The following is a 111,931-nucleotide window of genomic DNA, read 5'->3' as shown; positions in this document are numbered from 1 at the left end:
CTGCTCGGGCTGCTGGAGGCGAACCTGCTGCGCAACGCGGAGAACGACGCGCGGCGGCAGGCCGAGACCGTGGCGCAGCTCGCCGCCGCCGGGAAGCTCGGCCGGGCCCGAGCGCCGGGCCGGGCGGTGGAGTTCGTCCAGGTGGTGAGCGCGGACGGCCGGGTGCTGTTCGCCAGCCCGAACCTTGTCGGGGTGCCGGCCTTCCCACCGGCACCTCCCGAGGCGCCGGGGACGCGGCTGCACACCTGGCGGGTGCGTCCCCTCGACGGCGATCACCGCCAGCGGGTCGTGCAGGTCGTCACCCAGACACCGGACGGCCCGGCCACCGTCTACGCCGGTGCCTCGCTGCGGGACGCGGACGCGGCCGACGACGTGACCACCGCCGCGCTGGTGATCGGGATGCCGCTGCTCCTGGCCACCGTCGTCCTGGTGACCTGGCGGGTGACCGGACACGCGCTCCGGCCGGTGGAGGCGATCCGCGCCGAGGTCGCCGGGATCTCCGACCGGGACCTGCACCGGCGCGTGCCGGTGCCCGCCACCCGCGACGAGGTGGCGCGGCTGGCCGAGACCATGAACGCCACGCTGGACCGGCTGGAGGCGTCCGGCATCCGCCAGCGGCAGTTCATCGCCGACGCCTCGCACGAACTGCGCAGCCCCATCACCGTCCTGCGCACGCAGTTGGAGGTGGCGCTCGCCGTCCGGGACCCGCAGCTGTGGCCGGAACTGATCGGCGGGGCGCTGGAGGACATCGAGCGGCTCCAGCGGCTCGCGGCGGACCTGCTGCTGCTCGCCCGGATCGATGCCGCCCAGCCGGTGGCGGCCGTACCGCTGGACCTGGGCGCGCTGGTGCGCGAGGTGGTGGAGGCACGTCTCGGCGACCGGGTGCCCGTGCGGGTGGACCTGGAAACCGATGTCGTGGTCACCGCCTGGGCCCTGTGGCTGGGCCGGGTCGTCACCAATCTCGTCGACAACGCGCAGCGGTACGCCGTGCAGCGCGTGGACGTCACGCTGCGCACCGCGCGCGGCGGCGCGGGGGCGGGTACGGCCGTGCTGGAGGTCGTCGACGATGGGCCGGGGATCCCCGGGCCGGACCGGGAGCGGGTCTTCGAACGGTTCACGCGGCTCGACGACTCGCGCAGCCGTGACCACGGCGGGGCCGGACTGGGCCTGGCCATCGCGCGTGACCTGAGTACGCACCACGGCGGGACACTGGCGGCCGAGGGGGGCGCGCGCGGTGCCCGGCTGGTGCTCAGGCTGCCGCTGACGCCGCCGGCCCGGCAGGATCCGCACGACGCGCGCTGACCGGCGGGGAGGCATTCGCGGCGCGATGGTGGGCAGGCGGTGCGTATGACCAGTGAACGAGAAACCCCCGCGTCCGACAGCTCTGAACCGGAGCTGCCCGCCAAGGTCCCCGAGAACACGGACGCCGTCACCCCGGACCTTCCTCCGCTGGACACCCCGGCACCCGACCTGTGGGCGTCCGGGAGCGCCGAAGAGGCCGAAGCGGCCGGAGCGGCCGACGACACGGACGGTGCACCGCCGCCCGAAGCCGATCACGCGGCAGCCGACGATCCCACCGATCCCGCGGAGCGCAGGGACCCCGATCCGCAGGAGCCCACGGACTGAGGCCGGCGGGCTCAGCGGGTCTGGCGGTGCCGGCCGTGCTTGTGCGGCTGGTGGTCGGTCGTCAGCAGGACGAGGGCCAGTCCGAGGGGCAGCAGGAACAGCAGCAGAAGAGTCATACCGCGCTTGTGCCCAGCGTTGTGCGCCCGACACGGCCGACCATCCGCCGGGGTGTCGGACAGGCGTGGACCGGTGTTCCAGGGCGCCTATAGTTAGGGCACCCTAACTGAGGGGGGAGGGCGCGTGCGGCCGCATGCGCCCGACCCTGCCGAACAGAAACCGGAACCCGTATGAGACCCGAGTCCACCGCCCTCCCCTCCCCGCGCGCCGACGTGATGACCGAGACCGTGGAAGGTTTCGGCACGGTCCGCTTCACCCCGGTCGACCCCGCCGCGGACTCCGCCGTCCTGCACTCGTGGGTCGTCGAGGAGCGCGCACAGTTCTGGGGCATGAACGGCGCCGACCGGGAGTTGGTCCAGGAGATCTACGAGGACGTGGACCGCCGCGACACCCATCACGCGTACATGGTGCGGCTGGACGACGAGCCGGTGGCGCTCTTCCAGACGTACCAGCCGGCCGAGGACCGGATCAGCGAGTGCTACCAGGTGCGGGAGGGCGACATCGGCGTCCACCTGATGCTGGCGCCGGCGGCGCGGCCCCGGCCCGGGTTCAGCAGGACGCTGATCGGCTCGCTCATCCGGTTCACCTTCCGCGACCGCGCCGTCCTGCGCGCGGTGGCGGAGCCCGATGCCGCCAACGACAAGGCCGTCGCGTTGATGAACCGGCTGGGCTTCGTCCCGCAGGGCGAGATCACCCTCCCGGAGATCGACCTGCCCGAGGTGTACCTCCCCGAGAAGCGGGCCGTGCTCGCCTTCCTCGACCGCCCCGCCGTGCTCCCGCCCGCGGTGGCGCTCCACTGCGCGTAGGAGACCGCGCCGCTCGTGCCGGGCCGCGCCCGCGTGAAAATGCGGTGCCGCGGCCCGGTCCGCTCTCTACACTCGCCGTACGCGCTGCCCGCAGAGCAGGAGCGCGCCATGCCGAGTCCGAAGATCCGAAGAGAAGGGGAGCAGCGTCATGTGCACGGACCGCACCGTCGCCTTCGCTCCCCCGTCCCGGTACGACGTGATCCCGGTGTCCCGTGGCCTGCGGTGCCGGCTGCGCGGCCGTCACCGCATGCCCGTGACGCACCTTTAGGTCCCTCCCCCTCCCCGCCGTCCGTACCCAGGTACGGACGCCCCCGCACCTGCCCGGACCCGCTCCGGGCGTGCCCGGCGGCGGCCGTCCGCGGCTGCCGCTCGGCGGGAGACGGTCCGTCGTCGGGGAATTCGCGCCGCCCTCTTCCACTCTTCGCTCGAAAGGTCCCGGGCCATGCGCGCCAACGGACTCCCCCTTCCCACCCCTTCCCCCACCGCCGTCCGCAATCTGGGCATCCTCGCCCATGTCGACGCCGGCAAGACCACGGTCACCGAACGGATCCTCTTCGCGACCGGCGCCGTCCACAAACGGGGCGAGGTCCACCTCGGTACGACCGTCACCGACTACGACCCGCAGGAACGCGACCGCGGCATCACCATCTTCGCGGCGGCCGTGAGCTGCACCTGGGACGGGCACCACGTCAACCTGATCGACACCCCCGGGCACGTCGACTTCGCCGACGAGGTGGAACGCTCCCTGCGGGTCCTCGACGGCGCCGTCGCCGTCTTCGACGCGGTCGTCGGCGTGGAGCCGCAGAGCGAGACGGTGTGGCGGCAGGCCGACCGGCACGGTGTGCCGCGGATCGCGTTCGTCAACAAGCTGGACCGGGCGGGCGCGGACCTGGACACCGCCGTCGCGTCGATCCGCAGCCGCCTGGGCGTCGTGCCCCTGGTGGTGCACCAGCCGATCGGCCGGGAGGACGCCTTCACGGGGGTCGTCGACCTGGTGGCCATGCGCTCGCTGTGCTGGACGGACGAATCCGCCGTCTGCACCTCCGGACCGGTCCCCGAACCGCTGCGGGAGGAGGCTGCCCGGCGGCGCAGGCTGCTGGAGGAGACGGTGGCCGAACTGCACGCCGAGGCGCTGGAGGAGTTCTGCGCGGACTCCGCGCTGGCCGACGCCACGCTGGCCCGCGCCCTGCGCGAGCTGACCCTGCGCGGGGACGGTGTCGTCGTGCTGTGCGGGTCGGCGTACCGCAACCGCGGGATCGAGCCGCTGCTGGACGCGGTCGTCGCGTACCTGCCGGCTCCCGCGGACATGCCGCCCGTGCGCGGCACGGCGGACGGCGCGGAGCAGGAGCGCGCCCCCGACCCGGCGGAGCCGTTCACGGCCCTGGCCTTCAAGGTGACGGCGACGCCGACGGGACGGCTCACCCATCTGCGGGTCTACGCCGGCACCCTGCGCAAGGGCGCGACGGTACTGGACGCGGCCACGGGGCGTACGGAGCGGGTGGGCCGGATCCTGCGGGTCCAGGCCGACCGCCACGAGGACAGGGAGGAAGCGGTGGCCGGTGACATCGTCGCCGTGATCGGGCTCAAGTCCGCGCGGGCGGGCACGACCCTGTGCGCCCCCGGCGCGCCGGTGGTGCTCGAACCGCCCACCGTGGCGGAACCGGTGGTGTCGGTGGCGGTCGAGGCCAGGCAGAACGCCGACACCGGCCGGCTGGCGTCGGCGCTTGCGCGACTCGCGGAGGAGGACCCCTCGCTGGTGGTGCGGACCGACCCGGAGTCGGGACAGACCGTGCTGTCGGGGCTCGGCGAGCTGCATCTGGAGGTGGCGGTGGAGAAGATCCGCCGCGGCCACGGGGTGGAGGTCGTGGTCGGCCGCCCACAGGTCTCGTACCGGGAGACCGTCGTGCGCGGGGTGACCGGCCTGGTCCACCGGCACGTCAAACAGGACGGCGGCGCGGGCCAGTTCGCGCACGTGGTGCTGGACGTCGAGCCGCTGGAGGAGCCGGCCTTCGAGTTCCGCTCGACGGTCGTCGGCGGGCGCGTGCCGCAGGAGTACGCACGTGCCGTGGAGGCCGGCTGCCGCGACGCCCTCGCCGAGGGGCCGCTGGGCGGGTACCCGGTCACGGGACTGCGCGTCACGCTCACCGACGGGGCGACGCACTCCAAGGACTCCTCCGAGATGGCGTTCCGGGCCGCGTGGAGGTTCGGACTGCGCGAGGCGCTGCGCCTCAGCACGATGGAGCTGCTGGAGCCGGTCGTGGACGTCACGGTGAGCGTCCCGGAGGACGGCGTCGGGGGCGTGCTCGGTGACCTGGCGGCCCGCCGCGGCCGGGTCTGCGGCCAGTCCGCCGAGGCCGGCACGGCGGTGGTCACGGCAGTCGTGCCGCTGGCCGAGCTCTTCGGCTACGCGTCCCGGCTGCGGGGCCGGACCCAGGGCCGGGGCGTCTTCACGACCCGGCCGGCCGGTCTGGCTCCGGTACCGGCCCCGGTCGCCGAGGCCCTGCCGGGCCGGTGACCCGTACGCTGCTCCCCTCCCGGTTCTCGGGAGCGGGAGCAGCGGCGCCGCGCATCTCCGCGGCAGCAGCAGCCGCAGACAGGCCGGTGCAGCGACACCGTGCCGGCGGAGCTGCGGCGGCGCGGGCTGCCCGCCACCTTCTTCCCGACCGGTGCCTTCGCCGACGCGCACCCGGCGGCGGCGCGCACGATCGGTGCGGCGCACGGGCTGGGCAACCACTCGTACAGCCACCCCTCCTTCGACAGACTCAGCACGGACCGGCGGGCGGAGGAGGTGCGCCGCGCCGACGCGGCGATCCGGCGAGCCTCGGGCAGGGAGCCGCTGCCGTTCTTCCGCTTCCCCTACAGCGCCACCACCGAGGACGAGCGCGCCATCGACGCCCTCGCCGCCGGAGCGATCATCCAGATGCACGTCGGCAGCAACGGGGGCGGCACCGTCCTGGACGCCGAAGCCCTCCCCCTGATCATCGATGCGGCCGAGGCGGAGGGCTACACGATCGTCGACCTCCGCGCATTCGGGCTGGTCGGATGCCGCGCGGAAGGGGGCTTGACCTCAAGTCAGGTTGAGGTCGGAGGCTTTCTGCGTATGCCGCGGCCGAACCGCAGCCCGGCGCTTCTACGTTGGGGGAACTCCATGTCGAACAGCGCACTGCGCCCTTCCGACTCCTCGTCGGCCGGCTCTTCCTCGGCCGGCTCCGCACGGTCGGCCCGCAGGTCGGGCTTCGGCTGGTGGAAGGTGCTGGTCATCGGCGCGGTCGGCGCGGCCGTGGCCAATCTCGTCGTCTTCGCCGTCGCCAAGCTGGCCGGTGCGTCGCTCGTCGTCCTGGACGCCGGCGAGGAACACGCCGTCACGGTCGGAGGAGTTGTCGGCGCCTCCGTCGTCCCGCTGGTCGCCGGGACGGGCGCCGCTCTGCTGCTGGGCCTGTGGAGGCCGGTCTTCCTGCGGATCGCGCAGTACGCGGGCAGCGGCCTGGCGCTGCTGTCGGTCGCCGGCCCCCTGTCGTCCGACGCCGACGGCGGCACCGTGGCAGCCCTGACCCTCATGCACCTCACGCTCGGCGTGGCGGTCTTCACCACCCTGCACCTCCACCGCCACCGCTCGCGACGCTGACGACGCCCGCCGCTTTCGGGGCACTTGGGGACACACGGGCCGGCCGGCCGTGCCAACCGGCCGTCGCCACAAGGGAGCAGGTGCACCGTCAGAGGGTCCCCCGTCGCGTCCGCGACCGGGGACTCTCACCGCTCGTGACGGGGAGAATTCACCAGGTAGTAATTAGGTGAATTCCTGACTGAATTCCCGTCAATAAGCCTCCGCATCATATCTCGATTTGATAACAACCCGCACCGAAAGGACTGGACCTTTGACGTGCAACGCGCGTAACTACCTTTCCGTAAGCAGAAGTTGAGTGTTCGTCAAATCATGCCAACAGGTAACGGAATGATTTCCTGGACCACGCTCCCGTTTGTCCGAATTCTCCGCCGCATTCGTCTGGCAGGCTTCCGCGCACCCCACTAGTACGACCACGATTTGAGGTGCCCATGACAGGACGTCGCAGACGCACTGCAACCGATCACCGCCGCAAACCCCGGCGCTTGATACTCGCCACCGCCGCCGTGGCAGCGGGGGCGGTGATCGCCGCGGGCATCGCCTACTCCGGGCTCGGCGACGGCGCCCAGGCCGCCGGATCCGTCGAGGCCGCCGCCTCCGCTCCGGCCGCCGCCCCCGCCCGGGACCAGGAGCCGGAACCCCTCTCGGCGGCACCTGCCAACGAGAACGCGCGCGGCATGATCTACGACGGCCTCCAGCCCGCCCCCAAGGGCGACCGCTGCGTCGGCGTCTACCGCACCGCGGACGGCCACTGCACCCATGGCCCCGACGCCCCGCCGAAGGGCGTCGACATCACGAAGGACATCCCGCCGGCCGTCAAGGAGACGGCCCCGGCGGCAGATCCCGCCAAGCCCGCCACCGACGACCCGGCCACCAAGGAAGGCGGCGGGCGTCCTCAGGACGCGCCCGCGGCCGACGCCGCGGCCGCCAAGGACACCGCGCCCGCACCCGCCGCGGCGGAAGGCGGCCAGGCAGTCGCCGCGGGCCCCGCCGGCCAGACCGTCCAGTGCGACGGCGACGGCAACACTGGCAACCGCGTGCAGGTCGTGTACGTCCACGCGCCGGGCAAGGACCGCTACTCCCAGTACCTCGCCTCGTTCCGCAAGTGGGCGGCCGACGCCGACCTCATCTACTCGGCGAGCGCCAAGGAGACCGGCGGCGTCCGGCACATCCGCTACGTGACCGCCGCGGACTGCACCCCGACCGTGCTCAACATCGAGCTCCCGGCGAGCGCCCTGGCCGAGTTCAGCGCGACCAACAACGCGCTCGCCGCCAAGGGCCTCGACCGCCGCGACCGCAAGTACATGATCTTCGCCGACAGCCAGGTCTACTGCGGGATCGGCACCTTCGCGGGCGACGAGCGCCCCGGGCAGTCGAACCAGAGCAACTTCGGCCCGTCCTACGGGCGTACCGACTCGGGCTGCTGGGGCGGACACACCGCCGCGCACGAGCTCGGCCACAACCTGGGCGCCGTCAACAACAGCGCGCCGAACACCAGCCGCGGCGCGCACTGCACCGACGAGTACGACGTCATGTGCTACTCGGACACCCCGTACTACCCGCAGATGCGCAACATCTGCACCATCCAGGCGTCCGAGAACATCCTGGACTGCAACCACGACGACTACTTCCACACCAGTCCCAAGCCCGGCAGCTACCTGGCCACGCACTGGAACATCGCGGACAACCAGTTCCTCATGAAGGCCAAGGGCGGTGGCGGCGGCACGGATCCCGGTCCCAACCCGTCGCCGACGCCCACGAAGAAGCCCTCGCCGACGCCGACGAAGAAGCCCACCGGCGGACCGACGGCGACAGCGGCCCAGATCCAGGCCGACTCCGTCGTGGTGAGCTGGCCCAAGGTCGAGGGCACCGCGTGGTACCAGGTCATGCTGAACGGCAAGCACCTGGCCTGGGTCCAGTCCCAGGTGCTGCGCATCTACAACCTCCAGCCCAACACGTCGTACACGGTGACCGTGTCCGCCCGTGACGGCTCCGGCCGCGACACCGGACCCGGCAAGGCCGCGACCTTCCGCACCACCGGGGCCGGCGGCGGGGCGACCACCCCGGGCGGCCGCTACACGCTCGGCAACGGCAGCACCGGCATGGCCGCCGAGGTCTGGGGCGGCCGCACCGCCGACGGCGCCGTGCTCGTCGGCGGCCGTGCCAACGGCTACGCCCAGCAGCAGTGGTACTTCGACGACGCCGGCAACGGACTGGTCCGCATCCGGTCCGCGGCCTCCGGCAAGTGCCTCCAGCCGGGCAGCGCGCCCGCCGCGGGCATGTGGGTCGCGCAGCAGCCCTGCGACAAGGGCAACGGCGCGCAGTCCTGGAAGCTGACGTCCCGCGGTGGCGCGGTCACCGTGACGGACCCGAGCGGCGGCCTCGCCCTCACCGTCAGCAACCGCCCGTACTACGGGAACTGGTTGCTCGACCTCCAGCGCGCGGACGGCCGCGCGGCGCAGGCCTGGACCCTGCAGAAGTCCGGCTGAGCACCGCCGCCACGCCCGGCGCCCGGACGCACCAGCGCCCGGGCGCCGGGACCACCCCGTGACGCCGTGATCCCGCCCCGGCGGACGGCCGCCTCCGTGCGGCCGTCCGCCGGTTTCCCCTCATCCCGACCGGAGCACCCCGACGATGCGCATACGAATCGCCCTCTCGGCCACCCTGACCGCATTCGGTCTCATGTTCCTGCTGCCCGCCGCCGCCCACGCCCATGGGGACACCCTCAAGGTCGTGGTGACCGGCCAGCGCGCGGGCCACGTCACCACCGACATCACCTGGGAGAACGACGGGGACGCCGTCGACGAGACGGTCGCCGCCACCGTGAACGCGGTCAGCGTCGACGGCTCCCGCACGATGGGCCCCTGGCGCCTGGTCCGCGACCCGGCGGCGGCGCCCGCCGGCTGGACCACGGTCGAAACCCTGCCGCCCGGCTCGTGGAAGGTCAGCGTCGAGGTGGGCTTCCCCGCACTGGGCAAGGGCGAGCTCGAAGTCGGCGTACCCGTCGTCGACCCGGCTCCGGCCACAGGAGGGACCACCGGCGCGGGCACCACCGCCACGGGGACGAACGACTCCGCCACCGGTGGTACGCCCGCCGTCTCGGCCCCGACGCCCGCCCCCGCCTCCGCCTCCGGTTCGGGTTCCGCCGCCTCGTCCCCCACTCCCGCCCCCTCCGGGACCCAGGCCGGTGCCGGTGCCGAGGGCGACACCGTCTGGTGGACCACGGCAGGTGTGGCCGCGACCGCACTGGCCGGAGCGGGCGTCGGCCTGCTGCTGCGCCGCCGCCGGATGCGCGGCGCCTGCAGGCCGTCGTAGCCGGCCCTGCCCCGGGGGCGCCTGCCGGTTGCGTGCCGGGTTCTCGCCCGCCGACAGGCCGGACTCCGCGGCGGGCGGGAACCCGGGCGGCCGATCCGGCGTCGTAGCGGGCGACGCCGTCCTCAGGCAGGTGGGACGCACGGGGGAAGGGGCAGGGGCGGCATGGGCGGGGTTCGTGTCAGGCGGTCGGCCCGCGAAGGGGCCGCCACGGCGGGGCGCGGACGCGTTCTCGCCGTCCTCGCTCTGCTGACCGCCGCCGTGCTGGCGTTCCACTCCGCGGTCCCCGACGCCCCGGGCCGCCTCGGCAGCCTGCTGGAGGCGTTCCTGCCGTGGCTCGGCCTGGCGGTCCCGCCGCTCCTCGCGGGGGCGCTCGTACGCCGATCCCGCGTCGCACTGGTGGCCGTGCTGGTGCCGGCGCTCGTATGGCTGGGCCGGTTCGGAAGCCTGCTGCTCCCCGCTGCGGACGGTCCCCACCACCTCACGGTGGTCCAGCACAACGTGAGTGACGAGAACCGGGACCCGGCGGGTACCGCGGCCGCGCTGGCCGCGGCCGGGCCTCAGCTCATCGCCCTCCAGGAGCTGACCCCGTCCGCGCTGCCGGCCTACGCGCAGGTCCTGGCCGCGCGGTACCCGCACCACGCGGTCGAGGGGACGGTCGGCCTGTGGTCGGCGTACCCCCTGACCGGCGTGCGGCGCCTGGACATCAGGCCGGCGGGGATCGCGGAGGGCTGGAACCGGGGCCTGCGCGCCGGCGTGAGCACGCCGCAGGGCGAGGTCGCCGTGTACGTCGCCCACCTGCCCTCGGTCCGGGTCCGGCCGTCCGGCTTCGCCGCGCACCTGCGCGACGAGAGCGCGGGGATGCTGGGCGCGGCCGTCGCCGCCGAGCCGGTGGAGCGGGTGGTCCTGCTCGGCGACCTCAACGGCACCGTGGACGACCGCGGACTGGGTCCCCTCACCTCGCAACTTCAGGCGCCCCGGCGGGGATTCGCCCTCAGCTGGCCCGCCGCTCTCCCGGTGTCCCGGATCGACCAGGTCCTGGCACGCTCCGCGGCCGTCGCCGAGATCCGCGCGCTCCCCGCGACGGGGAGCGACCACCTCCCGGTCCTCGCCCGCCTCACCCTGAACGGGCCGACCGCCCCGTAGGGCGTCCTAGGGCGTCCCCTTCGGAGGGTCGGGGTCACGGTACTTCAGTGTCGGTCTTCGCCGCCCTGCGCGCCCCGGAGACCGTAAACCCGTCGACAGCGCCCCTTGGCACCCGGCACAGTTGCCACCCGTGACGAGCAGTGAACTGTGGACCCGCGCGACCGCCGACCGCTACGACGCCGAGGAAGCCGAAGCGTCCTCCGCCGCCGTTCTCGGCCCGACCCTCGCCTTCCTCGCCGAGCTGGCCGGAGACGGCCGGGCGCTGGAGTTCGCCATCGGAACCGGACGAGTGGGAGTGCCGCTCCGGGAGCGCGGCGTGCCGGTGGCGGGCATCGAACTGTCCGAGCACATGGCGGCCGTGCTGCGGCGCAAGGTCGACGAGCGCACCCTTCCGGTAGCCATCGGGGACATGGCCTCGACCGTCGTTCCCGGCGGTTTCACCCTGGTCTACCTCGTCTACAACACCATCACGAACCTGCTCACGCAGGACGAGCAGGTGGAATGCTTCCGCAACGCCGCACGGCATCTGGAGCCCGGCGGCCGCTTCGTCATCGAGCTGGGTGTGCCGCCACTGCGGCTCCTGCCGCCCGGTCAGGTCGCGGTGCCGTTCGACGTCTCCCGCCATCATCTCGGCTTCGACACCTTCGACCTGGTCGAGCAGGTGCTCGTCTCGCACCACTTCACCCGCGACGGCGACGACGACGGCCGCTACCGCCGCGAAAACTCCCGGCACCGGTACGCCTGGCCGGCGGAGCTCGACCTGATGGCGCGGATCGCCGGGCTCCAGCTGGAACGTCGCGTTGCGGACTGGGACGGCTCTGCGTTCACCCAGGACTCCACGAAGCATGTCTCCGTGTGGCGCAAGCCGGCTTGAGGCCGGCCACCGGGCCGCGTGAACAGCGGCTCAGGGGGCTGTCGGGGCGTCGAGCAGCTCGGGCCCGTTGTTGCGCACGTTGTTGACCGCGGTCGATACGGGGCGGACGTCCAGCCGGCCGCCGGCGGGGGCGGCCAGCAGGGCCCGGAGTTCGTCGGCGTCCTGGTGGGACGGGTCGAGCCAGGCCTCGTAGTCGGCCGGGGCCAGCGCGAGCGGCATGCGGGGGTGGACGCGGCCGGCCGCGTCGGTCGCCTCGGTGGTGATGATCGTGCAGGTCGCCCACCACGCCGCCGGGTCGTCGCCGTCGGTGATGCCCGGGTCGCGCCAGAACTCGTACAGCCCGGCCATGGCCATCACGGCGCCGTCCTCGGGGCGGATGAAGTACGGCTGCTTGTACGCCTTCGCGCCGGCGGAGGCGGGGACGGCCTGCCATTCGTAGAACCCGTCCGCCGGCAGCAGGCAGCGCCGCTTGGCGAAGGCGCGCCGGAAGGCGGGCTTCTCGTGCACCGTCTCCACCCGCGCATTGATCATCCTGGCACCGCCGGACGGGCTCTTCGACCACGACGGCACCAGCCCCCACCGCAGGGGCCGCAGCGTGCGCTCCAGTTCCCCCCTCTCCCGGTCGGCGCGCTCCAGTACCGCCCAGACCGCGTCGGTGGGGGCGACGTTCCAACTGGGCCCCGGCGCGTCCCCCGGGTCGGGGGGTGGCGTGGCCCGGAACAGGCCGGAGAGGTCTTCGGGTCCACGGGTGGAGACGTAACGGCCGCACATGCCTTCCACCCTGCCACCTGCCGCGGCCCCGCGGCGGCTGCGCCGCGGAGCGGGTCACGCGGGTGGAGCGGCAGGCGGGCCCGCACCGTCCGCCCGCTGCACGCGCAGGACGCGCAGGGCGAGGTGGAGTTCCAGGGCCCGGTCGGGGCGGGGCCAGTCGTGGCCGAGCAGCCGGCCGATGCGCTCCAGCCGCTGCACCACCGTGTTGACGTGGACGTGGAGGGCCTCGGCGGCCCTGGACCGGCTCGCGCCCTCGTCGAAGTAGGTCCGCAGGGTGTGGACCAGTTCGGTGCCGCGCTGCGCGTCGTAGTCGAGGAGGGGGCCCAGGGTGCGGCGTACGTAGCCGCCGAGGTCCGTGTGGTCGCCGAGCAGCACGCCGAGGAACCCGAGGTCGCCCAGGGCCGCGCCGGAGCCCTCCCGGCCCAGGGCGTGCAGGGCGGTGCGGCAGCGGAGGGCTTCGGCGTGGGCTTCGGGGTACCGCCCGGCGTCGGTGACCGGCCCGGCGGCGCCGACCGTGACGGGCCCGGCGAGGGCCTGGCCGAGCTCGCCGGCGAGGACCGCGGCGCCGGGGCCGGGCCCCGGGGCGGCCCCGGGGCCGGGGTGCTGCTCGGCGGGGAGGACGAGGACCACGTCGTCGTGGTGCGCGCCCGCCAGTCCCTGGCGGGCCTGGGCGATCCGGGCGGCCGCGGCCAGCAGGCGCTGTCGGGGTGCGGTGGCGGAGTGCAGGACGAAGACGGCGTGCGGGCGGTCGAGGTGCACCCCGACCCGACGGCCGCGCACCGGCAGGTGGGCGGGGTCCGCGGCACCGGCGAGGAGGTCGCCGAGGAGTTCACCGCGTACCCGGTCCTCGGTCTCGGCGACCGAGCGGCGCTGGAGCAGCAGGAGGGCGGTGACGACGGCGGCGCGCTCGAAGAGCCGGCGGTCGGCGTCACCGAGGTCGGGGCGGCCCGTCAGGGCGATGCTGCCGAGCAGTTCGGGGCCGGCGAGGACGGCGCACACCCAGGTGCCGTCGGCCGGCACGGCGCGTCCGCCGGCCCGGGACGCGGCGACGGCGCCGGCCGGGGGCCGGCCGGAATCGGTGCCCGCGCGGGCGAGTTCGGTGCCGTCCGCGTCGTGGATCACGGTGCCGCCCTGCAGGACGGCACCGATGGCGGTGGCGACGCCGGTGATGTCGGCGCCGCGCAGCACCAGGTCGGTCAGCCGGTCGTGGGCGTCCTCGGCGCGACGCATGGCGTCGCTGTGCGCCTCGATGGTCCGCGAGGCCTCGTTGAGGTCGACGAGTGCGCTGCGCGTCTCGTCGAGCAGGCGGGCGCTGTCGATGGCGATGGCGGCGTGGTCGGCGAGGGAGGACAGCAGCGCGACCTCGTCGGGGGTGAAGGCGCGGGCGGTGCGGTCCGCCGCGTAGAGGACGCCGATCACCCGGGTGCCCAGGCGCAGCGGTACACCGAGGATCGCCCGCAGCCCCTCTTCCGCGACGGCGCCGTCGATCATCGTCGTGTGCCGGAAGCGCCGGTCGTCGCGGTAGTCGCCGGTGGAGTACGGCCGGGCGGTCTCCGCGACGAGACCGCCGAGGCCCTCCCCCATGCCCAGACGGACCTGCTGGAACGCCGCGGAGACCGAGCCGTCGGTCACCCGCATGTAGGTGTCGCCCGCGTCGTCGTCGTTGAGCGACAGGTACGTCACGTCCGTGCCGAGCAGCAGCTTGGCGCGGCGGACGATGGCTTTGAGCACCGCGTCCAGGTCGCGGAGCCGGGCCAGGTCCCCGGCGGTGTCGAAGAGTGCGGCGAGTTCGGCCTCGCGGCGCCGGTGCTGGCCGAGCGTGCGTCGGATGCGGAGCGCGACCCGGGTGGCCTCGGCGACGACGGCCGCGTCGGTCTCGTGGAGGTGCTGGGGGTGCCGGCCGGGGGCGTGAGCGGCGGCGACGGACGGCGGGGCGAACTGCTCGGCCGGCGCGCCCCGGTCGAGCAGGTCCAGCAGGTGGCGCAGGTGCATCAGCGCGCTCCGGGTCACCGCGCCGGCGTCGTCGGGGCCGTCGGTGCCGGGGCTGTGGCCCGTGCCGGGGCCGGGGCCGGTGCCGACGGGGTGGGTGGGGCGGCTGCCGGCTGCGTTTGCTGGGGTGGGCATCGGACCGCTCTCCGTCGTGGTGGTGGACCTGACGCGCCGGGGGCCGGTGGGACGGGTCCGGCCGGCGCGTCCGGTCCGGTTCAGTTGTCGGCCGCCACCGGTTCCTGCCCGCTCGTCCGCGATGCGGGAACGGTGGCGGCTGCCGGGGCGTGGTCGCGGGCCAGGCTACGCCCGCGGGTCTCCCTCGCGACCAGGACCGTCAGCGTGGTGACCGCTGCCGCCGCCCCCAGGTAGACCGACACGGGCACGGAGGAGTCGTAGTGCTTGAGCAGGGCCACGGCGACGATCGGGGCGAGCGCCCCACCGATGATGGAGGCCAGCTGGGAGCCCATGGAGGCTCCGGAGTAGCGGACTTCGGTGGCGAACATCTCGGAGATGAAGGCGGCCTGCGGTCCGTACATCGCTCCGTGCAGGAGCAGTCCGACGGTCACGGCGGCGACGATGACCGGGAAGGACCGGGAGTCCAGCAGCGCGAAGAACGCGAAGGCCCAGCCGATCATGCCCACCGAGCCGATGAGGGTGACGGGTCGGCGCCCGATGCGGTCGGAGAGCGCTCCCCAGGCGGGGATGGCGGCGAAATGCACGGCGGAGCCGATCAGGACGGCGTTGAGGCCGTCGCTCTTGGGCAGGCCGAGGTGGCTGGTGACGTAGACGAGGAGGAAGGCGGTGATGACGTAGTAGGAGATGTTCTCGCCGAGGCGGGTGCCGATCGCGGTGAGGACGCCGCGCCAGTTCGTACGGAACACCTCTGTCACCGGCGGCTTCGCCTCGACCCCGGCGGCGGCCTGCTGTGCGGCCCTGGCCTGCGCCTGGAGGAAGACCGGGGACTCGGAGACGGACATGCGGATCCAGAGGCCGATCATGACCAGCACGCCGGAGAGCAGGAAGGGAATGCGCCAGCCCCAGGCCAGGAAGGCCTCGTCGGACTGCACGGCGGCGAGGAGGGCGAGCACGCCGGTGGCCAGCAGGTTGCCGCCGGGCGCCCCTGCCTGGGGCCAGGAGGCCCAGAAACCGCGGTGTTCGTCGTCGCCGTGCTCGGAGACGAGCAGGACGGCGCCGCCCCACTCGCCGCCGAGCGCGAAGCCCTGGACGAGGCGCAGGAGGGTGAGGAGGACGGGCGCGGCGACACCGATGCTCGCGTGGGTGGGCAGCAGGCCCATGGCGAAGGTGGCACCGCCCATGAGGAGCAGGCTGAGGACGAGGAGCCGCTTGCGGCCGATCTTGTCGCCGTAGTGGCCGAAGACGAGGCCGCCAAGGGGGCGGGCGGCGAAGCCGATCGCATAGGTGAGGAAGGCGAGGAGGGTGCCGACCAGCGGCTCGCTGTCGGGGAAGAACAGCTCGTTGAAGACGAGCGCGGCAGCCGATCCGTAGAGGAAGAAGTCGTACCACTCGATGGTGGTCCCGATCAGGCTGGCTGCGACGATTCTCCTGATGCTGCGGGGGCGGGCAGGCGGTGTGGCAGAGGCGGCCATGGACACCACTTCCGGACTGGGGGCGGGGACGTTTCCGTGTCGCCACACCATAGGAACGCCGGGATCAGCGGCACATGTGGCCCGTCGCCATACTTCGCGGCACCCGCGTGTGGGCGCAGGCCATCCCGCCGCCCGGCGACCGGCGGGATGCCGGGCCCGCGAGCCCGGCAAGTGCCAAAGACCGCCCTAGTCGCAGTACGACTCCAGGGTGCCGCGCCGCCGGATGTCGAGGGTGGCGCAGTGGAAGGAGCCGCCGAAGGGGGCGTAGTGCAGCAGGTCGCAGGGGACGGGCTCGAAGCCCCAGCCTTCGAGCGCGCGGAGCATGCCGGTGTGGTGCCGGTCGGCGATCACCCGGCCCCCGCCGACCGCGAGGACGTTCATGTTCAGCCACTTCCCGCACATCGAGGTGACGTTGAGCAGCGGCCCTCTGATGGGGTCGGGTTCGGGGGCGGTCAGCACGTCCCAGGAGCGGAGCGCCTCGGGGAGGTCGTCCACGTCCACGTACTCGGGGTTGACCAGCACCTTGCCGGGCGCGAGCGGCAGGAGGGTGGTGTCGATGTGCATCGGCGTGCGGCAGCGGCTGCGGACCTCGTGGATGCGGTAGCCGGGCCCCAGGTGGCGGCGCAACCACTCGATGCCGAGGGCGTTGGTGACGTTGCTGCGGATCACGAACAGGTCGCGGCCCGCGCGGACGAAGTCGGCGGCATCGAATACCGGTTCGAACTCCGTGAGGATGTAGCGCATCGGCTCCCCCGGCGCCGGGATGCGGTACTCGGGGTCGAACAGCTCGTCGGTGAGCTGGGGTCGGGGCGCCGCCGTCCAGCGGCCGCCGCGCCGGAAGTAGTCCTTGAGGATCGGCCGGTAGGAGTGCGTCTCGAAGTACCGGCAGGGCCAGGCCATGGGAGTCTCGATGATCTCGTCGCCGATCACCAGCATGCTGTCCCGGGGGCAGCTGCAGCAGAAGCCGCGGGAGGACCAGTCCGGGGTGCCGAACCGTTTGCGGTGCACCACGGGATCGGGCCGCCGGACCGTCACGCCCAGCGATTCCAGCAGGGCCACGAAGCCGTCCAGCTCCTCCTGCGCAGGCCCGATCAGCGCCTTCGGGAACCGTGCGCCCGCGGCGAGCCCCTGCAGGCGGGCCGCCCACGGCGGGATGTTGCAGGCCACGACGGGGTGGCTGGACGGGATGGTGGCGCCGTCCAGGCTGCCGACGATGATCTCCTCCAGCGGGTCCCATTCGTTGTGCGAACCGACGGGACATGCGAGAGCTTCCGCGGTGGCGCCGGTACCGACCGGCGCAATGGTGGTGTCCATGGACCTGCCCAGGCGCTCGGGCGGCCCCGGCCCGTCCGGGACCGACTGCTCGTCTCTACGGTGCCCCGGACCGCCCCGCCCCGCACCCCGCAGCCGCCCCCGAGGGCCCTCGACGGGGCCGTCCGAGTCGGCTTCCGACCATGCGCCCCCGACCCGCGCCGGCCGCTGCACGGGGAGAAGCGAGAGCCACTGGTGCTGTCAGCCGAACAGGGGGAAGGAGACGGCGTCCGGACCCAGGGCCCGTTTCTCGGCGTCCGTGAGGGGCAGGCGACCGGTGGCGGCGCGTGCGTAGTGCTCGTCGCTCCAGTCGAGGGGGAGCGGGCGGCCCAGCAGCCCGTCCAGGGTGGCACGTACGCAGGCCAGGCCGGGCGATGAGGCCCGCGGAGCCTGTGGGAGCGGGGCGACGAGGTCGAAGTGGTGGACGGTCGCCTCGACGGCGAGGGTGCGCATCAGGTCGCCGGCGGTCAGGGTGTGGCCCTGGGTCGAGACGAGGAGGCCGGGATCCGTCGCGGCGGCGGCGTTCAGGGTGGCTGCCGCGGTCTCCAGGTACAGCCCGCGCAGGTGGTGAAAGTGCGGGAACATGCCGGCGCCGACCCGTGCCAGGCGTCGGTCGTCGGCCGCACCTTCTGTACCGGGACGCCAGTCGCTCCAATAGGTGACGGCGTCCCGGTCCGCGGGCCCGGTAGCCGGGGTGTGCAGGGCCACGAGGCCGCGTTGGCAATCCGTGAGGCAGTGGAAGAGCAGGTCCCGAACGGTCCAGCCCGTGCAGGCGGTGGGCTGCCAGGAGTCCTCGTCCTCCAGCGGGGCCACGACGGCCGCCAGGGCCCGGTAGGACGCGTCCAAGGCGCGGAACGCTCCCGCCGGGACGGCTTGCGGGGACGGGTCCGGACTCGGAGTCGGCTCGGCTTCGATCACCCTGCGCGGATGCCCGCCGCCCCAGACCGCATGCACACCTCCGCCAGTACCGGCCGAAGCCGCTGGCGGACCGCCCCGACCGGCCCGTGCATCCGGCAGCGGGTGAACACCCTCACGACGGGGCGACGCGTCCGACGTCCCCGACGATCCGAGCGGGTGCGGGACGCTCGCGACGGGGCGCACGTGGTCCGCGGACCGTGCCGGCGTGGCGCGCCAGGACGTCCGGGGCGCCCCGGGCGAGAGGGGTGCCCCGGACGGCGGGCGGTGTGCGGCGGGGTCAGTGGTAGGCGTGGACCACCGCGTGGCCCTTGCCGCGGCCGATCATCCACTTGTTGACCGGTGTGGTGATCAGGAAGGCGACGCCGAAGCCGCCCAGCAGGGCGCCCCAGAAGAGTCCGTCGGTCAGGTGGGCGTCCATCGCCCCGGGGGTCAGGGCAATGATGCCGTTGTCGACCAGCTCCATCACCGCGATCGAGACGGTGTCGGCAGCCAGGGCCACCTTGACCGCGCTCTTGAAGTCCAGGCCGGCCCGGCGGACGGCGAAGAGCGTGAAGGAGTAGCCGAAGACGAACGCCAGCGCGATCGCCAGGATCATCGTCTCGACATTGCCCCACAGCAGCGCGGTGCCGATGACCATGCCGAGGATTTCGCCGATGGCGCATCCGGTCAAGCAGTGCAGCGTCGCCTTGGCCGCCGTACCCCACGAGGCGCCCCGGTGAGGGACGTGCCCGTGATCGGCGTGGACGCCGTGGTCGTGGTCGGCGTGAGCGGTGTGCCCGTGGGCGGAGCCGGTGTGGTGTGCGCTGTGGTCCATGACCCTCATCCCCAATCCCGAATTCCAGTGTGCGGGCCTCCCTCCTCGACCGCACACCACGACCATATACCCCCTGGGGGTATATGGTCCAGAGCGGGTGGGGGTCGGCTCCCGCCGAGAGCGTTCATCCGTCCACGATCAGGCGGCGGCGCGTGCGGGGTGCGGGTCATCAGCAGGTGGCGGGTCGCGCCGACGAGCGCGAGCGCGATGGTGGCGGCATCGCCGTCGGCGGAGATACGGCCGGCAAGCTGTTCCGCCTGGAGGTAGCCGGTGCCGGTGCCGGTACCGGCGTGCTGGATCGCATCGAGCGCCGGCGAGCCGGACCGGAAGCCCTCGCGGGCGTGCGACGCGGCCGCCGGTCGGGGCAGCGCCTCCGCGGCGTCGCCGGACAGCGCGATTGCATGACGCGACGTCAGAACGTTTACACGGAGTCGGGGGTTGCTTTCAATTTTCGAGTCTGGAACTGTCGCTCGCGTAACTCACCCCCCTCACAGCGGACTTCGGAGCGCAATGCCCCCGGGCTGCACTGCCCGGCGCCTTGCTCCGGCGTGGCGATACGGCCCCATGCCTCCTTTTTGCGTGCTCTCTGCTCGCGGCTACGGCCCGCGGAGGGCACCAGCCGCTTCGCAAGGACAAACTGGGAGACCAGGCAACAGTGAAACGCACGAGCACCCTCGCCCTCACCTCAGCACTGCTCACTTCATCCGTCCCACTCGGCCTCGCCACGGTGGGAGCCGGTGAGGCGCACGCCGCGGCCCGCACGTACTTCGTCAGACCCACCGGCAGCGACAGCAATGCGGGCACGTCCGCCCGAACTCCCTTCCGGACCCTGCAAAAGGCTGCGGACAGCGTCGGGCCGGGTGACACCGTCTCGATCATGAACGGCACGTACTCCGAGCGTTCGGAGGGGTCCAACGTGCTGACCGTCAAGCGCTCCGGCCTCCCCGGAGCCCCCATCACCTTCACCGCCCATCCCGGCCACCGTCCGGTGATCCACCCGGTGAAGGCGTGGAACGGCATCAGCGTGCACGGCGCCTCCTACATCTCCATCAAGAACCTGGAGGTCAAGGGCAACAACGGAGCCCTCACTCTGGCCGGAGCCGAACGGGAATCGAAGAAGGGCGACCCCACCTACAACACCAACTGCATCTCCGTGGAGCAGGACCGGTCCACGGGTGCGCTGTCGCACCACATCGAGGTGACCGGCAACAAGGTGCACGGGTGCGCCGGCGGCGGCATATCGGCCATCGACTCCGACCACGTGACCATCTCCGACAACCACGTGTTCGGGACCTCCTGGTACGCGGTGTACGCAACCAGCGGCATCTCCGTCCTGACCCCGCGCGACGTGGGTGGCGGCGACGCCGGGACGTACAAGATCCGCATCACCGGCAACCGCGTCCACGACAACGAGACCAAGATCAAATGGGAGAGGTGCGGCTGCTACTCCGACGGCAACGGCATCATCATCGACACCCTGAAGGGCGATGCCGAGCACCCTGCCTACAAGGGACGCGTACTGGTCGCCAACAACCTCTCCTACGACAACGGCGGCTCCGGCATCCACTCCTACAAGAGCCAGCACGTCGACATCGTCCACAACACGGCCTACGCGAACGGGCGCAGCACCCGCATGGAGAGCTACGCCAACATCTTCGCGCATGACAGCACCGACGTGCGGTTGCTCAACAACATCGCGTACGGCCGGCCGGGCCAAGCGACGAACAGCACGTCGCGGAACGTGGATGTGGTCTACGACCACAATCTCTACTTCGGCGGCAAGGCCCCCGAGGTCCAGGGCCCGAACGATGTCATCGCCGATCCGAAGTTCGCCAAGGCGGGCACCGGGGTGGACGCGGATTTCCGGCTGAGCGCGGGCTCCCCCGCCGCCGGGTCGGGAACGCCGTTCGCCGCCGTCACCACCGACTTCACAGGAGCCCGCCGGGCCGGTGGCGCGCCCGACCGGGGCGCCTACGCCTTCGGCGCGAAGAGCAGCGGCGTCCCGGGGAGTGCCTCCGACGCCTCCTCCCCCGGCCGACAGGGGGACGCCCCCGTCGGGAGCGGCCAGTCCGGCGGCAGTGACGCTGCCGCCTCACCGGGCGGGCAGGCCGGCGCCGGCACCGATGGCGTCTCCGGGCCGAAGCCGCACAGTGGCAGCGGTCCGCTCGCAGAGACAGGCGGCTCCCACCCGGCTCTCCCGCTCGGTATCGCTGCGGTGGTCCTCGCCCTCGGCGGCGGCCTCCTCTTCGCGGCACGGCGCAAGCGCTCCTGATCCCTCGGACCACTTGGGGCGCCAAGACGTGGTGCCGACCCCGCCCCCTCTCAAGGGTCGGCATCACCGCGCGCCCGCCGGACCCGCACTGACGAGCCCGGTTCACCGACGGGCTTCGGCCCCTGCCGGATGAGGCCAACCATGGAGGCTGCAAGGCCCCGGATCGAGGCGGCGACACCCCCAGGCGGGTCGCAACCCGACCCGCCGCGCGTTGCCTGGCGCAAGCACATGAGGCAGTGCGTCCTGGACGCCGCTCGCGACCTCACGTGCGAAGCCGGCTGGGACCGGGTCAGCCTGTTGGCCGTCGCTGCCCGCGCCGGGGTTTCGCGCCCGTCGGTGTACAAGGAGTTCGGCAACCGCGCCGGCCTGGGCCGTGCGCTGGTGGTGCGTGAAACCCGGCAGTTTCTGGCGGGTGTGGCCGACGCCCTCTATCCCGGCGTGCCCGATACCCATGCCTGCCTCCGGGTGGCCATCCTGTACGTACTCCAGGAGGCCGACCATCAGCCCCTCATCAGGGCCGTCATCACGGCCGCCCGACAGGGGTCCGACAGCCTTCTGCCCTACCTCACCGCCCGCGCGGACCCGATCTTCGATGCCGGTCACACCCTCGTCCGGGGCTGGCTGGCCACGCGGTACCCGGAACAGGACGCAGATGCTCTGCAGATGGCCGCGGACGTCATCGTCCGCATGACCATCAGCCACCTCATCCTGCCGGCCGACGAACAGCACCTCACCGCAGAAAGACTGGCGACCGCAGCCCTGAAACTACTGCAGTAGGTCGACATGGGCCGATGGGGGCGCCCATCGGCAGGACCCGACCGTCCAGGGCGGGCCACGGCCGTCGCGGACGCGCCTTCCCGGCAGACGAGCAGGCGGCCCGGCCCGGGCGGTCTGCGGTGTCCCAGCCCGAAGCCGGTCTGCGGCGTTCCGACGCGGCGGAGCTGGAGCGGTTTGTTGCTGATCCGGGTTGATCGCGGGCATGGCCGCGCGGCGTGGAGGCCTTCACGTGTTGAGCTGCCAGATGGACGCGTTCAGGGCGCTCGCGAAGGCCACCCACAACAGATACGGAACGAGCAGCAGCGCCGCGGGCAGGCTGAGCCGCCGAAAGCGGACGATGGTCATGCTGAGCGCGGCCAGGAGGAGGACGATGTCCAGCAGCGCGAGTCCGTACTGGCGGGCCGCGAAGAACAACGGGGTCCAGACCAGGTTGAGCGCGAGCTGGAGGGACCACCAGATCAGGGCCGTCCGGACGCGATCGCGGTCGGGGTGGCGCCAGACCAGCCACGCCGCGATGCCGATCGTGGCGTAGAGGGCGGTCCAGACAGGCCCGAAGAGCCATGCGGGAGGAGCCCACCCGGGCCGGTCCAGTGCCTCGTAGACCTTGCCCGCTTGGAGGCGAGAGCGCCGAGAGCCGCCACGCCGTAACTGACGGCGATGAAGAACGCGAGGGCCCCGAGGCTCCTCGCCCCGCGCCGGCGCACCGGCGGCATCGCAGAGGCTGCCACAACCTACTCCTGGTGGACTCGATGAGTGGGACGTGTGGATGGCCGCGAGAGCACCACTTCCGCTTCGCGACTGCCCTCCCTTTCCCGTCCCAGGCGGCCATCGGATGCACCCGGCCGCACAATAGGCCAGGTGCCTTCGCAGCGCCCGCCACGCTGCCGTAGCCACTCTCGGTCACCAGACGTGCGGGGGGAACCATGTCGCAGACGCCGCCGCCACGGGGCTCCCGCGTGGGGCACGTCCCCGGCAGCACGCCTTTCAGGGCTCCGCCAGAGGTGGTCGTCCGCCTCTTCGGCCGGCCCGCGTCAGCGGGATCGCGCCCGCGAAGGACGGCTTCCTGCCGCTGCGGCGGGGTGGCGGAAGGGTTGTCGCCGCTCGGGAACAGCGCCTCCCCCCGTGCAGCGACATACACCCGCGGACCGAAGCCGGGTCATCCCGGTCACGGTGCCCGCGCGGACGGGTCGCGCTCCGCCGGGACAGGGCGGTGGGCGTATCCCAGACTCGTACATAGGAGCTGTCTCCACGCCGACCTGGGGATGCCACGTGCACGATGTGCCCTACTGGCTTTGGATCGTCTTCGCCGCCACCGTCCTGGTGTCGTTGGCGGTCGATCTTCTCGCGCACCGGGAGGCACACGTCATCGGCTTTCGCGAGGCGGCCGCCTGGAGCGGGGTGTGGGTCGGACTGGCCCTGATCTTCGGCGGCCTCGTCTTCGCGATCGTCGGCACGCAGGCGGGGGTCGAGTACACCACAGCCTGGCTGTTGGAGAAGAGCCTGTCGGTCGACAACCTCTTCGTCTTTGCCCTGATCTTCGGCTACTTCAAGGTTCCGCGCGCATACCAGCACCGCGTGCTGTTCCTGGGAGTACTGGGCGCGCTGGTCTTCCGCGGGATCTTCCTGGCCGCCGGTGTGGCCGTGGTCAGCCGGTTCACGGCGGTCCTGTACGTGTTCGCCGCGATCCTCTTCTACAGCACCTACAAGATCTTCCGGGAGGAGGACGACAGCTTCGATCCCGGCCGCAGCATCGCCGTACGGCTGCTGCGGAAGGTCGTCCCGGTCCGGGACGAGTACGCCGGGCCGAAGTTCTTCGTCAAGGAGGCCGGCCGACGCGTCGCCACGCCGCTGCTGGCCGTGGTCGCCGCCATCGAGGCCGCCGACCTGGTGTTCGCCGTCGACAGCGTGCCCGCCGTCCTCGCGGTCAGCAGCGACGCCTTCATCGTCTACAGCAGCAACGCCTTCGCCATCCTCGGCCTGCGGGCCCTGTACTTCATGCTGGCCGGCATGCTGGACCGCTTCCACTACCTCGGCAAGGGCCTGGCCTTCATCCTCGCCTTCATCGGCGTGAAACTCGTTCTGCAGGCATCCCACAAACTGATCAACCCGGCGATCCCGGAGATACCCTCGCCGGTCAGCCTCGCCGTGATCGTCGTCGTCCTCACGGCATCCGTTGTCCTGAGCCTGCTGCGCCCTCTCCCTCCTGAGGAACGCAGCACAACGGGAGACAAGGCGTGAACCGCACGCCAGAGACCCTTCAAAACGGAGCAAAGCGGACGTAAAGTCGATGCATGGATGGAGAAAAGCACCCAGCGGCGACCCGGCCGAACAGCCTCTGCCCGTCGTGCCGACAGCCCCTGCCGACGACGGTCCAGCGCCACAAGACCATGGGGGTCTACGTACCGCTGTACACCGCCGGCCGCTGCACGAACCCGGGCTGCGCCGCGGCCGAGCCCGCCGCCGCGACGCAGCAGGCCACCTCGCCGCGATGGGCTCCGGGGCAGGCCCCCTGAGGGCGGCGCGCCAGAGCCGCTGATGCGTCGTCGTGAACGATGCGGCGCTGCTCATGGTGCGCACGCCGACGTGCGACGGAGTCCGGGCAGTCGCCGGCCTCCGCCGCACGTGGCCGTGCTCCGGCGCTGCACCCCGGACGGGGCGCAGGCGCTCACATCGAGTGGCAGGTGCCTCCGCGCACCATGTCGAGGTGCATGGCCACGACGGGGCGGGACTTCTTCGCCGCGGCGGTCGTCTCAGCGTCCGTGCCCTGGCTGATCTGCTTGTCGATCAGCGCGAGGGTCTTGGTGTGGGCGGCTTCCTGAGCGGTCAGCCACGCCTTGTCGTACTGGAGGCTGCCGGCCTTGGCCTGCACGCCCTTCAAGACGGCCTGCTGCTCCTGGGTCGGTGCGGCCGGGAGGGTCACGTTGCCCTTCTTCGCCAAGGCGGAGAGTTCGGCGTCCAGCTTGGTGTGGTCACGTACCAACGCGGCGCCGACGTCCTTCACGCACGTGCTGCTCGCGTGCTTCTGGGCGTCCTGGCCTGCTGCGATCTCTGCCAGGTTGCCCTGGTGCGACACGCGGACGAACTCCGCGTCCGAACTGCCGGGCGCGGGTGCGGCGGCAGCCGGGGCCAGTCCCGCGCCCGCCAGCGCCGCGACGAGGGCCGCGGTTGTCAGCCATCTGCTCATGGGGACCTCCTTGGCCGCGGGCCGGACGGGGTGGTCCGGGGAGAGCCGCGGCGCCCCCGGCACCTGTCCACCCCACCTGCGGGCAAACCCGGGCCGCCGAGCCTCGCCCGGTCCCTCAGCGCCATCGCGGCCGCAGCCGGGCCGGTGCGGAGGCCGGCGCCGGTTGCGCGGCCCACGCCGTCGACGCGCATCGGGTCAGCTACGCGGCCGGAACGGCAGGACGTACGATCAGCCGGGCCCCCGCCCTTGCAAGGAGTACCGGCCAGTGAACGCGTTCCTTCCGCCACCCCGTGCCGCTACCGAGCTTCTGCCGGTACGGCAGCTCACCCGTCTCGAAGACGGCGAGCAGCTGCACAGCCTGCTGTGGCGGGCCGGCGACGACTGGCGGATGATCAGCAGCGCCGTGCTCGGTGGAGGCATCGGGGAACGCCGGTGGGTCCTCAACGCCCAGGTGTCCCACGGCTATCGGCGTACCGACCCGGACCGGCACCTGGCGGAACTGGCCCGTGACGCCGGTGTCGACGGGCCGGGGGTCGCTCTGATGACGGCCGCCGATGTCCGGGCGTACGGCCGGGCGGACGACGGCGGTGTGGAGGCCGTTGCCACCGCGGGACTGGGGGTGCGCGGGTGGGCTGCCTGCCCGGCGGAGCAGGCGGCCGCGTCCGTGGGGCCGGGCACGATCAACATCGTGGTGGCGCTGCCGGTGGCGGTGACCGACGCGGCGTTGGTCAACGCCGTGGTGACAGCAACCGAAGCGAAGGTGCAGGCGCTGCTCGACAGCGGCTACGACTGCTCGGGCACGCCCACGGACGCCGTGTGTGTCGCCGCCCGCATACCGCGCGCCGGTGCGGAGGTCCACGCCTTCACCGGTCCCCGGTCCCTGTGGGGCGCGCGCGTGGCCCGCGCCGTGCACCGAGCCGTACGCGTCGCCGCCTGCCCGTGAAGCCCGGGCGACGGCCCGTGTGATCGGCCGTCCCGGCGGGCGGTTCGCGCGGGAGTCGGTCACACCGTACTCGGGGTGTGGGCCGTAGGGGTCCGGGTCCGCGCCGATGTAGGTCAGCAGTTGTCCTCCTTGCGCTCTACGGTCGTCACATCGCGAAGGACCACACGAGGGGACGAGACCGATGAGGAACACTGCACCCGAAGGTTGCACCAGCGTTGCACCGTGGGTCGTCACCGACGACACCGGCGCGCTCCTCGACTTCATCACCGCCGTGTTCGACGGCGAGGAGCTCGCACGGGTGCCGGTCGAGGACGGCAGCATCGGCCACGGTGAGATCCGTGTCGGCGACACGGTGGTACTGGCCTTCGACCGTCGGCCCGACTGGCCGGTGATGCCCTCGCTGCTGCGGGTCTACGTCCCGGACGCGGACGCCGCCATGGCTGCTGCTGTTGCGCACGGGGCGCAGGTGGTCACCGAGATCGCCGACAGCGCTTGGGGGGATCGCGGTGGCCGGGTACGGGATCCGTTCGGCAACATCTGGTGGGTGGTCAGCCGGGTCGAGGACGTCGCACCCGACCGGGCCTGGGAGCGCATGTTCGAGCCGAAGTACGCCGAGGCCATGCGCACGGCCCAGGAGACGCTGGATGCCGCGCTGAGCGGCCGGGATGCGGGGGTGGCCAGTGCCCCGCGGCGCCCGGCCCCCTGAAGCTCGTGTCCGCCGGCGAGCCGGACATGCCTGCGCAACGGCCGGGCTGGTGCTCCGGCCGGTCGGGAGTTTCGCTGTCGCCGCCCTGCTCGATGTGCCGGGGTGCACAGTGTGGAACTGCTGCCGGACGGGGAGACCGAGCGTGCCGTCCGGGAGGTGTGGCAGCGTCTGGCGGAGCGGAGGCTCGCCAGCCGGGCGGGCCCACCGGCACGGGACGAACCGGCCTGATCTCACCCTGGGTACAGCCGGTCACCTGCCGCCGGAAACGCGCTCCCGGCTGCACCGGGTACTGGCAGGGATCCTGCCCCCTTCCACTGTGCCTCGACGGACTGGTGCGGTTCTCCGGCCGGGTGCAGGTCCTGGCCTGGGCCGTCCGGCCTGGTGTGCACCTACGGGGTGGCTGAAGTTGCTGGTATCCGCTCCGTCAGTCCGCGACGGCCGGCGCGCGACCGCCGCCCGGATACCGGCGGAGCGTGAACGCAGCAGTGCGGACCGCCCGGCGAGGGTGGGCTTCAGGGACAGAGTTGCGCTCCGCCCCTGAAGCCTGCGGTCATTCGCCGCACTCTGCTTTGTAGCTGGCGGCGTCGAGGAGATCGAGACCGTCGAGTGCGTTCCTGTCGGAGGGCTCCAGTCGAAAGAGCCAGGCGGCGTAGGGTTCCGAGTTGAGCAGGCGAGGGAGGGATTCGAGCTTGGTATTGACCTTGACGACCTTGCCTCCGACCGGGGCGTAGATGTCCGTTGCCCCCTCCGTCGACTCGATTTGGCTGACCGTCTCGCCTGCGGCGACCACCACCCCGGTCTCTGGGAGTTCGACGAGAACAACGTCGCCGAGAGCGTTCTGCGCGTGGTGGCTGATGCCGACGGTCATGGTGCCGTCAGCCTCCAGACGGACCCACTCGTGGGACCGGGTGAATCGCAGATCTGCCTGAACTTGAGACATGTCGTCCTCTGTGGGTTGTGATGGTCGCACGGAGAAGGGCCCTGCGGGCCGCGTTCGCGGCCGTCAACGCTCTGCGAACGGGGCCACTCCCATCCTGTACCTCCACTTCCCCTTAGCGTTGGATCACCGCGCACGGCTTGCCCCCGATCGGGTTGAACTCGACGACGGTGCGGAAGAGGAACGGCAACGGGACCGGCTCAGGGCGTTCAGCGAGGGCTGGACCGGTGGCCGCCGACCCAGTGGCTGACGGCTCCACGACTCGCCCTCCGCGGCAGCGGTTCGAGAACCGGCCTGGAGCAGTGGATCTTGTTCTCTTACTGAAGGATGGTGTTCATGAGGAACACCGGAGCCTTCAAGGAAGCGGTCGCGGAGACGCTGGCCCAGCTGGCCCACCGCGGGGTGACGGTCCGACCGGGTACGGTCGCCAACACCATCGAACGGAGCATCCGCGCCGTCGCCACCCAGCTCGGGATCCAGGAGCGCTCCACCTGGCGGTACTTCGACCCAGCCGGCCTCCCGGCCAGCATCGCCCGGCAACGGCAGTCGGCCGAGACCAGCGGCACGCCCGGCCAGCTGGGACGAAGTCGCGGACCTCGATGGTCTGGCGGTGAACGCGCCGAAGGCGCCCGCCAGACCACCCCGGAGGGCCGCCAGGCCCGCAGGGGCGTCCCCGACCGACCTGTGCCCCCCACCGAGCTACCTCCCCTGGCCAGCTGCGCGCCGCGCCCAACCGGCCACAGGGCGGTGCCCGACTCCGCCGCCCGCCGGCGATTTCGGCAGGTGGCTGGTCCGCTCGCCACCCCGGAGACGCCCGGACCGTGGTGGAGCGGGCTGCGGCTTCCCGCCTTGGACGGCACCCAGTTTGATCTCCCCGATGCGACGAGCAGCGGCGACACCTTCGACGGCCCTTCCACCACCGGCGGCGTCCCTGCGGGGGTAGTGCGGACCGTGGCAAGATGACGGCATGTTGATCCGAAAGGCCGATGCCGCGTAGGCGTCCGAAGGGGCTGCGCGCGCAGCGTTGGCGGCCCAGACGAGGTGTCCCGGTTCGCCGGATCCGCGGTGTTTCCGCAGCGACTCGCGTGGCGATCCGGAGGTTGGAAGAAGAGCGTCTGTGGCAGGGGGCTGTGGCCGCTGCCCTGGCGGAGTGCCGGTGGTATCTGGGGCAACCAGGACGCGTTCTGCCGGATCCGGTGATGGGCTGCGACTGCTGTGATCCGCTGGTGGCGCGAGACCGTCTGGAGGACGTGCTGCTGTGGCTTCCCCGTGGTGCTCGGGCTGACCTCGGCAGGTTCGTTGCCAGGTTGGACGCCGAGTTCGACCGCAGGGCCGCCTCCCTCAGCTCTCACCTCGTGCCGGCAACGCCGTTCAGTGCCTGCGGGTATTGGCGCCGGCGTTTCGTGGAAATCTGAGGGTCGGGTGGGTCCTCGTTGCTCAGTGCTCAGCCAACGGCCTGTTGCTCAGTGCGGGCGCGGGTGGTGGCGAGGCGGTAGGCACCTCAGCCGGTCAGCGGGTCAAGTCGGCTGCTGGAGGCGGTCGAACAGGCGGACCGCTTGGAGTGGCCGCCAGTAGGCTCCGCCGTATGACGAGAACCGGCACGCGTGATGCTCGACTGAACCGGCTGTGGGGCGCCGCGTGCGCCTTCGCCGGGATCTTCTTTCTCGTATGGGCTCTGTCCTGGATCAAGGCGAGCGTTCTCAATGAGGACCTGCAGAACCACTGCGAGGCTCTGCGTACGACCAGCTTCCCTTTCGAAAAGTCTTGTATGCGTGAAGATGGCACGGTTGAGGGCGCGAACGGCTTGGTCTTCGAGGGAATTTTCTTCGGCTCGGTGGCCGCGATGGCCGCCTGCCTGATAGCCGCCTTCACGGTCGAGGCGAGCCGGAGAAAATAGCACAATGAGTGCGCACCCTGCGTCCGGCTCGATGCTTCAGGCTGCACCTGCCTGTGCGGCGGCACCGCCCTCGGGGAAGGCCACGGCCTCGTCATAGGGCCTGTTGTGCTGTAGGCAACAGTAGGCGGGCCATGTCGTTGAGGACGGCGGGACGCAACGCGTTCACCGACCAGGGCTCCTCCTCCGGCCCCCCACGGTCGGTGTCCGCCTCGGCGGCGGCCTGCCGCAGCAGGTGCACCGCGGCCGCGGTCGCGTCGGGCCGCGCAGGGCTGGCTGCTGGTTCAGGCGCTTCGAGGGGGGCCTCTTCGAGGGAGTCTTCTTGGCCGTCTTCGCCGCGGTGGTGCTCCTCGCGCCGGCCACAGTGCTGCTGGTCTTCTTCGCCGACGCCTTTTCGGCGGTGGGCTTCTTCGTGGCGGGCATCGGATGCACGGTGGCCGGCTCGCCACGGGTGGCCTTGGCCTCCTGGACGGACTTCTCCAGCATCGCCATGAGGTCGACGACCTGCGCGGAGGCGGTGTCGGAGGAGGAGGTGCTGTCCCCCACCGCCGGCACACCACCCGGTGCCGTGAGGGGGGTGGGCCTCCGCCCGGTACTACGACGCGTTCACCCGCACCGTCGGCCCTCTGGGCCCTTGACGCGAGGGCGACAGCCGGTCGACCGTGCTACTGCGGCTGCGGCTTGCGCGCCGTCGCACGGAAGCGGGAGGGCGGGACGCCGTAGCGCCGTGTGAACGTCTGCCTCATCGCTTCGGCGCTGCCGAACCCGCAGCGGTCCGCCACCGCCTCCAGCGGCAGTTCGGTGGAGGCGAGCAGCTGAGCCGCGGCCTCCGCCCGCGCGTAGCGGACGTAGCGGGCCGGCGCCCGCCCCAGCTGTTCGTTGAACAACCGCGTCAGATGCCGTGGGGTCACCCCTGCCCGCGCGGCCAGCGCCGTCGCGCTCAAGTCGGCGGCCGGGTGCGCCGCGATGTGCTCGACGAGTCCGCGGACCAGGCCGTCGCGCGGCACGGGGGCTGACGTGAACAGGCTCATCTGCGCCTGGTTGCCGGGCCGTTGGAGGTAGACCACCAGGTCGCGGGCCACCTGCCGGGCCAGGTCCGGGCCGTGGTCCTCCTCGATGAACGCCAGCGTGAGGTCCATGGCGCTGGTGACTCCCGCCGCCGTGTAGACGTTGCCGTCGCGCACGTAGATCGGGGCGGGGTCGATGGTGACCTGCGGGTGTTCGTCGGCGAGCCGGCGCGCGTACCGCCAGTGCGTCGTCGCCCGTCTCCCGTCGAGCAGCCCGGCGGCGGCCAGGACTGCCGCCCCGGTGCACACCGACGCCACGCGGCGGCTCTCCCTCGCGAGCCGGCGGACGTGCGCCACGAGCCGTGCGTCGGCGGCCGCCCGCTCGAACCCCACGCCGCCCGAGACGATCAGGGTGTCCAGCGGTCCGGCGAGCCGTTCGAGGGCCTCGTCCGCTGCCAGCGTGAGCCCCGTGCCGCAGACCAGCGGCGCACCGGCCGGACCGGCCACGCGCACGCGGTACGGGACGGTCGGCGCGCCGATCCCGTTGGCCATGGCCAAGGGTGTGGTGACGCACGCGATGTCCAGCAACTCGGCCGCCTCGTATCCGACCACCACCATCAGCCGCTCCCCCATGCGGCGACCCTACGCCGGAAGGACGGGTACCCCAAGGAAGCGGACACCGTTCCCCCGGGCCGGTCCGCGGCGCCCGGTACGCCCCGATCGTGGAGACCCCGCCCCGTCCCGTGGAAAGGACCCCCGATGAACGAATCCGCGCGCGAGCAGACCGCCCACGGCACCTTGCTCGGCCGGCTGGTGCACCGCTGGCCCACCCTTGCCGCTGTCGCCCTGGTGATCGCGACGTTCGTGGACGGCATTCCGCCGGCCGGTCTGCTCGCCGGTCTGCTCGCGATCATGCCCGTCTGCTATCTGCTCTTCGGGGCCTTCCGCGGGGAGCTGCGCGATGTCCGCATCCTGGCCGTGCAGTGCGCGGGCCTGGTCGGCTTCGCCGCCGTGGCCGCGCTGTCCCTCGCCCTCGACCCGAGCGCCGGCCTTCGCGCGGTGGCCGTCGGCTGGCTGGCCCACGGAGTGTGGGACATCGTCCACCACCGCGCGGGCCGCGTCGTCCCGAAGGCCTGGTCCGAATGGTGTGCGGTCGTCGACGTGGGGGGTGCCCTGGCGATCCTGACCCTCCTGTGAGGGTGTCCCGCCCAGCCGGTGGGAGGAGCCGGCGTCGTCAGGCGTCGGCGAAGGTGGCACACCGGGTCCCGTACGAGCGCCGGCCGACGCAGCCGGCCGGTCGACCGGCGGGCGGTCGACCGGCGGCGGGTCGGTCAGCCCAGCAGCCGGCGGGCCTGCCGTACCGCCTCGGACAGCTGCCGCACCTCCGCGTCCTCGGTCCGGTCCGCCAGCCCGGCGGTGATCTCCGACAGCCTGCCCAGGCCGGGCGCACCCGGCACCGCCTCCCAGCCGCCCTCCCGCTCGCGCAGCGCCGAGGCCAGGAACGCCGCCGCTGCCGTGACCTGGAAACGGGGCGCTGCCTGCTCCCAGGCCCCGCCCGTCAGCGCCGCGGCCTCCACCCTGCCGGACTCCTCGTGCGGGGCCCGGCCGTCGGGGTCGAGCCACCGGACGGTCGCGGTGGCCACGTGCCCGGACGCGTCCGGCCTCAGCCGCACCGCGTACAGGGCGGTCACCGTGTGGCCCGGGCCGACTTCGCCGCCGTCCACGGTGTCGTCGCGGAAGGCGTCGTCGGCCACCCGCCGGTTGTCGTATCCGATCAGGCGGAACCGTTCGACGTTGCGCGGGTCGAAGGACACCTGGGCCTTGGCGTCGCGGGCGCGCAGTTCGACCTGCGCGGGGAGCTCGTCGCAGAAGACCCTGCGGGCCTCTTCCCGGTCGGAGACGTAGACGGTGTGCCCGTCGCCCTTGTCGACCAGCCGCTCCATGAACGCGTCGTTGTAGTCGCTGCCCACGCCCACTCCGAAGAGGGTGATGCCGTGGTCGCGGCGGGCGCCGTCGATCCGCTGCAGCAGGGCGTCGGCGGAGGTGGTGCCGGTGTTGGCGAGGGCGTCGGACAGCAGGACGACGCGGTTGGTGGCGCCGGCCCGGCGGCCTTCGACGGCGGTTTCGTAGCCGCGGGTGATACCGGCCTCCACGTTGGTGGAGTCCGTGGGGCGCAGTCGGTCGACGACCTGGTGCACCCGCTTGCGGTTGCCGTCGAGACGGGTCATCGGGAGCCGGGTCTCGGCCTTGTCGCTGAAGGCGACGACAGCGACCGAGTCGTCGTCGCGAAGCCGGTCGGTCATCAGGTCCAGGGACGTCCGTACCAGGTCGAGACGGCCGGGCTCGGCCATCGAACCGGAGATGTCGACGACGAAGGTGAGGGCGGCGGGCGGGCGCTGTCCGTGGCCGAGGCCGTCCCGGGTGGCGAGTCCGACGCGCATCAGGGACCAGCCGTCGGCGCCGGTGCGGGCGCCGTCGACGGTCACGGAGAAGCCGTCGCCTTCCGGCCGGCGGTAGTCCTGGCGGAAGCTGTTGACGAACTCTTCCGGGCGGACGGTCGCGGGGTCGGGCAGGTTGCCTTCGGCGAGGGTCCGGCGGGCGTATCCCCAGCTCGCGGTGTCGACGTCGAGGGCGAAGGTGGAGAGGTGGTCCACGGGCGGCGCCTCGGTGCGGCGACCGTCGTCCTCGCCCCGCGGCGTTGCGTCGCCCCGGTCGCCGGTGCCGGGCGCGCCCTGGGCGGAGGACGGGGCGGGCTTGCCGCCGGGGCTCCGCCGGCCGGACTCGTGGGAGGTGCCGCTGCTGCGGTCGTGGGCGCTGCCGGAGGCGCTGCACCCGGAGAGCAGCACCGCCCCTGCGGCGAGTACGGCGAGCACGGCCGGTCCCGCTCTGCGGCGATCGCGCCCACGGCTGGACGTACGCAGGCTCATGGTGTCCCCCTTCGATCGATGGCTGTCTGCGCATGTGACGTGCGCGAGGGGGGAGTTGGAGCCGACGAGGGGGTTGCGAACACGTCTCGAAAGGACAACGGCGACCGTGACGTGACAACTCCGGCGAGGATCCGGGCGCGGCGCCGGTCGCGACGGGCGGCCCTCGACGACGAGCGCCGCGGCCGCTCCCCACGGGAACGGGTACGGCACCGCGGACCGCCCGCCGGGCGCCCGGCCCGGGGCGGCGCGTCACCGTGACGGCTGTCGGCCTTCGCCGGTCGCCGTGCGGGCTCGGATCTCCTCCGGGGTGAGGTACTGGTCGGTGTACTCGAAGTCGCGCAGCGTACCGGGTTTGTACGTCTGGAAGCCGGTCCGGACGAAGTCGTCCCCGGCCACGGCGTTCAGGAGCCAGTTCGTCATGACCCTGGTCTTCGCGGCGCCGGTGCGCAGGGCCGCCCAGTGGTAGCCGCGGGCCACGGCCTGGGCGGGCATGCCGCGCAGGTCGATGCCGAGCGGGCGGGAGACGCCGTCGCGGCCGCCGAGGTCCACGACCAGGCCGAGGTCCTCGTGGACGTAGCGGCGCAGCGGTGTGCCCCGCAGGGTGGCGACGACGTTGTCGGCGGCGACCCGGCCCTGGCGGGCGGCGTGCTGGGCGGTCGGTGGGCACACCGCGCCGTCCCCTCCGCCGGCGAGGTCGGGCACGGCGGCCGCGTCACCGAGGGCGAACGCGCCGTCGGCGCCGGGCACCCGCAGGTCCGGGGTGACGACGAGCCGGCCGCTCTTGGCGGTCTCGGCGCCCAGCGTGGCGATGAGCGGGCTCGCGGCGACGCCGGCCGTCCAGATGAGGGTGCGGCACGGCAGTACGCGGCCGTCGGTGAGGGTGAGGTCCTCGGGGCCCGCCTTGGCGACGGAGACGCCGAGCGACACCTCGATGCCGCGGCGGCGCAGCACGTCGAGTGCGGCGCGGCCCAGCCGGTCGCCGAGCTCGGGCATCAGTTTCGGGGCGACGTCCACGAGGTGCCAGGTGATCTCTCGGCGGTCCAGCCGGGGGTAGCGGGCGACGGCGTTCGTCGTGAGCCGTTCCAGGGCGGCGGCCGTCTCGGTGCCCGCGTAGCCGCCGCCGACGACGACGAAGCCGAGTCGCGAGGCCCGTTCCGCCGAGCCCGGTGCCGCGGCGTCGGCCAGGTCGAGCTGGGCGATCACGTGGTCGCGCAGGTGGGCGGCCTCGGCGAGGGTCTTCATGCCGCGGCCGTGCTCCGCCAGCCCCGGGATGTCGAAGGTGCGGGTCACGCTCCCCGGTGCGAGCACCAGGTGGTCGTACGGCTGGTCCACGAGCTCCCCGGTGATCTTGCGGATGACGCAGACCTTGGCGCGGGTGTCGATGCCCACGGCCCCGCCGGGGATGATCCGGGTGCGGTGGCGGCGGCTGCGGCGCAGTGACACCGCAACCGACTGCGGGGTGAGCACCCCGGACGCCACCTGCGGCAGCAGGGGGAGGTAGAGCTGGTAGGAGAACGGAGTGACGAGCAGGATCTCCGCCTCCCCGGGTGACAGCGTCCGCTCCAGGCGGCGTACGCACGTGACGCCGGCGAAGCCCGCGCCGACGACCACGATCCTCGGTCGCACCATGGTGTCCGTCCCTTCTGGGATGTACGGGTCCCTGGCGCACCTTCCCCGGCAGGCCGTTCCATGCACGTGCGGAACGGGATCTTCCCGCTCCGGGCCGGCAGAAGGCTCACCGCCTCACCTGTTCGGGGCAGGCGCTCGGGCGGACGCCCACTGGCGGCGCGCCGGGGCGTCGCGCAGGACGTTCGCGGTTGACCGCCTCTCCCGGCATCACCCTGCAGGAGTGCACGGACGCGGGTGGGCAGATCAAGCCGATCCCGTACGGCGGTGACACCTGCACCGTGCGGGAGTGGCCGGCCCGCGGAACGGCCGTCCCCACGCGGGACTTCGAGAGGGGCTGGAAGCCGTCGGCGTGGAGCTACCTCCAAGTAGGCTGACCCGTATGACCGATACCCGTACGAACGACGAGCAGGCGTACGCCGACCTGCGGGCTCTGACGGACCAGTACATGGAGGCGGTCCGTGCGCGCCTCGCCGAGATCGAGTCCCCGCTCACCCGTGAGCGCGGTGCCCGACTGGTTACCGATGAACTGCTCACCGGCGCCAAGCAGGCCAAGCTCATACGCAGCGCCGCCGTGGGCGAGTTGAAGCAGGGGCGCACTCTCAAGCAGGTGGCGGAACTGACCGGTCTCTCCGTACCGCGCGTCGACCAGCTGCTCAAGGCGAAGTAGCCGGCGGGCGCGCCACCGCGTGCGCCGGGAAGGGTCCCGGGGATCGCCCCCGGGCCCTTGCGCCCGCGCATCGGGCTCGTCGGCGCAGGCGGTGCGGGTGCGGTCAGGCGCCCCGTTCGGCCAGGTCGGAGTCGGAGGGCAGCAGGTCCTGGGCCCTGCGTTCCATCAGGACCGGCAGGTAGGCACGCACGCGTGCGTATTTCAGCTCTTCGTAGGCCGTCCGTACGGCGCTCTGCACCAGTCCGGGGTCGAGCTGCGGGTTCGCCTGCATCAGCCGCTCGGCGACAGCGCGGATGGTCAGTGCGTCCTCCGGATCCACCATCGCGCGCCCCAGTCTCCCGGCCGGCCTCCTCCCCCATTTTCGCCGCCCCGCCTCCCGCCGGGAAGTCGATCATCTGTCGGCCGGGGCCGCCGCCCCTGGTGCGTGCCCGCCAGACCCCCAGTCGCATCCTGCGGACGGGTGAACCAGGCAGCAGAGGATCGTATGGGGGTGATCCCGCCTCCGGCCGGACCGCAGTGAGGTCCCCTGGCCGGCCCGCCGGGTCCGACCGTATCGGCTTCCCCGCCGGCCCCGGCTGACTCATCCGGGTGGAGATATTCCCCCTACCGGGGAAACCGGCTGGTCAGATGGGGTGAATGGGGCGCGCCAGTCGTTTCCGGAAAGCGTGCGCAAGGCGTTGATGGGGGCGTGATGACCTCAAGCACCGCCTCGATACTGCCCGCCCCTCTCACGACCGAGGCCCCGCCCACCGCGCACGACTCGGGCGCGGACACCGCGCCCGGCGTCATACTGATCCACTCCTGCACGACGCTCGGCACGACGCTGGTGGTTCGCCTCGCGGGCGAGATCGACCACTTCAGCGCCGCTCCCCTGCGGGCGTTCATGGCTTCCGCGGCGGACAACGGCCACACCGGTCTGGTGCTGGACTGCTCGCGGGTCACCTTCTGCGACTCCGCCTTCCTGGCCGCGCTGGAGTGGTGGCCGCGGCAGGGCCGCCGCCTCAGGATCAGCCGTCGCTCCCAGGCCGTGGAACGCCTCCTGCGCGCGGCTGCCGCCGCGTCGAGGCCTCCTCGCAGGAGCCTGATCCCCAGCTCCCTGGCACCGCTCCTGGGCCCCAGGACCTGACCGGTACCTCGCGCCCGCCTTGCGGCTGACCTCAACCGGCGTGGGCACCGCGGCGGTCGGCGCCGAGCCGAACTGCCGTCGGGCCTGCCCGGCCCGCTGCGGGCCGGGCAGGCCCGACGGGCCGCGCATCAGCCGAAGCTGCGCCGGTGTTCCCGGTTCTGCTGCGGTGGGATGGTACTCAGCCGGCGGGCCGGAGGCCGTTTCGTCGGGGCGGTCCCACGGGGTTCTTCGTCGCCGGACCGGGCTGCGGTCCGGTCGGGTGGTGTTGCGGACGCCACCGCCGGGCCGAGCGCGACCGCTGCGATGACTGCTGCCACGACGACGAGGACGAGGACGACTGCAATGCTCACGGACATGAATCCCGCCTTTCGCGTTGACCTTCACACCTTGTGGCTACTCAGCGTTTCCAATATCGACCCCTTTAAACACGTTAAGTGATGTCGGAGCGGGCCTCGTTGGTGACTCCACACCCCCGGCCAGGTCCTGCCGCGACCGCGGCGCGGGCACGGTGACCCGGCCGGACCCGAGCAGGTCCCGGGCCGGACTGCGGAGTTCCTCGTCCGGGTGGACATCGGCGAAGCGGCGCCGCCGCGGCGATGAGCGAGGGATCCGTGCTGTGCACGGCCGCTGTCGCAGCCACCCACGACCGAAGCGCGCCGCACCGTGCCGCACGGCGCCTGTCGGCCAAACTCGTGCATGGCGCCCGGACGTCCGCCCGTGGTCGCGCCCAACGGTGTGCTGTCGGCGCACCGATGGCGCCGAACCGCGTCGGTACCTGCGGCGACCTGGGCGGATCGGTACGCGTACGGCCCATGCTCCCGGTCGGCGACACGTCTGCACGCGTCTTCTCCCCCGTCCCCGACTCGCCTGTCTTTTCGGGCAGTCGGGCGATCACGGACTCGCACCTTAGCGGACGGAGCTTCATATGCTCGCGGAATAACCGATGTTGACCACGTCCCCGGCTTCGGGCGCGTAGCGTCCCCCCTGCAACCCGGTCGGAGACGAGAAGCCGGCCGGGGCCGTGAAGAAACGAGGAGGCTGCAAGATGGTGAACGTGGAGACGTCCCTGAAAGAGGCGATGACCTCGATCGAGGGGAGTGTGGGCGCGGCGCTGGTCGACTACACGAGCGGGATGGCCCTCGGCACGCTGGGCGGCGGCAAGGACCTCGACCTGACGGTCGCCGCCGCGGGCAACACCGACGTGATCCGGGCGAAGGCCCGCACCATGGAGATGCTGGGCATCAAGGAGGACATCGAAGACGTACTGATCACCCTCGGCAGCCAGTACCACCTCATTCGGCTGCTCAAGGGACGCGGGGGCAACGGCCTGTTCCTGTACATCGTCCTGGACAAGGACAAGTCGAACCTCGCGATGGCCCGGCACCAGCTCAAGCGGATCGAAGCCGACTTGGAGCTCTAGCCGCCTTCCTGTACCCCGTTTCTTTTTTTGCCCATGAGTTGAAGAAATCTTCAACTCGGCACATCCGAATGTGGTCACCGGAGGGTGGGGCGGGGTCGGGGTACAGGAGAATGGCTGGTCATGGTCACCAGGGCGGGCGCGGCGAAACGGGCGCCGTCCCCGTCCATTGGTCAGAACCCGGGTAGGAGCGTTGCCACATGCAGGTCCCGCTGTACCAGGCCAAGGCGGAGTTCTTCCGGATGCTCGGACACCCCGTCCGCATCCGGGTGCTGGAACTCCTCCAGAACGGCCCCGTACCCGTGCGCGAGCTGCTGAACGAGATCGAGATCGAACCGTCCAACCTCTCGCAGCAACTGGCGGTGCTGCGCCGGTCGGGCATCGTGGTCTCCATACGCGACGGCTCGACGGTGAGTTACGCCCTCGCCGGCGGCGACGTGGCGGAACTCCTGCGGGCCGCACGGCGCATTCTCACCGAACTGCTGGTCGGGCAGAGCGAGTTGCTTGCCGAGCTCCGCGATGCCGACACCTCGGTCTCCACGGGTCCTCCCCCGCTGTAGACCGCACGCACCGCGCCGCCCGGAGCCCTCGACGGGTCCGGGCGGCGCGGCGTGCCGGGCCCCGGCCGGCGGGGCCCGTGGCAGGCGTCAGCCCTGGCAGAGGCCGCGGGCGTAGTCGTGCGTCGCGGTGGCCTGGGAGTAGCGCCACTGCGGGTCCAGCAGGTCGCTCTTCAGCTGCGCGGCCGCGGCCGGGCTCTCCACGACGTAGCCGAAGTCCTGCAGCCAGGACGGGTACAGGTTCTTCGAGCCGATGTAGAAGGCCGAGCCGTCCACCGACACCAGCTTGTGGTGCTGGGCGTACGGCTTGCCGTCGGCCCAGGTCGGCCGGTCGGACGCGCGGAACGTGGCCAGCTGGAGGTTCTCGCAGACAGCCGTACGCGCGCGGCCGGCGTCACCGGTCAGCACGGCCACCCGGCCGCGGAGGGCGTCGCTCACCTCGGAGAGCGACTTGATCTGCGAGTAGCCGCCGCTGCCGATCGTGCCGCGGTTCGCCGGGTCGCTCACCACGATGCGGACCTTCACGCCGGAGACCAGCTTCGCGGCGAGGGCGTCGTAGAGGCGCACGTCGTAGCGGGGCAGCGGCGGGCAGGTGGCGTGGACGTCCTGCTGGGAGATCTCGATGTGCGAGGTCGCGCTGGACACGAGGGCGCGCAGGGCGCTCTCCTCCGGGTTGACGGTGTCGTAGTCCCGGTCGGCGTTGGTCCTGTCGGGCACCCCGATCCCGCACTTCGTGTCGCCGGCCGCGGGCAGGACGGGCCGGAACGACGAGGTGGGGTCGTTCTGGCGGATGCCGACGCCGAGGCCGCCGACCGCGAGAGCGGGGACGTCGCCGCCGTCCTGCGGGGTGGCGGGGCGGGGCAGGGAGGGCATGCAGTCCGCGCCGGGCGAGGCGGCGAACCAGACCGAGCTCCAGTTGGCCTTGTTGCGGCAGGTCCAGTCCCAGAGGGTGTCCAGGTAGCGGCCCGCGGAGCCGGCGGCGGGGCCGGACAGGGCGAGGTCGACGTCGTTGACCGGGTGGGCGGTGTCCAGGTAGTCGTCCTTCCAGCTGTTGATGCCGCCGGTGATCACGGACTGCCCGTCCACCACGACGAGCTTGGAGTGGTTCCAGGAGAAGGCGGTCTTCGAGGTCGTCATCGAGGCGACGTTGAGGGTGATGCCGGCCGCGGCGTCCGGGCCGAGCCGGGCGAGCAGCTCGTCCCGGTAGGACGAGGGGATCACGGTGGAGTGGTAGAGGGGCGCGGCTCCCACCATGATGCGGACCTTGAGGCGGTTGCCCTTCCGGGTGGCCTCCTGCAGGCCCGCGACGATCGCGTCCTGGTAGCCGCCGTTGGGGAAGGGCGCCAGCGTGGATATGTCCACCGTCTGCCGGGCCGCGGCGATGTCCTGGCGCGTCTTGTCCAGGAGGCGGCGGGAGCCGGGCCGGTCGGTACAGCCGGCGTCGCCCCAGCACCCGGGGGTCTGGAGCAGCCAGTCGGCGCCGCCGGGGGTGGAGGAGCCGAACCGGTTGCCGGCGGTGCGTTCCCAGACCGAGCCCTCCAGGCCCGGCGAGACCTGGCGCAGCGTCTGCTCGACCGCGTCCAGGTGCGGGGTGGGTGCTGCGGCGGCGTGGGCGGGGGCGGCGGCGAGGAGGGCGAAGCCGAGGGCGAGGGCCGGGGCGGAGCGGAGGGCCGTCGGAGGGACGGTGCGTGCCAATGTGGTTCCTTGACTGGGGGGTGGTTCGGGCCGGGAGGCGTGGGTCGGCCACGCCTCCGACCTTGATCAACTCGCGTAAGTTACCAGTACGTAGCCGTCGGTTCACCCGCGTCGGGCGAGTTCCGGCCACCCTTGCCGCCGGCGCACTGGGAGACGGCGTCCGGTCGGCGGCGGGCTTCGCTCGGGCCGGTTGCAGGGCCGTTCCGTACGCTGGTGGCATGCGCATGCGACCCACTCTGAGCTGGACGTCCGCCGAGGAGCCGCGACCCGGCAGCACCGATCCCGAGCCGGTGGCAAAGGCGCTACGGGCCGGCGGTGTGCTGGTGCTCAGCGGGGCGGGCATCTCCACGGAGTCGGGCATCCCCGACTACCGGGGTGAGGACGGCAGCCTGCGCCGGCACACCCCGATGACCTACCAGGAGTTCACCGCCAGCGCGCAGGCCCGCCGCCGCTACTGGGCGCGCAGCCACCTCGGGTGGCGCACCTTCGGGCGGGCGAAGCCCAATGCGGGGCACCGGGCCGTCACGGCGTTCGGGCGGCACGGGCTGCTCGCCGGGGTGATCACCCAGAACGTCGACGGGCTGCACCAGGCCGCCGGCAGCCGGGACGTGGTGGAACTGCACGGAAGCCTCGATCGGGTCGTGTGCCTCACCTGCGGTCGGACCGGTTCGCGCCGTGACCTCGCGAGACGGCTGGAGGAGGCCAACGCGGGCTTCGCGCCGGCGTCGTCCCGGCTCAATCCGGACGGGGACGCCGACCTCACCGACGAGCAGGTCGGGGACTTCTCGGTGGTGCCCTGCGCGGTGTGCGGGGGCGTCCTGAAGCCTGACGTGGTGTTCTTCGGCGAAACGGTTCCCGCGGAGCGGGTCGAGCACTGCCGGGCACTGGTCGACGGCGCGACCTCGCTGCTGGTCCTGGGGTCGTCGCTGACGGTGATGTCGGGTCTGCGGTTCGTCCGCCGGGCGGCAGAGGCCGGCAAGCCCGTGCTGATCGTCAACCGGGACCCCACCCGCGGGGACCGCCACGCCGTCACCCGCGTCGCGCTGCCGCTGGGCCCTGCCCTCACCGCCCTGGCCACCCGCCTGGACGTCCCCGTGGACCGCGGGCCGGCCGTCTGACCCCGGCCCACCGCTCACCGGCGGGCGCGGTGCCGGCGCCGTGGAGGGGTCGGCCATCATGGGGAGTTCTGGGAGTGGTCGCACCGTGGCCGGGGAAGGAGGGCGGAGGATGTCCGACGGGTCGTCGTCGTCCGGTTCCTCGCCGCGGCCGGTGACCGGGATGCTGCACCACGTCGAGGTCTGGGTGCCCGACCTGGAGCGGGCCGTCGCCTCCTTCGGCTGGCTGCTGGAGGCCCTCGGCTACGAGCCGTTCCAGAGCTGGGCCGACGGGCGGAGCTGGCGGCTCGGACCGACGTACCTGGTGTTCGAGCAGTCACCGGCCCTCACGGCCGACCGCCACGACCGGTGCCGGCCCGGGCTGAACCACCTGGCGTTCCATGTGGAGGGCGCCGAGACCGTGGAGCGCCTGGTCGCCGGAGCGGGCCTGCACGGCTGGAGCCTGATGTTCCCCGCGCTGCACCCGCACGCCGGCGGCGACCGGACCTACGCCGCATATCTGGTGAACGCCGACGGCTTCGAGGTCGAACTCGTCGCCGCCGACCACCCCGCCTCCGCCGCAGCCGAGTCCTAGGTCCGCCGTCGCAGGTGCCGCAGGGCCAGCAGTCCGCCGACTCCGGGGATCCAGGCACGCCGTCTCGCGGCCGGCTCGGTGGACGCGCGCCAGACCGTGAGGACGACGACCAGGTACGCCGTCCCGTGCACGGGACCGCCCAGGGAGGCGACGGCGTCCGTGTGCACGGTGAGGAGGTTGGCCAGGAGGAGGGCCAGGGAAGCAGCTTCCACCTGGGCCGCGATCCGCAGGACGCGCATGCCCTCACGCCCCCGTGGTGGAGCCGGGACGGACGATCATCAGGACGACGACGACCGCCCAGAGCAGGTTGAACACGCCGGTGACCATCGCCAGCCGGGCCGCGCCCGCCCTTCCCGGAGTACCGAGCAGCCGCTGCTGCCCCGGCAGGATCGCCAGCACCAGCAGGGCCGCCGCGGCGGCGGTCAGCACGATCGAGGCCAGCAGCCAGGCGTCGGTGAGGACGCCCAGACGGGCGCCCGTGGCGACACCGAAGACGGGTACGGCGATGGCGACGACCGTGTAGCCGCGGCAGATCCGGTGGAGCACTCCGGCCGTCCGCAGCCCCTCACCGCCGTCGTCCTCGGCAGGGGTGCGTGTACAGCGCGGGAACATCGAGGCCGCGACCGCGATCGGCCCGATCGCCAGGATCGCCGCCAGGACATGGACGGACAGCAGCAGCTTGGTCACAGCGGTACTCGCCTCTCTCATGGATCGACAGACAATGGATTGCCAGGCAACCTATACGAGGAAGCGACGCTTTGGGTAGGCTGCCTTTCCATGAAGGCCAGTGAGGTACGCGGGCACCTGGACGGGCTGCTGCTGTCTGTGCTCGAATCAGGCCCCCTGCACGGCTACGCGGTGATCGCCGCGGTGCAGGAGCGCAGCAAGGGCGTGCTGGAGCTCCGCAAGGGCACCATCTACCCTGCGCTGAACCGCCTGGAGCGGCTCGGCCTGCTGGACAGCACCTGGGAGTCCGTCGGCGAACGCCGGCGGCGCTGCTACGAGTTGACGGACGCCGGCCGGCGCAGCCTGGACACCGAGCGGAAGGTGTGGCGGGAGTTCACCGCAGCGATCGGCTCGGTGCTCGAACCGGTGCAGCCGCAGCCGCGGCCGGCGACGTGAGCGCGCGGCCCCCCGGCACCGCGGGCGTCGACCCCGTCGAGGCCCGCGTGGCCGAGCTGGCCGCCGTGCTGCACGGCATCGGCCGGGCGAAGAGCCGCATGCTCGCCGAGTTGCGCGAGGGACTGCTCGACGCCACCGCGGAGCTGGTTCCGGCGGGCGAGCACGACGACGCGGCGGTACGGGAGGCGGCCGAGGAGGCGGTGCGCCAGTTCGGCAGCGTGGCCGAGCTCGCGCCCGCCTTCCAGCGCGAACTCACCGTCGTCCAGGCCCGGCAGACCGCCCGCAGGATCCTGCCGCTCGCGCCGCTCCTGCTCGTCGGCTGGTACGTCCTCACCGCCGGCGGGCCCGCCGCGCACCGACTGCCGCACGCGGCCCAGGTGCTCCTTGCCCACCTGGGCGGCACCGCCGCGGCCACCGCGCTGGCGGCCGCCGCGTTCCTGGCCGCCACCGGCCCGCTCGCGCGCCGGCTGAGCACCCCCGACCGGCTGCCGGTCGTCGTCGCCTGGACGGGTACCACCGCAGCGGTCGCCCTGGCGCTGAGCGCCTTCACCCTGACCCTCTCCGGGCTCCTGACACCGAGTTGGCCGCTCTGCGCGGTCACGGGCGGCGTCGCCCTCGTCTTCCACGCGAGGATCGCCGCCTCCGCCCGCGCCTGCCGCCGCTGCGCCCGCCTGCTGCCCGCGACCGCCTGACGGGACGTGCCGGCCGGCGGTGGCTGCGGGCCGGGCGGAGCCGACGGTCCGCATCCGGTCCGCGGGCCGTGCACCCGGTCGGCGCTGCGCGCGTCGCCCGTCGGTTCGGGCCGGCGGGTCAGGCGGGCGGGGTGTGCCAGGGGATTTCGGCCCAGACCTGTTTGCCGCCGCTGAGCGGGACCGAGCCCCAGGCCGTCGCCGTCGCCTCGACGATGAGAAGGCCGCGGCCGCCGGTGGACTCCCAGCTCACCGACACCGGCTTGACCGGGCTGCGGGGCGACGCGTCGTTCACGGCGATCCGCAGCCGGTCCGTCGAGAGCGTGAGGTCCATGCCCACCTCGCCCTGCGTGTGCGCGATGGCGTTGGTGACCAGTTCGGACACGATCAGCAGTGCCGTGTCGACCTCGTCCTCGACCACTCCCCAGGTCCGCAGGGTGCGCGCGGTGAAGCGGCGCGCGTGCAGGACGGCCTTGGGCAGGCGCCACACCGTCCAGTGGCTGCGTTTGGGCCGGCCCCTCGTGCCGTCGTAGCGCAGCAGCAGCAACGCCACGTCGTCGTCGCGGCGTCCCACTCCGGCGACGAGGTCGTCGGCCAGCCCTCCGGCGTCGACGGGGTCGGCTTCGGACAGCGTCTCGCACACCCGGCGCATGCCCTCCTCCAGCGGAAGGCGGGCCGATTCGACCAGGCCGTCCGTCAGCAGGACGAGCAGGGTGCCGGGGAGCAGCCCCGTCTCGGTCATCGGGAACTCGGCCTCGGCGAGCACTCCCAGCGGCGGCCCGCCCTCGACCGCCATCTCCTCGGTGAGGCCGTCGGAATGGCGCACGACCGGCGGCAGGTGCCCGGCCCGGACGACCCGGGCGATGCCCTCCTCCATGTCGAGGTCGACGTATGTGCAGGTGGCGAAGAGGTCGGTCTCCATGCCGACGAGGAGCCGGTTGGCCCGCGCGACCACCACGTCGGGCGGGTGGCCCTCGACCGCGTAGGCCCGGACCGCCGTCCGCATCTGGCCCATGATGGTCGCGGCTCCGGCGCTGTGCCCCTGCACGTCCCCGATGACGAACGCCACGTGCCCGTCGCGCAGCGGGATGACGTCGTACCAGTCGCCGCCGACCTCGAGTCCCGCCGTCGCGGGGAGGTAGCGGGCGACAGCGACCCCGCCGGGCAGTTCGGGGAGCTTGCGGGGCAGCAGGCTGCGCTGGAGCATCGTGGCCAGTTCGTGGCCTGCGTCCAAGGCGTGGGCGCGCACCAGGGCCTGCCCCACCAGTCCCGCGGTCGCGGTCAGCAGCGAGCGCTCCTCCGGGCCGAAACGGTGCTCCTCGTCCCACCCCACCAGGCACACCCCGACCATCCTGCCCTCGGCCGGCAGCGGCACCACCGCCAGGCCACCGGGCCCGACGCCCAGCAGTCCGGGCTCCAGTGCCGCGCCGGGCGGCCACAGGCTCATGTGGCCGGCGCGCAGCGCGCTCTGGAGGGTGGGGAGGTCGCCGAGGGACACGTCGGGCCATTCGGAGCGCCATTCCGCGCGCCAGCTCTCCGGCCAGACGTCGGGTTCCGGGGGGTCGAGGGCGGTGACGATGAGCCGTTCGGGCTCCAACTCGCCGACCGCGACCCGCGAGGCGCCGAGCGGCTCGCGGAGGGCGGCGACCGCCAGCCGGCTGACCTCCCGGATGGTCGCGGCTCCGGCGAGGGTGGCCGACAGCCGCTGGACGAGGGAGACCTCGTCGGCGCTGGGCCTCAGGTAGGAGGCGTCGGCGACGACGCCCAGGACGCGCCGCGGTGTGCCGTCGGGGTCCACCTCGACGCGGCAGCGCAGGCCCAGCCAGCGCAGTTCGCCGCCCGGCCGGCGGATGCGGAAGGCCAGCTGCTGTCCGGCGGCGGCCAGCCGGTCCGGTTCCACGATCGCCATGAGTGCCGGCATGTCGTCGGGGACGGCGCAGGCGAGCAGGGTCTCGACCTGCCCGTCGAACTCCTCGGGAGCCAGCCCGAGCAGCTCCAGCACGTGGGCGTGGGCCTCCATGCGGCCGGTGCCGAGGTCGAGGATGAAGGCGCCGCCCTGGTCGGGGACCAGGGACTGGACGAGGTGTGCCTGCGGGGCCCGACGTCCGGCGAAGCGGGCGGCGACCGATTCGAGTCCGGCGGCGACCTGGTCGGCGTACAGCTCCAGGAGGCTGCGGTCGTCGGCGCTGAAGCCGTCGCCGACGTCGCCGGCGACGATGAGGCAGCCGAGTTCCTGGTCGCCGTGCCCCAGGGGCAGGGCGCCCAGGGAGATCCTGGCCGGGGTGCTCGGGGCTCCGTTGCGGACCCGGGTGGGGAAGTGGTGCGGATCCTCCTCGATGAACTCGGCGAGTTCCTTGGGCGTCAGCCACAGGGGCCGCCCGGAACGGAAGGCGTTGGCGGCGGGCGAGTGGCCGGCGACGGCGAGGATCGCGGGCAGCCCGTAGAGGACTCCGCGGTTGCCGGTCAGCTCGGCCAGGTGGAGTTCCCGGTCCTGGTCGGCGGCCACGTAGACGGCGGCGAGCTCCGCCCCGCAGAACGCAAAGCGATGCCTGGTCACTGTCCGTACCGCCTCCTCCCGAGGCCGTCCCGCCGAGCGCCGGGTCTCCCTCCATGCTGTCGCGCCGAGGACCTTGGGGGCGAGTCGGAGGCCCGCCGGGCGGCCGATGGGCAGGCCGGGGGCAGCGATGCCTCCGGCCGCAGGGGGGCGACGCCGGCGGCCCGGGCGGGGGCCGCCGGCCGCCGCGCCTAAGGCGTCCTGCGGGGCTCCGGAAGGGTGAGGCGGGTGGCCGGGTCCGGGGCCGGGAGGGCGATGGGGCTGGCGCCGTCGTGGTCGTGCTCGACGTCGTTGAGCGGGCGGGTGTGTTCGGCCGCGTGGGCCAGCCAGGGCCAGATGCGGAACGTGTCGCCGGTCCGGGGCTCCGCGGGCCCGGTGGCGCTGATCCACGTGGTGAGGGTGAAGCGGTGGTCGGCGAAGTGCCCGCTGGGGCAGGTGGAGGGGACGACCTCGTGGAAGGCACCGGCCGGGAAGAACACGATGGTGTCGTGCGCGGGCTCGATGGTGCGGTAGGACTCCGCCGGACGGGCCCCGCCCTCGTCGAGCACGGTGTCGTACAGCCGGAGCTGGCCTCCGCCGAAGCCGCGCGGTGTGCGGTGGAGGTAGTACACGGCGGAGAGGGCCGTACCGACGTCGCGGACCCGGGAGGCGTCGGTGTGGATGCCGTAGTGGCCGCCTTCGCCGTGCGAGGTCAGGACGGTGAGCGTTCGGGTGAGCTGTGCCCACTGGCCGAGGATCTCCTGCACGAGCGGCAGGCAGTCCGCCAGGTGGGCGCTGAACACGGAGCTGGTGACGGGGAGGACGAGGGAGCTGCGGCCCTTGTGGGAGACCTGGCCGGAGAGGGGGTCGAGGACCGTCCCCGCGTGGAAGTCGGCCTCCCGGGAGATGGCGTACGACAGCAGGCCGGCGGCGCGTCGGGCGCCGAGGAAGTTCTCGAAGCGGCACAGCGGCGCCGGTACCACGGGGGCCGTGGACCACTGATCGGAGGGGGGCAGGGCTTGGACGTCGATTTCCGCCGGGGTGGCCGATTCCATCGCGTATCCGCTCATGGCCCGGAACCGTACGCGCGAGGGCAGGGGCCGCCGAAGGGGCACATGGGGGGCGCACGGGAGAACGGCGGCCGGGGCGCCATGCGCGTAGGGGCGCGGGCAGGCCCGGCGCAAGGGCGCGTCGTGGTGCGGTACGGGCGCGGGCGTACGCCGGGGCCCGGCCGAGATCGGCCCCGCGTTGGCTCCGGCTGCCCGGCGACGCCCGCGGGCCGGTCGTGCAGCCGCCCCGGTTCGGGGGGACGATGGAGCGGGAGAGCCGCGTTCGGGCGGAGCCGGGGCAGCCGGAGGGAGAGGCCATGCTGGCAGACAGCAAGGCGTTCAGCGGTTTTTCGGTCGACAGCGTCGACACCGCCAAGGACTTCTACGGATCGACCCTCGGCCTGCGGGTCTCCGAGGACCACGGGATGCTGTCCCTGCACCTCGGTGGCGGCACCGACGTCCTCGTGTACCCGAAGGAGAACCACACCCCGGCGACCTTCACGGTGCTCAATTTCCCGGTGCCCGACATCGACCGGGCCGTCGACGACCTCGCCGCACGCGGTGTGGTCTTCGAGCGCTACGACGGCTTCGGCCAGAACGAGAAGGGGATCTCCCGCGACGAGGGCGGCCCCCCGATCGCCTGGTTCACGGACCCGGCCGGGAACATCCTCTCCGTGATCGAGGTGGACACCCCTTGACCGGCGGGGACGCCGGACGATGCCGGCGGACGCGGGCGCAGACGGCCGGCAGGCGCGGCCGGGCACGAGGGACGAGGCCGTCGAACGCATCGGGACGTCCTCGGACGAGGACACGACCTGGCGGGAGCTGGTGGATTTCCTGTGCCGCGGCCCGTGCGCCGCGGCGGCCGTGGAGCTGACCGGCGGCGGCCCGACGGCCGCAGCGGCCGGGTGGCCGCAGCCGGCGATACGGCGCGCCTGCCGGCCGCGGGGGACGGCCCCGGCCCGGCCGGCGCCGCGCACGTGGTCTCCCTTCGCCTGGCCGGCCGCGGCGAGGTCTACGGACGGCTCCTCGCGGCCCGCGCACACGCCGGTTCCGCTCCCGAGGAGACGGCGGTGCTGCGCTTCGCGGCGCGCCTCGCCTGCGCGCACGTCGGACACGCCCGCCGCGTGGCGGCCACCGAGCGGATCGCACTCGACCTGCAACGGGCCCTGGTCGCCGCTCCGGGCCCGCCGCACCCCAACCTGGAGGTCGCCAGCCGCTACCTGCCGCTGGGCTCCCGCGCCCTCGTCGGCGGGGACTGGTTCGAGACCGTACGGCTCCATTTCGGCCGCACCCTGCTGGTCGTCGGGGACGTCATGGGGCACGGCCTGGAGGCGGCGGTCGACATGAACTTCTACCGGTCCGTCCTGCGCGACGTGGCCTCCACCGATCTCGCTCCGCACCGCGTGCTGCGCCGGCTGGACGCGTTGTCCGCCGCCGAGGCCAACCGCCGCCCCGCGACCTGTCTCCTCGTCCGCGTCGACCCGGCCCGCGGTACGGCCGCGTATGCGAGCGCGGGGCACCTGCCGCCCCGCCGTGTTCGCCGCCGACGGGCAGGGCGAATTCCTCGACGTGCCGGTCGGCCCGCCGCTGGGCACCGGGCTCGGCGGGTACGAGGCGGTCGCCCTGCCCTTCGCCGCGGACCAGACGGTCCTGCTCTACACGGACGGGCTGGTGGAGCGGCGCGGCGAGGACATCGACACCTCGCTGGCCCGGCTGGCCGGGCTGCGGATGACCGCCGGCGCCGGGGTGGAAGAGGTGGTGGACGCGGTCTGCGCCGGCCTCGACGCGGGGAGCGCCGAGGACGACGTGGCCGTGCTCGCCGCCCGTCGGCGGCCGCGGCCGCGGCCGCGGCCGCTGTGACCTCAGCGCGTGGCGGCGGCCGGCAGGGCCGGGGAGACGGCAGCCGGGCCCTCGAAGTACGTGTCCCGCAGGCCGGCCCGCCGGATGACGTCCCGGGTGATGAGCCGCTCGGGGTCCTGGCCGGTCACCTTACGCAGGATCTCGCCCAGCAGCACGTAGCTGGTGTTGGAGTAGCTCCACCGGGTGCCGGGTTCGAAGCGCTGCGGCCGGGCCACTGCGTAGCCGATCAGCTCAGCGGGCCGGATCGTCCGCAAGCGGTGGTCGTCCAGGCTCGCGGTCGTGCCCTGCCGGAGCGAGGGGAAGGCGTCCGCGATGTAGTCCTCGATTCCGCTGGTGTGGTCGAGGAGCATCCGCACGGTCACCTTGCGGCCGCGCTCGCCGGGCAGGAACTCGGGGACGTGGTCGCCGACCGGCACCGCCCCCGTCCGGCATGGCGTCATGCCCACCGGGTCATGTCGCGGTCCAGCCGCCGTCCAACGGGATCGAGGCTCCGGTGACGAAGCCGGTCCGGGGTCCGCAGAGCCACAGGACGGCGTCGGCCACCTCCTCCGGTTCGATGAGCCGTTTGACGGCGGAGCGGCCGAGCAGCACCTCGCCGACGACGCGGTCCGGGTCCAGGCCGTGGGCGGCGGCCTGGGCCTCGATCTGCCGCTCGACCAGCGGTGTGCGGACGTAGCCGGGGCTGACGCAGTTGCTGGTGACGCCGTGCGGCGCGCCTTCGACGGCCGTGGCCTTGCTCAGGCCTTCCAGGGCGTGCTTCGCGGTGACGTAGCCGGCCTTGAACGCGCTGGCGCGCACCCCGTGGACGCTGGAGATGTTGACGACACGGCCCCATCCCCGGGCGTACATGTGCGGCAGGACCCGGCGGAGCAGGAGGAAGGGCGCGTGGACCATCACCCGCTGGAGGTGTTCGAAGCGGTCCGGCGGGAAGTCGGGCAGGGGCGCGACGTGCTGCAGGCCGGCGTTGTTGACCAGGACGTCGATGTCGGCGGGCAGTCCGTCGATGGCCGCGGCGCGGGCCAGGTCGACCACGTGGGCCCGGCCGCCGGTCTCCTCCGCGACGGAGGCGGCCGCCGCGCCGTCGACGTCCACCACGTGCACGCGGGCCCCGGCGGCGGCGAGCGCGGTGGCGCAGGCCCGTCCGATGCCGCTGCCGGCGCCGGTCACCAGGGCGGTACGGCCGGCCAGGTCCGCGGCTGCTGCAGTCCCGGGGAACCCGGGCGGGATGTCGCTCGTCATGGCGGGATCATCGGCGATGCCCGGGCCCTGGTCCCATGTGTGCGCGCACCACAGTTCGGCGGCGGCATGTGTCGGCTCCCGCCCGCGCCGCGGATCAGGTCGTGGGGTGCAGCCGGGACGGGGTGGGCTGCGAGCCGTGCGGCGCCCCGTCGGCGTTGTGGAGGGCGCTGCCGGCCAGCCAGCTGGGCCAGTCCATGTTCCAGTCGCCGAAGCCGTTGCCGAAGGGGGCCATCTTCTCGCCGCCGCTGTTGACCACCTCCACGATGTCGCCCTCGCGGACCGTGTGGAAGAACCAGGCCGCGTTCTCGGTGCTCATGCCCGTGCACCCGTGGCTGACGTTCTCCTGGCCCTGCGCCTCGACCGACCAGGGCGCGGCGTGGATGTACTCACCGCTCCAGGTCACCCGCGTCGCGTACTCGACGGGCAGGTCGTAGAACTCCTCGGTGCCGCGCTTGATGCCGACGGTGTCGCCGCGCATGCGGACCTTGGACTCCTTGCGCAGGACGACCTTGATGCCGCTGCGGGTCCTGAAGCCCTCCTTGCCGGTGGTGACCGGGATGGTCCTGATGACGCGTCCGTTGCGGCGTACGGTCATGCGGTGGGTGGCGGAGTCGGTGACGGCCTCGATCCGGTCGCCGATGGTGAATTCGAGGTCCTCGGAGGGTCCGCCGTAGGCGTGGTCACCGACCTCGACGCCGTCGAGCCCGCTGCGGACCCGCACCACCGTGTGCGCGGGCCAGTACGTACGGGGGCGGTAGTGCAGGGTCGATGCGTCGACCCAGTGCCAGGCTCCCTCGACGTGCGGCTCCGAGGTCACCTCCAGTGCCTGTTCCACCCGGGCGCGCGCCACGGAGTCGCCGGCCGGTACGGGCCGGCTGAGGGCGGCTGTCACGATCTCGCCGGCCCCGTAGGTACCGGGGCGCGGCCCGAACTCGACGGTCAGCCGGCCCCCGTCCGCGGGCGGCGCGGTCCGGAAGGCCATGGTCACCCCGACCGGGGTGCCGGCCGCGTCCTGCGCGCCGACCTGCACGGTGTAGGTCTCCCCCGCGCGCAGCGACTCGGTGTTCAGCCAGCGGTCGCCCTGCGGGCCGAGTTCGCCCGCCAGGTGGCGGCCGTGCCCGTCGCGCACGGTGACGTCCGTGATGCGGCCCGGTTCGGTGAGGGTGATCTCCAGGGGGCTGCCGGCGTCGGTGGCCCTCACCTGGTTCCGGGCGTCGCGGGCGGCTTCGGCCAGGGCGGGCTCTTCGAGTACGGACCCCACCCCGTGTGCGGTGGCCCGTACCCGTTGCTCCTGCCAGCCGCTGCACAGCCCGCGGCGCAACACCCGCGCCGCGCAACGGTCTTCGCCGGCGTCCTGGGCCCCCTCCAGCACTCTGCCCACCACCAGGGTGACCGCCGCCTCCCGGGCGGGGCCCGGGGGTTTCGCGTCCGCGGAGGTCTCGTCGGGCGCCCGGCCCGGCGCTGCGGCGACGACGACGGCCAGCATGGCCCCCGTCACCGCGGCCAGGGCGCCCCACGCCGTGGTCGGTTGTGTGCGTCGCATTCGTGGCATAGCCGTATCAAACCGATGGAGAGCCAACATGATGATCATGCGCTCGGTCCTGCGGCCGAACGGGCACCCGAAGTGAACTCGGACGGAGCACAACGGCCCGCGGCGGCCGGGCCCGCACACCCGGGTGACGCCGGAGGGCTGCCCGGCGGAGAATGCCTCATGCTCATACGCGCGGTCCACCACGACGAACTGACGGCTCTGCAGGACATCGAGAGGGCGGCCGGGCGCTGCTTCCGGGAGATCGGTATGCCGGAGATCGCCGACGACGAGCCGCTCACACTCGGCGAACTGGCCCGGTACCGGGAGACCGGGCTCGCCCGGGTCGCGGTGGACGGGGCCGACGCCCCGGTCGCGTACCTGATCGCGGAGCGCGTGGAGGGCAACCTGCACGTGGAGCAGGTGTCCGTGCACCCGGAGCATGCCCGCCGGGGCATCGGCCGGTCGCTGCTGGAGCACCTGGCGGCGGTCGCCGTCCGCGAGGGCGTGCCCGCGCTGACGCTGACGACCTTCACCGAGGTGCCCTGGAACGCCCCCTACTACGCCCGTTGCGGCTTCCGCCTCCTCGTTGAGCGGGAGCTGACCCCTGGCCTGCGGGAGATCCGGGGGCGCGAGGCGGCACACGGTCTGGACCGGTGGCCGCGGGCGTGCATGCGGCGCGACCTCTGAGGGCGGTGCGTCCCGCCGTGCGGGGCGGGCACGCTGCCGCGGCCTTCGCCGGTCGCGAACCGGGGTCGCCTTCGCACCGGCGGCGTGCTGGGGTGGGGGGATGGATCTTCTGATACTGGGCGGGACCGCGTGGCTGGGCCGTGAGATCAGCCGCCAGGCAGTGGGACGCGGACACGACGTGACGTGCCTGGCGCGCGGCGAGAGCGGCGAAGCAGCCCCGGGTGCACGGCTGGTGGCGGCGGACCGGAGGGACGGATCCGCCTACGACGGGCTCCGCGGCCGTGACTGGGACGCCGTGCTGGAGGTGTCGTGGCAGCCGGCGTTCGTCCGTGACGCGCTCGTGGCGCTGGCCGAGCGGACCCGGCACTGGACATACGTGTCGTCGGTGAGCGCCTACGCCGATCACGCGACGGTCGGCGCCGACGAGTCGAGCGCACTCCTGGCTCCCACGGAGCAGCAGTACGTGGGGCGGGAGGAGTACGGAGAGGCCAAGGTCGCCTGCGAGGCGGCCGTGCGCGCGGCCGTCGGGGACCGGCTGGTGGTCGCCCGGGCGGGACTGATCGGCGGCCCGGGAGACCACAGTGGGCGCTCGGGGTACTGGGTGGCGCGCGCCGCCCGCCCGGGGGACCTGCCCCTGCTCGTACCCCACTCCCCCGGCCTGTCGACGCAGGTGGTGGACGTACGGGACCTCGCCGGCTGGCTGCTGGACCTGGCGCAGGAGGGCGGGGCCGGGACCTTCGACGCGGTCGGGCCCGTCGTACCGTTCGACGAGTGGGTCGGCCTGTCGCGGCGTGTGGCCGGCCACACCGGGGAGGTGGCGGTGGCGGACCCCCAGTGGCTGTTGGACCGCGGGGTCGCGCCGTTCATGGGCCCGGAGTCGATGGCGATGTGGATGCCGGACCCGCAGTGGGCGGGGTTCTGCGCCCGCAGTGGGGCTGCTGCGCGCGCGGCCGGGCTGCGCCACCGGCCGCGCGCGGAGATGCTCGCGGACCTGCTGGCGTGGGAGCGTGCCGAGGGCCTGGACCGCGCTCGCCGGGCGGGCCTGAGCAGCTCCCGTGAACGCGAACTGCTGGCCGCGCTCGGCGGCTGAGGCCGCCGGCGGGGGCGGGTGCTCCCCCGGTCAGCGCCGCGGCCTGGTGGCGACGGCGGCCCCGATGCGCAGGGTCCGGGCGTAGGTCCCCCGGGGGTCGTGGTCGAGCAGGGCCCGGCGCAGTTCGGCCCGGAAGGCGGTCACGCGGTCGCCCAGTGCGGCCGGACCGGAGGCGGCGAGGGAGAGCTGGAGGCCGATGACCTCGTCCGCGGTGCGGCGGACGGGCTGGTCCCACTGGTGGGTCTCGACGCGTGAGAACGGCGACTTGGCCAGACCCTCGACCAGATCGTCCCAGTCGTCCAGGTGCTGCCCGTCCTCGCAGTCGGCCGGGGGCGGCGTCCCGGCGCCGGCTCCCGCCACGGGCCCGGGTCCGAGGAATCGTTCGCGCACCTCGGCGACGACGGCGGTCCAGGCCGGCTCCGGGTCGTCGGGGCGGTGCAGGGAGGTGACGACGACGACCCCGCCCCGCGGCGCGAGCACCTCGTCGAGGTCGGCCGGCACCCGTCCGCGGTCCATCAGGTGGAAGGCCCTGCCGATGACGCAGAGGTCGATCCGGGGCAGGCACAGCCGGGTGACGGCGGCGGCGTCGCCGCGCAGCCAGGAGATGTTCGCCAGGCCGCGCTCGTGGGCGAGCCGCGCCCCTTCGGCGAGCATCGCCGGTTCCGGGTCGACGGCGTACACGTGGTCGGCCTGCGGGGCCAGCGGCAGGCCGAGCGTGCCGGGCCCGGCGCCGAGGTCCAGGACGGTCTGGGAGCCGTCGAGCGCGAAGCGGTCCGCGAGCAGGGCGTGGAACTCCCGCGGGTACGGGGCCCGGTAGCGGGCGTAGTGGGCGGCGGCGGACGCGAACGGGGTGCTCATGGGGTCCTCCCTGCGGTAATGCACCCGCCGATCGTGGAGCACGGGAGCGGCCTGCGCGGCTCCCGGCGCCCCGAATCCCCCCGAACGGATGTCGACGCGCCGACTCCGTCCCGACACCTGCCGGCCATCCGGTGTTCCCCCGGCGTTCGCCGCCCTGTCCCGCTGCCGGACCTCTGCACTCCGCACGTTCACCGGGAGGGGGTCAGCCGCTCCCACAGGAAGGTGTGGACGAGGGCCTCGTTGAAGGCGGTCTGCCGGTGGTCGGTGGCGCCGGCGTGGCCGCCGCCGATGTGTTCGTGGAAGAGCACGGGATGGCCGGCCTCGCGCAGCCGTGCGGCCATCTTGCGGGCGTGCCCCGGATGGACCCTGTCGTCGCGGGTCGAGGTGAGCAGGAGCAGTGGCGGGTACGGGGGCCCGTCCGTCCGGATCCGGTGGTAGGGGGAGATCTCCTCCAGGTGGCGCCGGTCCGCGGGGTCGTCGGGGTCGCCGTACTCGGCGATCCAGCTGGCGCCGGCGAGCAGCTTGTGGAAGCGGAGCATGTCCAGCAGCGGAACGTGGGCGACGACCGCCCCGAACAGTTCCGGTTCGCGGGTGAGCATGGCACCCATGAGCAGGCCGCCGTTGCTGCCGCCCTCGATGCCCAGCTGGGCCGGGGTGGTGATGCCCCGGGCGACGAGGTCGCGGGCGACGGCCGCGAAGTCCTCGTAGGCCCGGACCCGGTGCGCGCCGAGCGCCGCCCGGTGCCAGCCGGGCCCGTACTCGTCGCCGCCCCGGATGCCCGCGACCACGTAGGTGCCGCCTCGCGCGAGCCAGGCACGGCCCGTCACCGCGCTGTAGGTGGGGACCATGGAGACCTCGAAGCCGCCGTACCCGTAGAGCAGGGTGGGGCCGGGGCCGGGCCGTTCGTCGGGTCCGACGACGAAATAGGGCACACGGGTGCCGTCGGCGGAGGTCGCGAAGAACTGGCTCACGGTCAGGCCGGCGGTGTCGAAGAGCGCCGGGCTCTGCTTGACGGGCTCGCTGTCGTCCTCGCCGGCCGTGCCCCGGTAGAGGGTGGAGGGCTGGAGGAAGCCGGTGACGAGGTGGAAGTACTCGTCTCCGACGTCGGGGTCGGTGCAGGTGACGGCAGCGGTGGACAGGGACGGCAGACCCGGCAGCGGTGCCCGGCGCCAGCCGTCCGGGCCGGGGGTGAGCAGCTCCAGCGCCGAGGAGACGTCGGCCCGGGTGCTCAGGACGAGGTGGTTGCGGGTCCAGCTGTACCCGGCGAGGGCGGTGCGCTCGTCGGGGGTGAAGAGCACCTCGGCCTCACGCGCCCCCGCCATGAACGCGGCGAAGTCGAAGGCGAGCAGACTGCCCGCGGGATGGCCGAGCCACGGTGTCCTGGTGGTGACGGTGAGCCATTCCCGGTGGACGGAGGCGCTCGCGTCGTCCGGTACGTCGATCTTCACCGGCGCGACGGCGCCGCCACCGGCGGCGTCCTCGGGCAGGAGGAAGAGCTCCGCGTTCCAGAAGTCGATCTGCCGGTGGACGAAGTCCCGCTCGAAGCCGGGGGTGTCGTCGTGCCACCCGGAGGCGGACAGGTCGCTCGGGCGGCCCTCGTAGACGAGCTCGGCGTCTTCGAGGGGGGTCCCGCGGTGCCAGCGGCGCACCTGGAGGGGGTAGCCGGAAGCGGACATCGAGCCGGGCCCGAAGTCCGTCCCGATCCAGACCCGGTCGTGGTCGATCCACCCGATCCGCGTCTTGGCCTCGGCGACCGCGAACCCGTCCGGGACGAAGTCCAGAGTCTCCAGGTCGAACTCGCGCACGACGCAGGCGTCGGCGCCGTCCCGGGAGAGGAGGACCAGGGCGTACCGGTGCTCGGGGGCCAGGACCCTGCTGCCGGCCCAGGCCCACTTCTCCCCTTCGGCGTCGGCCAGCGCGTCGAGGTCGAGCAGGACCTCCCAGGCCGGGTGGTCCGTGCGGTACTCCTCCAGCGTGGTCCGCCGCCACAGGCCGCGCACGTGGTCGGCGTCCTGCCAGAAGTTGTAGAGGTGGCCGCCCCGGCGGACGACGTAGGGGATCCGGCCGTCGTCGTCGAGGACCTCGCGCATCTCCTGTTCGAGCACCTTGAAGCCGGGGCCGCCGGTCAGCGCGTCCACGGTCTCGGCATTGCGCTCCCGGACCCAGGCGAGGGCGTTCTCGCCGGATACGTCTTCCAGCCACAGATAGGGGTCTTCATCGCTCATCAGGCGATTGTGCAGGAAGCGACCGGCGTGTGTCCGGCGTCCGGCCGCCCGCGGTGGCCGGGGGGGGCGGCGCCGCGGGAGGGTCACTCGCCGGCCGGTGCCGCCGGCGGTGGCGCGGGCGGCACCGGTGGCGGTGGCGCGGGCCGGGTCGCGGGTCGTGCCGCGGCGGGCGCCAGCGGGGGCGGCGGCGTGCCTCGGGCCTCGCGCAGGGCGGAGTGGACCGACCAGACCACGGACACCAGCGGGACCGCCACGACGGCGCCCACGACACCGGCGGCGATCGCACCGGCGACCACCGAGATCGCCACCACGAGGGGATGCAGGCGGACCGCCCGGCTCATCACGAGCGGGTGCAGCAGATGTCCCTCGATCTGGCCGATGACCACGATCAGCGCGACGACGATCGCGGCGACGACCGGCCCCTTCGCGGCCAGGGCGACGACCGCGGCGACCGCCAGCGCGACGGGCGACCCGATCAGCGGGACGAAGGCCGCGAAGAACTCCAGCAGCGCCAGCGGAACGGCCAGCGGGACACCGAGGAAGTACAGGGCCAGTCCGACGAGGACCGCGTTCGTCGCCGCGACCACCACGATCCCGTGGGTGTACCCGGTGAAGGTGCGCCATCCCGCGTGCCCGGCGATCGTCACGCGTTCCCGCGCGGTCGGGGGCAGCTGGTCGCAGAACCACTCCCACTGCCGGTCGCCGCCGTGCAGGAAGAAGAAGGAGCAGAAGATCGCGAGGGCGAGGACGGTGAGGACGTGGACGAGCCGCCCGGCCCCGCTGACCGCCTGGCTGAGGACGGTGGAGCGGTGGCTGGAGAGGTACGCGCCGATCCGTGACTGGACGTCGGAGAGCGCCTGCGGACTCAGCCGGAAGGGCGGCTTCTCCAGCCACGTCTCGATCCGGGTGAGGCCCTCGCGGAACTCCCTCGCCAAGGTGGTGCTCTCCCCCGCCACCGCCTCGCCGACGAGGGTCAGCACGCCCAGCAGGAGCAGCGCGCTGCCGAGCAGGGTCAGGGCGACGGCGATCGTACGGGGCACGGCCCTGGCGAGGCGCCGGGTGGGCGCCCGGAGCAGCGCGGTGACGACGAGGCCGAGGAAGACGGCGACGGCGATCTCGTGGAAGCGGCCCAGCAGGGCGAAGACCGCGTAGACGGCGGCGCCGACGACCAGCAGGCGCCAGGCGTACGACGCGGCCGTACGCAGGAACGGTGACACCGGCGGCATGGTCCATGGGTGCCACGGCGGGCCCGTGGTGCCACGCGCCGCGGCCCGGATTCCCCCGTCCGGGGCGTGTGCAAAAACCCTTTGCCGGGATCGGGGGCGTCGGCGCACGATGGCCTCCCGTGAGCACCTCCCGATGGACCGCCGTACTGCCCGATCTCGCCCCGTGGCGTTCCAGCCGCGACTTCCGGCTCCTCTTCTACCAGGGGACGGTGACGTACTTCGGCTCCTTCATGGCGATGATCGCGCTGCCGCTGCAGATCAAGCACCTGACGGACTCGCCCATGGCAGTCGGCGCGATGGGCGCGGTGGAGCTGCTTCCGCTGGTGGTCTTCGGGCTGTACGGCGGCGCGCTCGCGGACGCGGTCGACCGGCGCCGGATGATCCTGCTGACCGAGGCGGGGCTCGGGGTGCTGGCCGTGGTGCTCCTGGTGAACGCGCTGCTGCCCGATCCGCTGCTGTGGCCGCTGTACGTGGTCGCCGCGGGGGTGTCGGCCCTTGCCGGGCTGCAACGGCCCGCCCTGGACTCGCTGATGGCGCGGATCGTGCCGCACGACCAGCTGACCGCCGCGGCCGCGCTCAACGGACTGCGCTACCAGTTCGGTGCCGTCGTCGGGCCCGCGGTGGCCGGACTCGTCGTCGCCTACGCCGGCCATGCCTCGGCCTACGCCGTCACCGTCGCCGGCTTCCTCGGCTCCGTCGCGCTGTGCTCGCGGCTCCGTCCGGCGCCGCCCGTCAAGGGCGCCGAGCGGCCGTCGCTGCGCGGCATCGCCGAGGGCGCCCGCTACGCGTGGAGCCGGCCGGTGCTGCTGGGGACGTACGCCGTGGACCTCGCGGCGATGCTCTTCGCCTTCCCGAACACGATCTTCCCCTTCCTCGCGGACGAACTGGACGCGGTGTGGGCGCTGGGTCTGATGTACGCGGCCGGGGCGGTGGGCTCGATGGTCCTGGGGTTGACCAGCGGGTGGGTGTCGCGGGTGCGCCGGCACGGACTGCTGGTGGTCGTCGGGGCCACGGTCTGGGGCCTGGCGGTCGCGGCGGCCGGTGTCTCACCCGGCATCTGGCTGGTGCTGCTCTGCCTGGCGGTGGCCGGCGCCGCCGACATGCTGAGCGGGCTGGGCCGCGCCACGATCTGGAACCAGACGATCCCCGAGGAGCTGCGCGGCCGGCTCGCGGGCATCGAGGTGCTCTCGTACAGCGTGGGTCCGCAGCTCGGTCAGGTCCGGGCGGGCACCATGGCCGGCTGGACGGGTACCCGGCCGGCCTTCTGGAGCGGTGGGGTGGCCTGCGTGGCCTCGGTGGCGGTGCTGGCGGCGCTGCTGCCGAAGCTGGTCTCCTACGACGCGGACACCGACGAGGACGCCCTGCGCCGCCGAGCCGCGCGGGAGGCCGAGCCGAGCGGTACGGAGGCCGGCACGGCGGTGTGACGCACCGCGGCTCCGGGGGCGGGCCCTCGGCCGTGCTCCTCGGCGAGGACCGCTCAGCCCTCCTTGTCGGCGAGGATGCGGTCGGCCGCGTAGTGCGGGCAGTTCAGGGCGTGCCAGGTCACCGAGAGGGAACCGGAGCCCGTCCGGAGGGTGCGCGCGGCGCCGTCGGCGGCGGTGGCCTTGCAGAAGGGGCACACGACGGTCTCCGGGCGCAGTAGATCGAACATGCCCAGTCCTTCCCGCAGGTTTCTCACACCGGACCTGTCCAGAACTATCAAATCCGGCGCCATTCGGCCGCAGTACCCACAAGTACGGATGGATTTTGGGTGAGGTGGCCCACGGCGGAACGGCGGTGGGGAGCCGCCCTGGCGGCCGCCGTACCGGCCAGCACCCTTGTCACGCCGCGGAGTGCGGCGTCGTTCCGGGCGCTGCGCCGGTGGCGTCCGTCACCCCGGAGGACGCGACGACGTCGTCCGGGTGGCGCGGCATCGCCGCGATGACGGCGGCCGCGGCTGCGGATCCCGGTGCGCAGCCCGCGGGCCGGCCGTGCGCTCAATTCGGGCAGTGCACGTCCCGGCCGGTGGTGGAGGGGCGCGGTGACGGCCCGGTCGCCGCCCGGCAGACCCGTCGGGCCGGGGTGGGGCCCCCGGTCCGGGGCGGGGGGTGCCGGTCGCCGCGAGCCCGTTCAGGGCAGGGGAACACCGCGGGCGGTGACCCACAGCTCGTACCACTCCTCGTGGGTGAGGTCCGGTTCGCGCACGGCTGCGTCCCGGCAGGCCCGGATCCGGTCGGGGCGGGCGGTGCCGATGACCGGGGCGATCCGCGACGGATGCCGGATCAGCCACCACAACAGCACCGTCTCGGGGGTCGTCCCCTTGCGCCGGGCCAGCTCGGCCAGCAGGTCGGCGGTGGCCCGCTCGGCCGGCGTTTGCTGGCGGCCGGTGAACCGGCCCTGGGCCAGCGCGCCCCACGCCTGGAGGCGGATGCCGTGGTCGCGGCAGTGTTCCAGGGTGCCGTAGGGGAACCCGTTGGCGGCGGCCGCGGGCGTGTTGACCAGCACCCCGGCCTCCACCCAGTCGCGCTGGTACAGGCTCATCTCCAGCTGGTTCGCCACCAGCGGCCGGGCGAGCCGGGCCTGGAGGTGGGCGATCTGCGCGGCACCCGTGTTGGACACCCCGAAATGCCGTACGAGACCCTGCCGGTGCAGGGAGTCCAGGGCCTCGGCGAGGGCGTCCACGTCCGCCAGCGGGTCGGGACGGTGCAGCAGCAGGACGTCGACCACGTCGGTCCGCAACCGGGTGAGGCTCTCCTCCACCCGCCGCGTGACGGTCTCCGCCCGCAGGTCGTACAGGCCCGGGCGGCTCGCGTCGCCGAGCCGGATCCCGCACTTGGTCTGCAGGGTGATGCGTGCGCGCAGCCCGGGGGTGCGCGCGAGGACCTCGCCGAACACCGCCTCGGACTTGCCGTGCCGGTAGATGTCGGCGTGGTCGAAGACGGTGATCCCGCTGTCCAGGGCGGCCTCGACGGCAGCCTCGGCGGCATCGATGTCGGCGGGTCCGTACGGCCCCGGCTCCCAACTCCCGCCGAGGCCCATGCACCCGTACAGCACCCGGTCCTTGTCTTCGCTCTTGCCCACGCCCTCGCTCGTCACCACGCCACCCTACGAGGTCCCCGCACCCCACGGCGTTCCCGTCCACAGGCTGCCCGCCCGTGCTCGGGCGGTGATGCGGAAGGTCCTGACCGGGGGGCGATTCGGCGGCTGACCGGGGGATACCCAATGATGTCGGAATGCAGAAGCACAAGGAGGCCGGGTGGCGGTCGGTCCGCCGCCGGTTCGGCCGCACGGCGACGGTCCTCGGCCTGTTGACGTCGGTGGCCTGTACCTCGACCGGGGCGCCCGCCTCGGTCGCGGGCGCGGGCCTCGGCCCGGCGAAGCCGGACGAGGTCTCCGTGGCGACCTGGAACATGTGCGGCGTACGGCAGTGGAGCTGTGAGCGGACCGGCAGCCCGCAGGACAAGTTCCACCAGCTGCGCGACCTGATCGGCGACTCGGACGTGCGCGTGCTGCTCCTGCAGGAGGTGTGCTCGGACGACCTCTCGTCCTCGGCCGCGCGCCTGGGGCCGGAGTGGAACACCGTCTTCGAGCCGTACGCGGACGTGGACGCGGCGGGCACCCGTAACGCTGTGGCGTGCACCGGGCAGGGTCGTGGGCAGGCCGGGTTCGCGCTGATGGCCGCGTCCCGGCTCGAGGACGTGGAGGTGATCCCGACGGATCAGCCCACGGTGGGCCTGCACCGGGGGATCCTGTGCGCGCGCGTTCCGGCGCAGGGGTTGCGGGTGTGCAACGCGCACGTCTCGCTGCGGGAGAGCGACAGCGAGCACCCGGAGTGGGACTTCCGCGACGACCAGCTCAGCTCGCTCTTCGCCGCGGCCGGGACGGACAACCGCACCGTCGTCGGCGGTGACCTCAACTCCCCGCCGCCGGTGGGCGACCGCAACCCCTCCGCCTGGATCTGGCCGTCCGAGGCGTACACCACGTACCGCGAGTGCGACCAGAAGGGCAGCTCACGGACGGGACGCCCCACCCACGCCGACGGCACGAAGATCGACTACCTGTTCACCTCGCTGCCCCGCACCGCGTGCGAGGCGGTGGGCACGAAGGCCTCGGACCACCGGCCCCTGGTGATGCGGGTGACACGTCCTTCCGAGTCCTCCGCCACCCCCGGCGTCAGTACCTCGCGTTGAAGTAGCCGGCGCCCTGGGCGGGCACTCCGTAGGCGCTCCGCGTCATGCTGAAGGGGACGGCCGTCCAGGGGGACGCATTGCCGACCGCGTCCACGGCGATCGCTTCGACGAAGTGGTCGCCTTCGTTCCAGGCCCAGCCCGGCTCCCACACCCAGCTTCCGTCGGCGCGCACGTCGCACGTTCCCAGGCCCACTCCGCCCTCCTGGAAGTCCACACGCACGGCGCCGGGGGCGTAACCGGCGAAACCGACCACGGGCCCGGCCACCTGCTGGTGGGCGGCAGGTGCGGTCACCGTCAGAGCGAGGCGCTGAGCCGGCCGGGGCGGCGGCGGCGGTGCCGGTACGTACTCGGGCAGGGGATCGGCGGCGTGCTCCACGGCGGTGAAGACCACTTCGGTCCGCTCGGTCTGGTAGTTGTTCGCGTCCGCTGCGAACAGCCTGATGACGTGCCTGCCCTTGGCCCACGGGCTGGTGCGTTCCCAGACCCACGTGCCGTCAGCCCCGACGGGCGCCGCGCCCTGGTACTTGCCGTCCTGCCAGAAACTGACGCGCACCGCGCCCAAGGCGGTGCCGGTGAACCGGACCGCGTTCGCGGGTACGCGTTCCTCGGGCGCCGGCGTGAGTACCACCGGTTTGGGGAAGGAGTCGTCGTCCCTCACCTGAGAGGTCTGCGTGAGGAACATGTCGATGGCGGAGGCGTCGCGGTCCGGCTGCTCGTAGCCGTTGCGGACCATGCCGATGCGCGGCGTTATCCCGTCGACGAGCAGGTTCAGCACGCCCATGATGGTGGGCAGGTTACGCAGGGTCACCTTGCCGTGGTCGGTGATGAGGGGCGAGTCGTTGTAGACGAAGTTGAAGTTCTCGCGCCCCTGGAACAGCCCGATGAAGGGTTCCACCTGCCGCTTGTACTGCTCGTCCTGAGGGGACGTGATCACGTAGATGTTGGCGGCGGGGTTCGCCCCGCTGCGGACGAGATCGGGCAGGACCGAGTCGAGCGTCCGGACGTTGTGCTCCGTGACCTCGCCCATCATCACCTTGGCGGCGCCGGGTATGCCTTCCTTGACATATGTTCCGATCAGGAACTGGGGGACGCTGGCGACGATGTTCCTGAAGCCGTACTTCAGCCCGAAGAACAGGGCAGCGCTGCCGCCTTTGGAACTGCCGAACATGGTCACTTCGTCGGGCGAGAGGGACAGGGCGCCCATGACGCGGGAGATCAGTCCTGCGACGGACTGCTCCAGGGAGAAGTCCATGCCCTTGCAGAGGTAGTAGGTGTTCGCGCCGTCGAACAGGTCCCGGATCCAGAGGATGTTCGACCGAACCTTGTCGAGCACCCCGTTCGACCACCCGTACTCGCCGGGGGCGGTGAAGTTCGCGAAGACGACGACCAGGTGCCGGTTGCCGTTGCGTGCGTGGGAGAACCGGTACTCGATGGGCACCGCCCCGGACGAGTCCACGCCGGTGAAGATGCGGCGTGTGTTCTGGGCTGCCTTAGACATGCTCGGAATCCATTCTTCTCACGGGCTGGCGCGGCACCTGACCGAGGGTGCCTCCGTTCCAGGGGCCTGCCTGGGCCGCCTGGGCCGCCTGGGCCGCCTGTACCGGTCGACCCGCCGCACGGCCTCCGGTCATGCCGGCGGCCGGTGCCTGGGCCCGTGCGGGGTCGAGGTCTCCACCGGCGATGAGGATGCGGTCGGCGAGCCTGGCCGAGGCGTAGCCGTCGTCGAGGTCGCAGAACTCCTGCTGGAACCAGCGGTAGCGGGCGGCGTAGCCGTGCTGAATACGGTCGATGTCGCGGAGGGCGCCGATCAGTTCGGGAGAGGTGAACACCAGGGGACCGGGCGCCGAGCGCTCGAAGTCGAAGTAGAAGCCGCGCAGGGTGTCCCGGTAGTGGTCCAGGTCGTAGGTGAAGAAGAGGATCGGCCGCCCGGTGTTGACGAAGTCGAACATGAGGGACGAGTAATCCGTGATCATCACGTCGGCGATGAGGGACAGGTCCGCCATGTCCGGATAGTCGGACACGTCGAAGACGAAGCCGTCTCCGGCGCCCGGCACCGGGTCCACCACATTGGGATGGCGCCGCACGAGCAGGACGTGGTCGCGGCCGAGCCGCGCCCGGGCGTCGTCGAGGTCGATGCGGAAGTCGAGCTTGTACTTGCCGGGTGCGTAGAACTGGTCGTCGCGCCAGGTCGGCGCGTACATGATGACCTTCTTGCCCGGCGGCAGTCCGATCCGGCGGCGCACTTCCGCCGCCCGCCGCCCGCTGTCCGGCCGGCGCAGGATGTCGTTGCGCGGGTAGCCGCACTCGACCATCTCGCCGGGGAACTGGAAGGCGCGCTGGAGGATCGGGGTGCTGAAGCTGTTCGGGGACACCAGCATGTCCCAGTTCTGCACCTCCTTCTCCACGCGCTCCAGGTACCGCTTGTCCGCGAAGTGCACGGCCTCGATGTCGTGGCCGATGCGCTTGAGCGGGGTGCCGTGCCACGTCTGGACGACGACCTGGCCCTCGCGCTTCTCGAACCAGTCGGGCAGGTGGTTGTTGGCGACGATGTACTTGGCCCGGCCCATCGCCTCGTACCAGTCCGGGGACCACATGCGCACGGGGCGGGCGGTCGGCGGCACGGCGACCTGGTCGTCGCGTACCACCCACAGGTGCTCCAGGGCGGTGCCGCGGCGCACCATCTCCTCGTGGAGGGCGCGCGGGCTGTCGGAGTACTGCGTGCCCTTGAAGGCGTCGAAGAGCACGGCGGCGGTCACCGGCTTGCGCCGGGCTTCCGGGTACGTCTTCGTCCGCATCAGCTTCTGCCGGTAGGGGCCGCGGGCCTCGTCCGGCATCGCGGAGTGCACCAGGAGGGAGAGTCGGTCGTAGGCCTCCGACTGGAGTTCGTAGCGTCGCTCGTTGCTGCTCACCTCACTCGGCAGGGTGGGGATCAGGTCCTGCGTCATCTTGACCATGAGGTCGCCCGAGCGGTCCTCCGGCCTGACGGCCGAGGGGTCTTGGCGGCGCAGGAAGAAGTCCCAGCGCCCCGAGGCCAGGGGTACGTCGCCGGCCAGTGTGCGCATCGCCGCCGGGGTGATGACGAAGCTGAAGTCCTCGCCGTGCCAGGTGATCGGAATGGCACGCTCCGCCCCGTGGGCGCGGGAGCGTACGACGATGTGGGACATGGCGTACTCGGAAGCATCGAGCGTGTCCTGGGCGGCGTACCCGACGACGACTTCGAGGGACCCGTCCTGGCGCCACGTGGCCGACTTGGCCAGCGGCAGCGTGTCCCGTTCGAACAGCACCACATAGCCGGAGCCGTTGCGGTGCACGACGACCTCGCGGTCCCCGCCGTCGGTCTGCAGCCCGCCCGGCATCCGGTAGTGGCCGTCGGTGGCGTCCTCCGCCATGACGGGGTAGATGGCGGCCTTGCGGCCCTCGACGTGGAAGGTGGTCTTCCAGCCGTTGGCGCCGGTGTTCCAGCTCTCCGGGATGCCGTCCGAGGCATGCGTACGGTGTCCGGGGACGAGCGCTTTGGTCGGGATGCGGGTGACGAAGGTGTACCACCCCTCACCGCCCGCCTTGAAGTGGACCCAGGAGTCGTGGCGGCCCGCGCCGGTCATGCTGGTCACCCGGAACTTGCCCCACTCGGGGAGCTTGGGACCGAGGTAGACACCGCCCAGTTCGAGGTGGTCGCCGACGATCCGGTGCCGGGTGATGCGGCAACGGACTCTCTCCACACGGAGCTTGAGCTTGCCCTGCAGGAAGAGCGGTACGACGCGGGTGTTCTTCTCCACGTACCGGTAGGGCGGGTTGGCGGCGCTGCCCGCTCCGCCGCGGGCGATTCCCTTGTAACGGAAGAGTCCGCGGCTCAGAACGCCCGCCGCCACGTCCCAGGTGCCTTCGACCCACTCCCCCTTGCGCTTGAGCCGGGAGACGTCGAAGCGGACCTGGAACCCGGACCAGTCGTAGCAGTAGCGGTTCTGGTTCGAGTACTCGGTGGCCTGGGGGTAGTAGGTCGTCTTCGCCTTGGCGACGACCACCCGGCCCTGCTTCTTGTTGCGGAGCGCGATCGCCTTCATCGACATGTGCCGCTTGTGCACGTTGATGAACCGGACGTACGCCGACCCTTCCAGGGTGAGGTGGTCGGAGTCGTCCCACGCGGCGCGGGACAGGGAGCCGTGCAGCGACAGTTCCTTGTCCAGCCGGAAGGCGCTCTTGTCGAGACCGATGGACCGGTCGTCCAGATAGGGGTACTTGAGATAGCGGTGGAAGCGGCGCTGGACCGGCATCGGTCCGCCCTTGCGCTCGAACTCGACGACTTCGAGGAGCTCCTTGAGCCTGCCCTCACGGACCAGGAGCCACTTCACGCGTGCGTCGGCGGGCAATTCATGGATGATGTCGGCGTCGGCTTCGTCCAGGAACTCGTTCGCCCACCGCATGAACGCCTCCCGGTAGTCCTCGCCGGCGTCCGGGAGCACCTTCAGGTGCAGCATCAGGTCCGACTTCAGGCAGGCGAGGTCGTACTTGCGCTTGTGGTCGGAGTAGGACCGGGCCCGGTGCCCGGCGAGGAAGCGGCTCACCGACTGCACGGCGGCGACACGGTCCTGCAGATTGCTGAACTCGGTGTGCCGCTGGGTGATGGAGGGCGCGGCGCCGCCCTCGCGCCGGCGCCAGAAGTAGACGATGTCCGTGAGGATGTCGACCTTGGCGGCCCGGAAGTGGGCGAACATGTTGACCCAGGAGTCCTCGTACATGACGCCTTCGGGGAAGGCGATGTAGTGGTAGTCCCAGAAGGAGCGCCGGAACAGCTTGTTCCAGACCGTGCGGTCGTAGATGAGGTCGGGCACCTTGGTGATGTGCGTACCGCGCTTGGCGGCCCGCATGGGCGCCTTGTGCAGCGGGGACTGCCACCTCTTGGTGGAGTTCATCATCTGCACGTTGCCGGATACGAAGTCGGAGCCGGAGGCCTCGAGGGTCTGCACGAGCAACTCGTAGGCGTATTCGGGTATGACGTCGTCGCCGTCGACGAAGGCGAGGAACTCGGCCTGGGGGTGTGCGGCGCGGATGCCCACGTTGCGTGCGTGGCCTGGGCCCATCGCATCCTGTCGCAGCAGCCGGAAGCGCGGGTCCTTGCGGGCGAAGTCCGAGGCGATTGCCGTCGAGGAGTCGGTGGAGCCGTCGTCCACCATGATCACTTCCAGGTCGCGGAACGTCTGCCTGGCTATCGACTCCAGGCACTCCTGGAGGTAGATCTCGACGTCCTGGAAGGGCACGACGACGCTCAGGCGGGGCATACCTGCCACTCAGAAAACTCCTCGGTAGACACACTTCTCACGGCGCACCGGGAGTTGCTGCGGCGTGCCGCCGGACCCGCCCCTGAATCCGGCCACCACCGCTCCCCGCACGCTCGACCCTCCCCCACCGCCTGCAACCGCACACTTATACGGCCTTCACAGGGTGTGCGCAGCGTAGGCCAACTGTTCAACGGCGAGCAACTATTCACAAGCACTCAAGCCCCTTGAACCTTCACCCATGCAAATGAGTCAGGTCATCCCGTACGTGCTGGACGCGTCAACTACCCGCCGGTCGGGGCGGCGTGCCCACCGGGGGTCGTTCGCGCACCGCAGCGCCCGTACGCGCGGTGAGGTAGGTCACGCCACGCGGGACCAGGGGCCGAAGGTGAGGCCCGGGTCCGTCAGGTCCTGCCGGGCGATGCACAACCCGCCCGTGGTGTCGAGCATCGCGATCGTGACCGCACCGCGGGCGTCCCGCGTGATGGCCGGCAGGCCCGCGCACCGGTCCCCGACCGGAGCCCACCAGGCACCGTACTGCTCCCCCTCGGTGGGGTAGGCCGCGATCTCGGGGCACCCCTGCGCGCCGCGCTGGAGCATGACGGTGCAGTCGTAGCCGTTGACACGGGCACGGGTGATGCCCACAGGGCCCACACCCCCTGCCCCGCCGAGCGGCATCAGCGCGTGTACGACCCCGGCGGACGCCTGAGGGCGATACGCGATCACGCCCCCGTCCGCCGGGTGCCGCCAGAAGTAGGTGCCTGTCCCCCGGCCGGTCTCGTAGGAGCTGTGGGTCCCTTCGACCGCGTCGGCCTCCATGCGTCCGAGCCATGTGAAGGCGGCTCCCGGCCCGCGCTGGCCCCAGTAGGACGCCCCACCCCGGAACGGCGCGAGGAACTCGGCGCGTCCCTGGGCCGTCACGAGGGGCGCCACGGCGCCGCGCACCCATTTGCCCTGGTAGTCCTGCCAGTTGTCCCACATGCCGTCCGGGCGGCGGGTCCGGCCCCTGACGCCGGTCCCGAACCGGGTGGCCAGCACGTGGAGCGCGCCGGCGCCGTCCGGCAGCACGACCGGGTCGCCGTACGGGGGCCGGGGCTCCTCCTCCCGCTCCGGGAAGGGGTTGCCCACGGCGCGCCAGTCCCCGAGCGGACGGCCCGTCTGGTACTGGGCCGCGACGATCAGCTCGCGCCCGTTCGGCGCGCCCTCCCGCAGGCGGGTGCCGGCGAACCAGACGAAGCCGCCGGAGTCCTGGCTGAGGGTGAAGCGGCCGGCCCAGCCCTCCACCGGGAAGAGATCGGGCCCGTGCCACACGTCGGAGCCGGGCACCGACTCGGTCCAGCGCACCAGGCCCTCGGCGCAGCTCGCATAGGCGGTCAGTCGGCCGTCCCGCCCCAGGAGCAGCCAACCCGGGGCCTGGTGCCCGGCGTCGGCCGCCGCGGCTATGTCGGGGCCGGGGACCGCGGGCTCGACGGAGGTGACTCCACGGTCCGCCCCGTCACGTCCGCGTCGCGCCATGTCCTGGCCACTCCTGCCCACACTCGCCCTATTTGTCCGTACCGGCCCAGCGGGCCGTTGGACAATGTACGTCAGTGCTCCAACCGGCCGGCGCCAGGGACGGAATATCCGGTTCCTCCCACCCGCGGGCGTACGGGGCGGGGGCTCAGGGGAGGTCGTCGGTCGGCGGGTCGGCCTCGTAGACGTGCGGGGCGTCCGATTCCCACTCCAGCAGTTCACTGCCGCCGAGGACGACGTCGTCGGGGTCCGGCAGGCCCGCCCGCCGCAGGAACTCGATGAGGTCCTCGTCGGAGCGGGCCAGGCCGAGGGGTTCCTCCCGGTCGGCGGTCCGCAGGGTCACCTGCCGGCCTCCCGAGGGGAGGATCCGGTGTACGACGACGGGTGCGTGATGCATACCCCCCAGCCTCGCCGGATCGGCCCGGTCCGGCATCCCGGGGGTCAGCGCGTACGGCCGACGGTGGCCGCGCGGTCGGCCGAGGCGCGGATGCGGAAGGTGGAGGGGTCGGGGTAGGTCGCCTTCTCGGCCCGGACCACCTCCTCGATCTCGGCCTTGAAGGCGGGCTCGAAGAAGTCGATGCCGAGCAACAGCTCCAGGCCGCGCAGGGTGGGCTCCAGCAGCGGGCGCGCCATGCGTGCGCCGCCGCCCCCGATGCCGGCGAATCCGGCGCGGGCGATCGCCGGCCGGGCGGCGACGCGGTCCTCGACGCCCGCGGTCGCGTGGCCGAGGATCAGCGCGAGCTCGGCGAGGAACTTCCGGGTGCCCAGGGCCATCTCCTCGGCGCCCTGGAGGGTCTGGACGGAGCCGCCCGCCACTTTGAAGTCGTCACTGGTGCGCTTGAGGCCGCGCGCCTCGTACACGGCGAGCGCCTCCTCGAAGAGCCGCCCCGCCTCGTCGACCGCCTGCATCGCCGCCACCAGCTGCTCGGTGTCGATGTCGATCTCGCGCTTCACGCTGCCTCCTGGTCCCGGAACTGTGCTGCACAGACGGTAGGAGCCAAAGTGCCGCTGCGGAACACCCCTGCGGCACTCGGATCACACGGGTCCATCCGTGTCACCGGGTCCGGGCGCCCGACCGCACGTTCCGAAAAGCCCCACGGGCGGGCCCGGGGCGGGGATACTCGACGCGTGGAACTGCACATCGATCACCGCTGGCTGCTGGAGCGGCAGGAGGCGCTGTTCAAGGACGTGGAGGTGGCCGACCACTCCGCGCTGGTCGCCGCCGTGGCCCGGCACCGGGTCAACACGCCCAGCCTGGAGGTGGACGTTCCGGACGCCTACTGGCGCGCGGCCGCCCTGCTCGACGCGATTGTGCTGCTCCGACCACTGCCCAGCTCGAACGAGTACTTCGCCTACGGCGTCGCCGTCGCCTACATCGAGGCGTCCGGGAGGGCTGTGGATGCCTCCTACCGGCAGTGGCGCGACCTGATCACCGACATCCGCATGCTGCGCGTCAGCGTCTTCGAGGTCGCCGCACGGCTGCGTTCGTGGCAGCCCGCCTGAGGCCGGGCGCCCTCCGCGTGCCGCCGGTCAGCGCCGACGCTGCGCGGGGGTGCCCACCAGAAGCGCGTCCGAGACGAGGCGCGCGCCGCGCGCGAGGCGGCCGAGCTGTTCGAGCTCCAGGGCGTACATCCTGATCGAGTTCTCGATGACCGACTCGGCTATGCCCATCGTCGGCAGCTCGGCCCGGCTGGTCTGCAGGGCCGTCCGCACCGCGCGCATCTCGTGCTGGAGCTGGAGCTGGACGTGCCGGGCGAGGAGCGCGTGGTGACGGGTCAGCGTCAGGTAGCCGCCGTAGCGGGCCGGGAGCAGGTCCCGCAGCCATCGGGTGGCCGTGCGCTCCCAGTCGTGCGTACCGGGCGCCTTGACCTGCAGGGGCCAGTCCGGGCTGAGCGTAAACGTGGCCGTCTGGGGCATTCTCGTCACTTCCGAGGGGTGTCGAAGCTCTGATCGAGACGTTCTGTCGAGACGTGTGAGGGGCGGCCCCGGCCCAGGGGTTGACCGAGGCCGCCGTGGGCGCTCTCCGGGATCCGAAAGCCTGGACCCGACCCGCGGTGGCGACGTGAGGAGGAGGTTCGTCGTACCGCGGTGCGTTCGAGAGGACGTGGGGTCGTCCTCCTTGGCATCTGGTGGATCAGGAGCGCCGTCGTCAGTAAACATATATACCGTCGAGTAAGCAAGAGTATGAAAAATTTCATGCACCTCGACGGCTGAATATCGCCTGGTGAAGTCCGCGTGCAGCGTTTGAAGAGCGCTACAGGAAGAACCCGTGCTGATCGGCCACGTGCTCGTAGTCCTCCAGGCGGGCCTGCGTCCGCTCCGGATCGGCGTCCGCCATCGCCTGCAGCAGGGCCGCCGAGAGCATCCCGGGGGCCGCGTACGAGTCGAACACGAGGCGGGAACCGGTCGCCGCCGTCAGGGCCACGTCGGCCTCGTCCACCAGCGGTCCGAGGGTCGGGTCCGTGATCAGGACCACGCGCAGCCCCGTGCTCCGGGCGGCGCGGACGGCCAGCAGGGTCTCCTTGGCGTGCCGCGGCATGGCGAACGCCAGGACCCACGTCCCGCCGGCCGCCCTGGACTGCAGCAGCGCGTCGAAGGCGACGCTGCCGCCGCGCGTCACGAGCCGTACGTCGGGGTGGATGCGCCGGGCGGCGTACGCGAAGTACTCGGCCAGCGAGACCGAGATCCGCAGGCCCAGGATCGTCAGCGGCACCGAGGCCGCCAGCTCGCGGCCGATGTCCAGCACCTGGTTGGTGTCGGCGAGCAGCCGGCGCACGTTCTCCAGGTTCTCGATCTCGGCGTCGACGGCCGCCTGGAGCTCGTTGCGCCGGATCTGTTCGCGGGTGTCGGGGGCGCCGGCCACCGCGCTGAGCGCGATCGGCTGGAGCACCTCGCGCAGGGCGGGGTAGCCGCTGAAGCCCAGGGAGGACGCGAAGCGGGTGACGGAGGGCTGGCTGACGCCGACCCGTTCGGCGAGTTCGGTGATCGACAGGAACGCGGCCTCGGTGAGGTGGTCGATCAGGTACTGGGCGATGCGCCGCTGGCCCGGGGACAGGCGGCGGCCGTCGAAGAGCGCGAGGAGCCGGTCGGCGGGAGGGCGGACCTCCGCGGACGACTGACCGCTCGGCGTGATCGCAGCCGCTTGTGCGCGTGCCTGCTGCCCCGATGACACCGGAGGGCCTCCTTCTCACGTCACCCGCGCTCAAACATAGCTCACCCCCCGTGGCCGGTGATGATCAGTCCTGGGCGCGGGAGGTCACCGCGGCGTCGGTGCGGTCCCCCAGGAACTCGTACCAGCGGCGCTGGAGGCACAGATAGCGGGTGTCCGCCTCGACGAGGTCGAGGAAGGAGCCGATCGTCGCGGCCAGCCGCTCCCCGAGGCCGGGGTCGGTGAGGGTGCCGTCCTCGGCGAAGGCGTGGTGCGCGCCGGCGAGGCTGAACATGTCGGGGTAGACGCGGGCGCCGAGGTGTTCGAGGGGGACGCGCAGCGCCCACAGGCCGCGGTTGCCGCCGACCATCGAGGGCGAGGCCGACACCAGCAGGGTCTGCTTGTCCTTGAAGGGCTGCGGCCGGTAGCGGGAGACCCAGTCGACGGCGTTCTTCAGGACGCCCGGTACGGAGGCGTTGTACTCGGGCGAGGCGATGATCAGCGCCTGCGCGTCCTCGATCCGCCGGCACAGCGCCAGGGCGCCCTCGGGGAGTCCCCCGCCGGCCTCGGCGTCGCCGTCGTACGCCGGCATGGGGAAGTCGCGGAGGGTGGCCGGCTCCGCCACGGCCCCGGCCTCGCGCACCATCGCGGCCACCAGGGCCGCGAGGCGGACGTTGACCGATCCGGTCCGGGAGGAGCCGGACAGGACGAGCGCGCGCAGCGGGGTGCGGGGGTGGTCCGCGTCGTGCGGTCGGCCCGGATCCGTGGGGAAGCGGTCGGGGTCTGTCGGGTTCATGCCGTCTCCTGCCCTGTGCTCTCGGTTCTCTGCTGTCGGCCGCGGCCGCCCGGAAGGCGGCCCGCGCGCGGCGGGACCCGCACACGCCGGTGTGCGGGTCCCGTCCGGGCCGCCGGGTCACTTCGCGCCGGGGTTCTCCCAGCGGTAGAACTCGTGGGCCATCGCGTCCTTCGGGCTGCGCCAGGTCTCCGGGTCGTGGGGGCTGATGAACGCCTGGAGGCGGTCGCTCAGCCTGCGGAACTCCGGGTGTTCGGTGACGCGGGCGATGGCCGGTCCGGGCGGCCGGTCCGCCTCGATGAAGTGCAGGTAGACGTCGCCGAACTGGAAGAGGCTCCGGCGTGTGACCCCCACCAGGTGCGGCAGTTCACCCGCGTCCGAGTCCGCGAAGAGCTCGGCGATGTCGGGGCCCGATCCCGGCGCCATGCGGGCGACGATCAGAGCGCGGTGCGTGTCGTTCATCCGGCTGCTTGCCTTTCGTTGGTGGGACGTGGGGACGTCCGTACCGGGGAGGTCAGGACGTCGCAGGCGTCCCGGATGTCACAGGCGGCTGGTGGCCGGGACGCGGCCGTCACGCGCGCGCTGCTCGATCTTGTCGCGGATCAGCGCCATCTGGATCGGGGAGTTGCGGTTGATGTTGTCGGTCATCCAGGCGTCGTCGACGGGGGCGTCGGGCTTCATCGCGAAGTCCTGGGTCCACTTCATCCGGGTGCCGCCGGGCACCTTGAAGTACTGCCAGTGGATGTCCATGTGGGCGAAGGGGCCTGTCTCCACCCGCCGGGCACGGACGGTGAGGCCCTTGCGGTCGACGGTGCGCTCCGAGACCCAGCTCCACACCTTCCCGTTCTCGTCGGGGTGCATGGTCAGGCGGAAGGTGGTGGTGTCGCCCTTCTGTTCGAGGATCTCCAGCGAGGCGTACTCGCTGAACAGCTGGGGCCAGCTGGGGAGGTCGTTGGTCATCTCCCAGACCAGCTCCACGGGCGCGTTGACGGTGATCTCGTTCTCGGTGTGTCCTGCCATGTCAGGCTCCGGTCATCAGGCTGTGGTTGACGAGGTCGAGGAATTCCCCGGGGGTCTTGCAGCGGTCGGCGTCGGTGGGCAGGGCCCGTCCGCGCCGGTTCTCCAGCTCGCCGACGATGCCGAGCAGGCCCAGCGAATCGAGGCCGTACTCGTCGAAGGAGGCATCGGGACGGCTCGCCATCTCGGTGGGGTCGACGGTGACGCCGGCGGTCTTCATCAGCGCCGCCAGCTCCTCCACGGTCAGTCGGTCGGACATGTGGATGCTCTTTTCCTTGAGGTGACCCGCTCGGGTCCGGCGGACTCAGCCGTCCGTCGGGGCGCCCTTGCGGACGACGAGCGCGGAGTTCGACCCCATCCGGCCGCGGCTGAGCACCAGGGCGGTGCGCAGCTCCGCCGGGCGGGCGCTGCCCGTCACCACGTCGAGGTCGTGGCACACGTCGTAGACGTTCGGGGTCGGCGGGACGACCCCGTGTTCGAGGGCGAGGACCGCGGCCGCGGTGTCGAGGGCGGGCGCGGCGCAGTAGGCCCGGCCGGTACCGGACTTGGGCGCCGTGACCGGCACCTTGTGGCCGTGGTCGCCCAGGGCGTGGATGATCGCGGCCGCTTCGGCCGCGTCGGCCTCCGGGGTGCCGAGGGCGTCGGCGAAGACCACGTCGATGTCCTCGGGGGCGCAGCCGGCCTCCCGCAGGGCACCTCGGACGGCGTGGGCCAGGCCCTCGCCGGCCTCGTCCCTGCGCCGGGTGCCGCTGAAGGTCGCGGCGTGGCCGGCCAGGACGGCGCGCACGGTGGCGCCCCGGCGGCGGGCTCCGGCCTCGTCCTCCACGACGAACATGGCGCCGCCCTCGGCGGGTACGAAGCCGCAGGCCTGGTCGGTGAACGGCCGGTAGGCGCGCTCCGGGTCGTCCCGGGTGCTGAGTCCCTCGTACTCCAGCTGGCAGACGATGGAGTACGGCGCGAGGGGCGCCTCGGTCGCTCCGACCAGCATGGCGCGGCTGCCCTGGCGAATCGCCCGGTCGGCGTGCGCGAAGGCGTCGAGTCCGCCGGCCTCGTCGCTGCAGACGACCCCGCAGGGGCCCTTCAGGCCCCGGCGGATGGAGATCTGGCCGGTGCTGGCGGCGTAGAACCAGGCGATCGACTGGTACGGGCCCACGAACCGCGGCCCCTGCTCCCAGAGGTGCTGCAGTTCGCGCTGGCCGAACTCGCCCCCGCCGGACCCGGCGGCGGTGACGACGCCGAAGGAGAAGGGGTCGCCCTCGTAGTCGGCGCGGCCGAGCCGGGCATCCTCCAGGGCGAGGTCGGCCGCGGCCAGGGCGTGGTGGGTGAACCGGTCGGTCTGGACGAGGAAGCGCTCCTCGACCAGAGCGCCGGGGTCGAAGCCCCGGACCTCGCCGGCGACGCGCAGCGGCAGGTGTTCGCACCCCGCCCGGGTGACCCGGTCGAGGACGCTGACGCCCGACTGGGTCGCCTTCCAGAAGGCGTCGGCGCCGACGCCGTTGGGGGCGACGACCCCGATGCCCGTGATGACCGTACGGCTGGTCACGAGACCTCCTCCTTCGGCCGGGTCATGACCACGGCGGACTGGAAGCCGCCGAAGCCGCTGCCCACGGAGAGCACGCTGCGCAGTTCCCGGTCCCGGGCGACCTTGGGCACGTAGTCCAGGTCGCACTCGGGGTCGGGCGTCTCGTAGTTGGCGGTCGGCGGCACCACCTGGTGGACCATGGCGAGGACGCAGGCCGCGAGTTCGATGGCCCCGATGGCGCCGAGCGAGTGCCCCACCATGGATTTGATGGAGGTCATCGGCGTCCGGTAGGCGTGTTCGCCCAGGACCTTCTTGACCGCCGCGGTCTCGTGGCGGTCGTTCTGCTTGGTCCCGGAGCCGTGCGCGTTGACGTAGTCGATCTCGTGGGCGGCGATGCCGGCCTGGGCGAGGGCCGTTTCGATGGCCCGGGCCATTTCCAGGCCCTCGGTGGTCAGCCCGGTCATGTGGTGGGCGTTGCCGAAGGTGGCGTAGCCGCCGATCTCGCAGTAGACGGTCGCCCCGCGGGCGCGGGCGCGTTCCAGCTCTTCGAGTACGAGGACGGCGCCGCCCTCGCCGAGGACGAACCCGTCCCGGTCGGCGTCGAAGGGCCGGGAGGCGTGGGCCGGGTCGTCGTTGTTCGGCGAGGTGGCCTTGATGGCGTCGAAGCAGGCCACCGTGATCGGCGATATCGGCGAGTCGGAGGCTCCGGCGATGCACACGTCCATCCGGCCCTCCGCGATGGCGTGCACCGCGTACCCGATGGCGTCGAGTCCCGAGGTGCAGCCGGTGGAGACGGTCTGGACGGGGCCCCGTGCGCCCGTCTGCTCCGCGACGGCGGAGGCGAGGGTGGCCGGCGTGAACGCCCGGTGCAGGTGCGGGCCGGCCAGTCGGTGGTCGACGTCCCACCAGGAGCCGGACTGGCTCACGGCGACGTAGTCGTGCTCCAGACGGGTGGTGCCGCCGACGGCGGTGCCGAGGGAGACCCCGGTCCTCCAGGCCTCGTCCGGGGTGAGGTCGAGTCCTGCGTCGCGCACCGCCTCCCGGGCGGCGACCAGGGCGAACTGGATGTACCGGTCCGCGCGGGCCGCGTCCTCCTCGTCGAGGCCGTGCTCGGCGGGGTCGAAGTCGACCTCGGCGGCTATCCGGGAGCGGAAGCCCGCCGGGTCGAAGAGGCTGATGCCCCGTGTCGCCGTACGCCCGTTGGACAGCAGGTCCCAGAAGTCCCGGACGCCGATGCCGCCGGGCGCGACGACGCCCACTCCGGTGACGGCCACCCGCCGGCGGGTCACGAGACCGCTCCTGTACGGTCCGGCGGCTGCTCCCATGCGGTTCCCTCCGGGTTCGGGGCCTGCTCGGTGTCCACGTGTCCCAGCTCGGGACGCGGGGCGAGGGGGCCGAGGTGGAAGACCATGCGGGCCTCGGTGTCGCCGACGTTGCGGAAGCGGTGGCGCATGTTGAGGGGGACGAGCAGTCCCTGGTCGGTGCGCAGCGGGTGCGGTTCCCCGTCGAGGTCGACCTCCAGCCGGCCGCTGACGACGTACACGAACTCCTCGGAGTACGGGTGGTAGTGCTCGGCGATCGACTCCCCGGGGGCCATGATGGCCAGACCCATGAAGCCGCTGGTCGAACCCACCGAGGTCGGGGTGAGGACGGCCCTCAGGTCGCCACCGCGCCGGCGGTTGGGCGGCGTCTCGCTCAGGTCCACGATGCGTGGGCGCTGTTGGGTCATGGTGGGTGCCTCCTGGCGTGTGGGGAGAGCCTCGACGGAGATCGGGGATGTCGGGGTGGGGCGGGGTGGAGGAATCGGGGCGGACGGCCCGGGCCGGGCGGAGGGCCGTGGCCGCAGCGGACGGCCCCCGGGGGATCAGGACGGCGCCGGTGCCCGGCGATCGGTGATCAGGTCCATGGTGTGGCGCGCGGGCCGGCCCCGCCCGCCGGGCGCGACCGTCAACCGGTCGAGCACGGCGGCCTTGCGGGGGCCCGCGGTGCCGTAGACGGTCTCGGGGTCGGCCTCCAGCGGGCCGCGCACGTCGATCAGGCGGACGACGATGTCGTCGCGCTGGAAGATGCTGCTGCTCCGAACGGGGCTGGTGGGCCGGTGTGCGGCCGCCTCGTCCTGCGCGGCGAGGAACCTGGCGAGGAGCTGGCCGCAGCCGGGCTTGGCCGGGTAGAAGATCGCGTGCCGCTGCACCTCGGCGGACTCCGGCTCGGGTGCGGCGATGTGGTGGACCGCCGGGACGGCGGCGCGCATGAAGAACATGCGGGCCGATTCCGGGTCGCCGAGGTCGCGGTCCTGTTCGAGGTACGGGTTGATCGCTTCCTCGACGGCGCGTACCTCGGGCTGTTCCGAGACGTGCCGCAGGGCCGCCATCAGGTCGCCCTGGACCTCGACCGTCCGCACCACCCGGTTGCCGTGCATGAACAGCGAGGTGCGGCACAGGCGGGTGTGGTCGTCGACGCGGGCGGCCGGGGAGGCGTAGCTGGAGAGGATGGCCGCGACGTCCTTCTCGCTGCCCGGCTTGACCGTGAAGGTGAGGGCGTGGCGCACGATGCCCGCGCCGAGGCGCGGCGTGGACTGCAGGCGCGCCGTGGAGGGCCGGGCGGCCTGGTCGTAGCCCCGGCCGGTCTCGCGCAGGACGGTGAACTTGAGCGGGCGCATGGAGCGGGCGCAGGCGCCGAGCGGCCGCACCTGTTCGGCGTGGTGCTCGCTGTTGACCCAGGCGAGGTACTGCGGGGCACTTTCCCACTCGCTGGTGATCAGCCACTGCGAGGGGTCCTCGAACGACTGGCACAGCTGGTCGCTGATGTGGCCCGGGACCGATGCGATGTCGTTGCGGAGCTTTTCGTACGCCTCGAAGAACTGCTGCTGGGTCCCCTCGTGGAGGTCCATCAGGAGGACGACCCGGAGCATGGAGCCGTCGAAGGCTGACTGCGACACCCGTTCTGACAGGGTGGTTGTCATCTACTCACTCCTTCATGAGGGGGGAGATCCATCGCGTACGGACCCCTCGTCCGTCACCGGAGGCGTCCGCCCGGGCCGGCGGCCGCCTCTCGGGGGAACGACAGGCCGGCGCGTCTCAGGGGGAGCCGCTGTCGCTCATCGTCATCCGGGTAGAGGCGTACCGCTACATGTCGGGATCAAGCGGGTGACAACCGGCGAATCAACTGGGCCTCATCGCCGATCGGGGGCATAAAGAGTCCACTCCCCCACACAGAAAACAGGAGCCCGCAGCTGATGGAAGACAACGCCGATGTTCGCGTACCGGTTCTCGTCGTGGGCGGCTCCCTCGTGGGCCTGTCCACCTCGCTATTCCTGAGCCGCCACGGAGTGAGGCACCTGCTGGTAGAGAAGCACTCCGGCACCTCCGCACACCCGCGCGGCCGCGGCATCAATGCCCGGACCATGGAGCTGTTCCGCACGGCAGGGGCGGAACCCGCGATCCGCCGGGCGGCGTCCGTACTGGAGGGCATTCAGGGCATTCTGCAGGCGCGGTCGTTGACCGATCCGGCCGACCACAACTGGCTGATCAAGTCGATCGACCCGTCGGGCGCGCTGGCGCGGTTCAGCCCTACGCAGTGGTGCCTGTGCAGCCAGAACAACATCGAGCCGGTGCTGGCCGAACAGAGCCGCGCCCAGGGCGCCGACATCCGCTTCGGCAACGAGCTGATGAGCTTCGACCAGGACTCCACCGGGGTGAACGCCGTGGTGAAGGACCGCACGACGGGCGAGCACATCACGGTGCGGGCGGACTTCCTGATCGCTGCGGACGGCCCGCGCAGCCCCGTCCGCGAGCAGCTGCGGATCCCGCAGACGGGCAACGGCGAGCTGTTCCACAACGTGAGCGTCACCTTCCGCTCGGAACGGCTCGTGCAGGTGCTGGGCGACCTGCGCTTCATCGTCTGCTACCTGATGCGGCCGGGTGCCGACGGGGCGCTGCTGCCGGTGGACAACGACACGCAGTGGGTCTTCCACGCGCCCTGGCACCCCGACCAGGGCGAGACGCTGGAGGACTTCACCGACGAACGGTGCGTGGACCAGATCCGCGACGCGGTGGGCGTCCCCGACCTGGACGTGGAGATCGGCGGCAAGGCGCCGTGGCACGCGGCCGAACGGGTGGCCGAGCGGTATGCGTCCGGTCGGGTGTTCCTGGCCGGTGACGCCGCCCACGAGATGTCGCCCACCGGGGCGTTCGGCTCCAACACGGGCATCCAGGACGCGCACAACCTGGCGTGGAAGATCGCCGCGGTGCTGGACGGCTCCGCGGGCATCGAGCTGCTCGACACCTACCAGGCCGAGCGGCTGCCGGTGGCCAGGGCCACGAGCGAGCGGGCGTCCGCCCGTTCGGCCGAGCACAGCCACCCCGGGTACGTGCCGCCGCCGACCATGGGCGGCGGACCGGGCAGCGGTGTCCTGACGACGGCGATGGCCTACTGCTACACGCAGGGCGCGCTCGTCGGCGGCGACCCGGACCGGCCGGTCATCCCGGAGACCCTGCAGTCGATGGGCGACACCGGGACCCGCGCCCCGCACATGTGGCTGACCAGGGCCGGTGAGCGGGTCTCCACCCTGGACCTGTACGAGCGTTCCTTCGTGCTGCTCAGCGGCGCCGGCACGCCGTGGCGGGCGGCCGCGGCGCAGGTGGCCGAGCAGCTCCGGGTACGGCTGGACGCGTACGCGATCGGTTCCGGACCGGGTGCGGACCTGCTTCCGGAGGGCGGCGCGCCGTGGACCGAGGTGCACCGACTGGGCGCCGACGGAGCCGTGCTCGTGCGCCCCGACGGGTTCGTGGCCTGGCGCTCGGAAGGCGCCGTGGCCGACCCCGCGGCGGTGCTGCGCGAGGTCCTCTCGACGGTGCTGCGCCGGGCGTGACCACCCACGCCCCCCGTCCGCCGGCCGTGCGCGCGGCCGGCGGACGGGGTTCAGCGGCAGGTCCAGCAGCCTGCCCAGCAGCCGGCGTGGGGAAGGACGGTGCGGCGGCGGCCGAAGCCGCTGCCGGGCGTCCTCCCGGCGCCGCCCGTCGCGCCGCGGTCACGGTCACGGTCACGGTCGAGGGAGGTCCGGTGCGCGCAACAGGCGATGACGACCGCGAGGGCGGCCACTTCCTCCGGGGCTGCAACGCCCTTCTCCACACGCAGCAGGCTCGCTATCGGAACATCGTTCGACATCGGCACGGCCTCTCTCACGGGGGCTGCGCGTGCGCCCTGTCGCGGCGCGAGGGGCTGACCGGCTCGGCGTCGACGCGGGCGGCACACGGGGGGCTCGGCGCGCCGACGGGACGTGTTCCGCATGCGCGAACCGGCCTGGGGGGTCCTGACGGATCCCGAGGACTCCTGTCGCGACCGACGGTACAAGCGCCCGCCGGACGCGGCACGCCGGAACCGCGGCGCCGCCGGGCCGGCCCGGCGGGCAGCCCGGCGGGCCCCCTCGCGGGGCGCTCGTGAAGGGCCACCAGCCCCTGCTCTGCCGGGGGTGCGCCGGCCACCTGTACGCCGTCTGCACGACGGACCACACCGGTGGGAACAAGGTGGGGCAGTGGGAGGTCGACCACGAGATGCCCGTGTCGTGCCCGCTCGCGGGCCTGCTCCCGCTGACGGGCAGGGGGGTGTCCATCCACGACCTGCCGGGCGCGGAGGAGGTGCTCGGCCCACCGCGCTGAACGGGCGCCCGCGTGGGGCCGACCGGGTGACCCCGGCCGCCACCCGCCCGCGGCGGCGGACGGAGCGCTCCGCTCCGCCGGGCGGTGCCGGCGCCGGACGCGCGCGCTCCCCGAGGTCAGTCGGCTCGCCGGGCGGCGGCCCCGGCCGTCCTCGTCCGCCACTGGGACGCCGTCAGCCGCCGGATGACGTCGATCCCGGATTCGCCGGGGGTGAGGGGGCCTTCCGGTGCCGGTACGCGCTCGGCCTCGGTGAATCCGAGGCGCCGGGCGACCGCTCCACTGGCGTGGTTGGCGGCGTCGTGGTGGATCTCGATGCGGTCGATGCCCGGCAGTCGGAAGCCCTCGGCGACGAGGGCGGTGCAGGCCATGGTGACCAGGCCGCGTCCGGTCCGGGCCGGGTGGAGCCAGTAGCCGATGTCCAGGCCGCCCTCTCCGATGCGGCGCATCAGCACGCAGGTGCCGACCAGTCGGGCGTCCTCGGTGATCGCGTAGCCGTAGGCCTCCCCGCTCTCCCACTGCTGCTGCATCCGGGTGAGGAAGTCGGCGGTCTGCTGCCGGCCGGCGTCCGCCGCCCAGGGCATCCACGGCAGCAGGTGGGCCCGTGACTCCTGGATCGCCCGGTCCAGGGCGTCGAGATGGTCCGTACGCCACCGGTGCAGGACGACCAGGTCCGAGCGGAGGCTTTCCGCGGGCTTCTCCATGCGCCGGATGCTCTCCCGGCCCGGCGGCCGGGGACAACGCATTATTCCCGCCGGGCGGGGTGGTGGAGGGTGTACGCACGGGCAGTGTCGACCGGCTCGTCACCGGAGAGCCGCAGGAAGCACTCCGCCTGCCGACCGTGCCCGTTACGGACTGCGGCCTTGACGGCCGCAAGGGCGCGGAGCACAGTGGCCTCGTTTTGAGAGCGCTCTCAAAACGCTGGACCCGGTCCACCTCCCCCCGCACCCGCGCTCCGGCGCGCGTTTCAGAGAGGGCAACCATGCGCGTGAACCACGGCAGGAGACGAGCAACCGTACGGCGGGCCGTGCTGGCGGCGATCGGCACGACGGCCCTGGCGGCCGCCGCCGCGGGCGTCGTCCTGCCCGCCAACGCCGCGGCACCTCCCGCGCCGGCCGGCTGGACCCAGGTGTTCCTGGAGGAGTTCGACGGAGCCGCCGGCTCCGGGGTGGACACCGCCGACTGGCAGTACACCACCGGCACCAGCTACCCCGGCGGACCCTCCAACTTCGGCACCGGCGAAATCGAGACGATGACCGCCGACCCCGCCAACGTCTCGCTCGACGGGGCGGGCCACCTGCGCATCACCCCGCGCCGCGACGCGGCGGGCCGGTGGACGTCCGGGCGCATCGAGACCCGGCGGGGCGACTTCCAGCCCCCGGCAGGCGGCACCCTGCGCGCCGAGGCGCGCATCCAGATGCCGAACGTGACGGGACCGGCCGCCAAGGGCTACTGGCCCGCCTTCTGGATGCTCGGCACCCCGTACCGCGGCAACTGGTGGAACTGGCCCGGAATCGGCGAGATCGACATCATGGAGAACGTCCAGGGCCTCAACACTGTCTGGTCGACGCTGCACTGCGGCACGAGCCCGGGCGGTCCCTGCAACGAGACCTCCGGCATCGGCGGCCGGCGCGACTGTCCCGGTGCCACCTGCCAGGCCGCCTTCCACACCTACGCCGTCGAGTGGGACCGCTCGACGCCGGTCGAGCAGATGCGCTTCTCCGTGGACGGGTCCACCTACCACACGGTGCGCGCCGATCAGGTGGACGCCGCGACCTGGGCCGACGCGACGAACCACGGCTACTTCATCATCCTGAACGTCGCGATGGGCGGCGGCTTCCCCGACGCCTTCGGGGGTGGGCCCGACGCCGGCACCGAGCCGGGGCACGCCATGGTCGTGGACTACGTGTCCGTGCTGCAGTCGGCGGGCGGCACGACCCCGCCCACCACTCCCCCGACGACCCCGCCCACCACTGCGCCTTCCGGGAACCGGGACGCGTACGCCGCGATCCAGGCGGAGTCGTACGACGGCCAGTCGGGCGTTGCCCGGGAGGCCACCACCGACTCGGGCGGCGGCCAGAACCTCGCGGCCCTCGCGGGCGGCGACTGGGCCCTGTTCAAGGGCGTGGACTTCGGATCCGTCCCGGCGACGCAGTTCCGCGGCCGGGTCGCGAGCGGCGCCGCCGGTGGAGTCAGCGGGCTGGTCGAAGTACGGCTCGACAGCCGGACCGCTCCTCCGATCGGCAGCTTCTCCGTCGCGAACACCGGCGGATGGCAGAGCTGGCGTACGGTACCGGCGAACATCGGGCCGGTCACGGGCATTCACGACGTCTATCTGACCTTCACCAGCGGACAGCCGGCCGACTTCGTGAACGTCAACTGGTTCGCATTCGGCCGCTGAGCGACCGACGGACCACGTGGCGACCGCTGGCGGCCGGTCACGTGGTCCGCCCGGCGAGGAAGCGGCGCAGCCGCGTCAGCGGCCAGGCGTTGATGACGTCGTCCGCCGTCAGCCAGCCCCGCTGCGCCGTCCCCACCCCGTAGCGCATGTAGGGCAGATGCGTGGTGGCGTGGGCGTCGGAGTTCACCGCGAACTTCACGCCGTACCGCTTCGCGCGCAGGACGTCCTCGTCGCACAGGTCGAGCCGCTCGGGGTGGGCGTTGATCTCCAGGGCGGTACCCGTCCGCGCGCACGCCTCGAAGACGGCGTCGAAGTCGGCGTCGATACCGGGTCGTTTGCCGATGCGCCGGGTGGTGGGATGGCCGATCACGGCGACGTGCGGGTTCTCGCAGGCGCGGATCAGGCGACGGGTCAGCTCGGACCGGCTCTGGTGGAAGTGCGAGTGCACCGAGGCCACGCAGAGGTCGAAGCCCGAGAGGAAATCGTCGGGCCAGTCCAGTGAGCCGTCCGGCCCGATGTTCAGTTCCGTGCCGTGCAGCAGCCGCATCCGGCCCTGCCTGCCGTCGAGTGCGCGCACCCGCTCACGCTGGGCCAGGATCTTCTCGCCGGTCATGCGCTGCATGGCCAGGTTCGGGGCGTGGTCGGTGACCGCGTAGTACGCGTATCCCCGGGCGGCAGCGGCGGCGACCATGTCCTCCAGCGGGGCGAGCCCGTCCGTCAGGTCGGTGTGGGTGTGCAGGTCGCCGCGGATGTCCTCCTCCGCGAGGAGGTCGGGGAGCTCACCGCGCAGGCCGGCCGCGATCTCGCCGCGGTCCTCGCGCAGCGTCGGCGGTATCCATGGCAGGCCGAGCCGCTCGTAGACGGCCTCCTCGGTCTCCGAGGTGATGCTCTCACCGCTCTCGGCGTCGAAGAGCCCGTACTCGGAGAGCTTGAGGCCCTGGCGCACGGCGAGTGCGCGGGTCCGGATGTTGTGGGCCCTCGACCCGGTGAAGTACTGCAGGCCCGCGCCCCAGGAGGCGGGCGGGAGCACGCGCAGGTCCACCTGGAGGCCCGTGGCGGTCCGCACGGAGGTCTTCTTCTCGCCGTGCGCGACGACCTCGGCGACGTACGGGAGAGATGTGAGGGCCTCCATGAACGGCCCCGACCGGCGCGCCGCCACCAGGATGTCGACGTCGCCGATGGTCTCCCGCATGCGGCGCAGGGACCCCGCGTACGTGCACCGGAGGCAGCCGCGGACGGCGGACAGCTCGGCGACGAGCTGTTCGGCGGCGTCCATGGCGGCGCCGAGGAGGATCCGGCCCTCGCCCGCCTTCTGCAGCAGGGAGATGCCGTGCAGGATGTTGGCCTCGGTCCGCTCGCCGAAGCCCTTGAGGTCGCGCAGGCGTTCCCCGTGGACGGCTTCGAGCAGCTGGTCGACGGAGGTGATGCCCAGCTCCTCGTACAGCACCATCGCCTTGCGCGGTCCGAGCCCGGGGATCGAGACCAGCTCGCGGACGCCGGACGGCACCGAGGCACGGGCTTCGTCGACGACGGACATGCGGCCGGTCCGCAGGTATTCGAGGATCTTGCCGGCGACCGAGCGGCCGACCCCGGGAATCTCGCGCAGCCCCTCGGCATCGAGGCCGGCGACGTCCTGCGGGTGGCCGCCGACGGCCCGGGCGGCCTTCTCGTAGGCGCGTGCCTTGAAGGCCTCCCCGCCCCGGATCGCGAGGAGGTCCGCGTACTCCTGGAGCATCGCCTCGACCTGGTCGTTGGCTCGGGCCATGCCTCCAGGGTGCGCCGCGGGCGGCGGCCGGGCACGCCGGACGGCCCCCGGGGCATGGTTTGGCCGACGGTGCCGCGGGCAGCCGCGTGGCACACAGGCGAAGGCCCCGGAAATGGAGTGCGCACATGTCTACAACCACACTCGTAGTGGTGATCGTCATCGCGGCGGTCGTGGTGCTCGCGCTCATCGCGGCGCTGTGGCTGTCGGCACGCCGACGGCACCTGCGCGACCGGTTCGGCCCCGAGTACGAGCGCACCGTGGAGCAGGAGGGCGGCGCGAGGGCCGCCGAACGCGACCTGCGCGCCCGTGAGCAGCGGCACGACCAGCTCGACATCAAGGAGCTCCCCGCCGACCGGCGGCGCGAGTACGCCGATGCCTGGAGCGACGTCCAGGAGCATTTCGTGGACCGCCCCGAGAGTTCCGTGGCGGAAGCGGACGCCCTGGTGTCCCGGCTGCTGGACGAGCGTGGCTACCCCACCGGCGGGTACGAGGACCGGCTGCGCGACCTGTCGGTCGAGCACGGGCGCACCCTCGACCACTACCGGGCCGCGCACGACGTGAAGGTGCGCAGCAGCGGGGGTCGGGTGACGACGGAGGAACTGCGCGGGGCGATGGTGCACTACCGCGCCCTGTTCGAGGAGCTTCTGACGGATCAGAGGAGTCGTTGACATGCGTATAGGCGGAGGTCAGGAGGCCCGGGATCCGGGACCCGGTCCGACCACGGAAGACATCATGAAGTCGGGTGCGTCCGACGAGCAGCAGGCGCCCCTCTACCCGGGTGAGGCCACCCCCTCGGAGCGGACCGAAGGGCTGCGGGTCGACGAGCCGGCCGGAACCACGACGGAAGACGGACCGACGTCCGACGAGCCGATGGCGAACGAGTCGATGGCGGACCGGTCGATGGCGGACGAGTCGGCGGCGGACCGGTCGATGGCGGACGAGTCGGCGGCGGACGAGTCCACCGACCGGGTCGACTCCCCGGCGCAGGCCGGCGGCGATGCGGAGGAACCGCTGCTCGGCACGGCGGACACCGACGAGTACCGCAGGAGGTGGAGCGAGATCCAGGGCCGGTTCGTCGACGACCCGCAGGACGCCGTGCGGTCGGCCGACACCCTGGTCGCCGAGGTCATGCAGGCCCTGGCCGGCAGCTTCTCCACGCGCAAGCAGGGCCTGGAGGGCCAGTGGGGACGGGGTGAGGAGGTGGCGACGGAGGACCTTCGGGTCTCGCTGCAGCAGTACCGCTCGTTCTTCAACCGGCTCCTCAAGACCTGATCCGGGATACTCCGTCCCGGACGCCGTGTCCCGCTCACGAGCCGCCGTCCGGGACCTTCAGGTCCAGGACACAGATGTCGTCGGTCCCGCCCGCACGCTGCGCCGCCAGCGTGCGGGCGAGTTCGTCGTCCGCGCCGTCCCGCACCAGCTGCTCGGCGGCCCTCGCCAGCCGCTCCAGTCCGCAGTCGATGTCCTCGCCGCGCCGCTCCACCAGGCCGTCCGTGTACAGCAGCAGGTGGTCGCCGGGTTCAAGGTCGATCACGGCCTGGCCGTACGCGGAGTCGCGGGCGGCGCCCAGGAGGCAGCCGCCCGGCTGGTCCAGGAAGCGCGCCCGGCCGCCCCGGACCAGCAGGGGCGGCAGGTGCCCGGCCCGGGACCACGTCAGGCGGCGGACCTTCGGTTGGTAGCGGCCGATGACCATGGTGGCGGTGGCGGAGGGTTCCGTCACCGTGTGCAGCAGCAGGTTGTTCAGCCTGCGCAGGACCTCCACGAGGGGCGAACCGGTGCTGGCCATGCCCTTGGCGGTGAACCTCAGCTGCGCCATCGTGCCCACGGCCCGAATACCGTGGCCGGCCACGTCCCCCACGACGAAGAGGGCGCTCCCGTCGGGCAGTTCGACGGCGCTGTACCAGTCGCCGCCGACGTTCACGCCGCTGTCGGAGGGCACGTACGCCACCCCCACGCACAGCCCGGCGAGTTCCACGGACTGGTCGGGGATCGGCAGGAGGGCCGCCTGGAGCCGGGCGGCGAGGGCGCGCTCGGCCTGCAGCATGCCGCTCTGTACCAGGACGGCCCGCTCGCTCTCGCGCAGGGCCAGTTCGGCGTCGCGCAGTGCGGTGACGTCCTGGAAGAAGCCGTGCACCTCGACGGGGGTGCCGTTGGCGTCCGCCTGCGCCTCCACGACGATCCGCAGGTGCCGTACCCCGTCGGCGGCGGCGATCCGGAACTGCTGGTCGAGGGTGCGCAGCCCGAGACGCAGCAGCCCGTGGACGGCCTCGGCGATGCGCGGCTGGTCGTCGGGCAGCACGTGGCCGGGCAGCTCCTCCAGTCCGATCGGCCCCTGTGCCGGATCACGGTCGAAGATGGCATAGACCTGTTCGGACCAGGTGACCCGGTCCGTGACCAGCTGCCATCCGGCCCAGCCGAGGTTGCCCAGGCGCTGCATGTCGGTCAGCCTGCGGGCCTCGCGCTCGCTGATGTCGTGGCGGATCCAGGACACGACGAGGCGGCCGCCGAGCCGCGTCGCCCGGACGGAGTACACGGAGTCCTGCGGGAATCCCGCGCCGACCTCCTGGTACGTGAAGGGCTCGCCCTCGTACACGGTCCCCGTGGCCAGGGTGTCCGCGTAGCCCTCCCACAGGGGGGTGCCCGCCACCGTGGGGTACGCCTCCAGGACCCGCAGGCCCACGAGCTCCCGGCCCCGGCGGCCCTGCACGTCGACGGATTCCGGCGCTGCGCCGTCGATCCGGTAGTCCTCGATCTCCCCCGTCGCCGAACGCAGGGGGGTGAGCAGCACGGCGGGCGCTGCCAGCACGTCCAGGACGGCCTGGACGGCCTGGACGGACTCCACGTCCTCGGCGCCGTCGGGGGCGGTCACCCGGTCGCCGCCACCCGGCCCGCCGTTGCGCAGGAGGGCGGCGCACAGCCGTACGGCCTGGCCCAGCAGGGTGCGGGTGTCCGGGTCGAAGGGGCCCGGGCGTCCGCGCAGGAAGCCGACGGCGGCCCGGACGCGCCCGGGGGACGGTACGGGGATCCAGGCGCGGGAGGGCCACTGCCCGGGGACCTCGCCGATCAGCAGGTAGCGCAGGGCGTCCTGCGGCGGGTCCTCCAGCCAGACGGGCTCGCGGGTGGCGATGGCTTCGAAGGCGGCCACACCGCTGAGCGGCGGGACGCGGCGCCACTGGTCGGCCAGCGTCGCCGAGATGCCGGCGTGGCCCGTGAGCTCCAGGCCCCCGGCTGAGGTCATCGTGAAGATCATGATGCCGTCGACGCCCACCGGCCCGCCCAGTACGCGGCGCAGCAGCTCGGCGATGTCGGCCTCGCTGTCCGCCTCGGCCAGGCCCTCGGCCAGCCGGGGCAGCAGCGCCCGCAGGCGGTCGCCGTCCGGCCCGTCGGCGGCGCGGCCGCCGGTTGCCGGAGCAGGTTCCGCCCCGTGGCCCGGCCCGCCCGCCGCGGTCCCGGCCGGGGGCGGCGCGGCGGCCCCGGCGGGCGGCGTACGGAAACGGACCTGGCCCAGCGTGAGCCAGCATTCCTCCATCAGGGTCCGGCCCCGGCGTGTCCCGCGCGCGAGCAGCGTCTCGTATGCCGCCTCCGCGGACATCCCCGTCTGGGCCATCAGTACGCCCTTGGCGCGCTCCGTGACGGCGGTGGCCGCGGCGACGCCCTCCAGGTCCGCGATCTCGGACCGCAGCCTGGCCACGACCTTGGCCAACGCGAGCACCTCGGGGGAGGCACCGTCGTCGGGAGGCACGGCGTCGTGCGTCATATCACGAGGATGGCACGGCTGCCCCGGGGTACGAGCCCGACTGCAGGCCGGGGCGCCCGCGGGCCCCCGGGAACGGTGCGGCCCGCCGAGTTACCCTCGGAGAAGCCGTGAAAGGGATGGTGCGCATGTGTCGGTGGCTCGCTTACTCGGGGACGCCCGTCCTCCTCGACACCGTGCTCTACCGGCCCGAGCACTCGCTGATCAACCAGAGCCTGAAGTCCCGGCTGGGGGTGGAATCGACCAACGGCGACGGGTTCGGGCTCGGCTGGTACAGCGCGGACGGCAACGGCACGCCCGCGGTCTTCCGTGACATCGGCCCCGCCTGGAACAACCGCAACCTCCAGGAGCTCGCCGCCCACGTCCGCTCCCCGCTGTTCTTCGCGCACGTCCGGGCCTCGACCGGGTCGGCGGTCCAGCAGACGAACTGCCATCCGTTCCGGCACGGCCGCTGGCTGTGGATGCACAACGGGGCGATCGGGGACTTCGCCCGGCTCCAGCGCGATCTGTGCATGGCGGTCGACCCGGCCCTGTTCTCCAGCATCGAGGGGTCCACGGACTCCGAGGTGATGTTCTACCTCGCGGTCACCTTCGGCCTGGACCAGGACGTGCCGGGTGCGGTTGCGCGGATGGCGGGGCTCGTGGAGCGTCTGGGGAAGGAGCACGGCGTCGCAGAACCGCTGCAGATGACGGTGGCGGTGAGCGACGGCGAGACCGTGTGGGCGTTCCGGTACTCCAGCCAGGGCAGGTCGCGCTCGCTGTACTACAGCAGCAGGGCCGACACGGTCCGGCACCTCTACCCGGAACTGCCCTACCTGCAGGAGGTGTCCGACGACACGCGCATCGTGGTGTCCGAACCGCTCGGAGACCTGCCCGGTGTGTGGAACGAGCTTCCCGAGAGCAGCTACGCGGTGATCCCCTCCGGTCCGGAGGTGGACTACTTGTCCTTCATTCCTGAGTTCTAGGGCGGATCCGACGGGTAGGGGCAGCAGAGGAGGAGGGCCTGGAAGGACGGCACCACCGCATCGGACGGCCCCTGGCACGGCCGGCCGGCGGAGCCCACTGACCGGAAGGACCCCCGATGTCACTGGCTGTGTCCACGTCGGCGCCCCAGGGCGGAAGCCGGGCCCGCGCGCTCCTCGGTTCGACGGGCCGCGGGTGCGCCGCTGCCACCGTGCCGACCATGGGGGTCGAGGAGGAGTTCCTGCTCGTCGACCGCCGCACCCGGGCGCCGGTGGGCCGCGGGGCGCGTGTCATCGAGGCGGCTTCGGGCAGACTCGGCCCGCTGGTCCAGCCGGAGTTCTTCACCGCGCAGGTCGAGGCCTGTACGAGTCCCACGTCCAGTACGGCCGTGCTGCGGGCCGAGCTGGCCTGGCTGAGGGCCGAGCTGGTCCGGGCGGCGCAGTCGCAGGACTGCCTGCTCGTCGCCACCGGCACCGCGGTGGTGCCCCCGGAACAGCGTCTGGCGATCACCCCGAACGAGCGTTATCAGCGCATGGAGGTCCGCTTCGCCTCGGCGGTGGGGAGCTACGACCAGGCGGTCTGCGGCTGCCATGTGCACATCGGGGTGTCCTCGCGGGCGGAGGCCCTGGACCTGGCGAATCGGATGCGGCCCTGGCTGCCGACCCTGCAGGCCCTGAGCGCGAACTCCCCCTTCGACCGCGGCAGGGACTCGGGTCACGCCAGCTGGCGCTCGGTGGAGCACGCCCGCTGGCCCACGGTGGGGCCGGCCCCCTTCCTCGACGAGGCCTCGTACGAGCGCATCGCCCACGACCTGGTGCAGTGCGGGGCGCTGCTGGACCGGCGGATGATCTACTGGTACGCCCGCCCGTCCGAGCACGTGCCGACCCTGGAGATCCGTGTCGCCGACGTGAACGCCCGCCTCGACACGGTCGTCCTGCTGGCCGCGCTGGTCCGCGGGCTCGCCGGCGCCCTGCTGCCGGAGCGGCAGGAGGGCAGGCCGCCGCCGTTCCCGGAGTGCGGGCGCCTGCGGGAGGCGCACCGGCGGGCCGCCGTGTACGGGTTGGGAGGCGATGCCCTCGATCCGGTCGGCGGAGCCCGGGTTCCCGTGTGGGACATGGTGGGCCGGCTGCGCGAGCGGGCCGCACCGGGTCTCGCGGCTGCGGGCGACCTGCTCCTGGTGGACACCCTGCTCGACCGGCTGCGCGCGGAGGGCGGCGGTGCGGACCTCCAGCGGGCCGCACACGCCCGGCGCGGACGGCTGCACGACGTGGTCGACAGCCTGGCGAGGACCACAGCGACCGGATGAGAAGCGACCGTGTGAGAAGCGACGAAAGGAATGGCCATGGACGACCAGGGCGGCGCGGGCGGAGTACCGCTGCACCACGACGACGACGAGGCTCGGCGCCGGGCACCGCACGCCACGCCGCACGGCGGCAAGCGGCGCGAGGACGACGGGACCACCCGGGCCGCGGACACGGACGAGGCGAGCCGGCTCGACCGGCCGGCCGAGTCCGACGGGGCCGACAGCGGGGCGGACTGGACGGGGCCGGACGACGAGCGGCCGTCCGCTCTGCGGCGTTCGCAGTGAGGAGGGCGGAGTGAATCGGAGCCACAGGCCGCCCACCGGCCGCTCCCCCGGCTTCCTGGCCCTTTACCTCAACGACCACCTGGCCGGTGCGAACGCCGTCGTCGAGACGTTCCGCCGGACCGCCGAAGCCCATCGGGGCGACACGCTCGGCTCCTCCCTGCGGGCGCTGGGCGATCAGGCGGCACAGGACCGGCAGAGCCTGCTCACCCTGATGGCCGATCTCGACGTCCCCGTGAAGCGGACCCGGGCCGCCCTCGGCCGGTTGGCGGAGAAGGCGGGGCGGCTCAAGCTGAACGGCCGGATCTTCTCCCGCTCCCCGCTCAGCGACGTCGTGGAGCTGGAAGGGCTGCGCCTGGGCGTGGAGGGCAGGGCGGCCTGCTGGCGTTCACTGCGCAGTCTGGCGCGCACGGACCCGCGCATCGACGTCCCCCTCGTCGAGGAGCTCATCGTGCGGGCCGAGCAGCAGGCCCGCGCCCTGGAAGCGATGCGCAGCGCCTGCGCGTCCCGCCTCTTCGACCGGGAAGCGCGCGGCCGGGCCGCGACACCCCACGCGGCGCGCACGGTGGGACGGCGCGCCCACCTGCGCGGCCTGCCGCGGACGGGCCCCGTCTGAGGGGCCGGGCCACCGGCGTCGGCCCGGTCCCGACCCCCGGGGCCGATACCGGTGGCCCGGCCGTTTCAGACCGGCCCGCGGGCCCGGACGAAGCGGCGGCTGGGCGCCGGGTCGGGTGCGAGCGGGGCGGTGTCCATGCCCGCCCCCGAGCGGAGGCCGTCGAGGAACTCCTCGACGGCCTCGACCGCGGTGTGGCGGGGCTGCCAGGACAGTTCCCGGCGGGCTCGGGAGGAGTCCAGCAGCGGCAGCCGCAGGACGGCGTCGAACAGGTCCGGTGAGGCCGGGACGAGGTGCAGCCGCCACGCCGCGGCGAGCGCCGCCCGTACGGGAGCCGTCGGGACGGGCAGGCTGCGGGCGTCGAGGACCCGGGAGAGGACCCCGGCGTCCAGGGGCGGGTCGGCCGCCAGGTTGAAGGCTCCGCGGACGGGGAGGGCGGCGGCAGCCCGGTAGGCGGCGGCCGCGTCGTCGGTGTGCAGCGCCTGGAACCGCAGTCCGGCCAGGTCGGGCACCGCGGGCAGCAGCTCGGGGCGCAGGAACCGGCTGGGGAGGAACCGGCCCGCGAAGATGCGCCGCTGCTCGGCGGCGGCCTGGCGCTTGAACAGGAAACCCGGCCGCATCCGCACGACGCGGATGTCCGGATGGGTGCGCTCATAGGTGTCGAGGACCCGTTCCAGATAGGCCTTCTCCCGGGTGTAGGCGGCCTGCGGCCAGCCGTGGGTGGGCCAGGACTCGTCCACCGGGCGGTCCTTCGGTCCCGGGGAGTAGGCGCCGACCGACGACGCGTGGACGAGGGCAGGCACGCCGGCGGCGGCCACGGCGTCGAAGACGCGGATGCTGCCGAGAACGTTCGTGCGCCAGGTCTCGGCGGGGTGGTGGGTGGGCTGGAACTTCCACGCCAGGTGGATGACGGCGTCGGCCCCGGCGAAGAGGCCGGCCAGGTCCCCGCCGCCGGGTTCCACGTCGACCGCCTGCCAGTGCGTCTTCGGCGGCCGCCACAGGGGCATCCTGCGGGCCAGGCCGAGGACGGACCCGACGCCGGGGTCTTCGGCGAGGGCGGCCACGACGCTCGTCCCGACGTTTCCCGTGGCTCCGACGACCACGACGTGGGCGCCCTCCCCCCGCCGTGCGGCTCCGTGGTCGGCGTTCTGCTCCGCCGGTACCTGTTGCGTCATGGTGTCGGCTCCTCTTCTGCGGAGGGCGTGCGGAGGGCTGCGGAGGTCGTGGGGGGCCTGCGGGGGCGCCTACCCGGGCCGCCGCACCGCATGCGCGCGGCCGGGGCGGGGCTGCGGCTGCTCCGGCATGCCGGGCGTGAGCCGGCCTTTTGTGGGGAGGAGCGGGGTGCCGCTCCCGTCCGGCTCCCGAAGGGCGGGGCAGGCGCGGGTACACGTACGGGTACAGAGAGGCTGGAGCCGTGACCGAGAAGGACATCTGGGGCTACCACGAGGACGCCGGCCACCACAGTGGTATCGATCTGGTCGGCTACAAGGTCGAGGCGACCGACGGCCACATCGGGAAGGTCGACAAGCACTCGGCCGACTTCCGGGCCTCCCACATCGTCGTCGACACGGGCGTGTGGATCTTCGGCAAGCACGTCCTCCTGCCCGCGGGCACCATCGAGCGCATCGACACGGCCGAGGAGAAGGTCTACCTCGCCCTGACCAAGGAGCAGATCAGGAACGCGCCCGACTACGACGAGGCCAAGTACGCGGGCGAGCCGAACTTCATGGACCGGTTCGGCCGCTACTACGGCCAGTCGCACATGTAGGGGAAGCCCATGGCCTATGTGAGTCGCGGCAGGGCGTACGCCCGGGACAGCCGGTACCTGACCACCCGGATCACCGCCGACGGACGCGACGGCTTCCCCGTGGAGCCCGGCCGCTACCGGCTGGTGGTGTCGCGGGCCTGCCCGTGGGCAAGCCGGGCCGTCATCGTGCGCCGGCTCCTCGGGCTGGAGGACGCGCTGCCGATGGCGGTGGCGGGCCCGACGCACGACGAGCGCAGCTGGACCTTCGACCTGGACCCGGGCGGCCGCGACCCGGTGCTCGGCATCGAGCGGCTCCGGGAGGCCTACCTCGCCCGGGATCCCGGCTACGACCGGGGCATCACGGTGCCGGCGATCGTCGACGTGCCGACCGGGCAGGTGGTCACCAACGACTTCGCTCGGATCACGCTCGACCTGTCGCTGGAGTGGACGGCGTACCACCGCGAGGGCGCCCCGGAGCTCTACCCGCGGGCCCTGCGGCCGGAGATCGACGCCTTGAACGAGGTGGTCTACGCGGACGTGAACAACGGCGTCTACCGCGCCGGATTCGCCGGTTCCCAGGAGGCCTACGCATCGGCCCACGAGCGCCTGTTCGCGCGCCTGGACCGGCTCGCGGAGCGGCTCGCCGGGTCCCGCTACCTGGTCGGTGACACCATCACCGAGGCGGACGTCCGGCTCTTCACCACGCTCGTCCGCTTCGACGCCGTCTACCACGGCCATTTCAAGTGCAACCGGCGGAAGCTGTCCGAGACCCCGGTCCTGTGGGACTACGCCCGGGACCTGTTCCAGACGCCCGGTTTTGGCGACACCGTGGACTTCGACCACATCAAGCGGCACTACTACTTGGTCCATGACGACATCAACCCGACGGGGATCGTGCCGGCCGGCCCGGACCTGTCCGGTTGGCTGGCGCCCCACGGCCGTGAGGCCCTCGGCGGCCGCCCCTTCGGCGACGGCACCCCGCCGGCGGCCGTCGGCTCCCGGGAGCGCGTGCCGCCCGACCACACGCCGCTGCCCTCCTGACGCCTGACGGTGATCACCCGTTACCCTTCTGTTCGACCGGGCCGTCCCTTTCGATCTTGCCGGGCCCGCCTGTGGATCATGGAGGAAGTCACGTGCCCGAACCGCGTTCCGGCAGCCGCCCCACCCTGGAGGCCGTCGCGGCGCTCGCGGGCGTGTCGAGGGCCACGGTCTCCCGCGTGGTCAACGGCGGCGACGGGGTCCGCCCGCATCTGGCCGACCGGGTGCAGACGGCGATCCAGGAGCTGGGATACATCCCGAACCACGCGGCACGCACGCTGGTCACCCGGCGCACCGGCGCCGTCGCGGTGATCATCCCCGAGCCGGAGGCCCGGATCTTCTCGGACCCCTTCTTCTCCCGTCAGATACGCGGCATCAGCAGGGAGTTGACCGCGCACGACACCCAGCTGGTGCTGCTGCTGGTGGAGGACCGCTGCGACTACGACCGCATCGAGCGGTACCTGGCCGGCGGCCACGTCGACGGGGCGCTCGCCTTCTCCCTGCACACCGACGACCCGCTGCCGGCCATCGCCCGCAGGATCGGCATGCCCATGGTCTACGGCGGCCGCCCCGGCTGGACCTCGGGGGCCGGGGAGCAGGACCGGGAGACGTACGTGGACGCGGACAACCGCGAGGGCGCCCGGGAGGCCGTACGGCACCTGCTGGGGCAGGGCCGGCGGCGGATCGCGCACATCTGCGGACCGCTCGACCAGACGTCGGCGGCGGACCGGCTGAGCGGCTACCACGACGTGCTGCCGACGGCCGGACCCGAGCTGGTCGCCGTGGGGGACTTCACCGCGGCGGGCGGAGCACGGGCGATGGCGGAGCTGTTGGACCGGGATCCGGCGATCGACGGGGTGTTCGCCGGCAACGACCTGATGGCGACCGGTGCGTTGCGCGTACTGCGGGAGCGCGGCCGCACCGTTCCCCGGGACGTGGCGGTGGTGGGCTTCGACGACGCCGAGCCGGTGGCGGAGAGCGCGGACCCGCCGCTGACGACGGTGCGTCAGGACATCGAGGGGATGGGCCGGATGATGGCGCGGCTGCTGATGGAGCGGCTGGGCGACGGCCGCGAGGGCCGGAACGTGCCGGGACCGGTGATAACCGAGACGGCCCTGGTGCGGCGCGCGTCGGCCTGACGCGGGGCCCGCGCGTCGGGCGCGGGCCCCTGGTGGTCCCGGCCGGTCAGCGCGCGGGGCACTGCTTCCAGGAGAAGTGGTAGACGCTGTTGATGCTCCCGTCCGTCGAGTCGAGTGCCATGAAGCTGGTCCTCGACGGGTCGGAGGTGCCCACTTCCGCACGCAGCTCGGTGTTGATGTTGAAGTTGCGCTGCTCGCCGCACGGCGACCAGACCAGGGCCTCGATGCCCGTGGTGTCGGTGGCCTGCCAGTTGTCGTCGAGGGCGCCCACGAAGCGGTGGGTCCGGTAGGCGGTCTGGCTCATGCCCTGGAAGTAGTAGCTGGCCTTCTGCGTGCCGACGGCGCCCTCCTGGAGGCTGCCGAAGCCGCGGTAGTCGACCTTCGCGATGGCGTAGGTGTAGCCCTGGGGGACGTTCACGACGAGGGACAGCAGGCAGTTCTTGCGGCCTTCGACGGCGGAGACGCCGCCCCCGGCCTGGGCGAGGTACTCGCTGTAGGTGACGGTGAAGGCGGAGTTGTCGGGTGACACGGCGACGGTGGCGCTGCCGGGACGGCAGCCCGATCCGTTGACCGTGGCGACGTCGACCGTCACCCGGTCGAGGGGGGCCGAGGCGGTGGCCCCGGCGGAGGGGCTGAGCGTGACGAGCGATGCGGTCACGGCGGCTGCGGTGAATCCGGTACGGAGCGACTTGATCACACCGCCATGGATAGCGGGCCGCCGCGGGCCGGGCCGGTCGACGGGTGCGCTGCCTCACCTCGACGGCCGAAACGATTCACCGCAGAAACGATAAATCTGCACACACCATCCCGCCGAACGGCCCCAACGCCCCCGTGGGCTGCACCCGTCGGGCCGGGTCACGCCCCCGTGTAGTTCCATTTTGCCCTAATATCGCCGGGTTCCTTCAGGTCATCAGGGGGCTGCGCCGACCTCGGCGCGGGCCCTCCTGGGGTGAGGAGTCCCATGTCCCGCGCCTCCCGGTCCGCCGTCCTCTCGGTGCTGGCCCTCGCCGCCGCCCTGGCCGTCCCGACGGCCGGACCCGCACCCGCCCGCGCCGCGGTCCACCACACCGGCGACGAGGCGGCCGTCCTCGGCGAGGACCACGCCCGCGCGCACGCGCGGCTGCGCCGGGCGGCCGAGGGCACCCAGGGGTATGCGCAGTCGAGGCGCACAGCCGGACTGGCGGCGCTGGAGAAGTCCCAGCGCGCGGTCAACACGGCTTTCGACGCCGCCCGGTTCGGCCGCTTCACCCAGTACTTCCCGTCGCCCGACTTCGGCGTCCACGTGGCCCTGTTGCCCACGGGCAAGGTTTTGCTGTTCTCCTTCGAACGCGTCGAGGCCGACCCGACGAAGGAGACCGGGCCCACGAACACCGTCGGCCGGACCAACGCCGGCCGTGCCTGGCTGTGGGACCCCGCCAAGGGGACCGGGGCCCGGGCCTTCGCGAACGTGCCGCCACCGGTGGTACTGGTCCCCGACGGCACCCACTCCCCCCGCCCCGCGCCCTTCTTCTGCGCCGGGCACTCCTACCTGCCCAACGGGATGGTCGGGGTCTTCGGCGGCAACGTCGGCGGCAAGGGCGGCAGCGGCGCCAGACTGTCCTTCGTCTTCGACCCGTGGACCGAGAAGTGGTTCCAGAACCGCGACATGGCCGTCGGCCGCTGGTACCCCACCGTCGTGACCGGGGCCGACGGCCGCCAGATCATCATGTCCGGCCAGTCCGAACGCGGCACCGGCACCCCGACCCCCGTCGTGGAGCGCTTCCCCGCCCTCGGACAGCGCGTGCCCTGGCGGCCGTACGACATCCCGGCCGGCGTGCCCTCGGAACGGCTCCGCTCGTCGGCTCCCTTCCGCAACGACTACCCGCACCTGTTCTCGCTGCGCGACGGGATGGTCTACGGCCTCGGCCGCGACGCCGACCAGCAGTGGCTGTTCGACCCGGTCCGCGACGTCCGGCGCGACCTGCCGCGGCGGCCCGCGGACTTCCGCGGCTACGGCTCGGCGGTGCCGCTGCCCGCCGGTCTCCGCGGCCCGGACTCGGTCCTGGTCCTCGGAGGGGACCCGCGCGACCCCCACACGTACCGGCTGTCCGGCGGGCGCTGGACCACCGAGGAGCCGCGGGCCTTCGGCCGCACCCAGGACAATACGCTGATCCTGCCCGACGGCACGCTGCTCACCGTGAACGGGGCCCTGGACACCCGGGACTACGGCCGCGGCCCGTTCAACCCGGAGGCCGACCTGAAGTACCGGCAGATCGAGGTGCGCGACGCTCGGGGCCGCTGGCGGTCGGGGCCCGCCCAGCGGCTGCCCCGCGGCTACCACTCCAACGCCCTGGTCCTGCCGGACGGCCGGATGATGGTCACCGGCGACGAACTCCAGCAGATCGCCAACGATCCCGACATCACCGACGCGATGGACGGCAGCATCGAGCTGTACGAGCCGGCCTACCTGCACCGGGGTGCGCGTCCGGTGCTGGACCGGGTCCCGGCGGGCGGTCTCGCGTACGACACGCCGTTCCAGGTGTCCAGCCCGACGGCGAAGGACGTCAGGCGCGCCGTCCTGCTGGCGCCGAGCACCGTCACCCACTCGGTGAACACCAGCCAGCGCCACCTTGACCTGCGGCTCACCGGCGTACGGGGCGACACGATCGGGCTGCGCACCCCGCCTGGGGCCGCTGACGCCCCGCCCGGCTACTACATGCTCTTCCTGCTCGACGCGGACGGCGTGCCCAGCACGGCGAAGTGGGTCAGACTCGGCGCCCGCTGAGCGCGCCCGCTCACCGGCCGTCCCCAGGACGGGCCGGGTCCCGGCGCAGGCGCACCACGGCCGCGCGGCCGGCGGTGCGTACGCGTCCGGTGCAGGCGCCCCGGGCCAGGGCCGCGTCGTACGGGCCCAGGGTGTGCGCCGGGCCCCGGGCGGCTTCGAACGTCGCCGGGCCGTCGAGGGCGACCACCAGCAGGGTCTCGTCCGGTGCGGCGGTCACGGTGAGGCGGCCGCGGACGACGGCGGTCTCGGCCGTGGCTGCGCCGCGGCGGCACATCACGTTGAAGTTCACCACAGGGCCGGCGATCAGCCGGCAGTCCGTCGGCTCGTCCCCGGCGAAGTCCTGGGGGGTGAAGCGCTCGTCGACGAGCCGGTGCACGCCCGCCACCGCGAGGTCCATGCCCGCACCCTCGACGAGCGTGAGCGTGCGGTCGATCCCGGGGAAGGCCGAGAACGGGCCGTCGGCAGCCACCCCGGCCAGACTGACCCGCCAGCGGAAGGAGTCCATGTCGGCGTCGGCGGGCCAGGCGGCGATCTCCCGGGTCACTCCCCCGCCGTTCTTCCAGACCGTGGCGGGGCGGTCGGCCGCGCGCAGGACGCGGACCTCGCCGCCGCCGTTCACGCGCCGGCCCCGGTCCCCGTCCGGGACCCGGCCAACCGCTCGCCCAGTTCGCCGACGTCGCCGAGGAACCACGTCTGGCGCCCCCGGTTGCATTCGCGGACGAAGTCCCGCAGCGCCGTGCTGGCCGCCGTGTGCCGGGAGACGTCACCGAGGACGACGAGACCCACCCGGTACTGGACGAACTTCTGGACGATCTCGCCGGCGATCCGGGTGCTCAGCCGGAAGAAGGCCTCGTCGAAGCGCTCGACGGGGATGACCGCCCATTCGGCGCCCTGGTAGGAGGCGTTGCCGATGCAGTCCAGGGCCTCGCGCTCACCCGCGATGGTCCCGCCCTCGGCGGCACACATCAGGACGGGCACGCCGTTGATCTTCTGAAGAGTGTCCACGGCGGTCGAGACTAGCCCTTCTCCCTCGAGGTGTGCGCGGGAGTTCGCCGGGGCCGCAGCCGCCCCGGCGGCCCAGCCCGCGAAGGCCGGTCCCGACCACGGTGACCGACGGCCCTCCCCACCGGCCGCCCCGCGTGTCGTTCGCACCGGACGGGGCACCGGGCGCCGCATGGTGGGGGCATGAAGGCTACGGACGTCATCGCGGACGGGTTCGGTCGGATCCGGGAGGTCGTGCACGAGGCGGTGGAGGGGGCGCCGGCCGACCTGCTGACCGCCCGCCTCGACCCCGGGGCGAACTCGATCACCTGGCTCGTCTGGCACCTGACCCGGATCCAGGACGACCACATCGCGGCCGCCGCCGGCCTGGAACAGGTGTGGACGGCCGGAGGCTGGGCGGACCGGTTCGGCCTGCCGCTGCCCGCCGCATCCACCGGCTACGGTCATACGGCGCACCAGGCGGGCACGGTCCGGGTCGACTCGGGCGAGCTGCTCCTCGGCTACTTCGATGCGGTGCACGAGCAGACGCTGGGCTTCGTCCACGGGCTCGCGGCCGCCGATCTGGAGCGGGTGGTGGACGAGCGCTGGGACCCTCCGGTCACCCTCGGCGTACGCCTGGTCAGCGTGCTCGCCGACGACCTCCAGCACGCCGGCCAGGCGGCCTTCGTACGGGGCGTGCTGGAGCGGGGCCGGGACTCCTGAGCCGTGTCCGGTCCGGACCGTCCCGTTGCCCGGACGCGGATCCGGACCGCCCGCGCCGGCCGGGCCCGGGGGGCGTCAGCCCCGGAACTCCTCCGTCCGGACCGGGGAGGCCTCGGCGAGGGCCCGGGTGACGGCTTCGACTCCGTCGCGGAGTCCGTAGACGGGGTGCCGGGCTGCTGCCGCCAGGAGTCGTCGAGGCCTCCCGAGTCGACGGTGTCGAAGCCGAGTTGGGCGATGAGGTCCCGTACGACCTTCTTCGCCCCCTCGTCGTCGCCCGCCACGGGCAGCGCGATCCGGTCCGGGGCGCCGGCCGGGCGGTGCCGGTCGAGGAGGTCCTGGGCGTAGGTGCCGTTGAACCCCTTGACCACGGGGTGCCCGAGCTGCCGCTCGGTCCAGCGGCTCTCGGTGAGGCCCTCGTCCTCCACGGCGGCGATCCGGCCGTCGCGTCGGCGCGGGTAGTAGTTGCCGGTGTCGACGACCACGAAGCCGGGGGCTGCTCCGTCGAACAGGCCGGCGGGGAGGTCGGGCACGTTCCTGAACGGGACGGTCACCACGACGACCTCGGCGCCGCGCGCCGCCTCGGCCACGGGGACGGGGGTGGCGCCGGTCTCCTCCGCCAGGGCGGTCAGCGTGTCCGGCCCCCGTGAATTGGCCACAGCGACCTCGTGTCCGAGGGCGGTGAGCCTGCGGGTCAGGTTGCCGCCGATGTTGCCTGCGCCGATGATGCCGATCTTCATGCTTCCTCCGGTGCCTGTCGGGCCGGTGCCGTCACGGGGGCAACTCCAGCGGGCGGCACGGCATTCCGCGCCGGCGGACACGGCGGGGGCGGACACGGCGGGGGCGGACACCCGGTCGGATGTCCGCCCCCGCGAGTCCGGCATGATGCTCAAGACCTGCCCTCGTGATCAGGCTCCGCTCGCGTCGAGCATCTCCTCGCGTTCCACGATCTTCACGCGTGCCCGTCCCTGGGGCTCGCCGAGGGCCTTCTCGGCGGCGTCCAGCCGGTACCAGCCCTCCCACGTCGTGTAGCGCACGCTGCGCTCGGCGAGGAAGTCCTCGACCGCGGCCGGCTCGGGCGAGGCAGGCGTGCCCAGGCGGCCCGCCGCGTGGTCGGCGAGCAGGTTGGCGACGGTCTCGTTGGCGTCGCCCTTGGTGTGGCCGATGAGGCCGATCGGGCCGCGCCGGATCCAGCCGGTGACGTACGTGGACTGCATGGGGCCGCCGGCGTCGATCACGCGGCCGCCCTCGTCCGGGACCGTGCCGGTCTCGACGTCCCAGGGCAGCTTGGGCAGCTCGTCGGAGAGGTAGCCGACGGCGCGGTACACGGACTGCACGTCCCAGTCGGTGAACCGGCCGGTGCCCTTGACGTTGCCGGTGCCGTCGAGCTCGGTGCGCTCGGTCCGCAGGCCCACGACCTTGCCGTCCTCGCCGAGGATCTCGGAGGGCGACTCGAAGAAGTGCAGGAACAGCTTGTGGGGCCGGTCGCCGATGTCCCGGATCGCCCAGTTCTCCAGGGTCTTGGCGACCATGTCGGTCTGCTTGTTGCCGCGCCGCTCGGCGATGGAGCCGTCGTCGTAGTCGATGTCCTCGGGGTTGACGATGACCTCGATGGTGGGCGAGTGGTCCAGCTCGCGCAGCTCCATGGGGCTGAACTTGGCCTGGGCGGGGCCGCGACGGCCGAAGACGTGTACTTCCAGGGCCTTGTTGGCCTTGAGGCCGTCGTAGACGTTGGCCGGGATCTCGGTGGGCAGCAGCTCGTCGGCCGTCTTCGCCAGGATGCGGGCCACGTCGAGGGCGACGTTGCCGACGCCGAGCACGGCGACCTTCTCGGCGTCCAGCGGCCAGGTGCGGGGCACGTCAGGGTGGCCGTCGTACCAGGAGACGAAGTCGGCGGCGCCGAAGGATCCGTCGAGGTCGACGCCGGGGATGGTCAGCGCGCGGTCGGCCGTGGCACCGGTGGAGAAGATCACGGCGTCGTAGAAGGACCGCAGCTCGTCGAGGCTGATGTCGCCCGGGTAGTCGACGTTGCCGAAGAGGCGGACCTGGGGCTTGTCGAGCACCTGGTGCAGGGCGGTGATGATGCCCTTGATGCGCGGGTGGTCGGGGGCGACGCCGTAGCGGATCAGGCCGAAGGGGGCGGGCATGCGCTCGAAGATGTCTATGGACACACCGGGCTCGACGGCGGCCTCGGACTTCAGCAGCGCGTCGGCGGCGTAGATGCCGGCCGGGCCGGCTCCGACGATTGCTACCCGCAGAGGGCGAGGCATGGCAGGGGTTCCCTTCGAGCGACGGCAAGGTGGATCAAGGTGGATCAAAGGGAACCCTAAACGAAGGTAAGCCTAACCCAGCACCCGGTGTCGTTTTATGACCCCATAATCAGAACTTATGACCTCCCCAAGCCTCTCTTGGGGTCTTCGGGAACTCGCTGGTCAGCACGTACGGGGGCTGACAGACTGGGGCGGCTTGATCACTCCAGGAGGACGCATGGCTGACGAAGCAGACACCCCGCAGGACGAAACCCCGGCCGAAGCGGCGAAGCGCCGGTTCCGGGAGGCCCTGGAGCGCAACGCCGCGAAGGCCCACGCACAGCAGTCGCACCAGAACCGGACCAAGGTCCAGGGCTCCAGCAGCGCCGCGAGCGGCAAGAACAAGAAGGTCCGCCGCAAGAGCGGCTGACCCGCGGACACCCGGGGCCCGGCCCGGCCGTCACCGACGGCGGGCCGGGTCCGACCCGGCGGGCCATTGGGCCAGTCGGGTGAGGGGGCATAACCCCGCGCACCGCCGGCAGTTGATCAGCGCGTCCCGCCGTGGGCAGCTATCTCACGCGACAGTGCGACCGAAGGATCCCCCAGATGCTCAAGAAGTTCATGGCCACCGCCGCCGCCACCGCCGCCGTGCTCGGCGCGGGCGCCGCCGCCGCCGCGCCCGCGATGGCGATCGGCAACGACAACGGCGTCAACACCGTGAACGGCAACGACGCGGCGCAGATCTACGGCAACCAGGAGACGCACGGCCGGATGAGCCCGCAGCTCGCGCCGATCCAGGGATCCCTGAACAAGCTGTGCGTCGGCCTGCCGGCCAAGGTCAACGCCCAGTCTCTGGTCGCACTCATCGCCAACATCGGCGTCCAGGACGTGAACATCCTGTCGAACCCGCAGAACCAGCAGTGCGCGGAGAACTCCACGCAGGCCAAGGGCGACGAGTCCCTCTCCCACATCGCCAGCAACATCCCCGTCCTGTCCGGCAACCTCTCCGCCGGCAGCTGATCGGTTCCCCCGCGCCGGTGTCACGCGTCATGCGCGGCACCGGCGCTTTTGCACAACCTCTTGGTCTAGACCTTGACAGGTTCAGACCACTCCGTTTCAGTGGGCGCTGTTGCCCCCCATGGCAAGTCCCCCCACTGAAGGAGCAGTTGCGTGATACGTGCGCTTCGCCGCCGCGCCCTCGGACTGGTCGCCGCCGCGGCCGTCACCGCCGGCCTCGCCGTCGCCCTCCCGTCCTCCCCCGCCGCCGCGGCCGCCCCCTGTGCCTCACCGTGGGCCTCGTCAGCCGTCTACACGAACGGCATGAGCGCCTCGTACGGCGGCCGCAACTGGCAGGCCAAGTGGTGGACCCAGGGCGAGACCCCGGGCACCACGGGCCAGTGGGGCGTCTGGGCGGACCAGGGCGTCTGCGGCGGCGGTGGCGGCCAGGACCCGGATCCGGACCCGTCCGGATTCGTGGTCTCCGAAGCCCAGTTCAACCAGATGTTCCCGAACCGGAACCCCTTCTACACCTACAACGGCCTCGTCGTGGCGCTGTCCGCCTACCCCGGCTTCGCGAAGACCGGCGACGACACCGTCAAGCGCCGCGAGGCCGCCGCCTTCCTCGCGAACGTCTCCCACGAGACCGGCGGGCTCGTCCACATCGTGGAGCAGAACACCGCGAACTACCCCCACTACTGCGACGCGACCCAGCCGTACGGCTGTCCGGCCGGGCAGGCCGCCTACTACGGCCGCGGGCCCATCCAGCTGAGCTGGAACTTCAACTACAAGGCCGCCGGCGACGCCCTCGGCATCAACCTCCTCGCCAACCCCTACCTCGTGGAACAGGATCCGGCCGTCGCCATGAAGACGGCGCTGTGGTACTGGAACACCCAGAACGGCCCCGGCACGATGACCGCCCACGCCGCCATGGTCAACGGCGCCGGCTTCGGCGAGACCATCCGCTCCATCAACGGAGCCCTGGAGTGCAACGGCGGCAACCCCGCCCAGGTCCAGAGCCGCATCGCGAAGTACCAGAGCTTCACCCAGCTGCTCGGCGTGACCCCGGGCAGCAACCTCGGCTGCTGACGGCCGCCGCGGCCGGCGGGCGGCACGGGTCCGGTCACTGCGTACGCAGCGCGGTGGCCAGCTGGGCCCGTGACCGTACGTCGAGCTTCTGGTAGATGCGGGTCAGCCGGGCCTCGACGGTCTTGACACTGAGGAACAGCTTCGCCGCGGCCTCCTGGTTGCTGGCGCCCTGGCTGACGAGCAGTGCCAGCCGGGCCTCGGCGTCGGTCAGGGCCGCGGCCGCGGAGGCCGGCGCGCCGGTCCCGTCGCCGGGGGCCGGTTCCCGGGCCAGTGCGGCCCAGGGACCGGCGCCGGCCCGCTCGAACACCTCCGCGGCCGCCCGGAGCGCCGCGCGGGCCGGGGCCCGGCGCCGGCGGCGGCGCTCCACGCGGGCGAGGGCGAGCAGCGTACGGCCCCGCTCCAGCGGCAGCCCGAGCGCCTCGAAGCGCCGGGCCGTGTCCTCCAGCAGGCGGACCGCCCCGTCCGCGTCGCCCCGCGCGGCCAGGCACAGGGCGCCGGCCCGGTCCAGGGCGGCGACGACACCGGTCCGGCCCAGCCCGAGGGCGACCGCGCGGACCGGCTCGATCAGCTCGGCCGCCTCCTCGGGCGCGTCGGCGGCGATGAGGGCCTCCGCGAGCTCCCCGTGCCAACGCAGGATCGACGGGTCCACCACCTGCTGGGCGGCCTCCAGCTCGGCGACGCGGCGCAGGGTGGCGACCGCTTTCGCCGCCTCGCCCGTGGCGAGCTCGACGAGCCCGAGGGCATGCAGGCTGCGGGAGAGGAAGACCTGGTCCTGCTCCTCCTGCGAGGCCTGGATGCCGCGCCGGGCGTATCCCTCGGCGCGCGCGAAGCTGCCGCCCATGGTCTCGGCCGTCGCCGCGACGTACCAGGCGGGCCCCGGCGAGAGGCCCGCCTCGATGGTCAGCTCCAGGGCCCTGCGGGCGTGGGCCGAGGCGGATTCGCACCGGCCGCTGCGCAGTTCCACCTCGGTCAGGCTGCGCAGGACCTCGAAGACGTCCTCGGCCGAACCGGTGCGCCGGACGGCGGGCAGCAGCACCATCAGCTGGCGGCGGGCGTCGTCGAGGCGGTCGTCGAAGAGGGCGTGCCGGACGGCGAGGTACTGCGGCGCGTTGCGCATGCCGAGCGGCACCTCGGGCGCGGGCAGGGCGAGCGCCTCGGCGAGGATCTCCTCGGCTCCCGCGTCACCGAGGATGCGGCCCATGCGGGCCCGAACCGTCAGGGCCATGGCCTCGGCGGTCTGGTCGCCCCCGAGCGCGGCGAGGGCGCCCGCCGCGGCGGCGGCGTCCCGGGAGCGGACGGGGTCGCCGTCGCTCAGGTTGTGCTTCCAGGCGATCCGCAGCTGCACGGCAGCCTGCAGGGCGGGATCCCCGGCGGCCTCGTCCATGGCGTACGCGAAGGTCTCGTCGAGGGTACCGAGGGCCTGGCCGGCGGCGTCGATCACGGCGAGGCGGGCGCGCACCCGGTCGGCGGGCGAGGCGTCGCGGGCCAGCACGGCCCGGGTGGCGCGGCGGGCGAGGTCGGCGCGGCCGGCCCAGCCGGCGTCCTCGGCGGCGGTGACGAGGCGGGCCAGTTCTTCTCCGGCCAGCGTGGACGGTGTGCGTTCGGCGGCGAGGAGGCCCAGTTCGGCGGCGAGGGCGCGCTGTCCGCGGCGGCGGCAGACCGCGGCGGCCTCGGTGATCTCCGCGGCGAGCCACTGGTCGGGGGTGTCGACGGCCAGCGCCCGGTGGCGTACCGCCTGGACGGGGTCGTCGACGGCGGCGGCCAGAGCCGCGTGCCCGGCGGCGCGTTCGGGCCAGCCGGCATCGGCGGCGAGCGCGGTGGGCAGGGCGCCGGCGGTGAACTCGACGGTGCCGTCCTCGCCGACCCTGACCAGGGCGGCCCGTTCCGCCTCCGCCAGCTCGGCCTCGGCGTCGGGGCGGCCGGCCCGCCGCAGCAGGGGGATGGTGGGGCGGGAGGCGAGGGCGGCGAGCAGCAGGGTGCGACGGGCGTGGGCGGGGGCCCCGGCGAGGAGCCGGCGGGCGACCTCGCGGGCCTGCCCGGTGACGGGCAGCGCGTCGGCGTGGTGGGCGCTGCCGTCACGGGCCTCGGCGGCCTCGGCGAGGGAGTGGCCGAGGGCGAGCGCGAGGCGGGGGTTCCCGCCGCTGGCCTGGTGGATGCGGCCGGCGAGGCGGGCGGGCAGGCCGTGCCGCAGGAGGAGTTCGGCGACTTCGTCGGCGCCGAGCGGGGGCACTCGTACGGCGGGGACGCCGGGGCCGCAGAGGGGTTCGCCGACCGGCGCTCCGCCCTGGACGCGTTCGGCGGCCAGGACCCGCACGCCGGGCGGGGTGAGGCGCAGGGCGAAGCGGAGCAGGTCGGTGCTCTCGGCGTCGAGCCACTGGGCGTTGTCGATGACGAGGAGGACGGGCCGACCGGCGGCGAGGGTGCGGAGCACCTCGACGACGGCCAGGCGCAGCGCGACGTGGTCGCGTCCGGCGCGGGGGGCGTCGGCTTCCCGGCGCAGCAGGGCGATGGCGGTGCGCTGGGGGCCGGAGAGCCGCTCCAGGGCGGTGGCGGGAACGGAGGCGAGGAGGGCGGCGGCGGAGGCCTCGGGTATCCATTGGTCGGCGGCCTCGGGCGCCAGGCGCAGGACGCTCTCGCCGCGTGCCGCGGCCGCGGCCTCCACGGCGCGGACCACTTCGGTCTTGCCCGCGCCCGCCGGTCCGGTCAGGAGGGCCCGGCCGTGCGTGGTCAGCGCGCGGTCGACCGCCTTGATCAGTTCTCCGTGTCCGACACTTGTGTCAGCGTGCCCCGTCGCCGCCACGCACAGCCACCAGCCTTCCGGTCCCCAGCTCCCTGTGCCCTTCCTGTGAGAGGCGAGAATACGAGGTCGGACGGCTGGCGGACCCGCATTGTGACGCAGAATTCAGTCACAGGACGCGGAAAACCCGGCGGACCTGCCGATACCCGTAGTATCGGCAGGCCCGGGGATCCTATTGGTCCGTACTATCGCTCCGTCAGGCGGAGTTGACGCGGACCCCGAGTCGGCGGGAGCCGTCTCAGAAGGTGAGATTCCAGGAGTCGATCCTGCCGGTGTCGCCCCCGGCGTTGTCGTTGACCCGGAGCTTCCAGGTGCCGTTGGCGACCTCGGAGGAGGCGTTGACGGTGTAGACCTGGTTGATGTTGTCGGTGCTACCGCCCGAGCGGTTGTGCAGGGTGTAGACGGAGCCGTCCGGGGCGATCAGGTCGACCTTCAGGTCCCCGATGTAGGTGTGGACGATGTTCACACCGACCTTGAGGGTGGCCGGGGCGTTGCCGGTCTTCCCGGTGACGGTGATCGGGCTCTCCACGGTGGTGTTGTCACCGATGGCGAAGTCCGCGGTGTTCTCGAAGGCCGGGCTGGGCTGGGTCGTCGTCACGGCGGCGACGGTCGCGGCGGCGTCGGCCAGGCCGGCGCCGCAGCCACCGGTGCAGGTGCCGGCGAGCGGACGGGCGTTGTTCTTGATCGCCGTCTCGATCTGGGCCGGGGTCAGCGCGGAGTTCGCCGACTTCATCAGCGCGGCGAGGCCCGCGACGTGCGGGGCGGCCATGCTGGTGCCCTGGTAGGGCTTGTAGATCTCGGCGCCCGGGGTGGTGGTACCGGCGTTCAGGGTCGAGAGGATGGCGTTCTCGGGGGTGGTGACGGTGCCGGGCGTGTCGGTGGCGCGGCGGGTCTCACCGCCCGGGGCGGCGATGTCGATGATCGCGCCGTAGTTGGAGTAGTACGAGCGGTCGCCGGAGCGGTTGCTGGCGGCCACGTTGATCACGTTGTTGCAGCTGGCGGGCGAGTAGCCGGCCGCGTCGGCGTTGCTGTTGCCGGCGGCGACGACGACGGTCGTGCCGCGGGCGACGGCCGCGTTGATGGCGTTCTGGTAGCTGGTGCCGCAGGCGCCGGGGCCGCCGAGGCTCATGTTGATGACCTTGGCCGGGGTGGCGTTGGCCGGCACGCCGGCGACGGAGCCGCCGGAGGCCCAGGTGATCGCGTCGACGATGTCCGAGGTGGAACCGCCGCACTTGCCGAGGACGCGGACGTGCTGGACCTTCGCGCCGTAGGCGATGCCCGCGACGCCCTTGGAGTTGTTCGTGGCCGCGGCGATGGTGCCGGCGACGTGGGTGCCGTGCCAGGACGAGTTGCTCGCCTTGGAGCCGACCCCGCACTCGCCGTCGGTGGCGTTCCAGTCGCCCTCGTCGGCGGGGTTGCTGTCGCGGCCGCCGCCGTCACGGGCGTAGGTCGCGCTGCTGATGAAGTCGTAGCCGGCGACGGTGTTCGCCGCGAGGTCCGAGTGGGCGACGTAGCCGGTGTCGATCACGGCGACGGTGACGCCGGAGCCGGTGGTCTTGTCCCAGGCGGCCGGGACGTTCATGCCCGCGGTGGCCTCGAAGAGGTCCCACTGCTTGGCGTACTCGGTGTCGTTCGGGGCCACGGCCGAGGCGTAGGCGCGGGTGTCGGGCTCGACGTAGGCGACGTCCGGGTCGGCGCGGAACTGGGCCATCACGTCGGCGGCCTCGGCGGGGGCGACCGTGCCGCCGAGGTTGACCAGTGCGGCACCGGTGCCCAGGCGGCGGTCGAACTTCGCCTTCTTGCCGGCCTTCTTGCCCTTGGCGGCGGCGTCGTCGGCGGCGGCGGTGTTGGAGCTGGCCTCGCTGGCGGACGACTTGTAGCCGACGATGAGGTTCTCGACGGGGGCCGTCGGGGCCGGCGCGGCGGCCGGGGCCGAGGCGGGGCCCTCGGAGGCCACGGCCACGGAAGCGGTGGCGGTGCCGGCGAGCAGGGTGACGGACATGGCCACGACGGATATGAGCCTGCGTCTCGTTGCGTGCACGTGTTCCCTTTCGAGGGCCGTTTCCGGGCGGACCGGAGCGGCCGGTCGGTGCAGTGTGGGGGTGGTTCCGGCGGCCGCGGGGCCGGGAGCGAGTTGGTCGGTCTCGCCCCGGCTGCCGCCGCACGCCACGTTGTCCCGGCCGCAACGGCGAGGCAGGGGCAACGGCGGTCCCGGCGCGCTCCCCCGGCCGGCAGGCCTACACGCCATGTGGGGTTGGCGTGTGAACCGCCCGGCTGGGGAAGATCGCCGGTGGGCAGACAGTAGGCAACGCGGAGATGAACCGGATACGGGGAAAACCCTTGTCCGCCCCCTGCGGCTCCCCCCGGGGGCCCTCAGCAGCAGTCTGACCAGGCCTTTTCCTCGCACGAGAACGGCACCGGACGGTCGCCCGGCACCCGCGGGAGTGCTGAGCACCACGCTCGCCCGGTCGGCGTCCCGTGCCGTCGCGGGTGCGAAGAACCGGAAGAGCTCCAGGGGGTCACCGGCTCCGGGGAGAAGGCGGCCTCCCGGGACAGCAGCCGGTAGCCGCCGCTCGCCTCGTCCGCCACGAGGCGGGAGACGTTGCGGGCGGCCCCACAAGCGCCCTTTCGGTCCGCTCCACACCCCGCGGCGACCGTCTCGCCGGTGGTGCGGAGACCGGCATGCGGATGCCAGGTTGACGGCGCGGTCGCCACCGGTGACGGTGACCGCCATGGGGAAAGAACGCCGACTGCTCACTCTGGTCATCTGCCTGGTCCTGGGCGGTGGGCTGGCCGCCGCGGTGCTGGGTGCCTCGCGTGCGGCCGATCCGCACGCGGGGACGGCGGCCGGGGCTCCGGCACCGTCCGACTACGTGGACATCCGCGATGTCCCGCCCGCCCCGGCCGTCGCTCCGGCACGGCCCGCCGACCCGGGAGCGGGCTCGCCGGGGTCGATGACGGTCGACTGCGGCCGCAACGCCGAGCGGCACTACAACGAGGACAACCTCGTGGTCTCCCCCGGCCTGCGGGCCGGCGCCCACCACACGCACGCCTACGTCGGCAACCTCTCCACGGACGCCCTTTCCACCGAGGCCTCGCTGGCCGCCGCCGCCACGAGCTGCGCGGGCGGCGACCGCTCGTCGTACTACTGGCCCGTCCTGCGGCGCCTGGACCGGCCGGGCGTGCGCCCGTACGAGACGTCCGCGGGCCACGGGAACACCGGCGAGATCGTGCCCGAAGCATCGGTCCGGGTGGAGTTCCGGGGGAACCCGGTGAGCAAGGTGGTCGCGATGCCGCCGTTCCTCCGCGCGATGACGGGCGACGCGGTCGCCCGCACGGCGGACAGTGACGTCCACGTCCGGGCCCGTTGGGGGTGTTCCGGCTCCCCCGACCGGTCCACCACCCGCTACCCGCGCTGCCCCGAGGGCGACCGTGTGACCCGCACCCTGGTCTTCCCCAGCTGCTGGAACGGCCTCGACACCGCCGTCGCCGGGCACCGCTCGCACCTGCTGTTCCCCGGGGGCAACGGCGTCTGCCCGGCGGACACCTTCCCCGTGCCCGAACTGCGGCTCTCGCTCGCCTATGCGGTCCCTCCGGGGGTGCCCGTGGCCATCGACTCCTTTCCGGAGCAGCGTCACAGCCCGCGGACGGACCACGCGATGTTCGTGAACGCCATGACCGACTCCCGCATGGCGGCGGTCGTCGACTGCCTCAACGAGGGCCGCGCCTGCCGGACATGAGCCCCGGACCCCCTTGAGTGATGCAGGTCACATGAACCGGATCGGCCCCG

General features: G+C 72.8%; 106 protein-coding genes and 2 pseudogenes (1 of these 108 only partly in view). 53 read left to right on the top strand and 55 right to left on the bottom strand.

Annotated elements, in window-relative coordinates; all coding sequences use genetic code 11:
* The 9 genes from IF89_RS0102080 to IF89_RS0102025 all read left to right on the top strand — a co-directional run.
* On the top strand, positions 1-1,302 hold the 3' portion of the coding sequence (locus IF89_RS0102080; RefSeq protein WP_030760105.1) for an ATP-binding protein. The gene continues 93 nt to the left of window position 1, outside the view; only the last 1,302 of its 1,395 coding nucleotides appear in the window; its start codon lies beyond the left edge, outside the window; it ends in the stop codon at positions 1,300-1,302.
* A gap of 45 nt (positions 1,303-1,347) precedes the next feature.
* Positions 1,348-1,626: a hypothetical protein gene (locus tag IF89_RS0102075; protein WP_030760102.1), complete on the top strand. Its 279-nt coding sequence runs from the start codon at positions 1,348-1,350 to the stop codon at positions 1,624-1,626.
* A gap of 287 nt (positions 1,627-1,913) precedes the next feature.
* Positions 1,914-2,549: a GNAT family N-acetyltransferase gene (locus IF89_RS0102065; protein ID WP_030760099.1), complete on the top strand. Its 636-nt coding sequence runs from the start codon at positions 1,914-1,916 to the stop codon at positions 2,547-2,549.
* A gap of 442 nt (positions 2,550-2,991) precedes the next feature.
* Positions 2,992-5,064, top strand: a complete 2,073-nt coding sequence (gene fusA / locus IF89_RS0102055) for an elongation factor G (RefSeq protein WP_030760096.1) — start codon at positions 2,992-2,994, stop codon at positions 5,062-5,064.
* Between the two features lie 99 nt (positions 5,065-5,163).
* Positions 5,164-6,174 carry a DUF6069 family protein gene (locus IF89_RS40595; RefSeq protein ID WP_051806707.1) on the top strand — a complete coding sequence of 337 codons (1,011 nt, stop codon included), beginning with the start codon at positions 5,164-5,166 and terminating at the stop codon, positions 6,172-6,174.
* Positions 6,175-6,656: 482 nt separating this feature from the next.
* Complete coding sequence (locus IF89_RS0102040) at positions 6,657-8,660, top strand: RICIN domain-containing protein (protein WP_234327624.1); 2,004 nt, start codon at positions 6,657-6,659, stop codon at positions 8,658-8,660.
* Positions 8,661-8,805: 145 nt separating this feature from the next.
* Complete coding sequence (locus IF89_RS0102035) at positions 8,806-9,486, top strand: hypothetical protein (RefSeq protein WP_030760090.1); 681 nt, start codon at positions 8,806-8,808, stop codon at positions 9,484-9,486.
* A 162-nt stretch (positions 9,487-9,648) separates the two neighbouring features.
* The gene (locus tag IF89_RS0102030) at positions 9,649-10,629 is read left to right on the top strand and encodes an endonuclease/exonuclease/phosphatase family protein (protein ID WP_051806706.1); all 981 of its coding nucleotides are present in this window, start codon (positions 9,649-9,651) and stop codon (positions 10,627-10,629) included.
* 130 nt (positions 10,630-10,759) lie between these two features.
* Entirely contained in the window at positions 10,760-11,503 is a 744-nt protein-coding gene (locus tag IF89_RS0102025) for a class I SAM-dependent DNA methyltransferase (protein WP_030760084.1), read from the top strand.
* A gap of 30 nt (positions 11,504-11,533) precedes the next feature.
* On the opposite strand, the gene IF89_RS0102020 is transcribed toward IF89_RS0102025, so the two are convergent.
* The 6 genes from IF89_RS0102020 to IF89_RS0101995 form a co-directional block, all read right to left on the bottom strand.
* Positions 11,534-12,274: an SOS response-associated peptidase gene (locus IF89_RS0102020; RefSeq protein WP_030760081.1), complete on the bottom strand. Its 741-nt coding sequence runs from the start codon at positions 12,272-12,274 to the stop codon at positions 11,534-11,536.
* Between the two features lie 54 nt (positions 12,275-12,328).
* A complete protein-coding gene (locus IF89_RS0102015) occupies positions 12,329-14,266 on the bottom strand; it encodes a helix-turn-helix domain-containing protein (protein WP_043192666.1) in 1,938 nt (645 codons plus the stop codon).
* A gap of 212 nt (positions 14,267-14,478) precedes the next feature.
* Entirely contained in the window at positions 14,479-15,870 is a 1,392-nt protein-coding gene (locus tag IF89_RS0102010; RefSeq protein ID WP_051806726.1) for an MFS transporter, read from the bottom strand.
* Between the two features lie 186 nt (positions 15,871-16,056).
* Entirely contained in the window at positions 16,057-17,184 is a 1,128-nt protein-coding gene (locus tag IF89_RS0102005; RefSeq protein ID WP_030760072.1) for an amidinotransferase, read from the bottom strand.
* Positions 17,185-17,382: 198 nt separating this feature from the next.
* On the bottom strand, positions 17,383-18,027 hold the full coding sequence (locus IF89_RS0102000) for a maleylpyruvate isomerase N-terminal domain-containing protein (RefSeq protein ID WP_030760070.1): 645 nt from the start codon (positions 18,025-18,027) through the stop codon (positions 17,383-17,385).
* 349 nt (positions 18,028-18,376) lie between these two features.
* Positions 18,377-18,913, bottom strand: a complete 537-nt coding sequence (locus tag IF89_RS0101995; RefSeq protein ID WP_030760067.1) for a DUF4396 domain-containing protein — start codon at positions 18,911-18,913, stop codon at positions 18,377-18,379.
* 655 nt (positions 18,914-19,568) lie between these two features.
* Between IF89_RS0101995 and IF89_RS0101990 the strand changes: the two genes are divergently transcribed.
* Together IF89_RS0101990 and IF89_RS0101985 are read left to right on the top strand one after the other, a co-directional pair.
* Positions 19,569-21,185 carry a right-handed parallel beta-helix repeat-containing protein gene (locus tag IF89_RS0101990; RefSeq protein WP_051806705.1) on the top strand — a complete coding sequence of 539 codons (1,617 nt, stop codon included), beginning with the start codon at positions 19,569-19,571 and terminating at the stop codon, positions 21,183-21,185.
* Between the two features lie 129 nt (positions 21,186-21,314).
* Positions 21,315-21,962, top strand: a complete 648-nt coding sequence (locus IF89_RS0101985; RefSeq protein ID WP_078628033.1) for a TetR family transcriptional regulator — start codon at positions 21,315-21,317, stop codon at positions 21,960-21,962.
* 225 nt (positions 21,963-22,187) lie between these two features.
* Here IF89_RS0101985 and IF89_RS37560 read toward each other — a convergent pair whose 3' ends face one another.
* A complete protein-coding gene (locus tag IF89_RS37560) occupies positions 22,188-22,856 on the bottom strand; it encodes a TspO/MBR family protein (protein WP_234327623.1) in 669 nt (222 codons plus the stop codon).
* A 375-nt stretch (positions 22,857-23,231) separates the two neighbouring features.
* Here IF89_RS37560 and IF89_RS0101975 point away from each other — a divergent pair, with 375 nt between their 5' ends.
* Complete coding sequence (locus IF89_RS0101975; protein ID WP_030760058.1) at positions 23,232-24,200, top strand: TerC family protein; 969 nt, start codon at positions 23,232-23,234, stop codon at positions 24,198-24,200.
* 53 nt (positions 24,201-24,253) lie between these two features.
* Positions 24,254-24,475, top strand: coding sequence for a hypothetical protein (locus tag IF89_RS41675; protein ID WP_078628032.1), 222 nt, complete (start codon positions 24,254-24,256; stop codon positions 24,473-24,475).
* Between the two features lie 152 nt (positions 24,476-24,627).
* On the opposite strand, the gene IF89_RS0101965 is transcribed toward IF89_RS41675, so the two are convergent.
* Complete coding sequence (locus tag IF89_RS0101965; RefSeq protein ID WP_051806703.1) at positions 24,628-25,146, bottom strand: DUF4142 domain-containing protein; 519 nt, start codon at positions 25,144-25,146, stop codon at positions 24,628-24,630.
* Positions 25,147-25,411: 265 nt separating this feature from the next.
* Between IF89_RS0101965 and IF89_RS0101960 the strand changes: the two genes are divergently transcribed.
* Complete coding sequence (locus IF89_RS0101960; protein WP_030760050.1) at positions 25,412-26,089, top strand: adenosylcobinamide amidohydrolase; 678 nt, start codon at positions 25,412-25,414, stop codon at positions 26,087-26,089.
* A 181-nt stretch (positions 26,090-26,270) separates the two neighbouring features.
* On the top strand, positions 26,271-26,795 hold the full coding sequence (locus IF89_RS0101955) for a VOC family protein (RefSeq protein ID WP_030760047.1): 525 nt from the start codon (positions 26,271-26,273) through the stop codon (positions 26,793-26,795).
* Positions 26,796-27,345: 550 nt separating this feature from the next.
* Here the strand turns inward: IF89_RS0101955 and gcvH are convergent.
* Positions 27,346-27,735: a glycine cleavage system protein GcvH gene (gene gcvH / locus IF89_RS0101950; protein ID WP_030760044.1), complete on the bottom strand. Its 390-nt coding sequence runs from the start codon at positions 27,733-27,735 to the stop codon at positions 27,346-27,348.
* A 333-nt stretch (positions 27,736-28,068) separates the two neighbouring features.
* Here gcvH and IF89_RS46870 point away from each other — a divergent pair, with 333 nt between their 5' ends.
* Both IF89_RS46870 and IF89_RS0101935 read left to right on the top strand, forming a co-directional pair.
* Complete coding sequence (locus tag IF89_RS46870) at positions 28,069-28,695, top strand: hypothetical protein (RefSeq protein WP_199820456.1); 627 nt, start codon at positions 28,069-28,071, stop codon at positions 28,693-28,695.
* Between the two features lie 622 nt (positions 28,696-29,317).
* The gene (locus IF89_RS0101935; RefSeq protein ID WP_158717784.1) at positions 29,318-29,629 is read left to right on the top strand and encodes a hypothetical protein; all 312 of its coding nucleotides are present in this window, start codon (positions 29,318-29,320) and stop codon (positions 29,627-29,629) included.
* 162 nt (positions 29,630-29,791) lie between these two features.
* Here the strand turns inward: IF89_RS0101935 and IF89_RS44415 are convergent, their stop codons facing one another.
* Both IF89_RS44415 and IF89_RS0101925 read right to left on the bottom strand, forming a co-directional pair.
* Positions 29,792-30,172, bottom strand: coding sequence for a hypothetical protein (locus IF89_RS44415; RefSeq protein WP_158717783.1), 381 nt, complete (start codon positions 30,170-30,172; stop codon positions 29,792-29,794).
* 119 nt (positions 30,173-30,291) lie between these two features.
* Positions 30,292-31,266: a GlxA family transcriptional regulator gene (locus IF89_RS0101925; protein WP_030760032.1), complete on the bottom strand. Its 975-nt coding sequence runs from the start codon at positions 31,264-31,266 to the stop codon at positions 30,292-30,294.
* Positions 31,267-31,392: 126 nt separating this feature from the next.
* Here IF89_RS0101925 and IF89_RS0101920 point away from each other — a divergent pair, with 126 nt between their 5' ends.
* Entirely contained in the window at positions 31,393-31,830 is a 438-nt protein-coding gene (locus IF89_RS0101920) for a hypothetical protein (RefSeq protein ID WP_051806702.1), read from the top strand.
* Positions 31,831-31,964: 134 nt separating this feature from the next.
* Here the strand turns inward: IF89_RS0101920 and IF89_RS0101915 are convergent, their stop codons facing one another.
* Together IF89_RS0101915 and IF89_RS0101910 are read right to left on the bottom strand one after the other, a co-directional pair.
* Positions 31,965-33,560 (bottom strand): vWA domain-containing protein, encoded by a 1,596-nt coding sequence (locus IF89_RS0101915; protein WP_030760028.1) that lies wholly within the window; start codon positions 33,558-33,560, stop codon positions 31,965-31,967.
* Positions 33,561-33,809: 249 nt separating this feature from the next.
* Entirely contained in the window at positions 33,810-35,189 is a 1,380-nt protein-coding gene (locus IF89_RS0101910) for an NAD(P)/FAD-dependent oxidoreductase (RefSeq protein WP_030760027.1), read from the bottom strand.
* Between the two features lie 188 nt (positions 35,190-35,377).
* On the opposite strand from IF89_RS0101910, the gene IF89_RS0101905 reads away from it, so the two are divergent.
* A complete protein-coding gene (locus IF89_RS0101905; protein WP_030760026.1) occupies positions 35,378-35,563 on the top strand; it encodes a hypothetical protein in 186 nt (61 codons plus the stop codon).
* 5 nt (positions 35,564-35,568) lie between these two features.
* Positions 35,569-35,856, top strand: coding sequence for a hypothetical protein (locus IF89_RS0101900; RefSeq protein ID WP_030760025.1), 288 nt, complete (start codon positions 35,569-35,571; stop codon positions 35,854-35,856).
* 103 nt (positions 35,857-35,959) lie between these two features.
* On the opposite strand, the gene IF89_RS0101895 is transcribed toward IF89_RS0101900, so the two are convergent.
* Positions 35,960-36,178: a three-helix bundle dimerization domain-containing protein gene (locus IF89_RS0101895; RefSeq protein WP_051806701.1), complete on the bottom strand. Its 219-nt coding sequence runs from the start codon at positions 36,176-36,178 to the stop codon at positions 35,960-35,962.
* Positions 36,179-36,547: 369 nt separating this feature from the next.
* Between IF89_RS0101895 and IF89_RS40590 the strand changes: the two genes are divergently transcribed.
* Positions 36,548-36,982: an STAS domain-containing protein gene (locus IF89_RS40590; RefSeq protein ID WP_030760018.1), complete on the top strand. Its 435-nt coding sequence runs from the start codon at positions 36,548-36,550 to the stop codon at positions 36,980-36,982.
* A 128-nt stretch (positions 36,983-37,110) separates the two neighbouring features.
* Here IF89_RS40590 and IF89_RS45780 read toward each other — a convergent pair whose 3' ends face one another.
* Positions 37,111-37,332 (bottom strand): hypothetical protein, encoded by a 222-nt coding sequence (locus IF89_RS45780; protein ID WP_158717782.1) that lies wholly within the window; start codon positions 37,330-37,332, stop codon positions 37,111-37,113.
* A gap of 695 nt (positions 37,333-38,027) precedes the next feature.
* On the opposite strand from IF89_RS45780, the gene IF89_RS0101885 reads away from it, so the two are divergent.
* Positions 38,028-38,402: a hypothetical protein gene (locus tag IF89_RS0101885; RefSeq protein WP_030760015.1), complete on the top strand. Its 375-nt coding sequence runs from the start codon at positions 38,028-38,030 to the stop codon at positions 38,400-38,402.
* Between the two features lie 197 nt (positions 38,403-38,599).
* Complete coding sequence (locus tag IF89_RS0101880) at positions 38,600-38,959, top strand: ArsR/SmtB family transcription factor (protein ID WP_030760012.1); 360 nt, start codon at positions 38,600-38,602, stop codon at positions 38,957-38,959.
* Between the two features lie 87 nt (positions 38,960-39,046).
* Here the strand turns inward: IF89_RS0101880 and IF89_RS0101875 are convergent, their stop codons facing one another.
* Complete coding sequence (locus tag IF89_RS0101875; RefSeq protein ID WP_051806700.1) at positions 39,047-40,651, bottom strand: phospholipase D-like domain-containing protein; 1,605 nt, start codon at positions 40,649-40,651, stop codon at positions 39,047-39,049.
* A 218-nt stretch (positions 40,652-40,869) separates the two neighbouring features.
* On the opposite strand from IF89_RS0101875, the gene IF89_RS0101870 reads away from it, so the two are divergent.
* The gene (locus IF89_RS0101870) at positions 40,870-41,769 is read left to right on the top strand and encodes an NAD-dependent protein deacetylase (RefSeq protein ID WP_030760006.1); all 900 of its coding nucleotides are present in this window, start codon (positions 40,870-40,872) and stop codon (positions 41,767-41,769) included.
* A gap of 109 nt (positions 41,770-41,878) precedes the next feature.
* Positions 41,879-42,340, top strand: a complete 462-nt coding sequence (locus tag IF89_RS0101865; protein WP_051806699.1) for a VOC family protein — start codon at positions 41,879-41,881, stop codon at positions 42,338-42,340.
* Here the strand turns inward: IF89_RS0101865 and IF89_RS0101860 are convergent.
* Together IF89_RS0101860 and IF89_RS0101855 are read right to left on the bottom strand one after the other, a co-directional pair.
* Positions 42,337-42,579 (bottom strand): DUF3817 domain-containing protein, encoded by a 243-nt coding sequence (locus IF89_RS0101860; RefSeq protein WP_030760000.1) that lies wholly within the window; start codon positions 42,577-42,579, stop codon positions 42,337-42,339. The genes IF89_RS0101865 and IF89_RS0101860 overlap by 4 nt on opposite strands.
* Positions 42,580-42,583: 4 nt before the next feature.
* On the bottom strand, positions 42,584-43,027 hold the full coding sequence (locus tag IF89_RS0101855) for a hypothetical protein (RefSeq protein WP_030759997.1): 444 nt from the start codon (positions 43,025-43,027) through the stop codon (positions 42,584-42,586).
* 90 nt (positions 43,028-43,117) lie between these two features.
* Between IF89_RS0101855 and IF89_RS0101850 the strand changes: the two genes are divergently transcribed.
* Together IF89_RS0101850 and IF89_RS0101845 are read left to right on the top strand one after the other, a co-directional pair.
* Positions 43,118-43,462 carry a helix-turn-helix transcriptional regulator gene (locus tag IF89_RS0101850; RefSeq protein ID WP_030759994.1) on the top strand — a complete coding sequence of 115 codons (345 nt, stop codon included), beginning with the start codon at positions 43,118-43,120 and terminating at the stop codon, positions 43,460-43,462.
* On the top strand, positions 43,459-44,154 hold the full coding sequence (locus IF89_RS0101845) for a hypothetical protein (RefSeq protein ID WP_043192538.1): 696 nt from the start codon (positions 43,459-43,461) through the stop codon (positions 44,152-44,154). Before IF89_RS0101850 ends, IF89_RS0101845 begins: the two co-directional genes overlap by 4 nt.
* A 118-nt stretch (positions 44,155-44,272) precedes the next feature.
* Here IF89_RS0101845 and IF89_RS0101840 read toward each other — a convergent pair whose 3' ends face one another.
* Both IF89_RS0101840 and IF89_RS40585 read right to left on the bottom strand, forming a co-directional pair.
* Positions 44,273-46,708 carry a SpoIIE family protein phosphatase gene (locus IF89_RS0101840; RefSeq protein ID WP_030759987.1) on the bottom strand — a complete coding sequence of 812 codons (2,436 nt, stop codon included), beginning with the start codon at positions 46,706-46,708 and terminating at the stop codon, positions 44,273-44,275.
* 188 nt (positions 46,709-46,896) lie between these two features.
* Complete coding sequence (locus IF89_RS40585; RefSeq protein ID WP_078628030.1) at positions 46,897-47,754, bottom strand: 2OG-Fe(II) oxygenase; 858 nt, start codon at positions 47,752-47,754, stop codon at positions 46,897-46,899.
* A 296-nt stretch (positions 47,755-48,050) separates the two neighbouring features.
* Here IF89_RS40585 and IF89_RS0101830 point away from each other — a divergent pair, with 296 nt between their 5' ends.
* From IF89_RS0101830 to IF89_RS47410, 3 genes and pseudogenes are all read left to right on the top strand, one after another.
* Entirely contained in the window at positions 48,051-48,431 is a 381-nt protein-coding gene (locus IF89_RS0101830) for a VOC family protein (RefSeq protein WP_030759982.1), read from the top strand.
* 618 nt (positions 48,432-49,049) lie between these two features.
* Positions 49,050-49,259, top strand: a pseudogene (locus IF89_RS47415) (SpoIIE family protein phosphatase); the annotation flags it as partial.
* Entirely contained in the window at positions 49,240-49,596 is a 357-nt protein-coding gene (locus IF89_RS47410; RefSeq protein ID WP_234327622.1) for a SpoIIE family protein phosphatase, read from the top strand. The pseudogene IF89_RS47415 and the gene IF89_RS47410, both read left to right, overlap by 20 nt.
* 2 nt (positions 49,597-49,598) lie before the next feature.
* Here the strand turns inward: IF89_RS47410 and IF89_RS0101820 are convergent, their stop codons facing one another.
* From IF89_RS0101820 to IF89_RS0101810, 3 genes are all read right to left on the bottom strand, one after another.
* Positions 49,599-50,036 (bottom strand): serine hydrolase domain-containing protein, encoded by a 438-nt coding sequence (locus tag IF89_RS0101820; RefSeq protein ID WP_234327621.1) that lies wholly within the window; start codon positions 50,034-50,036, stop codon positions 49,599-49,601.
* A gap of 10 nt (positions 50,037-50,046) precedes the next feature.
* Positions 50,047-50,835, bottom strand: coding sequence for a 3-hydroxybutyrate dehydrogenase (locus tag IF89_RS0101815; protein ID WP_030759979.1), 789 nt, complete (start codon positions 50,833-50,835; stop codon positions 50,047-50,049).
* Between the two features lie 94 nt (positions 50,836-50,929).
* Positions 50,930-52,378 carry a L,D-transpeptidase gene (locus IF89_RS0101810; RefSeq protein WP_234327620.1) on the bottom strand — a complete coding sequence of 483 codons (1,449 nt, stop codon included), beginning with the start codon at positions 52,376-52,378 and terminating at the stop codon, positions 50,930-50,932.
* Positions 52,379-52,546: 168 nt separating this feature from the next.
* Here IF89_RS0101810 and IF89_RS0101805 point away from each other — a divergent pair, with 168 nt between their 5' ends.
* Both IF89_RS0101805 and IF89_RS0101800 read left to right on the top strand, forming a co-directional pair.
* On the top strand, positions 52,547-53,053 hold the full coding sequence (locus IF89_RS0101805; protein WP_030759975.1) for a GNAT family N-acetyltransferase: 507 nt from the start codon (positions 52,547-52,549) through the stop codon (positions 53,051-53,053).
* A gap of 100 nt (positions 53,054-53,153) precedes the next feature.
* A complete protein-coding gene (locus tag IF89_RS0101800) occupies positions 53,154-54,143 on the top strand; it encodes an NAD-dependent epimerase/dehydratase family protein (protein WP_030759972.1) in 990 nt (329 codons plus the stop codon).
* Positions 54,144-54,173: 30 nt separating this feature from the next.
* Here the strand turns inward: IF89_RS0101800 and IF89_RS0101795 are convergent, their stop codons facing one another.
* The 3 genes from IF89_RS0101795 to IF89_RS0101785 form a co-directional block, all read right to left on the bottom strand.
* On the bottom strand, positions 54,174-55,001 hold the full coding sequence (locus tag IF89_RS0101795) for a class I SAM-dependent methyltransferase (protein ID WP_030759969.1): 828 nt from the start codon (positions 54,999-55,001) through the stop codon (positions 54,174-54,176).
* A 188-nt stretch (positions 55,002-55,189) separates the two neighbouring features.
* Complete coding sequence (locus IF89_RS0101790; protein WP_030759967.1) at positions 55,190-57,226, bottom strand: prolyl oligopeptidase family serine peptidase; 2,037 nt, start codon at positions 57,224-57,226, stop codon at positions 55,190-55,192.
* 83 nt (positions 57,227-57,309) lie between these two features.
* Complete coding sequence (locus IF89_RS0101785; RefSeq protein ID WP_078628029.1) at positions 57,310-58,452, bottom strand: AI-2E family transporter; 1,143 nt, start codon at positions 58,450-58,452, stop codon at positions 57,310-57,312.
* A 119-nt stretch (positions 58,453-58,571) separates the two neighbouring features.
* Between IF89_RS0101785 and IF89_RS0101780 the strand changes: the two genes are divergently transcribed.
* On the top strand, positions 58,572-59,876 hold the full coding sequence (locus IF89_RS0101780; protein WP_030759960.1) for an MFS transporter: 1,305 nt from the start codon (positions 58,572-58,574) through the stop codon (positions 59,874-59,876).
* Positions 59,877-59,929: 53 nt separating this feature from the next.
* On the opposite strand, the gene IF89_RS45775 is transcribed toward IF89_RS0101780, so the two are convergent.
* Together IF89_RS45775 and IF89_RS0101770 are read right to left on the bottom strand one after the other, a co-directional pair.
* Positions 59,930-60,103: a hypothetical protein gene (locus IF89_RS45775; protein ID WP_158717781.1), complete on the bottom strand. Its 174-nt coding sequence runs from the start codon at positions 60,101-60,103 to the stop codon at positions 59,930-59,932.
* 458 nt (positions 60,104-60,561) lie between these two features.
* Complete coding sequence (locus IF89_RS0101770) at positions 60,562-61,527, bottom strand: aldo/keto reductase (RefSeq protein ID WP_234327619.1); 966 nt, start codon at positions 61,525-61,527, stop codon at positions 60,562-60,564.
* A gap of 137 nt (positions 61,528-61,664) precedes the next feature.
* On the opposite strand from IF89_RS0101770, the gene IF89_RS0101765 reads away from it, so the two are divergent.
* Entirely contained in the window at positions 61,665-62,621 is a 957-nt protein-coding gene (locus IF89_RS0101765; protein ID WP_051806697.1) for an endonuclease/exonuclease/phosphatase family protein, read from the top strand.
* Here the strand turns inward: IF89_RS0101765 and IF89_RS0101760 are convergent.
* From IF89_RS0101760 to IF89_RS0101740, 5 genes are all read right to left on the bottom strand, one after another.
* Positions 62,605-64,119 carry a hypothetical protein gene (locus tag IF89_RS0101760; RefSeq protein WP_030759952.1) on the bottom strand — a complete coding sequence of 505 codons (1,515 nt, stop codon included), beginning with the start codon at positions 64,117-64,119 and terminating at the stop codon, positions 62,605-62,607. The two genes, IF89_RS0101765 and IF89_RS0101760, sit on opposite strands and share 17 nt — an antisense overlap.
* Positions 64,112-67,897 (bottom strand): bifunctional glycosyltransferase/CDP-glycerol:glycerophosphate glycerophosphotransferase, encoded by a 3,786-nt coding sequence (locus IF89_RS0101755; RefSeq protein ID WP_063831230.1) that lies wholly within the window; start codon positions 67,895-67,897, stop codon positions 64,112-64,114. Before IF89_RS0101755 ends, IF89_RS0101760 begins: the two co-directional genes overlap by 8 nt.
* Before the next feature lie 357 nt (positions 67,898-68,254).
* On the bottom strand, positions 68,255-69,409 hold the full coding sequence (locus tag IF89_RS0101750) for a hypothetical protein (protein ID WP_051806696.1): 1,155 nt from the start codon (positions 69,407-69,409) through the stop codon (positions 68,255-68,257).
* 145 nt (positions 69,410-69,554) lie between these two features.
* The gene (locus IF89_RS0101745; RefSeq protein ID WP_030759943.1) at positions 69,555-69,803 is read right to left on the bottom strand and encodes a hypothetical protein; all 249 of its coding nucleotides are present in this window, start codon (positions 69,801-69,803) and stop codon (positions 69,555-69,557) included.
* 44 nt (positions 69,804-69,847) lie between these two features.
* Entirely contained in the window at positions 69,848-70,360 is a 513-nt protein-coding gene (locus IF89_RS0101740; protein ID WP_030759941.1) for a hypothetical protein, read from the bottom strand.
* Positions 70,361-70,534: 174 nt separating this feature from the next.
* Here IF89_RS0101740 and IF89_RS0101735 point away from each other — a divergent pair, with 174 nt between their 5' ends.
* Positions 70,535-70,909, top strand: a complete 375-nt coding sequence (locus IF89_RS0101735; protein WP_030759938.1) for a hypothetical protein — start codon at positions 70,535-70,537, stop codon at positions 70,907-70,909.
* A 27-nt stretch (positions 70,910-70,936) separates the two neighbouring features.
* Here the strand turns inward: IF89_RS0101735 and IF89_RS0101730 are convergent, their stop codons facing one another.
* The 10 genes from IF89_RS0101730 to IF89_RS0101685 all read right to left on the bottom strand — a co-directional run bounded on the left by IF89_RS0101730 (position 70,937) and on the right by IF89_RS0101685 (position 78,848).
* Positions 70,937-71,323 (bottom strand): hypothetical protein, encoded by a 387-nt coding sequence (locus IF89_RS0101730; protein ID WP_030759935.1) that lies wholly within the window; start codon positions 71,321-71,323, stop codon positions 70,937-70,939.
* Between the two features lie 337 nt (positions 71,324-71,660).
* The gene (locus IF89_RS0101725; RefSeq protein ID WP_030759932.1) at positions 71,661-72,578 is read right to left on the bottom strand and encodes a MurR/RpiR family transcriptional regulator; all 918 of its coding nucleotides are present in this window, start codon (positions 72,576-72,578) and stop codon (positions 71,661-71,663) included.
* Between the two features lie 64 nt (positions 72,579-72,642).
* The gene (locus IF89_RS0101720) at positions 72,643-73,350 is read right to left on the bottom strand and encodes an NADPH-dependent FMN reductase (protein WP_199820451.1); all 708 of its coding nucleotides are present in this window, start codon (positions 73,348-73,350) and stop codon (positions 72,643-72,645) included.
* 117 nt (positions 73,351-73,467) lie between these two features.
* A complete protein-coding gene (locus tag IF89_RS0101715; RefSeq protein WP_030759926.1) occupies positions 73,468-73,809 on the bottom strand; it encodes a TcmI family type II polyketide cyclase in 342 nt (113 codons plus the stop codon).
* A gap of 78 nt (positions 73,810-73,887) precedes the next feature.
* Complete coding sequence (locus IF89_RS0101710) at positions 73,888-74,367, bottom strand: SRPBCC family protein (RefSeq protein ID WP_030759922.1); 480 nt, start codon at positions 74,365-74,367, stop codon at positions 73,888-73,890.
* Between the two features lies 1 nt (position 74,368).
* Positions 74,369-74,623 carry an acyl carrier protein gene (locus IF89_RS0101705; protein WP_030759919.1) on the bottom strand — a complete coding sequence of 85 codons (255 nt, stop codon included), beginning with the start codon at positions 74,621-74,623 and terminating at the stop codon, positions 74,369-74,371.
* Between the two features lie 45 nt (positions 74,624-74,668).
* On the bottom strand, positions 74,669-75,907 hold the full coding sequence (locus IF89_RS0101700; RefSeq protein WP_030759915.1) for a beta-ketoacyl synthase N-terminal-like domain-containing protein: 1,239 nt from the start codon (positions 75,905-75,907) through the stop codon (positions 74,669-74,671).
* Positions 75,904-77,175, bottom strand: a complete 1,272-nt coding sequence (locus tag IF89_RS0101695; RefSeq protein WP_030759912.1) for a beta-ketoacyl-[acyl-carrier-protein] synthase family protein — start codon at positions 77,173-77,175, stop codon at positions 75,904-75,906. The genes IF89_RS0101700 and IF89_RS0101695 overlap by 4 nt, the downstream gene beginning before the upstream one ends.
* Positions 77,172-77,615, bottom strand: coding sequence for a cupin domain-containing protein (locus IF89_RS0101690; protein WP_030759909.1), 444 nt, complete (start codon positions 77,613-77,615; stop codon positions 77,172-77,174). Before IF89_RS0101690 ends, IF89_RS0101695 begins: the two co-directional genes overlap by 4 nt.
* A gap of 135 nt (positions 77,616-77,750) precedes the next feature.
* Positions 77,751-78,848 carry a SchA/CurD-like domain-containing protein gene (locus tag IF89_RS0101685; RefSeq protein ID WP_030759906.1) on the bottom strand — a complete coding sequence of 366 codons (1,098 nt, stop codon included), beginning with the start codon at positions 78,846-78,848 and terminating at the stop codon, positions 77,751-77,753.
* A gap of 273 nt (positions 78,849-79,121) precedes the next feature.
* On the opposite strand from IF89_RS0101685, the gene IF89_RS0101680 reads away from it, so the two are divergent.
* Complete coding sequence (locus tag IF89_RS0101680) at positions 79,122-80,756, top strand: FAD-dependent oxidoreductase (protein WP_030759905.1); 1,635 nt, start codon at positions 79,122-79,124, stop codon at positions 80,754-80,756.
* Between the two features lie 50 nt (positions 80,757-80,806).
* Here IF89_RS0101680 and IF89_RS0101675 read toward each other — a convergent pair whose 3' ends face one another.
* Entirely contained in the window at positions 80,807-81,052 is a 246-nt protein-coding gene (locus IF89_RS0101675; RefSeq protein WP_158717780.1) for an acyl-CoA carboxylase epsilon subunit, read from the bottom strand.
* A gap of 272 nt (positions 81,053-81,324) precedes the next feature.
* Between IF89_RS0101675 and IF89_RS0101670 the strand changes: the two genes are divergently transcribed.
* Positions 81,325-81,543: a hypothetical protein gene (locus IF89_RS0101670; protein WP_030759899.1), complete on the top strand. Its 219-nt coding sequence runs from the start codon at positions 81,325-81,327 to the stop codon at positions 81,541-81,543.
* Positions 81,544-81,659: 116 nt separating this feature from the next.
* Here IF89_RS0101670 and IF89_RS0101665 read toward each other — a convergent pair whose 3' ends face one another.
* Positions 81,660-82,244: a GNAT family N-acetyltransferase gene (locus tag IF89_RS0101665; RefSeq protein WP_030759897.1), complete on the bottom strand. Its 585-nt coding sequence runs from the start codon at positions 82,242-82,244 to the stop codon at positions 81,660-81,662.
* 278 nt (positions 82,245-82,522) lie between these two features.
* Between IF89_RS0101665 and IF89_RS0101655 the strand changes: the two genes are divergently transcribed.
* Positions 82,523-83,941 carry a glycoside hydrolase family 16 protein gene (locus IF89_RS0101655; protein WP_030759894.1) on the top strand — a complete coding sequence of 473 codons (1,419 nt, stop codon included), beginning with the start codon at positions 82,523-82,525 and terminating at the stop codon, positions 83,939-83,941.
* A gap of 37 nt (positions 83,942-83,978) precedes the next feature.
* Here IF89_RS0101655 and polX read toward each other — a convergent pair whose 3' ends face one another.
* Positions 83,979-85,706, bottom strand: a complete 1,728-nt coding sequence (gene polX, locus IF89_RS0101650) for a DNA polymerase/3'-5' exonuclease PolX (RefSeq protein WP_030759890.1) — start codon at positions 85,704-85,706, stop codon at positions 83,979-83,981.
* 125 nt (positions 85,707-85,831) lie between these two features.
* Between polX and IF89_RS0101645 the strand changes: the two genes are divergently transcribed.
* Positions 85,832-86,374, top strand: coding sequence for a hypothetical protein (locus tag IF89_RS0101645; protein ID WP_030759887.1), 543 nt, complete (start codon positions 85,832-85,834; stop codon positions 86,372-86,374).
* Between the two features lie 64 nt (positions 86,375-86,438).
* Positions 86,439-86,978 (top strand): hypothetical protein, encoded by a 540-nt coding sequence (locus IF89_RS37540; RefSeq protein ID WP_051806694.1) that lies wholly within the window; start codon positions 86,439-86,441, stop codon positions 86,976-86,978.
* 34 nt (positions 86,979-87,012) lie between these two features.
* Here IF89_RS37540 and IF89_RS0101635 read toward each other — a convergent pair whose 3' ends face one another.
* Positions 87,013-89,463: a SpoIIE family protein phosphatase gene (locus tag IF89_RS0101635; protein WP_051806693.1), complete on the bottom strand. Its 2,451-nt coding sequence runs from the start codon at positions 89,461-89,463 to the stop codon at positions 87,013-87,015.
* A 125-nt stretch (positions 89,464-89,588) separates the two neighbouring features.
* Between IF89_RS0101635 and IF89_RS0101630 the strand changes: the two genes are divergently transcribed.
* The 4 genes from IF89_RS0101630 (at position 89,589) to IF89_RS0101615 (ending at position 92,624) form a co-directional block, all read left to right on the top strand.
* A complete protein-coding gene (locus IF89_RS0101630) occupies positions 89,589-90,425 on the top strand; it encodes a class II glutamine amidotransferase (protein WP_030759878.1) in 837 nt (278 codons plus the stop codon).
* A 116-nt stretch (positions 90,426-90,541) separates the two neighbouring features.
* A complete protein-coding gene (locus IF89_RS0101625) occupies positions 90,542-91,729 on the top strand; it encodes a carboxylate-amine ligase (RefSeq protein ID WP_078628028.1) in 1,188 nt (395 codons plus the stop codon).
* Between the two features lie 36 nt (positions 91,730-91,765).
* Positions 91,766-92,011, top strand: a complete 246-nt coding sequence (locus IF89_RS0101620) for a hypothetical protein (protein ID WP_030759875.1) — start codon at positions 91,766-91,768, stop codon at positions 92,009-92,011.
* Positions 92,012-92,021: 10 nt separating this feature from the next.
* A complete protein-coding gene (locus IF89_RS0101615; protein ID WP_063831228.1) occupies positions 92,022-92,624 on the top strand; it encodes a hypothetical protein in 603 nt (200 codons plus the stop codon).
* A gap of 65 nt (positions 92,625-92,689) precedes the next feature.
* On the opposite strand, the gene IF89_RS0101610 is transcribed toward IF89_RS0101615, so the two are convergent.
* Complete coding sequence (locus IF89_RS0101610) at positions 92,690-93,796, bottom strand: NAD-dependent epimerase/dehydratase family protein (RefSeq protein ID WP_051806692.1); 1,107 nt, start codon at positions 93,794-93,796, stop codon at positions 92,690-92,692.
* A gap of 239 nt (positions 93,797-94,035) precedes the next feature.
* On the opposite strand from IF89_RS0101610, the gene IF89_RS0101605 reads away from it, so the two are divergent.
* The 3 genes from IF89_RS0101605 (at position 94,036) to IF89_RS0101595 (ending at position 96,545) form a co-directional block, all read left to right on the top strand.
* Positions 94,036-94,389 (top strand): hypothetical protein, encoded by a 354-nt coding sequence (locus IF89_RS0101605; protein ID WP_030759872.1) that lies wholly within the window; start codon positions 94,036-94,038, stop codon positions 94,387-94,389.
* Positions 94,390-94,398: 9 nt separating this feature from the next.
* Positions 94,399-95,409 carry a glutathione S-transferase family protein gene (locus IF89_RS0101600; RefSeq protein ID WP_199820450.1) on the top strand — a complete coding sequence of 337 codons (1,011 nt, stop codon included), beginning with the start codon at positions 94,399-94,401 and terminating at the stop codon, positions 95,407-95,409.
* Positions 95,410-95,501: 92 nt separating this feature from the next.
* Positions 95,502-96,545, top strand: coding sequence for a LacI family DNA-binding transcriptional regulator (locus IF89_RS0101595; RefSeq protein WP_030759870.1), 1,044 nt, complete (start codon positions 95,502-95,504; stop codon positions 96,543-96,545).
* Positions 96,546-96,591: 46 nt separating this feature from the next.
* On the opposite strand, the gene IF89_RS0101590 is transcribed toward IF89_RS0101595, so the two are convergent.
* On the bottom strand, positions 96,592-97,242 hold the full coding sequence (locus IF89_RS0101590) for a DUF4360 domain-containing protein (protein ID WP_030759869.1): 651 nt from the start codon (positions 97,240-97,242) through the stop codon (positions 96,592-96,594).
* Positions 97,243-97,506: 264 nt separating this feature from the next.
* On the opposite strand from IF89_RS0101590, the gene IF89_RS0101585 reads away from it, so the two are divergent.
* Positions 97,507-99,309: a glyoxal oxidase gene (locus tag IF89_RS0101585; RefSeq protein ID WP_078628027.1), complete on the top strand. Its 1,803-nt coding sequence runs from the start codon at positions 97,507-97,509 to the stop codon at positions 99,307-99,309.
* Positions 99,310-99,319: 10 nt separating this feature from the next.
* Here IF89_RS0101585 and IF89_RS0101580 read toward each other — a convergent pair whose 3' ends face one another.
* Together IF89_RS0101580 and IF89_RS41665 are read right to left on the bottom strand one after the other, a co-directional pair.
* Positions 99,320-99,928 (bottom strand): HutD family protein, encoded by a 609-nt coding sequence (locus tag IF89_RS0101580; protein WP_051806691.1) that lies wholly within the window; start codon positions 99,926-99,928, stop codon positions 99,320-99,322.
* On the bottom strand, positions 99,925-100,314 hold the full coding sequence (locus IF89_RS41665; protein ID WP_030759866.1) for a DUF4180 domain-containing protein: 390 nt from the start codon (positions 100,312-100,314) through the stop codon (positions 99,925-99,927). Before IF89_RS41665 ends, IF89_RS0101580 begins: the two co-directional genes overlap by 4 nt.
* 180 nt (positions 100,315-100,494) lie before the next feature.
* On the opposite strand from IF89_RS41665, the gene IF89_RS0101570 reads away from it, so the two are divergent.
* The gene (locus IF89_RS0101570) at positions 100,495-101,013 is read left to right on the top strand and encodes a mycothiol transferase (protein ID WP_030759864.1); all 519 of its coding nucleotides are present in this window, start codon (positions 100,495-100,497) and stop codon (positions 101,011-101,013) included.
* Positions 101,014-101,088: 75 nt separating this feature from the next.
* Here IF89_RS0101570 and IF89_RS41660 read toward each other — a convergent pair.
* Both IF89_RS41660 and IF89_RS0101560 read right to left on the bottom strand, forming a co-directional pair.
* Positions 101,089-101,894: pseudogene (locus IF89_RS41660) on the bottom strand (NADPH-dependent F420 reductase).
* 24 nt (positions 101,895-101,918) lie between these two features.
* Positions 101,919-103,280 carry an FAD-dependent oxidoreductase gene (locus tag IF89_RS0101560; RefSeq protein ID WP_030759860.1) on the bottom strand — a complete coding sequence of 454 codons (1,362 nt, stop codon included), beginning with the start codon at positions 103,278-103,280 and terminating at the stop codon, positions 101,919-101,921.
* Between the two features lie 217 nt (positions 103,281-103,497).
* On the opposite strand from IF89_RS0101560, the gene IF89_RS0101555 reads away from it, so the two are divergent.
* From IF89_RS0101555 to IF89_RS0101545, 3 genes are all read left to right on the top strand, one after another.
* On the top strand, positions 103,498-103,689 hold the full coding sequence (locus IF89_RS0101555) for a DUF5302 domain-containing protein (protein ID WP_030759857.1): 192 nt from the start codon (positions 103,498-103,500) through the stop codon (positions 103,687-103,689).
* 176 nt (positions 103,690-103,865) lie between these two features.
* Positions 103,866-104,279, top strand: a complete 414-nt coding sequence (locus tag IF89_RS0101550) for a rodlin (protein ID WP_030759856.1) — start codon at positions 103,866-103,868, stop codon at positions 104,277-104,279.
* A 150-nt stretch (positions 104,280-104,429) separates the two neighbouring features.
* A complete protein-coding gene (locus IF89_RS0101545) occupies positions 104,430-105,344 on the top strand; it encodes a glycoside hydrolase family 19 protein (protein ID WP_030759853.1) in 915 nt (304 codons plus the stop codon).
* A 34-nt stretch (positions 105,345-105,378) separates the two neighbouring features.
* Here the strand turns inward: IF89_RS0101545 and IF89_RS0101540 are convergent, their stop codons facing one another.
* The gene (locus IF89_RS0101540) at positions 105,379-108,144 is read right to left on the bottom strand and encodes a helix-turn-helix transcriptional regulator (protein ID WP_030759850.1); all 2,766 of its coding nucleotides are present in this window, start codon (positions 108,142-108,144) and stop codon (positions 105,379-105,381) included.
* Positions 108,145-108,379: 235 nt separating this feature from the next.
* Positions 108,380-110,143: a S8 family peptidase gene (locus IF89_RS0101535; RefSeq protein WP_030759847.1), complete on the bottom strand. Its 1,764-nt coding sequence runs from the start codon at positions 110,141-110,143 to the stop codon at positions 108,380-108,382.
* A gap of 730 nt (positions 110,144-110,873) precedes the next feature.
* Between IF89_RS0101535 and IF89_RS0101530 the strand changes: the two genes are divergently transcribed.
* On the top strand, positions 110,874-111,881 hold the full coding sequence (locus IF89_RS0101530; RefSeq protein WP_030759844.1) for a DUF1996 domain-containing protein: 1,008 nt from the start codon (positions 110,874-110,876) through the stop codon (positions 111,879-111,881).
* The last annotated feature ends 50 nt before the right edge of the window (positions 111,882-111,931 follow it).

It is taken from the genome of Streptomyces sp. NRRL F-2664 (genome assembly GCF_000719345.1).
Lineage (GTDB): Bacteria > Actinomycetota > Actinomycetes > Streptomycetales > Streptomycetaceae > Streptomyces.
This window is presented reverse-complemented; position numbering and strand designations above follow the sequence as displayed.

Bases quoted from the DNA above. Each gene is read 5' to 3' on its own strand.
- IF89_RS0102075 (WP_030760102.1), top strand. From the start codon at position 1,348: ATGACCAGTGAACGAGAAACCCCCGCGTCCGACAGCTCTGAACCGGAG.
- IF89_RS0102065 (WP_030760099.1), top strand. From the start codon at position 1,914: ATGAGACCCGAGTCCACCGCCCTCCCCTCCCCGCGCGCCGACGTGATG.
- fusA (WP_030760096.1), top strand. From the start codon at position 2,992: ATGCGCGCCAACGGACTCCCCCTTCCCACCCCTTCCCCCACCGCCGTC.
- IF89_RS0102035 (WP_030760090.1), top strand. From the start codon at position 8,806: ATGCGCATACGAATCGCCCTCTCGGCCACCCTGACCGCATTCGGTCTC.
- IF89_RS0102030 (WP_051806706.1), top strand. From the start codon at position 9,649: ATGGGCGGGGTTCGTGTCAGGCGGTCGGCCCGCGAAGGGGCCGCCACG.
- IF89_RS0102020 (WP_030760081.1), bottom strand. From the start codon at position 12,274: ATGTGCGGCCGTTACGTCTCCACCCGTGGACCCGAAGACCTCTCCGGC.
- IF89_RS0102015 (WP_043192666.1), bottom strand. From the start codon at position 14,266: ATGCACCTGCGCCACCTGCTGGACCTGCTCGACCGGGGCGCGCCGGCC.
- IF89_RS0102010 (WP_051806726.1), bottom strand. From the start codon at position 15,870: ATGGCCGCCTCTGCCACACCGCCTGCCCGCCCCCGCAGCATCAGGAGA.
- IF89_RS0102005 (WP_030760072.1), bottom strand. From the start codon at position 17,184: ATGGACACCACCATTGCGCCGGTCGGTACCGGCGCCACCGCGGAAGCT.
- IF89_RS0101995 (WP_030760067.1), bottom strand. From the start codon at position 18,913: ATGGACCACAGCGCACACCACACCGGCTCCGCCCACGGGCACACCGCT.
- IF89_RS0101985 (WP_078628033.1), top strand. From the start codon at position 21,315: ATGAGGCCAACCATGGAGGCTGCAAGGCCCCGGATCGAGGCGGCGACA.
- IF89_RS41675 (WP_078628032.1), top strand. From the start codon at position 24,254: ATGGATGGAGAAAAGCACCCAGCGGCGACCCGGCCGAACAGCCTCTGC.
- IF89_RS0101965 (WP_051806703.1), bottom strand. From the start codon at position 25,146: ATGAGCAGATGGCTGACAACCGCGGCCCTCGTCGCGGCGCTGGCGGGC.
- IF89_RS0101955 (WP_030760047.1), top strand. From the start codon at position 26,271: ATGAGGAACACTGCACCCGAAGGTTGCACCAGCGTTGCACCGTGGGTC.
- gcvH (WP_030760044.1), bottom strand. From the start codon at position 27,735: ATGTCTCAAGTTCAGGCAGATCTGCGATTCACCCGGTCCCACGAGTGG.
- IF89_RS46870 (WP_199820456.1), top strand. From the start codon at position 28,069: ATGAGGAACACCGGAGCCTTCAAGGAAGCGGTCGCGGAGACGCTGGCC.
- IF89_RS0101935 (WP_158717784.1), top strand. From the start codon at position 29,318: ATGACGAGAACCGGCACGCGTGATGCTCGACTGAACCGGCTGTGGGGC.
- IF89_RS0101925 (WP_030760032.1), bottom strand. From the start codon at position 31,266: ATGGGGGAGCGGCTGATGGTGGTGGTCGGATACGAGGCGGCCGAGTTG.
- IF89_RS0101920 (WP_051806702.1), top strand. From the start codon at position 31,393: ATGAACGAATCCGCGCGCGAGCAGACCGCCCACGGCACCTTGCTCGGC.
- IF89_RS0101915 (WP_030760028.1), bottom strand. From the start codon at position 33,560: ATGAGCCTGCGTACGTCCAGCCGTGGGCGCGATCGCCGCAGAGCGGGA.
- IF89_RS0101910 (WP_030760027.1), bottom strand. From the start codon at position 35,189: ATGGTGCGACCGAGGATCGTGGTCGTCGGCGCGGGCTTCGCCGGCGTC.
- IF89_RS0101900 (WP_030760025.1), top strand. From the start codon at position 35,569: ATGACCGATACCCGTACGAACGACGAGCAGGCGTACGCCGACCTGCGG.
- IF89_RS0101895 (WP_051806701.1), bottom strand. From the start codon at position 36,178: ATGGTGGATCCGGAGGACGCACTGACCATCCGCGCTGTCGCCGAGCGG.
- IF89_RS40590 (WP_030760018.1), top strand. From the start codon at position 36,548: ATGACCTCAAGCACCGCCTCGATACTGCCCGCCCCTCTCACGACCGAG.
- IF89_RS0101885 (WP_030760015.1), top strand. From the start codon at position 38,028: ATGGTGAACGTGGAGACGTCCCTGAAAGAGGCGATGACCTCGATCGAG.
- IF89_RS0101880 (WP_030760012.1), top strand. From the start codon at position 38,600: ATGCAGGTCCCGCTGTACCAGGCCAAGGCGGAGTTCTTCCGGATGCTC.
- IF89_RS0101870 (WP_030760006.1), top strand. From the start codon at position 40,870: ATGCGCATGCGACCCACTCTGAGCTGGACGTCCGCCGAGGAGCCGCGA.
- IF89_RS0101865 (WP_051806699.1), top strand. From the start codon at position 41,879: ATGTCCGACGGGTCGTCGTCGTCCGGTTCCTCGCCGCGGCCGGTGACC.
- IF89_RS0101860 (WP_030760000.1), bottom strand. From the start codon at position 42,579: ATGCGCGTCCTGCGGATCGCGGCCCAGGTGGAAGCTGCTTCCCTGGCC.
- IF89_RS0101850 (WP_030759994.1), top strand. From the start codon at position 43,118: ATGAAGGCCAGTGAGGTACGCGGGCACCTGGACGGGCTGCTGCTGTCT.
- IF89_RS40585 (WP_078628030.1), bottom strand. From the start codon at position 47,754: ATGAGCGGATACGCGATGGAATCGGCCACCCCGGCGGAAATCGACGTC.
- IF89_RS0101830 (WP_030759982.1), top strand. From the start codon at position 48,051: ATGCTGGCAGACAGCAAGGCGTTCAGCGGTTTTTCGGTCGACAGCGTC.
- IF89_RS47410 (WP_234327622.1), top strand. From the start codon at position 49,240: ATGCGAGCGCGGGGCACCTGCCGCCCCGCCGTGTTCGCCGCCGACGGG.
- IF89_RS0101820 (WP_234327621.1), bottom strand. From the start codon at position 50,036: ATGACGCCATGCCGGACGGGGGCGGTGCCGGTCGGCGACCACGTCCCC.
- IF89_RS0101815 (WP_030759979.1), bottom strand. From the start codon at position 50,835: ATGACGAGCGACATCCCGCCCGGGTTCCCCGGGACTGCAGCAGCCGCG.
- IF89_RS0101810 (WP_234327620.1), bottom strand. From the start codon at position 52,378: ATGCGACGCACACAACCGACCACGGCGTGGGGCGCCCTGGCCGCGGTG.
- IF89_RS0101805 (WP_030759975.1), top strand. From the start codon at position 52,547: ATGCTCATACGCGCGGTCCACCACGACGAACTGACGGCTCTGCAGGAC.
- IF89_RS0101800 (WP_030759972.1), top strand. From the start codon at position 53,154: ATGGATCTTCTGATACTGGGCGGGACCGCGTGGCTGGGCCGTGAGATC.
- IF89_RS0101795 (WP_030759969.1), bottom strand. From the start codon at position 55,001: ATGAGCACCCCGTTCGCGTCCGCCGCCGCCCACTACGCCCGCTACCGG.
- IF89_RS0101790 (WP_030759967.1), bottom strand. From the start codon at position 57,226: ATGAGCGATGAAGACCCCTATCTGTGGCTGGAAGACGTATCCGGCGAG.
- IF89_RS0101785 (WP_078628029.1), bottom strand. From the start codon at position 58,452: ATGCCGCCGGTGTCACCGTTCCTGCGTACGGCCGCGTCGTACGCCTGG.
- IF89_RS45775 (WP_158717781.1), bottom strand. From the start codon at position 60,103: ATGTTCGATCTACTGCGCCCGGAGACCGTCGTGTGCCCCTTCTGCAAG.
- IF89_RS0101765 (WP_051806697.1), top strand. From the start codon at position 61,665: ATGCAGAAGCACAAGGAGGCCGGGTGGCGGTCGGTCCGCCGCCGGTTC.
- IF89_RS0101760 (WP_030759952.1), bottom strand. From the start codon at position 64,119: ATGTCTAAGGCAGCCCAGAACACACGCCGCATCTTCACCGGCGTGGAC.
- IF89_RS0101755 (WP_063831230.1), bottom strand. From the start codon at position 67,897: ATGCCCCGCCTGAGCGTCGTCGTGCCCTTCCAGGACGTCGAGATCTAC.
- IF89_RS0101750 (WP_051806696.1), bottom strand. From the start codon at position 69,409: ATGGCGCGACGCGGACGTGACGGGGCGGACCGTGGAGTCACCTCCGTC.
- IF89_RS0101745 (WP_030759943.1), bottom strand. From the start codon at position 69,803: ATGCATCACGCACCCGTCGTCGTACACCGGATCCTCCCCTCGGGAGGC.
- IF89_RS0101730 (WP_030759935.1), bottom strand. From the start codon at position 71,323: ATGCCCCAGACGGCCACGTTTACGCTCAGCCCGGACTGGCCCCTGCAG.
- IF89_RS0101720 (WP_199820451.1), bottom strand. From the start codon at position 73,350: ATGAACCCGACAGACCCCGACCGCTTCCCCACGGATCCGGGCCGACCG.
- IF89_RS0101715 (WP_030759926.1), bottom strand. From the start codon at position 73,809: ATGAACGACACGCACCGCGCTCTGATCGTCGCCCGCATGGCGCCGGGA.
- IF89_RS0101710 (WP_030759922.1), bottom strand. From the start codon at position 74,367: ATGGCAGGACACACCGAGAACGAGATCACCGTCAACGCGCCCGTGGAG.
- IF89_RS0101705 (WP_030759919.1), bottom strand. From the start codon at position 74,623: ATGTCCGACCGACTGACCGTGGAGGAGCTGGCGGCGCTGATGAAGACC.
- IF89_RS0101690 (WP_030759909.1), bottom strand. From the start codon at position 77,615: ATGACCCAACAGCGCCCACGCATCGTGGACCTGAGCGAGACGCCGCCC.
- IF89_RS0101685 (WP_030759906.1), bottom strand. From the start codon at position 78,848: ATGACAACCACCCTGTCAGAACGGGTGTCGCAGTCAGCCTTCGACGGC.
- IF89_RS0101680 (WP_030759905.1), top strand. From the start codon at position 79,122: ATGGAAGACAACGCCGATGTTCGCGTACCGGTTCTCGTCGTGGGCGGC.
- IF89_RS0101675 (WP_158717780.1), bottom strand. From the start codon at position 81,052: ATGTCGAACGATGTTCCGATAGCGAGCCTGCTGCGTGTGGAGAAGGGC.
- IF89_RS0101665 (WP_030759897.1), bottom strand. From the start codon at position 82,244: ATGGAGAAGCCCGCGGAAAGCCTCCGCTCGGACCTGGTCGTCCTGCAC.
- IF89_RS0101655 (WP_030759894.1), top strand. From the start codon at position 82,523: ATGCGCGTGAACCACGGCAGGAGACGAGCAACCGTACGGCGGGCCGTG.
- polX (WP_030759890.1), bottom strand. From the start codon at position 85,706: ATGGCCCGAGCCAACGACCAGGTCGAGGCGATGCTCCAGGAGTACGCG.
- IF89_RS0101645 (WP_030759887.1), top strand. From the start codon at position 85,832: ATGTCTACAACCACACTCGTAGTGGTGATCGTCATCGCGGCGGTCGTG.
- IF89_RS37540 (WP_051806694.1), top strand. From the start codon at position 86,439: ATGAAGTCGGGTGCGTCCGACGAGCAGCAGGCGCCCCTCTACCCGGGT.
- IF89_RS0101635 (WP_051806693.1), bottom strand. From the start codon at position 89,463: ATGACGCACGACGCCGTGCCTCCCGACGACGGTGCCTCCCCCGAGGTG.
- IF89_RS0101630 (WP_030759878.1), top strand. From the start codon at position 89,589: ATGTGTCGGTGGCTCGCTTACTCGGGGACGCCCGTCCTCCTCGACACC.
- IF89_RS0101625 (WP_078628028.1), top strand. From the start codon at position 90,542: ATGTCACTGGCTGTGTCCACGTCGGCGCCCCAGGGCGGAAGCCGGGCC.
- IF89_RS0101620 (WP_030759875.1), top strand. From the start codon at position 91,766: ATGGACGACCAGGGCGGCGCGGGCGGAGTACCGCTGCACCACGACGAC.
- IF89_RS0101610 (WP_051806692.1), bottom strand. From the start codon at position 93,796: ATGACGCAACAGGTACCGGCGGAGCAGAACGCCGACCACGGAGCCGCA.
- IF89_RS0101600 (WP_199820450.1), top strand. From the start codon at position 94,399: ATGGCCTATGTGAGTCGCGGCAGGGCGTACGCCCGGGACAGCCGGTAC.
- IF89_RS0101585 (WP_078628027.1), top strand. From the start codon at position 97,507: ATGTCCCGCGCCTCCCGGTCCGCCGTCCTCTCGGTGCTGGCCCTCGCC.
- IF89_RS0101570 (WP_030759864.1), top strand. From the start codon at position 100,495: ATGAAGGCTACGGACGTCATCGCGGACGGGTTCGGTCGGATCCGGGAG.
- IF89_RS0101560 (WP_030759860.1), bottom strand. From the start codon at position 103,280: ATGCCTCGCCCTCTGCGGGTAGCAATCGTCGGAGCCGGCCCGGCCGGC.
- IF89_RS0101555 (WP_030759857.1), top strand. From the start codon at position 103,498: ATGGCTGACGAAGCAGACACCCCGCAGGACGAAACCCCGGCCGAAGCG.
- IF89_RS0101550 (WP_030759856.1), top strand. From the start codon at position 103,866: ATGCTCAAGAAGTTCATGGCCACCGCCGCCGCCACCGCCGCCGTGCTC.
- IF89_RS0101535 (WP_030759847.1), bottom strand. From the start codon at position 110,143: ATGTCCGTCACCCTGCTCGCCGGCACCGCCACCGCTTCCGTGGCCGTG.
- IF89_RS0101530 (WP_030759844.1), top strand. From the start codon at position 110,874: ATGGGGAAAGAACGCCGACTGCTCACTCTGGTCATCTGCCTGGTCCTG.